Origin of the sequence: Tolypothrix tenuis PCC 7101, from assembly GCF_963874875.1 — a bacterium.
GTDB lineage: Bacteria > Cyanobacteriota > Cyanobacteriia > Cyanobacteriales > Nostocaceae > Aulosira > Aulosira tenue.
The window spans coordinates 2,802,363-2,917,705 of sequence record NZ_CAWNJS010000001.1; the positions used below are offsets into that span (position 1 = coordinate 2,802,363).

Sequence of the window (115,343 nt, forward strand, 5' to 3'; positions counted from 1 at the left end):
GATTCCGCTAGGGTAAGCGCACCGTCGGTAATCACTGGCGACTTACCGAGTGGATGTACCTGGCGTAGCGATGCTGGAGCCAGCATAGTTTTCGGGTCGCGTTCGTAGCGTTTAATTTCGTACTCTATGCCGAGTTCCTCCAGCAACCAGAGTATACGCTGAGAACGCGAGTTATTTAAGTGGTGGACAGTAAGCATCCAATTATTCTCTTAAGTAGGGCGGTGTGAAACTAATACTAAATCAAATAATGTTAGCGAAACATCAATATATTCTAGAGGGCACAGCAATTGCCCCATAGGTGTCAACTTAACGTGAAACCCGCTTAGTTGCAAGGTTTCGCCCTCACCCCCAGCCCCTCTCCCACCAGGAGAGGGGAGCAAGAGATTCAATTCCCCTTCTCCCTGAGGGAGAAGGGGTTAGGGGATGAGGGCACGAGGTATTTGTACAACGCCCGCCCTATATAGCTTTTAGCTTGACACCACTGAGCAATGCCGTAGCCCTACAATCTGTCGCATTCTTTTTTCAAATTGGTATCAGCCAATTTTTAATTGTTGACTGCTGACAGTTAACAGTCAACAAACCTATGAGTAATTATTTATTGGCTGAACCTGGCTCACTCAGCTGACGGTGCTGTTCAGCATTTACCGTATCAGGTAAGACTTGACTCACAGCGCCCTGAAGTTTGGTTTTCAGGGAACCTGCAATAATATGATCTTTCCCTGACATCAGCGCCTCAAAACCTTGCTTGGCGACAACTGCCGGATTGTCCTTTTCTCCTGCACCTACTTTTGTGTCATCCATCTCCGCACGATGGAAAAAGTTGGTATCAGTTGGGCCTGGCATAAGGGCAGTGACGCTCACACCCGTGTTCTTTAATTCGTTACGTATTCCTTCGGCGAAAGATTGTATAAATGCTTTAGAAGCTGCGTAAACTGCCTCAAACGGCCCGGGCATGATGGCAGCAATGGATGAAGTGAAGAGAATTCGACCTTTACCATGCTCCACCATATCTTTCAGAACTCGTTTGGCGAGATGGACAGTTGAGACAACATTGAGGTTAATTAAATTCAGCTCATCCTGAAGGTTAGTTTCGCGGGCAAAGTCACCACCAACACCAACACCCGCATTAATTGCGATCGCATCTACTGCACGATTAGTTTCTTTAATTTGATTGTAGAGTGTCTCTACACCATCATAAGTTGCCAAATCGCACTCTACTGTTTTAACTTTCGCGCCCAAACTCTCAAAAGCTTTAGCAGCTTCGTTAATGCTCGCTCCAGTGGCTGTTACTAGAAGGTCAAAACCGTTTTGGGCAAACTGTTTGGCGAGTTCATAACCGATGCCATTGGAAGCACCAGTGACGACAGCAAAGGGTCGGGTTAACGAACTATTCATATCCTGGGAAATTCCTTTATAACTGCTCTATGCTTGCGTTTCGGTTACTACTCAACATTGGTAGCAACATTTACAATGCTAGAGAGGCAATAGTGTGATTACGTCTTACCCAGGGTACAGATGAGGAGGCAGGGGGGCAGGGAGCAGGGAGCAGGGAGCAGGGGGAGAATATAATTATCCAATGCCCTATGCCCATTTTTAAGTAAGTGACATTCCACCCTAAGCCGTTTGATTTTTTTTGAGTGCAACACCGCGAATTTTTGCAGCGATTAATGGGGCTAATATTAAGAGAACTAAACCAATGGGCATTAATCCACCATTTAACAAGTTGTAGTCAGCGGCGATTTGCTGCCAAGAATAGCCTAAAACAAAGCGTCCTAAGCAAATCTCAAAGCTCAGAGTTAGCAGCATCCACAGTATCCCAATGTTGAGCAATTGAGAGGTGCGGGTTGCATGAAGCCATTTCACAAAAATAGTTGCGATCGCTACTACTAAAATCGACCCGGTGAAAAATGATATTTGATGTGCCCAAAAATCACCTAATGCTGGTACTAGCCAGAAAGTACGAACAGTGCCATTTACGCTTTCACCAAGAATAAACACCAGCCAAACAATAATGCTTTTGAGGAAAATCATATTGTTTACCTCTAAAGTAATACCAATGGGTAATTGGTAATTGGTAATTGGTAATTGGTAATTGGTAATTGGTAAATATGGAAATTAAGATAGACAGATAAATTCTTTGTAGGGGCACGGCACCAATCATACGTGTCAACTTAAGTTCAAACGCTTATCCCACAAGCCTTTTACCCCTCCCCCTAACCCCTCCCCTTGCCAAGGGGAGGGGAAGTTTTGGCTTTAGACAAAACTGGGGAGGGGTAACGCGGATCTTGATGGTAGGCGATTTGAAGCAAAATCAAGTCATGATGAGGGTTTCACGTTAAGTTGACACCACTGGGCACCAATAAGATATTTGATATACCAAAGATTGTGGATGCCGTGCCCTACTCATCTCAGATTTGTTGTCTGCTGTCATGTTTTATGAGCCAAGAATGATGGTCATTTTTTGACTTTTGACTCTTGACTCTTGTAAAGACGCGGTTAATCGAATCTCTCCAAAAGACGCGATGAATCGCGTCTCTACAATTAAACTTTTGCGCCTTGTTTAATTAATGCTAAATACTCTTCTTTGAAATAACGTAATGTACTAAATACTGGATTGGGTGCTGATTGTCCCAAACCACATAGGCTGGTAAATTTCACAGTTTCACAAAGTTCTTCTAGCAAAGCTAAGTCAGTCATGGAGGCTTTGCCTTCACTAATCTTGGTTAATAAATGGTGCAATTGCACAGTTCCTACTCGACAAGGAATGCATTTACCGCAGGATTCATCCATACAGAATTCCATGAAGAAACGGGCAACATCAACCATGTTAGTGGTTTTATCCATGACGATCATGCCACCAGAACCCATCATTGAACCTAGTTGGGCAAGTGATTCATAATCTACTGGACTATTAAAAGCTGATGCGGGGATACATCCGCCGGAAGGGCCGCCTGTTTGTACGGCTTTGACTATACCGCCATTGGGTACGCCACCGCCCATTGTTTCTACAATCAGTTCCAATGGCGTTCCCATCGGTACTTCGATTAAACCAGTGTTAGTAATTTGACCAGCAAGGGCGAAAACTTTTGTGCCTTTGCTCTTTTCTGTACCGATGCTGGCGAACCACTCAGCACCTTTGCGAATAATTGGTGAAATATTGGCGTAGGTTTCGACGTTGTTAATTAAAGTTGGATATCCCCACAACCCAGACTCAGCTGGATAGGGAGGACGGGGTTCTGGCATACCGCGTTTACCTTCAATAGATGCCATTAATGCGGTTTCTTCACCGCAAACATAAGCACCTGCACCAATACGGATATCAACTTTAAAATCAAAGCGGGAGTCAAAAATTTGAGTGCCTAAAATACCCAAACGTTGCGCTTGGCGAATGGCAATTTGTAAGCGGTTAATGGCGGTAGGATATTCAGCGCGCACGTAGATGTATCCTTGCTCTGCACCGACAGCATAAGCTGCGATCGCCATTCCTTCTAAAACACGATGGGGATCGCTTTCTAAAATGCTGCGATCCATGAATGCACCAGGATCTCCTTCATCGGCGTTGCAAATTACAAATTTGCGATCGCCTTTAGCTTTAGCGACTGTTGCCCATTTCACCCCTGTGGGATAACCAGCACCACCTCTACCCCGCAAACCACTGCGAGTAATGGTATCGATGACATCTGCTGGAGTTTTTTCCCGCAGTACGTGATAAAGCGCTTGATAACCCTTAGCTGCAATATAAGATTGAATGCGTTCGGGATCGACTTTGCCACTGTTTTCTAAAACAATTGGCATTTGATAGGTAAAAAATGGCTGCGCTAAATCACCTTTTTGCACTGTGGTTTCGCCACCAGTTAGAGTGCCAATAATCGAAGGTGCATCTGCTGGTGCTACTTTTTCGTAAAGCGTACCGAGGGTTTCTTCGGCAACTGGTTTATCTACTGAAGATTGTTTAATTTCTCCCTTGACTTCAACTAATGGCCCTTGACAGCACAAGCGCATACAACCAACGCCAGTTACTTGCACTTGTGCTTCTAAACCTGCAGCTGAGACAGCTGCATCCAAACTTTTCTTGACAGCTTCGGAATTAGCAGACAGACAACCCGCCGCCATACAACAGCGAACTTGCACTGGTTTCTCAGAAGCACGTTCTTTTTGGCCAATTTCAACTAATTCAGCTAGATCCATGTTTTAGCCTTCCTTTGTGCTTTCTGCGGTGCAGTGGTGTATCCATTCATGTACTGATTCAGCAGTTTGATTTCCTAAGACAGCGCCATCAAAAACTACAGCTGGTGCAATTCCACAAGCACCTAGACACCTTGCAGTTAACAATGAAACTTGTCCATCAGGTGTGGTTTCACCTGCGCGAATGTTGTCAGATTTTTCTAACTCTGTCAAAATCGCTTGCGCGCCTTTGACGTAACAAGCCGTACCCGTACAAATCACACAACTATGTGCGCCACTTGGTGCTAATGAAAATAAGTGATAAAAAGTTGCAACACCATACACTCGGCTAGGTGGCAATTTTAAACTTTGGGCAACGTAAATTAATACATCTGTTTCTAAATAGCCAAAGAGTTCCTGTGCTTTATGCAGAATCTCAATGAGTGCATCTTGTTGATACTGATAGCGTTTAATAGTTGCATCCAGCATCTTAAAGCGTTTATCACCACTAGCGTGTGTTGCTGAAGATGCTGTTTTGCTGTTTTTCGGTTGAGCAGCAGATGCTGAATTCATAAATTTGAGCCTTTTGTTTAGAAGTTCTATATAGCTTCCGCTACCGTGTCAAGCTGCTCTTAGCCTGACAGTGAAGTTATATGGGAATAATTTGAGGAACTTGTGAGGATGGGGGAATGGGGAATGGGGACTGGGGATTGGGGATTGGGGATTGGGTAATGGGGATTGGGTAATGGGGAATGAGTAATGGGGATTGGGTAATGGATGTTGGGAAGTGTCAATAATTGTTAATTGGTGTTGGGGTTGGGTGTTTGGTGTTTCTTATTTACCCTTATCTCTCATCTTTCTCATCCCCCTAGGCCCCCAGGGCTGATTCATTCGATAAGGTATGTATTTTGTCAATATGATTGGCGATAAATATTCGGGCAAAAGTCATGAATTATTGACCATATTGATGCCTAAGATTGAATGCCAATTGAATACCTTGCTGATTTTTCATCTCCTGAACCCTTGATTTTTCAAGGCTTTTAGGGAATGAAACAGCCCTGCCCTAGGCCCCAGTCCCTAGTCCCCAGTCCCTAATCCCCAGTCCCTAATCCCCAGTCCCCAATCCCCAGTCGCCAGTCCCTAACCCCCGATCCCCAATCCTCACAAGTTCCTCAAATTCTTTGCTTACCTTGAAAGTAAAGCCGAGATTGTATAACTCCTTGAGTTACGCCAGACATAGGAATTCAAAATTCAAAATGCTAAACATATAAATTTTGGATTCTAGGGTAGCTAGAGGATTGCTATTGCAAAAATTCTTTAAATCAATCAGTTTGCAGGAGCTAGCTATGAGAAACCAACATAATCATTCTGTTCAACATGAATACCTAATTGGTTTTATGCTACTCCTGCTCATGGTAGTTGGAGGAAGTGGTTTGTGGGCTTGGCAAACAACAAAACCTGCCAATTCACCAACTAATCCTTCCCAATTAGATAATTCTCCGGCTTCACAGGTTCCACCCAATGTAGTTTCGCCACCCAAAAAACAAACAACAGTTACTAAACCAGCAGTAAAATTAGCGCCGAAAGTTCAACCAGCAGCAATACAATTACAACCTCAAACTTATTGGGTAAAAGTTGAAGGTACAAAAATTCATTTAGTGCCGCAATCGGTTACTGTTCAAGATAAGGCTTCTAAAGAAGTGGCTTTAAAAGCAGCGCTGAATAATATGCTGACCAATCCTCAAACTAATAACTTGAGTACTACAATTCCTGCTAATACGAAGTTATTAGGGTTGCAAATCACCCCCACAGGAATTTATGTAAACCTGTCAGGTGAATTTGCCTCTGGAGGTGGTACTAGTTCAATGGTTTATCGAGTTGCTCAAGTTTTGTACACAGCCAGTAGTCTAGAACCTAATGCTCAAGTTTTTATTTCTATAGATGGCAAGCTACTGGATGAAAGTTATCCTCTTGGTGGTGAAGGTATTACTTTGAAAGCACCTCTAACCCGTAAAGAATTCACTGAAGATTTTTCTATTGAATGATGAATGATGAAAGTATCTTAAACAATTATTATCTTTAATAATAGATACTTGCAATTTCATTCTCTGAGTTAAATAACTGTTTTGTACTCTGGAGAAAAATTATGTCTACTACAACTAAAATTGGGCAAATCTTACAGGCGATTGTTGAAGTTCCGCAACAAGTGATTCGCTATATCTCTACTGGCGCGGCTAGAGCTTTTACACCAAGTAACGATAATTATCCAGCTACAGGAGTACAACCATACGAAGGCGATCCTCCTGAACAAAAACATTTTTAATTCCTTGGTGAAATGGATTAAAGGATAAATTTTATGTTGCTGGGATTTACCACAAAAAAACACCCTGTATTCTACCTGATCAAGCTCAAGTTTAGGGTTAAGAAAGCAACGTTTTGGTGTGGGAATTTTATTCGGCAATGTAGGGTATTTTACCAGACTTATATCTCAATTCTTTAATTCATTATTCACCGCTTGGGAGGAGGGAGGGATGGACACAATCAGAAAAATTAATAACGAATTAACTATTGCCGGACAAATTGATTCCGAAGAATTAAAAAAGCTTGCTGATGAGGGCTATAAGTCTGTACTAAATTTGCGATCGCCTGACGAAATGGGTTTTCAAAGCAGCGAGCAGCTTTACGCTCAGTTACTGGGATTACATTATGCTAATCTGCCAATAAAACTGACAGAAATTAATTCTCTAAATACAGTCCAGGTATTTCAAAAAATTGTTGAACTACCCAAACCAACAGTCATACATTGTGATAGCTCCGTGCGGGCGATCGCAATGGTATTAATGTATCTGGCTACCAGACAAGGTATGTCTTTAGAACAAGCGTTTAAACAAGCAGAAAACTTGGGTTTATTAGATGATGCCATCAAGGTAAGATTGTGAGCAATAATCTATAGGTAAAGTTTGATTTTTCATGCATAGGCGTGAAATTTACTTTATCTGTACAACCTTTTTCAATAATTACTTATCCCAAGCATAAAGTCATGGGATAATTAATTACAAATTACGAATTATTAATTACAAATTATATTAACAGTTGGCACTTAAATTCTGCCTTTCTTGATAACCCAACACCGAACAAGATCATGGCATCATCTCATCAGCCTATCTGGGCATTATCGGTTGAAGAGGTCTATGAGTCACTAGGGAGCGCTACCAATGGCTTATCGGCAGATGAAGCTCAAGAAAGATTTGCACAATTCGGCGCAAACGAGTTACCAGAACCAGTTCATCGTCCTTTATGGCTGCGTTTTACTGACCAACTAACTCATTTCATGGCTTTGCTGCTTTGGGTTGCAGGTATTTTAGCGTTTATTTCGCGGACACCTGAACTCGGCTGGGCAATTTGGGCAGTAATCTGGATTAACGCTATCTTTAGCTTTTGGCAGGAGTTCCAAGCAGAACAAGCGCTATCGGCTTTAAAAAAAGTATTGCCGATGCAGGTGAAAGTGTATCGAGATGGGGAACTGAAGCAAATCCCCGCGCGAGAGTTGGTGCGTGGTGATGTGATGCAGTTAGAAGAAGGCGATCGCGTTTCTGCTGATGCACGGTTGGTATCTGCGGATAACTTGTATTTGGATGTATCAGTGATGACAGGGGAGTCTTTACCCGTGGCGCGGAATGCTTATCCGGTAAGGTTGCGGGAAGCTGTACCGATTCGCGGCGGTAACACCTTGCTACGTCCAGGGGAGCAGCCAATGCAAGAAAAGGTGAATCCCTCGGAAATTGCCAATTTAGTGTTAGCAGGTTCGACTGTCGCCGCCGGACGTGCTGTAGCGGTGGTTTATGCTACGGGTGCCCAGACGGAATTTGGACAGGTTGCCCATTTAACAACAGTAGTCAAGCGGGAACCCAGCACCTTAGAAGTCCAGGTGGCTTATATCGTGCGGATTATCACTGCGATCGCTGTCAGCATGGGAATTATTGTTTTCTTGCTGGCGTATTTTTTGGTGGGTATAGAAGTCAAAGAAAGCTTTATTTTTGCGATCGGGATTATTGTGGCACTCGTGCCAGAAGGATTATTACCAACTGTCACCTTATCTCTGGCGATTGGTGTGCGACGCATGGCTAGGCGCAATGCCCTAGTCAGGCGGCTGTCATCTGTGGAAACCCTCAGCGCTACCACTGTGATTTGCACCGATAAAACAGGGACGCTGACCAAAAATGAAATGACAGTGCGCTATCTCTGGTTACCCGAAGAGTCTCATCCTTCTAGTTCCCAGGCTTTGATTGAGGTCACAGGTGCAGGTTACGATCCCACAGTTGGTAAGGTGAGATTACCATCAGATACCGCTGTCGCCTGGAAAGCAAATCTTTTACTCATCGGTTCTGCCCTTTGTTCTAACGCCCGCCTAATTCACCTAACAGCCCCTAGCCGTTGGCAAGAAATTGGCGATCCAACAGAAGCAGCGTTGCTAGTAGTAGCCGCTAAAGCGGGACTGAATTTAGAAAATTTACAACAACAGTTACCACGGTTGCGTGAGATTCCCTTCGATTCCCGCCGCCGGATGATGACAGTGGTACTAAATTGGCAAGCTGCGGCATTATGGCAAGATGAATTGCCCTATTTAGCATTTACCAAAGGTGCACCTCTAGAAGTTTTGAAGCATTGCCATACAATTCTGCATGATGGCACCGTACAGGAATTAACCCACGAGGCTTGGGATGATGTTGTCCAAGCTAATGATGATTTAGCAAGGCAAGGATTTCGCGTTTTGGGACTGGCGGCGCGCCGGGGTAGCCAAGAGTTACTGGATCTCAAAGCCCAGGATCTAGAGCAAAACCTGATTTTTATTGGTTTGGTGGCTATGTTCGATCCGCCTCGAGAAGAGGTAGCCGATGCGATCGCTAAATGTCATCAAGCTGGTATCAAAGTCACAATGGTAACTGGCGATTATGGCTTGACTGCGGAAGCGATCGCCCGCAATATTGGTTTGGTAGCTGATAAGGTACGCGTCGTTACTGGTGAAGGCATGGGACATATCTCCGATGCCCAACTACAGCAAATTGTTAAATATCGCGAAGGTTTAGTGTTTGCGCGGATGTCACCAGAACACAAACTGCGCCTCGTCCAAGCTTATAAAGATATTGGGGAAGTAGTAGCAGTCACAGGCGACGGTGTGAACGATGCACCTGCCCTACGTGCGGCGAATATTGGCATTGCGATGGGATTGAACGGCACAGATGTTGCCAGAGAAGCCGCCGACATTGTACTGACAGACGACAACTTTGCCACCATTGTCGCCGCAGTTGAGCAGGGGCGCTCAGTCTATCAGAACATTCGCAAGTTTATGACCTATATTTTGGCATCCAACGTTGCTGAACTGGTGCCATTTCTGTTAATGGTTACCCTCAAAATCCCGCCAGCGTTAATCATTATGCAAATTCTGATCGTGGATTTGGGAACCGATATCATCCCAGCCCTGGCACTAGGTGCTGAACGTGCCGAAGCAGGTACAATGCAAATGCCGCCTCGTGCCAAATCTAAACCACTACTGGATCGTTCTTTACTGTTACGCGCCTACTGTTTCTTAGGATTAATTGAAGCAGCTTTAGGGATGGCTGGCTTCTTCATGGTTTGGCAAAGCTACGGTTACAACTTGGCATCATTGCAAGCGATCGCACCAGCAATTCTTTCTCGCACCGCCGATCCTGCGATCGCCTTGATTTACGCTCAAGCCACTACTATGACTTTAGCAATTATTGTTGCTTGTCAAGACGGTAACGTTTTTGCTTGTCGTTCAGAACGGACTTCAATTTTACGATTAGGAATCTTTTCCAATCCTTTCATCTGGCTGGGAATTGCTACAGAATGGACGTTGATTATCGCCATCATTGAAATTCCCCCTCTAAGGCATATCTTCTCTACTTCTCCATTGACACTTTGGCAATGGTTGTTTCTGTTAATCTGTCCGCCACTTTTATTAGGTGCAGAAGAATTACGTAAAACTTGGCTGCGTAAAAGACGGCGACGCAAAATCTTAAATTAGATGAGATGGAGAATTTTCGTCATTAATTATCTTGTACTGTATCTACAAAATCAATTTCTATGCTAGAACAACAACCCGAACAATTACGCCTTCGCGTTCAACAATTAGCGACAGAAGCTTTAGAAAAATCATCACCATCGGCATGGTTTGAAGTTTTATATGCCGAAGCTAAAGGTGATGCAGCACAAGTACCTTGGGCAAAGTTAGCACCTCATCCTTATTTGCAAGATTGGCTAACAAATCATCCGTTTTCTGCTCAAGGAAAAAAAGCATTAGTAATAGGCTGTGGCTTAGGAGATGATGCGGAAGCCTTAGCCAAACTGGGATTTGAGGTAACAGCCTTTGATATTTCACCGACTGCGATCGCCTGGTGTCAACAGCGATTTCCTGATTCGACTGTGAAATATGTAATCGCAGATTTATTGGCAATTCCCTCAGAATGGCATCTTGGCTTTGATTTTGTCTTTGAATGTCGCAATATTCAAGCTTTGCCCTTAAATTTACGTTCTTCTATTATTAATTCTATCGCTGATATTGTTGCTCCTAGCGGCACACTCTTAATAATTACTCGCGTACGAGATACAGAAATGGAACCCTCCGGCCCGCCTTGGTCGTTATCTAACGCTGAATTAGCAGAGTTAGAAAATTTAGGCTTACATAAAGTAGAGCAGATTGAATTTTTAGAGTCTCAAGAAACTGATGTTAGACAAGTAAGAATTCAATATCATAAGCCCGTAAAACTGATTTATTAACAAGGCTTTTACAAGTTTATGATTGTTCACAACCAAGCTGTTCAGCGTCAAATATCAAATGTTTAAAACTTCTTGAACTTTAGCTCTTTTCCTATCTGCCGTATCCGTCATTTCTATCGTATCTGTCGTATCTGTCGTATCTATCATATCTATCGTATCTTGTATTTCTGTTGTTTCTGCGATTACCAATTGCGAATTCAGCACGACAACCATTCCTTACCCAAATCCGATTTCTGTTATAGCCCCAATTATTTCTACAACTATTGTTAGATAATTGCCTAACAAGTCTTACTCTACCTGTTGCAGGTATTGAACAGATGTTCGTGCGATTGTTCTGACTTTCACAAGTAATAACCTGTTGAGCTGAAGCTGGAGAAGCCATACTAAAAAACGCACCCAGGCTAAGGCTAGTTGCCATGAAGGTCGCAGCAATTAGTGGAAAGCGCATAGTCATATTAAAGCTTAGATGTATTCTAAAATTTCCAGATACATCTTATATTAGCCCCTATTTTTTATCAAAAACTCTACCTTAGGATGATAATTTTGGCGGCTATAACTGCATACAATAGGAATACAATAAGACCTATTTTTGTTAATATTTTCACTCCCAAATATCTTTACTCCAAACCTAACTATAGGATTCATATTTAATTTTTGGAGTTCACGTAGTAGGATGCGTTAGCGATAGCGTAACGCATCAGCAACTAGCATCATTCACAAGGGCGAAAATTGATTTCGCCCTTACATAGTGTCTGAAAATATCTAATATAGGCAGTGCGTACTTTAACTTTATTAAGAACAACCTCAGCAACAACTTAAATAGGGTGATTCTTCTAAAGATTGAATTGTGGGATTACCGATATAAATACCAAGCGATCGCGCTGTTTGCACCAGATAATTATTTGGGTCTACAAGTGCAGGACTTTGACTCAAAACTGTCTCTAAAGGAAACGCCACAACTTCATTGTTTTGCCAAGCCACCATTTTTCCCGATTGTCCGTTAGCAACTAAATCTACTGCGGCTTTACCAAAGGCTGTGGCAATTAATCTGTCTAAAGCTGAGGGAATTCCGCCTCTTTGGATATGTCCTAAAACAGAAACACGAATATCTATGTGCTGATTGCTGTAGCTGCGAATTTCTTCCGCAATCTGCTGACCGATACCACAAGTAGGTTGTCCACAGGATGCATAAGAAAAGTCTATTGCTGTTTTTGCACCTTCTGCCACCACAATAATTGCAAATCTGCGTCCCCAGCGATTGCGTAATAACCTGAGATGGTCGCAGACATCTTTAATTGTGTAAGGAATCTCTGGAATGAGGATGACATCTGCACCACCTGCAATCCCAGAATGTAGCGCTAAATGACCGGCTGTACGTCCCATGACTTCCACAATCATCACGCGATCGTGACTAGCTGCGGTGTATGTAAGACGATTGAGTGCATCCACAACTGTATTAACTGCAGTATCAAACCCTACTACTCGTTCTGTTAAAGCAACATCATTATCTATAGTTTTGGGAATACCAATAAATTGCCAATTTCCCTTCTTACTCAGCTCGTTGAGAATGCCTAAACTACCATCGCCACCAATCCCAATCAAAGCATCCAATTCTAATGCTTGGTAGCCAGCTAAAATATCATCAATCTGAGTCATAGTATCGCCTTGGTTGATACTACCGAGAATCGTGCCACCCATGCTCAGTAAAGGATCTATACCCCGCAAATCTAAACAGTGCAGAGACAGAGGAATCGCCTTCGTTTCTAGCAAACCCTTTGTTGCATAAGGAATCCCCAACACCTGCCAGTCATAGGTGAGGGTCGCATTGCTGACAACTGCACGAATGACTGTATTCAGTCCCGGACAGTCGCCACCACTAGTAAGAATACCTAAACGTTTTTGTGTTTTCATACAATTTAAATTTAAACACTCCCTTTCAGGAAATAAATCTAACCAATCAAAAATACGGTTTAACTGGCTTCATCTCACCAGTCCATAAAGCAGCTGAATTATGGCTCATCAACTGGGAGGGAGTTTGCTCAGGATGTCAAAATGCCAGGTGCTAACCATCTGCCATACTTGCCAAGTTTCTCAGCAAAAAGCTGAGTAATAGTGCCTTTGTCCTGGTTTCGAGAGTGTAACCCCTATTTTTAGTTCTATAGAAAGGGTATGTAACAAATTTGAGGAACTTGTGAGGATGGAGTAATTCTGTATACAGGCGATCGCACTTTACGGCAATTTTGAATTTTCTACCAATGCAAAAAATTTTTGCTACCACAATGATTTCTCAGAGTAGAAAGCTTAGGACTTCTACCAGATGTATTTTTAGCATTCTTTTTCACAAATGCGATGAGATTTTAGATTTAAGGTTTTTCGCTGTCCAGCTAGAAGTTTGGTTTGAGGTAACTTGCAGACAATAAAATATCCAATTGTCTGAAGATGATATGTTTCTGCCTTTCCCACTTCATTAGTTTCACAGCAGAAAAATATCAATTATGTACCTAATCTTAATTCTCACGTCAATTTACAATCACTTGCTCATAAAAAGTTTGATTTTTGCGTTCACAAAATTTATGAAAAAGTCACCAGGCTGATTTTCAGGTTTAATTTTGCTATTTCATAAACTTGTAAAAAATATTTAATAATTATTTGCATATTGTCATATTTGACTTAGTTATGTAATTGCTTTGATATCCATAAACTACTCATAGCGTATACCTTTGCATATCAGTCACAGCAAAAGATATTGGACAAAGAACATGACAGCACGGCAAATGTGTTTAGATAAACTCATCTGGACATCAGAAGGGCCGCGTTGTACAGGCCCTACTTGGACACCACAGACGATTTCTAGTAAATCTAGCCAATAAGAGGCTATTTATTAAAGTCAATATGTAGGGTGTGTTACGGCTGTGCAAGGATTTTGGAACTCAAGAGAGTGCAAATTAGCCGTAACGCACCATCTTTCTGAAGTAGACTCAGCTACAAAGGATAAACTTGGGCTTTTGACTTTGGACAATCCTTATAAGTAACTATGCAAATTAAATGCAAAATAGCTTACTTTCTATCCAAACGAGCTTTTACATCATTAGCAAAGTCCTCATATTTCCGAAGAGGAGTTACGTGAACTTGTACCGATTGACCAAGTTTCTGCATGATTGGTAAATCCAAGAGAATTTGATCTAGCAAATCAGGAGTGGGAACATCAACAATTGCAATCACACGGCGCACGCCAACACACTTCCATAGATCAACAACTACGCCTGCTTGTTTAGCTGTTAAAGCTGCATCTGCTTCCTCAGCCCAAATTTTAAAAAGTTCAGGCTGAGACATTTCATCAGGGTACTCTACATGAAAATCTAAATGATATAGCATAAGTATTTTTCCTCAATTAGCACTAAATATACTAATACCTCAGCAAGAGCATGGGGTTTTATGCATTGATAAATACAATTTTGTTTTTCAAAAACCCTTGCTTCGTATAGCATCATGTGCCATAATTCTTAAACAAATATAAATACTGTATCTCTATCGATTTAATGGTGTTAATCTAAATTACTAATGCAAGCATGATGGTTAATTTCCAGCTACAACAACGGATTCTACCTGAGAATAGCTAGCTTCAAACAACTTCTGAGTGTTGAGTAAAACAGTTTAGTAAATTTTTCCTAGTCTCTAACATCTATTCTCTAGTTACTCCCTACTTCATTCGTTTTAGTGTAACCAGTTGCAATAATCATATTATGAACATTATGTAATCAAGTTTATACCTCCGTTTCTACCTAGCAGATGGATAAGGATATTCATCTGCTACCTTTCTTAAAATGTAGGAATCATTATTGTCAACTTATTAATTATTAACTCAAATAATGAAACTTTAATTTCAATGAAACTATGCTGATAAAAAAATGGATCAATTGATCATGAAACTGGAAGCTTTCTCCTAACCTCTGCAAGTAGTAGGTAGGTAATTTTTACCTACCTACCTACTACTTTTCTTCTATACCTGAAAAAATTGCAATAGCCAATTAATAAGCAAGGTAAACTGATATGCAACAAGAATCTGATTTCCTCTCCGAACTATGCGATTTCTTATATCCGCGTAATTCTTATTACGGTCAGTTTCAACCAGAATATCTAGCTTTTAATGCTACTCTCCAAGAATTTTCTCAACGTGTGAGTTATATTTGTGACTTACAAACAGGTGGCAAACTCTCTCCAGAAGAAGCTTATCACCAAATTCATCTGTTGTGGAAACAATTAAAGCGTACTAGGAAAGAACTAAAAAGCAAATAATTAGGTTATTCATCGCAAAGCAGAAACTACTAGAATTACTAGTAAAACTTTCGCTACACTGTTATATAGCTTCAATGAAACGCAACAAGTACAAATACGATGTAATTGTCTTGTATAAGGAATATTTATGGCAATTTTAAGATTAGAAAACGGTACAGAATATCAGAATATTGCAGATATTACACGCGAATTGGCATCACTAAATATTCAACTCAATTACTGGACTGTAGGTGAAAACTCGGAATTAAAGCGCTTATTAGCACAAGATAGCCTCAACGAAGATGAGAAAGAACAAGTGCTTCAAGCTTTAGATGGCTATTTTGAGGAGTTGCAACAAACAGCAGGTTATCAATCTCGGGATTTGGTTGTCTTACATCCTGGAATTCCTAACCTTGATGATTCGATGGCAAAGTTTGCCAGCATCCATACCCATGCAGATGATGAAGTTCGCTACATTATTGATGGTGAAGCGGTTTTTGGCTTTGTACGTCCTGATGGTAGCCAAGTAGAACTGACAGTGCAACCAGAAGAATACATCAACGTACCAGCTAGAACCGAACACTGGTTTTATTTGACTCCCAAAAGGCGAGTTAAAGCAGTACGCTATTTTATTAGTACTGAAGGTTGGGTTCCTGAGTACACAGCTAGAGCAATTCGTATTTTTCAGGCTACAGCCTGAGGAATACTGAGAAATCTGGACTTAAGAGGAGAGGATGTGAGGCGAATTGTCTTTTGCGACTTTGATGGCACAATTACAGTCGAAGAAACCTTTGTTGCAGTTCTCAAAAAGTTTGCACCACAACTATCTACCAAATTACTTCCAGAAATGTATGCAAGACGGGTGACACTGCGGGAAGGAGTGAGAACTATCCTGGAATCAATTCCGTCTTCACGCTACAGCGAAATTTTAGAATTTACTCAACTACAGCCAATCCGCAAGGGATTTGTAGAACTTTTAGATTTACTAGAGTTTCAAGGAGTTCCCTTAGTTGTAGTTTCGGGGGGATTGCGGGGAATGGTGGAAACTGTATTAGATAACCGAGTGCAGCGAGTTCATGCAATCTATGCTGTGGATGTAGAAACTAGTGGTAATTTTTTAAAAGTCAATTCTCAATATGAAGCAGGTACAGAACTGATTGCCAAAGTACAAGTCATGTCAAAATATCCGGCATATCAGAAGATTGCGATCGGTGACTCGCTGACTGATTTAAATATGGCACTGGAAGCTAATCTAGTTTTTGCGCGCGATCGCCTGGCAGAATATCTAGATGAACATCAAAAATCCTACATTCCTTGGAATGATTTCTTGCAAATTAGAGATTATTTAGTGAAATTATGGAAGTAATCCCATTCTATGACTCGCCGAATCTTAGATGATGCCCTTATTCAACTAATTGATACTGCCCGCAGTTTTTACCAACAAGGTTGGATGGTGGGCACAGCGGGTAATCTTTCGATTCGTCTCCCCGATGATAGCTTCTGGATTACAGCTAGCGGTAAGTCTAAAGGAGAATTATTACCCAGCGATTTTGTGCGTGTTTATCCAGATGGAATATTAGAAAAAGCCTCAGCAGATTTACAACCTTCAGCAGAAACTGCTATTCACCAAATCATCTATACCCTCTTCCCAGAAGCACAAGCCTGTTACCATATCCATTCTGTTGAATCTAACTTAGTTTCCCGCTTTACCTTAGAAGATAATCTCCTCTTACCACCATTAGAAATGCTTAAAGGTTTAGGAGTTTACCAAAAAAACCCCTGTTGTTTCTTGCCTATTTTTGCCAATCATTTACAAGTTGCACGCATTGCTGCAGACATCCAGCAGCGCTTCACAGCTAATTCTGTGCAAATACCAGCCCTCCTAATTCGAGATCATGGTGTCACAGCTTGGGCATCTTCCCCCACAGCAGCCCGTAATTATATTGAGATATTAGAATACATCTTTCGCTACATGGTTACTGAGCGTATGATAAGTAGCACAGGAACAGGAAACAAATAAAAAATCACAAACCCCAAACCTCAAACACCAAACACCCAACACCAAACACCCAACACCAAATGACTCAAACTATTCGCGTTGTTGCCCATGTAACTGCTTTACCTGACAAAGTAGAAGAAATTAAAGCAGTTCTGCTGGAATTAATTGAACCAACCAGACAAGAAGCAGGTGCTATCAAGTATGAACTCTTGCAAAACCAGAACGATCCTACAGATTTCACTTTTGTAGAGGAATGGGCTTCTAATGATGCTTTGGATACTCATTTAAATTCAGCCCATTTGCAAGCAGCAGCCGCAAAACTGCAAAGTTTGGTGGCTGCACCACCAGATATTCGTCGTTATTATTTGGTAGCATAGCGCCAAAACTAAGACTGGGAAAATCGTCATAAATCTCATCTTAAGAAACGTAAATGAGTTTGAAATCCTTACCAATGAAAAAGTGCAAAGCTTCAAAATTCAGAGTTAAAGTCATGGCTACCACATACAAAATAAGTCGCTGAGGCTAGGGGTTAAAGAATAGAGATAGCTTTTCATATTTGATTGTGAGATTTTCTCGTGATTGTCTAACTTATAAATTCACACTATTGGTTGATTTCTCCAGTCTGGCGCTCCATTATCGTAGAAAAATTGTTACATTTCTTATAGATAGACAAATATTTGTTGACTAAAAAGGGGTGTAAGGGTGTGGCGATATGGAATTTCGTTGACAGTTAACCGTAAAAAGTCACCAAACACCTAGTTTCAGCATCCTTACTCCCCATATACCCTTATTTTTGACAGATTCCACCATGTCTCAAAGTGTTTTACACTCAGAGGAAAATTCTCTCAACCTAATTTCTCAACCCGAAGGATCACAAAACCTGACTGCTGGTGGACTCGATCCCAATCGCTTTGACTGGCAGGAAGTTTGGTATCCTGTCGCTTACATTGAAGATTTAGATAAATCTCAGCTAACTCGCTTTACTTTGCTAGAACGAGATTTAGTTTTGTGGTGGGATAATAATGAAAATACTTGGCGGGCTTTTGAAGACCAATGTCCGCATCGTTTAGCGCCACTTTCCGAAGGCAGAATAAATGAAGACGGCTGGATAGAATGTCCCTATCATGGCTGGGCTTTTTCGGGAACGGGTAAGTGTGAGGTAATTCCCCAGCAAAAAGCCGGAGGAAAGGCGGAAGTATCCCAACGTGCTTGTGCTACTTCACTACCTACCACAGTGCGTCAAGGACTTTTGTTTGTTTATCCTGGTAAGCCTGAAAATGCGCCACAGACAAAAGTTCCGGTTGTCGATGTTTTAGAAGAAGATGCTGATGGCTGGGTATGTTTAAATACTTTTCGAGACATACCTTATGATGCCTTAACGTTGATGGAAAACGTCCTCGACTCCAGCCATATCCCTTACACCCACCACCGCACTGTCGGTAACCGCGCTAATGTGTCTGCGGTGGAATTAGAAGTTGTAGAATCTGGAAAATGGGGCTTTAAAGGTATTTGGGAAGAAGGGCCGCGCAAAGGCACTTTAGGGCGACAAGATACTACTTTTATTGCGCCTGGATTAATGTGGCATGATTTGACATCTAAGCAGTTTGGCAGGACACTCACAGTAGTGTATGCAACTCCCATTCGTAAGGGAGAATGTCGGTTATTTGCCCGCTTTCCTTTTAAATTATCTTCCAAATTACCAGGAATATTCCTCAAATTAACTCCCCGTTGGTACTCACACATCGGTCAAAATAGTGTGCTGGAAGATGACCAAATTTTCCTACATTATCAAGAACGGTATTTAGAAAAGCGTGGTGGTAGCGCTAACTTTAATAAGGCGTTCTATTTGCCAACCACCGCCGATAGTTTTGTCTCGCAGTTGCGTTCCTGGGTGAATCAATATAGTGCGGAATCTTTTCCGGGAGATAGTTTAGCACCACCGCTACCCAAAGAAGTTTTACTTGATAGATACCATTCTCACACCAAACACTGCGCTAGCTGCAGCACCGCTTTGAAAAATCTGCAACGGTTGCGGCTGGGATTAGCTGTAGTCACAGCATTGATTTGGGGTTTATTGCCTTTAGTCATGTTGATTCAGGGTGAAGTTTCTCCAATTACTGTTGCTATATCTAGCGTTGCTACTTTGCTTGGTGGCGGAATATGGTTTGGTTTAGGCAAGTTTGAGAGACGATTTTACGAAGGTAAGGAAGTCCCGCCGAGAAATTTACCTGAACGCAAGAGGTAGAAATATTGGTTTGGGGGAAAGGTTAAAGGGTAAGGGTGAAAGGTTTTTATCTGCCTTTTTCCTTTGCCTTTTTCACTTAAATATTTATACCATTTTGAAAAAAGAACGCGACAGATGGGTAGGGGCACAGCACCAGTAAAATATTTGATATGCAAAAAGATTGCGGATGCCGTGCCTTTACAAAGAATTTATCTGTCGCAAATATTCTTTGAATTGCTATTAATAATCAGTATTTGAATATATTTTTATGCCTAGTAATTCTCTAATTTCAGAAGATTTGAATAGTGGTTTTGCAAGGCTTCAAGCTATTCAATGGGATAGGCTGGGCATGGGAGAAAAAGACGAAAGACTAACAGAACTAATGGTAGAATTTCTTTCACGAATTAGAGAATGGGCAAAATTTTTGCAAAGTGAGCAAAGGCATATTTTTCAAAATCTTGCTATCCAAATTCGCCCTAATATCGAACTCCCATGTTTCATGGTGGAATGGTTGGAAGAGTTAAAAGATAGCAACCGGATACAACCTTGGCGGGGGAGAAGTTATGTTATTCAAGGGTTATATAATTATTTATCTTGGTGCTATCTAAAAGAAATTGATGCAGTTCCTAACAATAGTCTTTCTGACCCTTATGAGCCATTAATCAAATTTTTGGAACTTGGTGGGGGGATATACGTGGAACATGGTTATTTTATGGATATTTATCCTAATTATGTTCACTTCTTTTTGGCTGTTGATAATGACAAGCCGGAGAGATAATATCAAATAAATAATGTTGGCGACACATCAATAATATTATAGAGGGCACGGCAACAGTAATACCATTTTGAAAAAAGAACGCGACAGATGGGTGAGGGCACGGCACCTGTAAGATATTTGATATACCAAAAGATTGTGGATGCCGTGCCCCTACATGGAATTTATCTGTCGCAAACATTATTTGAATTGGTATAAGATATTTGATATACCAAAAGATTGTGGATGCCGTGCCCCTACCGATTTGTCTACAAAAATGCAATTTTTTTATATTAAATTGGTAAGTAAAAATGATTAAAACAGCTTTGAAAAAATTAATGTAAGCTGTTCTAAACAACTTGAAAATTAAAGCTGAGAGTTGCCCAATTGTTTACATCTAATACATAAGAATCGGCAGCAGTAACGTTAATTTCTGTTTTCACAGGGCTGGCATTATGTAAATCTTGTAGTAAAGCTTGAGCGACTTCTAAGGGATTTAATAATGGGCCGATGGGTTGTTGATCTGTCGTCTGATTTTTAGCGGTTTCCAAAGTAGTTAGGGTTTCATTGAAGGGACTGGTGCTAAAAATTAGTTGATGTTCGCATTCATAAGCTGGGCCTGGAATTACCCATTCAGCAGCCGCAGCGCTTTGTGGTAAGGTAAATGTTTCACCTGGGGCGATGACTAATTGTTTCACCAAGGGTTTAGCTGGGGAACTGTTGGGTTCTGAGGAAGTTTGCCAGGGATAAAATGCGATCGCACTTCTGTTATTCTTTAATCCCAGTAAGATTAAATATACGGCGCGATCGCCTAAATTTTGTAAGCGATATTGCAATTTACTACCAATGGGTACAATCCTAGTGCTGGGTGATTTGTTGATTGCTGTATCATTACCCAGAGTCCGCATGGTTTCTCGTTGCATAACTACACGCGGCGACAAAGTGTTAATAATCTCCAGGCTGGCTTTAATAGCTAACCGGGAAGAACCTTCATTTTCGGTAAGTCGCCATAATTTGGCTGCTAACAATGTCGGGAATTTCGGTGCAACCTTTTGCACTGCGATTTTTACCGCTTCTCCGGGTTCGCCAGCAATGTTAGGTATGGCTTCGCCACTGAGAGAAAATAAATTGTAGCGTGTAGGAGTTTGTGAAAGTTTGCCAAATAGATAATCTGCTGGTTGTTCTCCCGCCACGACAGCCGAAACATGAGCGATGGAAGCAAAAGCGCTGGTAGCATCTACTCGTTCAATTCTTTCTAATGCTGTATCTAAAGCGACAATTAAACTGATACTGCGGGGTAAAACGCGCACAGTTTCTTGTACCAGTTGCCCTACTTGTAAAGGATTAGTAGGATTACTAGTAGAAAGTTGTGCTTTAGCTGTTAACCCAGCACGCGATCGCAATATTAGCGGTTCTCCGGTAACTAAGCTAAATCGGGAGTTAATACTGTAGTTTTCCAATACTTGGGGTGGTAATCCCGCTAACCATAAACTTACGGTTTTGCCATCTTCTTCTATGGCTGTAATTGCACCTTCACCCCCAACTGAGATATTAGGGGCAAAATTATCTGCAATTAAAGCCGCTTGGGGATTTTTCTTACTACTGACTAAAGCTGGCTGCTGCTTGCTACCCAGCTTACGCATCGCCGTTTCTACCTGGGAAAGGCTGACTTGAATTGTCTTAGTTGGTGTAACTTCCCATAAATATTGTGTCAAAGCGTAGGTAAATAACCCCGCACTAAAACCTGATAGCAATACTTCCCGCGCGGCTTGCTGGGAATCTCCTGTGGCGGATAATAGCAAGGGTGGGGTAACTTCTCCCTTAATGAGAGAATTTTGCGTTTTTAGCTGTTTAAGAAATTCCTGTTCTGCTGTTGCTAGCTGACTATTTACTTCGGGACGAGAACGCACTCTTAAGCCTGGTAACCCAGCACTATTTGGTGCATAGTAGCTAGTATCTAATACCGCAGTGACCCGATCTGTAGAGAGCGATCGCAACAATAATAATAAAGTTTCTTCTAATAAATAATTGCTATTTTGCCCATTTTGTGTATTAGCTGCGATGATTGCATTTTGCACTTGATCGGCTTCTACTTTGATGCGAGTACCGTAGCCGCTAAAGTGAAACACAACAACATCGCCTGTTCTCGCTTGCTTACCCAGATGTTCTAAAAAAGCCGCTTCGATAAATTCTCGGTTAGCTTGTTCTTCCGTTAAAGTCAGAATATTGGCTGCAGGGAAGCCAAAGCGATGCATCAGCAGTTCTTTTTGCAGTTCAACATCAGTCAAACACCCACTCAAAGCAGGATTTTGGGAGTATTGATTAATGCCAACCAACAATGCCAACTTACGCACGCTAGGTTGCGCTAACGCTTGGTAATAGCGATTTCCCCAGTTCAACCACTCAGCCTCAGTTATACCCAAAACTGCGAGAGTTGAACCAATCCGTTGTAAAAAAGTCCGACGCTTCATAAATTCGCTATCAGCCCTCAGCCCATCAGCATAACAGCTTAAAGGGCTAAAGCCTGTAGTGTAAAGTTAAACTCGATACTGTTTGGGAATAGCAAGGGGCAAGGGGCAAGGGGCATGGGGCATGGGGCATTGGTAATGGGTAATGGGTAATAGGTAATTGGTAATTGGAATATCTTCCTGTCCCCTTGTCACCCCATCTCCCCAGTCCCCAGTCCCTAGTCCCCAGTCCCTAAGCCAAAACTTGCACTTTCATTGCTCTTGCTAACTCCGCCGCTACCTCTGGACGAGAAAATTCTGGGGGAGGTAGTTCACCTCGGCGCAGCATTTCTCTAACTTTGGTTCCCGACAGGTGAACACGTTCTTCTGGTTTGCTGGGACTAGTTTTGGTTGTCGCCATTTGTTTGGTACGGGTACAGTAAAACGCGTGTTCAAACATCATGGGAACAATCCCTAATTCGCCTGGCTCAAATTCATCAAAGATGTATTGAGCATCGTAGGTGCCATAGTAATCACCAACGCCAGCATGATCACGTCCCACAATAAAGTGAGTACAACCGTAGTTCTTACGAACTAAAGCATGGAAAATGGCTTCTCTGGGGCCAGCGTAACGCATAGCGGCTGGGTTAATTGCCAAAATCACCCGATCCACAGGATAGTAATGTTCCAGCAAAATTTCATAGCAGCGCATCCGCACATCAGCCGGGATGTCATCTTCTTTTGTTGCCCCTACTAATGGATGTAAAAATAGACCATCTACAATTTCCAAAGCGCACTTTTGAATATATTCATGGGCGCGGTGGATGGGGTTGCGAGTTTGAAAGCCAACGATAGTTTTCCAGCCTTTAGTTTGGAACATTTGCCGAGATGCGGCAGGATCGATTTGGTAGGCGGGAAAATGAGGATGGGGATCGCGTTGTAATAGCCAGACATCACCAGCCAGATTTACAGACCCTTGGTTATAGAGTACTTGTACGCCTGGATGTTTAGCATCATCAGTGCGATAGACATTAATAGCTTCGCGGGTTTTGTCGTAGGTATACTTTTGGGATAGCTGTAAAACCCCGATATACTCGCCATTGGGGTTATCCAGACGAATTAAGCCACCTTCCTTGAGTGGGGAAGCTACTTCTTCGGTTACCGACAGTGTAATAGGAATTGACCAAACAAGACCATTAGCTAGGCGCATTTCCGTAACCACGCGATCGTAGTCTTCCTGGTTCATAAAACCTTTGAGTGGACTAAAACCGCCGATCGCAATCATCTCTAAATCAGAAACGGCTCGCTCGTCAAGTTGCACTCTTGGCAAAAACTCAGCCTTCGAGAGAAACTCTTCTCTTTGTTCTGGTGTGGCAATGCGATTAACCAACTGTCCACCGTGCGGGGCTATGGCTTCTGGATGGTGACTCAACGTAATCCCCTCTTCGAGTTAAGGTAATTGTTTCAAACTATGTACTAACTTATCAAAATGCTGGTACACAGATAAAAAGAGTTTCGGGAATTACTACAGCTTGTGTTTAATCTTGTATGGGTAAGTCATCGCAAAGCATTAATTTTATTGGTGGATTAAACAAGAAGAATCCAGAAAAACTACTATAACGCAAACTTATGTAATTCAATCATTTACCCTTTCCCCTTTCCCCCTTCCCCTTTCACCCCTATTTCTTCATAGCCCTCAACGGGGAATAATTACACTTGGATCTAATTTTCGGGCTTGATTAAATTTAGCGTTAGCACCTTTAATGTCTCCATCCAACTGCGATAAAGCTTGACCTTGGTTAACCAGAAATTGAGCTTTTTCGGTATTGCTCCAGTTAGCATAGTTGAGACAGGTTTGGGCTGCGCCTTTAGCTTCGTCAGTTTTGGCTTGTACAAGGGCGGGATGGTTGTGTAAGCGATCGCACCCTATTTTTAGCCAATCTTGCCAATTACCACCAAGCCATAACCTTACTGTGTTGTCTTCACTACCACTGACAATGTACTTGCCATCGGGACTGAACGCCGCCGCCTTGATAAGTGCTGTATGACCGTTGAGGGTATGGAGCAACTTACCGTTTGTATCCCACAACCGTAGAGTGTTGTCAAAACTACCACTGACAATGTACTTGCCATCGGGACTGAACGCTACTGCATTGATTATATTGGTATGACCGTTGAGGATATGGAGCAACTTACCGTTCGTATCCCACAACCTCAGCGTTTTGTCAAAACTACTACTGACAATATACTTGCTATCGGGACTGAACGCTACTGCATTGATTATATTGGTATGACCGTTGAGGATATGGAGCAACTTACCGTTCGTATCCCACAACCTCAGCGTTTTGTCAGAACTACCACTAACAATGTACTTGCCATCGGGACTGAACGCTACTGCATTGATTATATGGGTATGACCCTTGAGGATATGGAGCAACTTACCGTTTGCATCCCACAAATTCAGTGTTTTGTCATAACTGCCACTGATAATATACTTGCCATCGGGACTGAACGCTAGTGCCACAACAGGTTTTGTATGACTGTTGAGGGTGTAGAGCAAATCGCCGTTCGTATCCCACAACCGTAAAGTGTTGTCAAAACTACCACTAACAATATACTTGCCATTAGGACTGAACACTATCGCATTGACAATATCGGTATGACCGTTGAGGGTATGGAGCAAATTACCGTTCGTATCCCACAACTTGAGTGTGTTGTCAGAACTGCCACTAACAATATACTTGCCATCAGGACTGAACGCCACTGGCAAAACAGGTTTTGTATGACTGTTGAGGGTGTGGAGCAACTTACCGTTTATATTCCACAACTTGAGTGTGTTGTCAGAACTGTCACTGACAATATATTTGCCATTGGGACTGAACACTACCGCATTGACAATATTGGTATGATCAATGAGGGTGTAGTGCAAATCGCCGTTCGTATCCCACAACCTCAGCGTTTTGTCTTCACTGCCACTGACAATATACTTGCCATCAGGACTGAACGCTACCGCATTGACAGATCCTGTATGACCATCAAGGGTGTAGAGCAAATCTCCGTTTGTATCCCACAACTTCAGCGTTTTGTCATCACTGCCACTAACAATATACTTGCCATCAGGACTGAACGCTACCGCATTGACAGATCCTGTATGATCATTGAAGGTGTAAAGCAAATTGCCGTTCGTATCCCATAACCTCAGTGTGCTGTCTTCACTGCCACTAACAATATGCTTGCCATCGGGACTGAACGCTACTGTATTGACCTCTTCTGTATGACCGTTAAGCGTGTGGAGTAACTGACCGTTTACATCCCACAACCTTAGCGTGCTGTCTTCACTGCCACTAACAATATGCTTGCCATCGGGACTGAACGCCACTGCTCTAATACTATCAGTATGACCATTGAGGATGTGGAGTAACTGACCGCTTATATCCCACAACCTCAACGTGTTGTCATCACTGCCACTGACAATATACTTGCCATCGGGACTGAACGCCACTGCTCTAATACTATCAGTATGATCTTTGAGGATGTGTAGTAACTGACCGCTTATATTCCACAACCTCAACGTGTTGTCATCACTACCACTGACAATATACTTGCCATTGGGACTGAATGCTACCGTATTGACAATATTGGTATGACCATTGAGGATGTGGAGTAATTTGCCGTTTGTATCCCACAACCTCAGCGTTTTGTCATCACTACCAGTGACAATATACTTGCTATCGGAACTGAACGCCACTGCTCTAATACTATCAGTATGACCATTGAGGATGTGGAGTAATTTGCCATTTGTATCCCACAACCTTACTGTGTTGTCCCGACTACTACTGACAATATACTTGCCATCAGGACTGAAAGCCAGTCTATTCACATTATCTATATGTCCGGAGAAAATATTGCGCTCACGAATAACTTCTATTGCTTCTGATAAACTAGACTGAACTTCACTCAGCACTTTGTTAAGGGATGACTGACTTTCACCAGTTGCCTGAATTGCTAAAATTAATGGCTCTACATTTGTTTGTATTAACAATAAATTCTTAATATTTGCAGCTTTTTCTCGTAAACTAGCAATTTTTGCTTGTTGTTTTGCAATAACTTCCTGTTTATGTGATTCTTTAGCAAATTTTGTGGCTCTAGCTTCTTGGTTTTTGGCAATAGCTTCCTGCTGACGAGATTCTTGAGCAAATTCTTTAGCTTTAGCTTCTTGATTTTTAGCGATCGCAGTTTGTTGTTTGGCAATAGCTTCCTGCTGACGCGATTCCTTGGCAAATTCTCTAGCTTTGGCTTCCTGAGTTTTAGCGATCGCAGTTTGTTGTTTGGCTATAGCTTCCTGTTGACGGGATTCCTCGGCAAATTTTTTCGCTTTAGCTTCTTGAGTTTTGGCGTTTTGGGCTTGTTCTTTAGCAATAGCTTCCTGTTTGCGCGACTCTAAGCCAAAAATTGTAGATGCGATCGCCCCTATAGCTACTACTGCTACAAAAGAAGCCACTGCGCCTAACTGGAACCATCTATTTCGCCGGCGTTGTTGAATGCTTTTTTGAACAAACTCAGATGCTAAATGCGAAAGTAAACCGAGTTCCCCATATTCTTGTAAGAAATTCTCTGCTTCTGCTAATTTTGGCCCGGTAAATAGATAATCTTTCGACTTGTTTTTACTTTCCCACTCTTGTGCTGCTGCTTCAATCTTACGTTCAATACGGATTGCGACTCGGTTTTCTGTTACCCAAGAACGCAACTTTGGCCAATAGCGAATTAGTGCTTCATGGGCTACATCCACTACTGTCACTGTCTTTTCACTCTCACCCCTTGCTTGTAGTTCTGATGTAACAACTAATCTCGCATCTGCCAATTTGCTCAGTACTTGTTCTACTACTGCTGCAGATTCCTGGGAGTTGATTAATTCTGTTTTAAATACCTGTCTGCGGGTATCTTCTATTCCCTCTCCCAAGTGAGTTAATTCGATAAATATGCGTTTAGCAGTTGCTTTTTCTTCTTGAGTCTCGAACGCATCATAAACTTCATCTGCCCGTTTTTGTAGCGTCCCTTTCACTCCCCCCAGGCGGCTATATTCTGCCAGTGTTAAGCGATTTACCTCTCGCTTGCGCCACAATTCTGTCAGGGTGTATTGCAACAAAGGCAAAGTACCAGGGCCTTCAACATCGGCTAACATTTGTTCTACTAGTTCCCGTTGCACTTCTAAACCTACTTGATAAGCAGGTTGGGTAATGGCTTCTGTCAACTCCTTTTTATTCATGGGAGTGACAGTAATGAGATTTGCTTGAATTTTCTGTGCTAATCCTGCATATTCCTGTTCTGCACATTTGCCAAAGAAATCTGCCCGCATTGTCACTACAACTGTCAACAGAGAATTATTTAATGCCCCTAAAAAGCATTCAAAAAACCGCTGTCTCTCCCTTTCATTTTGACAGAGAGTAAAAACTTCTTCTAATTGGTCAATTACCAGGATGAAACGCTGAGTGTTAGCATCAGGTTCTAGTTCATGGGATAATTCTAGCGATCGCAGTTTGGTTTGAATTAATTGCGTTAATCCGCTTGCACCTTTGTTAAGTAATTCTTCAGCCGTTGCTAACTCTTCCCCATGCCCAAATACTCTAGCTAAACTCTGCATGGGATATTTTCCGGGGCGAAAAGTCTTGATTACCCATTGATCGCTTCCGCCTAATCTTTTACCTAATTTCAGCTGATAAAGTAAACCTGCTTTCACTACACTAGACTTACCACTTCCAGAAGCCCCAATCACAGCTAAAAAATTTCCTTGGCGAATATTTTCTAACAGCGAATCGGTTAAAGCGGTGCGTCCGTAAAAATATTTGGGGTCTGAATCATTAAATTCAAAAGCTGCTAAACCTTTGTAGGGGCAGAATTCTGCCATTAACACCGCACGGTCAATTTTTTCTTTTTGTCCCGTGAGGATAATTTCTCCGCCAGTGTTGTGAAAAATAGGACGCTGACGGGCAGTTTTTAACTGTTGCTGAACTAAGTCAACCAGTGAGTAGTTTGTCACCCAGTCTTCAGCATGATTTTCTGGTTTTAGCGCTTCTACTAATGCGCCACTCAATATCCCATGATTGCTACTCAAGTCTTCATAAGCGACTTCAAAGCCACGGGAAGCTGCAATTAAACATCTATCCTTAGTTTCAAAACTGCCCGGATCGGCATCATGGAAATTAATAAATTCGCCGCTATGACAACAATCTAACCAAACTATTTGCTGCCGTACTGGGGATGATTGTAAGAGTTTACGTAACCAGTCTAGAGACAGTCCCCAATCTCCCATCAAAGGACAAGTATCGCTGGTGCCTAAAAAGCCTTCTATGACTCCACCTATATCTTTACGTAAACCATGCCCGGCAAAAAATAACAAAGCTGTATCAGGAATACTACGTCCAGGGGGGTTGAAGAGTTGGACAATTGCTGTTTCTAATTCTTTAATTGTTAGCTGCTGTTGCGGATCGACAAACCAGGAGCCATCCTGATTATAAGCTGCTGGTAATCGCTCGACATGGAACTTGCCATAGGTTTCTAAGACTTGGGCTATGGCTTCAGCATCAATTGCTGGTGCTTGGAGATGCGGCGGGCGATCGCTAGCTTTTTCAATTAGCGTCGGATAGCGATTAATCCCGATCACCAGTGCTTCTCTTTCCATAGTCGCCAATTAATTTAAGTATCGAATAAACTTAATGTTAATCATGTAACTTCAAATATTCGTAATTTTCCTCATGGAATCTACTGAACTTAACAATACTTTATTAGCTCTATTGCTTGCTTTAAAGGATTCTGACATTTCTTTAAGCGATACAGAACAATCTGATTTATACCAAGCTGCAGAACAACTTTCAGCTAACCCAAAAGCCTGGGAAATACTGATCGCACCCCGTCTATTGATGACGATCCAAGCTAACCCAGCTTTAAATCATCGCTTTCAAGCCGCAAAATCGCAATTAGATAATTTAGGCGATCGCATTCCCCTCAATTTACTACCTAACGAAGCTGAACTCGAACAAGCTGCACCAAAGCAGAAGCCTCAACCGACAACCCGTGCTATTCCCCAAGTTAGCGCCTCTGATTTAAGAAGCAATGAAATTACCAATATGGCTATTAGGGTAATGACAACTTCTAATCCTGCGGAAACTGCTAAAAAATTAAATGGTTTTGAACAATTCCAACAATTTTTAAGCCAAAATCTTAGTCAAAATCAGTAATTTGTCGTTCAGGATGTGTTAGGAATGCTGTCCTAACGCATCTGACAAATATTAAAAAATATAAAATTATTTCCTTAAATGACTGCACTTATTTATCCGACTATTGACCTCTTTCTTTATGATTTGAAGTATAGTTTAGGCGATACTTCAGACGAGATTGGGCAGAATCAACAATCTTTTTTTCAGAAAATACCTGAATATATTCGCCCATTTTTGCTAGAAAATGGGCAAGAGTTACAAGGTGAATATGTTCATCTCCTCAAAGATGTATATGCACCGACAAAACATGACAGTGAACAATATGAAGGCTATGTTTACCCTGTACTGCTTGGTGATAGTTATGGTCTACTTCTAGAATGTGCTTTCAAAAATAAAACTGATGCTCAACCTGCTCAATGTTTTGCCAATATTAAAGCAGAAATTGAGCAAACTTTAAAAGGTCAAACATCTAATATTGGACAAACTTGGATGCTCTCTGGCTGGTTACCTGCAGAGCAAACCCAAAGCCCAGAAGAGATTGCTCAAGCTTGCTATCAAGCCTTAATGCCGGGTTTGGATTGGGAAGGAGATTTACAAGGTCAAGGGCATTTTTTAGGAGCAGATATTTTTGAACTGACTCAAAATCATCAGCATTTTATTGTAGTAATATATCCTAATGAAAATACTTTAAATTTATCTGGTAAATTTTATGCTGATTGGATGCGTTTGTTCTATTATCGGCACAAAATATTTTGGGCCTATAGTCAAAGTCGGATATTAAAACATTCTCTGCAAACTTATTTTTCAAAAATCCAAGCTGGCAGTAATACAGTTGAAAAAGCCAGAAAGCAGGGTAGTGAGTTAAAAATACTGCATACAACATTAATTGATGTGCAAAATACCCTCAATGAATATACCAGAGAATTAACTATAATTGATTTCCAGGGTGGCACAATTGATATTAACTTAAGTAATTATGAAAAGCGGATAGGTAAAATTAAACAAAAATCTCAAAAACTTGTAGTCAATCAAGAAACAGAAGTCAGGTTTTTAACAGAGTTCAGTAAATTAGTTAAAGACAAATATCGCTTCCAAATAACTAAAGATTCAGAGAACCTAGAACGAGGTTTAAAATTACTTTCAGATACCATTAACGCAGTTCGCAGCCGTGTTGAAGTAGAAAAAGCTGAACGCGATCGCAATTTTCAAACCTTCGTTAGCCTATTAGCTGCAGGTTGGACTTTTGGCTCTTTTGTCGCCGCTTTACCCGGATTGGGGGAAGATAACGACAACCCTGTCAGATCCTACCTAATTAAATCTTTCCATCTAGAATCCAGTACAGAAGGCGTAAAGACAATAAAAGAAGTCAAGACAGTACAACAATTAGATACAAAAGAAGGAAAGAAAACCCAAGAGGTAAAAACAATCACAGAGGAGCCAAACGAAGAACCCTGGTGGCTAGTCCCAGCAACAACAGGAATCTACACCCTCAGCGGATTTATCATTGCTATCTTATTACTTTTGCTTTGGCGGCGTTTGTCGCGGCGATATACATAATAACGTTGAAGCATTTTTAAATCATCAGTAAGGTTTAGGGAAAAGGTTAAAGGGTAAGGGTTAAAAGTATGTTCTTTTTCCTTTCTCCTTGGCCTTGTTTCATTTCACCGAAAAGTCTTGTCTAGCTAGTAAGTCTCTATTGGTGCTGCGGTTTTTAAAGATTACATAAATTAGGAAAACCATTAGTTTATTAACAGCTTAGTAATCTAATAGTTATGAAAATAATGGCAATATTCCCCCTTTGGATAGAGGAAAAACTCCCTACTCGCGGTAGAGCCAACTAAATGATTACAAAGGTTATTCTGAATCATATCAAAGGCTAAGTAACAAATAAAACACAATTTCAGAAATCAAATTTTTCAGATAAATGAAAAGTTTTGGTTAATGCAAAGTCCTGTTTGCCAATATTTACTAATCGAGGAGTGGAATAAAAGGTTATGAATAATCCAAGCGATCGCGAAAGTTATCACAGTGAAAATAGGCAAGAATCTTATACAGATGCTAACGGTGAGACTCGTACTCACGTGCAGAGAACTACGGAAACAGTTAACAACCCAGGTAATTATAATTCCTATGGAACTGGTTATGTAACCGGTCGCAACGCTGAACGCAGATATCAAGAAGCTAATTTAGTAGAGCGTGATAATAGTAATACTGCTAATGGTTTATTGTTAGGTGTCATCCTAGCTTCTTTAGTTACCTTGGGTGCAGCCGCATTCTGGTATTTCAACCAGCGTAACAATGAACCTGTAAACAATGCTGCACCAGTATTCGTTCCTGTACCATCTAGTGCTAGTCCTTCCCCTGCTGCTAGTCAATCTCCTCAAACAAAAACCACAATCATTGAAAGAACCAGAGAAGTACCTGTTGTAATTCCTCAACAGTCTGCGCCTTCACAATCTGCGCCTTCACAACCAAATATTAATATTACTGTTCCATCTCAACGACCTGCTGCGGAAAGAGTTCCATCTGCATCGCCATCACCATCGACTCCTAACCGCCAAAGTCCAACTGATAACTCTTCTACTCAAGATAAGAGCAGCGATACACTGACAAATTCTCCACTTAACGGCACAGGTCAGTCAAACACTAACTCTAACAGTGGTACTTCGTCTTCTGGAGATAGTAAGACTGGTCAGTAGGTGTTTGTCAATGGGGAAGGGGGAATGGGGAAGGGGTAATGGGTAATTGGTTTTTGTTCTCCTCATCTTCCTCATCTTCCTCATCTCTATCTCTCAAACACCAAACCCCGCTTATTAAGAAAAATTGCCAAAATGTTGCGGTAAATTAACAGCGTTCAAGTTTGGTAAATATGTGCTTCAGTAGAGAAAGTAAGTGCTACATTAAGAGCAAGGTACAAAAAGGTTAAAAGTTCACCAACAAACCTTTAAATTAGAGCCTGTGCCTCCTGCTCTAATGTTCTCGCAATCACTGCTCAGTTGTAGCATCCATTGAAAGTGTTTTCGCCTTAATCTCATCGATAATCCTTTTGGAGGTGATTGAACGCACAGCCAGAAATGCCTGCCTAGTTGGATCAAGGATGCACAAATGGTTTCTGGAGAGAGCGATTGCGAAGATTGTTACAGTCCACATTAGTTGTAGCTATTTCCCTCTGAATTTTAGAATCTTCTCGAAACAATTGCATTTTTCATCAACCGCCTGAAGCTGCTGATATTCTCCCATCGTAGCTCTAGGCGGTTAAATGTGTTTAAAGGTTGACTATGCAATGTTGGCTGTTGATAGTCAAAAAGAAAAAATTTGCAGAGTTCCAGCAAGAGTATCCGAATAAATGAAATGTTTCTGGACTATTCACGGAGTAACGTAATTACAGTTACTTCGGGCGGACAAAATAAGCGTCCTGGTCGATAAGTTCCTAAGCCACGATTGATATATAACTGATTACTGCCAACTTTGTGAAATCCTTGAGCCCATTCCCAATATCGTACTACTGTAGAGAAATCCCCAAGGAAAAAAGATACCCAACTCCGCAATTTTTTGGGTAGTTTCTTCAGCAGCTTTTTATAATGAAACACCAAAGGCCCAATACCTGGTATCACTATATGACCTCCGTGAGTATGACCAGATAGCTGTAAATCTACTCGCCATTGTTGCAATATCTTAGCAGTATCAGGGTTATGGGATAAAACAATGCGGGGTGTGGTGGAGTCTAGTTGATTCATAATTGGTGCTGGTTGAAATTCTCTTGACCAATAATCAGCTAATCCGATGAATGGTAATTCTGTGCCTACAGGATAAGCAATTTCGTTCCACAAGACATTTACTCCAATGTTAGTAAATGCATCTGTTACTTCTGCTTTGGAGTGGCTGTAATGGATGTCATGGTTACCAAGTATGGCATAAACTCCATAACGGCTTTCTAGATATTTGAGACGTTGAGTTAATTTATGAATCGGAGTGGGATCGTCTGTTACATAGTCACCAGTTAAGACTACTACATCAGGTTCTGCTTCATTAGTCAGTGCGATCGCTTCTTCTAACATCTCATCCGATAATCGCAAACCATCGTAATGAAAATCTGATAACTGAACTAACTTTAAGCCTTCTAAAGATACAGGTAAGTCTGTAATCTTAACCGTTAGTTTATCTACTCTTAAATGTCCTGTAAATAACCAGTGCATAACTTAATAGACACTCCTCATAGCAGCGCTTACAGCTTACCAAAAAATAAAATATATCTTAAATTAAGAATTCTTTAGAATGAGTATCAATACTTGATAGTTGAATTGCTAGCTGTTGGCTGTCAACTAATCCATAAAATGATTACATAATAAGTATCTATTTTAGCTTAAATAAATATTCTTGTTTGTTTAACTAAGACCTAATATATTCAATTAAATTAATTTTTTGGTTGCTATTCATTTAAAAATTACTGACTTTGTAGGGTGATGATAGTCACTTCTGGGCGACAAAATAAACGTCCAGGTAAATAAGTTCCTAAACCACGATTGACATATAATTGATTTTTGCCTATTTGATGTAAACCCTGTGCCCATTCCCAATGCCTTACTGTATAGTTACTCACTTGCAAAAATGGAATAAATTGACGCACTTTTTTAGGAATTTTTTGCACAATTTTTCTGTAATATAATAATGCTGGGCCAAATCCGGGAATTACGATTTGACCGCCATGAGTATGACCAGATAATTGCAAATCTACACGCCATGCTTGCAATAATTCTGCTGTATCAGGGTTATGGGATAGTACAATCCGAGGAATATCAGGATCTAGCTGATTCATGACTGGTACAGGGTTAAATTCTCGTGAGTAACGATCTGCTAACCCTACTAATGGCAATTCTTTTCCTAACGGATAAGCAATGTCATTCCAAAGAACAGGAATGCCAATTTTATTGAAAGCATCTGTAATTTCTGCTCTTGAGTGTTTATAACATATATCGTGATTGCCCAGTATGGCATAAATACCTGCAGTACTTTGGAGATTTTTTAGCCTTAGCACTAGCCTGTGAATTGGTTCTGGGCTTCTATTGACATAGTCTCCAGTCAATAAGACTAAATCTGGTTGGGCTTGATTGCTAACTGCGATCGCCTGTTCTAACATCGCTTCCGATAGCCCGAAACCATCGTAATGAAAATCTGACATCTGCACCAGCTTTTTACCTTTTAAAGATGCAGGTAAGTCTGCAATCTTAACCGTCAATTTTTCTGTACTCAACGGCCCAGATAGTAACCAGTGCATAGCGCGCTTAATAATCCTAACTATTAGCGCTTATAGCTTAACTAAAAATTCTGCGATCGCCTGTTCAACTAAAACAACTTCTTCAAAACTTCATGAATCATACTAGTTTTTTGCGTACTTTTACTTACATAAATATCCAACATTAAAAGGTTGACCTCATCAGAAAGCGATAAACTATATTTATTCAGCATATTTATGTTTGATCCTGCTGCTATTTTGGAGGATGTAGTCAATGCAAGTACTTGCGCCGACAGAAGAAAAAATGTGGGAAGCATCACCCTATCAAGCCCGCAACAAAATGTCTGATATTGATATCAATGCTAAGTATGAGTCTGGAGAACAAAGAATTCTCACTGAAATGAACAGAGAAAAACTACCCAGTTTTGTCGAAGCATTAAAAAAGACTGGGTACATGGATGTGCGTCCTTTTTATCAAAGAAGAGATCGCTGGGATAAAAAGAAGCAATCACGACTGATAGAGTCTTTTCTAATCAATATTCCAGTACCCCCAATTATTCTTTATGAGAAGGAGTTCAACTTTTATGAAGTAATGGATGGTCAACAGAGAATTACCGCCCTTCGCGATTTTTATGAAAACCGTTTGGCATTAACAGGTCTAGAACTCTGGCCAGAATTAAATGGACGTACATATGCTAATCTTCCTACAAAAATAAAAGCTGGGATTGATCGTCGTTCGATCTCTTCTATAGTTCTAATTACAGAGTCAAAATCTAATATTGAAGAAGAGTTACTTTTAAAGCAACTAGCATTTGAGCGTTTAAATACTGGTGGTGTCGCCTTAAGTCGCCAAGAGGTACGTAACTGTTTATATTATGGCAAATTCAACCAATTATTACTTGAACTGGCAAGTAATGATATCTTTACTGATGCTTGGGGAATCCCGATAGATAATAATGAAGAATTATGTAAAAATAATTTGTACAAAAAGATGGAAGATGTCGAATTAATTCTTCGTTTTTTTGCATTACGTCATGTGGATGACTTTCGTAGAGGGATGGAGGGATTTCTTGATTTATATATGATCAAGAGTTTGAAATTTTCTGATGAAGATATAGAAATTCTCAAGTGTATTTTCATAAATACTATAGAGTTAGCAAATGAAATTTATGCAGAGAATTTATTTAAGCCCTTCGATAATAAGTCAAATAAATGGAAAGATAGGACTTATAAGGCTTATTATGATGCTGTTATGGTTGGTTTTAGTAGACATCTAAAAGATGCAGAGATTCTAATTCAAAGGAAATCAAGAGTAATTGATGAGACCAAGAATCTGTTTAAACAAGATAGTTCAAAGCTGTTTACAGGCGGTGGAACCACTAAAGCTGATATCCAGGAAAGAATTAGATTAGTGGATGATATGCTGTCCCAAATTATCGCAGAGTAAACGGCGATGTTTCAGAATCTTCTTAAGACAGTAAGAGTTAATATTTCTACTGTAATTTCTATAATCAAAACTAACACTAGGCTTAGAGAAATTTCGTTTAGCTCATCTGATATAACAAAGCAAGAATTATATGAAGATACAGAATTGATTCTTGGCACACTAATGCAGGATATACCTAAGCTACAAGAGTGGTTAATTTATGATCACTGTGCAGTAGTGATGCGATTATACGCAATTTATGAGCGTTTTGTAGAGGAGATAATTGCTGATTGGTTAACACTTCTACCTGTATTATTTCCACAGTATTCAGAGTTAGAAGAAAGAATCCGCAATACTCACCAGATAGGTGTAGGAAGATTGCTTATCGAAATCAAGAAAAATAGATATAAACACCTTAATATTGAAAATGTTATCCGTGGATTTTTTTATGGATATACTAATGAAGCAGAATATTATCTGTTACCAGATGCTTTCCTATTCCACGAACAGAATCTACGCAGAGAAACTTTAGATAAATTAATGGCAGATGCAGGCTTACCAAATGCATGGATTTGGATAGAAAATCATAGAGCGGTAAAGTATTTTATAGAAGAAATTAGAGGATCTCAAAATACTGCTGAAAGTGAACTAAATGATTTAATTATTTATCGTAATGATGCCGCGCATGGCTCCCCAGATAATTTTCTGAGAGCCCATGCATTGCTAGAATTATGTATCTTTGTTGAAGCTTTATGTCAAGCACTTGCTGAGTTAGTTACTTATCAAGTGCTGGAGCGTAAGAAAGTACTAGGACAAACGCAGGAAGTTGGAAGAATTACAGAATGGTTAAAAAAGAGAGAGGCTGGAATAGCAAAGTTTGAAGAAATTACTATGTTATCAGTAGGACGCAGCCTTTTCTTAGTTAGTGAAGGAACATCTTGTTGTGTTTTAGCTACCATTACAAGCATTCAAAATAATGGAATACCAGTTAATGAGATTCAAACCACTAAAGGGATGGAAGTAGGTTTAAAATTTGATGTAGATGCAAAAAAAGGATTGCGTTTGTATCAATTACAAGATTGATAATAGGAAAAAAATAAAATTATATCTATAATATATGCGTTCTAATCATTACCTTATTAAATATTAACTGAGTTGAATTCTCTTGATGATGACGACGCAACCAGCTGCGATGAAAAAAGCTAATTCAGAGAGCAAAAAAGCAAGTAATGATGTAAAAAAATCATATTTAATTAAAATTGCGACTATAGCAGTAGCGCCAGCACAACCACCAAAATATAAACCAGTGGCTAAACCTGCTTGCTGTGGAGAAACTTTTCCTAAACAAAAAGGAATCATGCTCACAAAAAGTAGCCCATAGCTAACACCAAAACCAAGTATATAAGCTACGACTAAATTATCAATATCGTTTAATAATGCTAGTCCCATTAAGCCTGTCATTGAGCCTAAGCCTAGTAACAAGACTTTATTAGTACCTATTTGGGCTGTCAATTCTCCCAAAATTACTGAGGACATTGCAGATACTAAAAGTATGCTAGAGGTAATAAATTCTAGCCTGAGTCCGGGTAGTTGAGCTTGTAGGACTTGAGGGAACATTGACATGAGCAGATTGACTTCTAATCCCGCTCCTAAGCCAATCACAAAGATTAAAAATAATAATAAAGCAGGAGCGTTAGAGGATAAATCTTCATTGAGTGGATACTGAGTTAAAGAATATGGGGGAGTAAGCGATCGCAAAATATATGCACCTATCACTAAGGCGATCGCACCTAATAGAAAGGTAATCGATGCGCCGATACTATCCATAAATTTATTGAAAAATGGCCCAATCGCCCCAATCAAGCCAAAGACAAATACTAAAACCGCATTAGCTTGTGGTAATTCTGTCACTGGTGCTAACTGTGTAAGTAGTGCGATCGCAGGGCCACGAAAAATAATCATTGCAATTACCCAAACTGTCATCAGTACAGGAATTAACCAACGTCCACCCCCTTGTAAATGTTGTTCCATTAACAGCGATAGAATCACGAAAATCAAACCCGCCAGAATTACTCCTACACTAATCATGGGTAGGCGATTACCCCAGCGTTGCTGAATGCGATCGGAAAATCTTCCCACAAAAGGTTCGATAAATGTAGCGAGTAACCCTTGGATTATCCCCAGCCAAGCCGCTAATTCTCCAAATTTAAGTTTCTGTAAAATTTTTGGTTGATAAAAACTATAAGCCATCCAACTGAGCATGATTGCGGCTAGTAAAGCCGCTAATCCCCAAACTTGTCGCCATAAAATTTCAGTCGGACGGGAATCGAAAGATTTAACCATGCTTTTGTTTTACTCTTTTATATCAGCGGCGCGATTTTAGGACAAGTCTGATAGGAAAAAAGGCATGATAAATTGCATTATTCTGGGGTAAGCCAGGTTTTAAGGAAAACGAGACAAGGGTAAATCACCAATGACAAATAATTGTTGTTTGTCAGTCATGAACAAACAACTTATCCCATCAGCAAAGATATTTTGCCTGAATTAAAGTAATATTTTTAACTATGGCTTGTGATTATAACCGTGACTCTACAGAAGAGCCAAGGGTGTAATCTCCTCAATTACTTGCTGTGCGATCAATAATTTTAATTCTATAACCGTTGTGCTGAAACTACACAGGGGTTAGACCTAGTATTGTTAATTAATTTTGTGTGTAAATTTACGTTTTTGTTTGATATTAGGTACTATCAATCGCGCCTTATATAATTTTAGTTTCATCAGCATACAGGTGATGTAATTAGGTATTTATCATTGCTAAACACCTAATAATCAAAACGTTTATAACTGTTAAAAAAAGAAAAATATCTATGTGTAAAATACCATCTAATACTACTCGATTAAGGGTTTTTAACTCAAAATTGGTTTAGGGAAAAGGTTAAAGGTTAAGGGTTAAAGGTTTTGTCTTTCCTTTTCCCATTCCCCTTTTTACCCTTAACCAAAAATTATTTCATACAGTTTGTTAGCTGTTAATTGGTAAATTCAAAAATTGCTGTTATTTTCTTAACTCACCTAACACCTGTTCTGTCTGCTGTAGATTTACTAAAGTATTCGCGCACAAAATACCAGATGCAGCAACAGCTGGGACACCAATTCCGGGGATGGTACTATCACCAACACGATACAAACCCTGGATTGGCGTGTGCGTGCTAGGAAACATTCCCTGATCCGCAGCAATGGCTGGGCCGTAGGTTCCGCGATATCTGCGGAGATAATGAGCATGAGTGAGGGGTGTGCCGATGAGTTCTATAACTACACGCTCTCGGATATCGGGGATAATACGCTCTAAAGCGCGGTATAAAGATTGTGCTTTCTGGCTTTTCTTTTCTGCATAATCTTGATTTCGTTCCCAGCCAGTGTAGGGTTCGAGGGTGTAAGCATGAACTACATGATGTCCTGCTGGTGCTAGTGTTGCATCCCACACTGTCGGAATCGAGATCATGCAACTATTGCCTGGGATTGTAATATCTTGATTAGAATCGTGAACTACTACATGATGTCCGGTTAAATTCTCTAAACCATCCGCCTTGATACCTAAATGCAAATGCATAAAACTATCAACCGCTGGCGTATCTAAAGCTGCTTGGCGGAAACTTGCGGGTAAATCTTCGGGACGTAGCAAATGATTGTAAGTATCCCAAATACTCGCATTGGAAATGACAATTGGCGATCGCAAAATTTCACCTGTTGCTAACCGCACACCCACAACTTTGCTTGATTCCACTAAAATTTGCTCGACGTGACATCCTAAACGCAGTTGTCCGCCCCAGCGTTCTAATCCTTTAACTAAAGCCTGAACAATTGCTGCACTCCCCCCAAGGGGATATTCCACCCCCGCACGGGAACGTTCGCCTAACATAAAAGCTACTTCTGGGGCGATTGTGCCATGTGCCTTTAACCCTGAAAGTAAAAAGCATTCTAAATCAATTAACCGCCTTACCCAAGGGTCTTTAACTGTTGCATCCATGACATTCCCCGCTGAACTTTGCACCAGCGGTAAGTAAGGCAACATTTTCAGCAATGATGGTAAGTAACTTTTTATGAATGTGAAAATTACTTGCCAATCTGAGCGCAGCGCTAAAGTAGGAATACCCCGCATCGCCTCATACAAGCCTAATAAGCGTGCTGTAAACCGTTGCAGTTCTTTCGCACCTTGGGGTGTAACTCGCTCCACCTCCTGCCAATAACGTTCAGCATCGCTGTAAACTGCAATAGTTCCTTCAGGAAAATGGTAGTGTCCCAAAGGATCATAAGGTATAACTTGAATGGATTCACCAAGCACATCCATAACTTGTTTTAGTGGATTTAAGCTTTGGGTATCACTCAGACCACAATAGAAAGAAGGGCCAGAATCAAATTCAAATCCCCGTCGTCTAAAACTATGAGCAGCGCCACCCGCAATTGTATGGCTTTCGCAGACAATTACGCGCTTGCCATAACGAGCTAGTAAACCCGCAGTACACAAACCACCGATACCGCTACCAATTACAATGACATCACTATCTTGCATTTTTGCCGCTTCGCGGAGTCCAAGGTCAAAAGTCCACAGTCCAGATTAACTTAATTATGGCTCTTGACCCTTGACCTTTGACCCTTGACCTTTGACTTTTGACCAATGACAGAACCATTAATTGAATTAAGAGGCGTGTCTAAGTCCTTTGGTAGTAACAAGGTTTTAGATCGTGTGGATTTGACAATTCATCAGGGAGAAGCACTAGGAATTATTGGCCCTTCTGGGACTGGTAAATCTACAATTTTGCGGGTGATTGCGGGATTGCTAGCTGTGGATGAAGGTGAGATATATGTCCGCGGAGTGCGGCGCACGGGTTTGATTGAGGATGCTGCTGATAGTGTGGGGATTGGGATGGTGTTTCAGCAAGCAGCCTTGTTTGATTCGCTGACAGTAGAAGAGAATGTGGGGTTTTTACTGTATCAGAATTCCAAGATAGCGCGATCGCGCATTCGCCAACTGGTGAATACAAAATTGGAAATGGTGGGTTTACCGGGAATTGGTGAACTTTATCCATCGGAACTTTCTGGGGGGATGCGGAAACGCGTGAGTTTTGCACGTGCAATTATGTCTAACCCCGAAAGCGATCAGCAGGGGCCAGAACTGTTACTCTACGATGAACCAACAGCCGGACTTGACCCCATCGCTTCCACAGTCATCGAAGATTTAATTCGTCATTTGCAATGTTCACAAGGAGTTTGTAGCACTTATGCTATTGTCACCCATCAAGACAGCACAATTCGTCGTACCGCCGATAGAGTAATTTTTCTCTATCAAGGTAGAGTGCAGTGGCAGGGTACAGTTGATGAAATAGATAGCACAGACCATCCATTGATTAGACAATTTATGAGTGGAAGTGTGCATGGCCCAATTCAGGTCGTCGGCTAGATGGATGGAGGAAAAATATGCGATCGCGAACATTTAGAGAAGGTTCTGTGGGGCTGTTGATCCTAATGGGAGTGGGAGCATTTGGATTAATAGTCATCTGGTTGAATCGCGTTAGCACTAGTCGCGGTTCATACAAGGCAATTGTGGAATTTGCGAATGCGGGCGGGATGCAAAAAGGCGCAACAGTCCGCTACCGTGGCGTAAAAGTGGGCAGTATCTCCGCAATTCGACCAGGGCCAAATAACATTGAAGTAGAAATTGAAATTCCCCAAGCTGATTTAATTATTCCTAGTAATGTAGTAGTTGAAGCCAATCAAAGTGGATTGATTAGCGAAAGTATCATTGATATCACCCCTAAAGCTGCTTTACCTGCTGGGGTTATTGTTGCTAAACCACGAGATAAAAATTGTGATCCTCAACTAATTATTTGCAATGGTTCACGGCTAAAAGGTCAAGTTGGTATCAGTGTTGATGAACTGATTCGCAGCTCAACTGAATTAGCGACTGTATATAATAACCCCAAATTTTATAGTAACGTTAACAGGCTATTAGAAAGCTCCACCGCCGCCGCCACTAGCTTGACTGCTTTGAGCCGCGACCTCAGGGGTTTGTCAAAAAGCGCTCAAGGTCAACTAGGCACATTTTCCGCTACAGCTACCTCTGTACAACGGGCGACTAATCAATTAACCGCATCTAGTACTAAAACGGTCAATCAACTAGGTTCAGCCGCCACCCAATTTAGTTTAACTGCAAGTCAAGCTAGTCGGCTTTTGACTAACTTAGATAATTTAGTCACAAACAATCGTTCTTCACTGGTTGCGGCTTTAAATAATATCACCGAAACCAGCAACGCTTTACGCACTACAGTTAGCGGCTTATCACCTGCAGTTAATCGCTTAACTCAAGGAGAAGTAATCAGCAATTTAGAAACTCTATCTGCAAATGCAGCACAAGCATCAGCTAATTTACGCGATGCAACCAAGAGTTTAAACGACCCCAAAAACACTGTATTACTGCAACAAACTCTCGATTCTGCAAGAGCAACTTTTGAGAATACTCAAAAAATTACTGCTGATTTAGACGAGTTAACAGGCGATCCCACTTTTAGAAGTAATCTTCGACAATTAGTAAATGGTTTGAGTAACTTAGTCTCTTCCACCCAAGATATGCAACAGCAAGTAGAGGTGGCTGCTACTCTAGATTCACTCAAAGCATCAATTAATAAACCAGCTGATAAACCCGGTAATCAACCTAATGTTGTCCTGGCGACTCCAACCTTGAAGCCAGAGGCTATCACTATTAATCCTTCACCTACCTCTGTGAAAACTGCAGACAAACACTTTCCATCAGCTTTCACTATAACTACACCAGAATCATCTTCAGAAAAGCTATTACAACAACTCAGACAGTATCAAAAGCAGCGGGAACAGGAGAAGATAGAGGCGAGTAATTAGGGGTTGGGGATTAAGGAGATGAGGGAGATGAGGGAGAACAGGGGGATGAGGTAGAAAAACTTTTGATTCTAGACTATTGACCTTTGACTCTTGACTATTGACCCTTGACCCTTGACTTATGAAAGATAATCAAAATTTTTTCCTGCGTAATATCTGGTACTATGCATTGCCTAGCGATCGCCTGAAGCCAGGTAAAATGATCGCCCGTACTTTTTTGGGAGAACCAGTATTACTATGTCGTACCCGTGAGGGTAAAGTGTTTGCTGTGCGGGATATTTGTCCCCATCGTGGTATACCTTTAAGCTGCGGTCGCTTTGATGGGCAGGAAGTAGAATGCTGTTATCATGGTTGGCGTTTTGATCATGGGGGGCGTTGTACTGTTATTCCTTCTTTAGTTGAAGGACAAGATATAGATTTAAATCGCTACAATGTGGAATCCTACGAAGTGCGGGAAACTCAGGGTAATATCTGGATATATATGCCAGAACCAGGAAAATCTCAAGGTTCGCCTTCAGATATGGAAATTCCGGTGATTCCGGGTTTTGGCGATCGCCCGCCGCAGTTAGTTGAAGTGATGCGGTTTCCCTGTTTTATTGATCATGCAGTCTTAGGTTTGATGGACCCCGCCCATTCGCCTTATGTACATCGCGTCTGGTGGTGGCGTTCTGGTCAACTACACGACGAAATTAAGCAATTTGACCCTTCACCTTATGGGTTTACCATGCGTAAACACCAATTACCCGCTAACACAGGTTCAGCTTATAAGTTCATTGGCGGCGGAACTCCGGAAACCGAAATTTCTTTCCGTATCCCCGGCGTGCGAATCGAAAACACAACAACCGCCAAACATCAAGTTTGCAACTTGACAGCAATTACACCAATTTCCGAAACAGAATGCGAAGTGAATTTTGCCTTTTATTGGACAGTTCCTTGGGCTGGATTTGCCAAGCCGTTAATTCGTCTATTTACACGCGCCTTTCTTGACCAAGACCGCAGAGTAGTAGAAAAGCAGCAAATTGGTTTAAAGTACGATCCAGTACTGCGATTAATTAAAGATTCTGATGTCCAGGCGCAATGGTATTACCAATTAAAGCGAGAGTATGCACGTTCTTTGGCTGAAAATCGTCCCTTTGCCAACCCGGTGAAGAGTCAGCTGTTGCATTGGCGGGCTTAATTTGGTGTTGAGTTTAAGGATAGCGCATTAAGCGCGCAGGGGGGCAGGGGGCAGGGAGCAAGGGGGAGAAGATGATCCTTGATTGTATCGGGATGCATTGTTAATGTATGGGGTTACATTGCCAATGTATCGGGATGCATTGTTAATGTATGGGGTTACATTGGCAATGCATCGGGTCGCATTGTTAATGTATGGGGTTACATTGGCAATGCATCGGGTCGCATTGTTAATGTATGGGGTTACATTGGCAATGCATCGGGTCGCATTGTTAATGCGTGGGGTTACATTGTTAATGCGTTGGTTGGCAAAGATAATTCATGATTGCGATCGCCTAAAATTTTGTTATGGGGTAAAAATTGCTGAGAGTCTTAAAGATAGTAGCTTGCAAATAAAAGCTCTCAATTCTTTGGGAAGGACTTATTCTCAGCAAAGACAATTTGAGGCAGCAATTACTTATTATCAACAATCATTAAATATTGCCCAAAAGCTAGAAAATAGACGCGAAGAAGCTAGGGCATTCTTCTCGGCAAGCTTTAAGTGTGGGAGCATTGGCATATAGTCCTAGCAATTCAGGTACTTCTGCATAAAAAGTACCATCTTCTAAAATTTCATAGCTGGCTCGGTGTAAAGCTGCTTGAATGTATTCTGTCAGCATTGGGAGATTTTGCTCAAAACTGGCGCTTTGACTAAATTGTAAGCGAAATCAAATGTCTTAACTCTTCTTTGCAAGCTTTAAGCGCAGCTAATCAGCGACTCATTGCAAAAATCTGTTCAGCTGTTAGAGCAATGTTCGGAAACAATCTAAAATCAATTCGATCCTCTCCTCGAAACACCTTTGGGGGTAAATACTCTCCATCTTCAAGTTGGTAGATTGTAATGGTTGGCTGCTTAGGAGAGCCAATGAACCGAATGCCACCAAAAGCAGCATAGTCCACAATGATGTACTCTAAAACCCCCAAGTCTTCATATTCAGCCAGTTTTGTCAGATAGTCGTCCTTCCAGTTGTTGCTAACAACCTCAATGATTCCCGGTGGTGGAATATATGCAGCAGCAGAACTAGAAATAGTTTTCATCCGCTGCCATTCTTCCCTAGCAAAGATGACAATATCAGCTTTGCGGCTTTTTTCCTTTTCTGGTGGCGCTGTCTTCAGCCGCACTTGCTTGGACTGTCGGGACACGTAAGGTAGGTTATTTTCTTGGCAGTGATTTTCCACGTAGGTACACAGCCTCTGGATCAAATCCTCATGATTTGCATTTGGTTCTGATAATGGCACAGGAATCCCATCCAATAGCTCAAACTCTCTGCCTGAACCATCATCCCAGGCAAGAAACTCTTCAAAAGTCAGTGGTTGTGTGACGGTTACGTACATCGCCCTCGCTCCATTGCTGACAGGTAGTTGACTCAATGCTATCAGGAATTTGGCATGGGGCATTGGGCACGGCACCAGTAAGATTATTGCATTTACCATTCGATTGCGGATGCCGTGCCCCTACTTTGAATCTGTGGTTCAATTACCTGGAAACTGCTATAAACGACACTTTTTGTTGATATATTCCCAGCAGTGGATACAGAATAGCTGGGTGTTCTAAAGTATGAATAATGCAGGTAAAGCGCCTGTCTCATTAGGGCTGTTGGGTGCAGCTGCTTTTATGGTAATTGCTGATGTGCGGGTAATTGACCCACTTTTGCACATCATTGCTGACGAGTTTAAAGTTGGTGTCGGTAGTGCGGCAATTATTGTCAGTGCCTACACCATACCTTATGGATTATTTCAATTAGTCTACGGCCCGTTAGGCGATCGCATTGGCAAACTGAAAGTCATTACAGCTGCACTCACAGCCTTTGCTGTGGGAACTGCTGCTTGTGCTTTTGTGCCTAATATCATGCTTCTCACTTTACTGCGCTTTCTCACTGGTGTGGTAGCAGCCGGAATTATCCCCGTTACCTTAGCTTATATCGGTGACAACTTCCCCTACGAACAACGCCAAACTGCGATCGGTAAATATTTAAGCGCGCTGGTATTAGGACAAATTCTCGGCGGTAGTTTGGGCGGTATTTTTGGACAATATGTTAGTTGGCGAGAGTTGTTTTTAGTATTTGGGGTTGTTTCGCTAGTTATATCTATAGAATTGTGGCGAAAAATTGGCAAACTACGTCATGAAACACATTCTCATGTTCCCTTTGGTTGGGCAACATTCCGCCCTTATTTGCAACTGATGACACAACCAGCTGCTCAAACTGTAATTATCGGCGTATTTATTGAAGGCTTTTGCTTATTTGGCGGATTTGCTTATGTGGGTGCATTCCTCAGAGACAGATATAGCTTACCTTATGTAGCAATTGGCTTTATGATCAGTGGTTTTGGCATAGGTGGACTAATTTACAGCCGTTCTGTGAAGTATTTGGTGCGGAGATTAGGCGAAAGGGGGTTAATGGGGTTTGGTGGGGTATTGATGTGTATTTCTTTTTTAGCGATCGCATTATGGCAAAATTGGGTGCTGTTTGTTCCCTTCAATATCCTCATGGGATTAGGCTTTTACATGATGCACAGCACATTGCAAACCCAAGCTACAGAACTTGCACCGGAAGCGCGAGGAACTGCTGTGTCGCTATTCGCCTTTAACTTATTTATTGGACAGGGAATTGGTGCAGCCGCCTTTGGTAGAATTGTGGATCACTTCGGTTATATCCCTTGTTTTATCATTACAGGAATTGCGATCGCCTTCCTTGCCCTTTGGCTAGTCAAGCAAAAGCAACAGTATTAATCCTTAATTGTCCCTGTGAATCTCACCGAGATTCTACAGCACGGGTAATTATGAATTGATATTACTCGGGTTTTTTGTGCCATTCATCGTCTGCACCTTTTTCATAGTCGCGCTTAACCGATGCCCAAGCAACCTTAAATGCTGTCTCTTCTTCCCCATATTCAGAGAGTGCATGATTAAACGCAGCCAAAAATATTTCCTTTGCGTGCTTGGGTAGATGGTTTTTCACGGAGTCTGGTAAATCCGCTATATCTTGATAAGGCATAGATTTTCACTCTCACTGCTAGTTCTTACTCACTAGCTTTCATTGCGATTAGCGCTCTTTCATCTGCCCCTAGCGATAAATACAACTCATACTGTGGTTAATTTCTAGAGGATAATCAAAAGCGATCGCACTTGTGAAAAAAATCAATTTTCCACAAAATTCACGACTCCGTTGAGAAACTACCCAATTATCATTTTCCCCCTCATCTCCTCAAAATGGATTTTGGGGAAAAGGTTAAAGATTAAGGGTTAAAGGTTTTCCTTTTCCCATTCCCCTTTTTCCCCTTAACCCACAAGTATTGTCATCCCCCTTAACTATGCCCAAAGTCCACGTTAACGGAATCGATTTATTCTATGACATCCAAGGTAAAGGTGAGCCATTACTATTAATTTCCGGCTTTCTGTGCGATCATGCTTATTGGTCATTGCTGATGCCTTCACTGAAACAATATCAAGTAATTCGCTTCGATAACCGAGGCTTTGGGCGAACTTCTGCACCTGATAGTCCCTACACTATTCAGCAGATGGCGACTGATGCTGCTGCACTACTAGAAACAATCGGCATTAATAAGATACATCTAGCAGGGCATTCAATGGGAGGCTTAATTGCTCAAGAACTTGCATTAGCACACCCAGAAAAAGTAAAAAATCTAATACTAATCTCATCCTTAGCCAAGGGCGATGGTCGATTCAATAGTATTGTCTCCACCTGGGGAGAACTCCCCCGCACTCTCGACTGGAAAACTTACCAGCAAGTCATCTTACCGTGGATATTTACTAATGAATTCTACTCTTTTCCTGGCATGATTGATGCGATAATTAAGATGGCGGTTAACTATCCATTTCCACCAACCCTTCATGGAATCTATCATCAAAGCCGCGCTATCGTGAACTGCGATACTACACAACGCCTCAAAGATATTTCATGCCCTACTTTAGTTATGGTAGGTAAACAAGATATTCTCACACCTGTAAAATTTTCTCAACAACTTGCCCAAAATATCCCCCAAGCGGAACTTGTAGTTCTCAACTCTGGTGGACATGGCTTTTTGATTGAATCACCGGAAGATGTCGCTGCTGCAATGCTAAAGTTTCTCTCAACTCAACAGTTTTAAGTAATTACTTAGCACTCTTAGGATTTTCCGAAATAGGAAATGTCTCTGATGTAGCTATAGAACAGCAAGATACATTAGAGCTAACTGGAATATTTATGAAATCCTCTCCCCTAGCCTTAGCCGTTGTCATTGGTGCGCTTACCATTACCCAGAGTGCTTACGCTAACCAAAAGAATGTTCCATCTACAAACAGCCAGAATCATCAAGCTGCGGTTTTAGCAACAAAACCATTGTCATTGATTGGTAAATGGGGTTATAGTCTCAACCAAAATAATTCTCCCGCAACAAGCAACACAATTTTGCGAGAGCAAGATAGTGTATGCAAAAATCTTAACCCATTTGATATTATTAAAAACCCCAATATTTTATTTACGCCCTGTCAGCAACCAACAACTAAAACAACTGCTCAACTTTCAGAACCAATTGAGTATTTAAAAGTCCCACCACTCGAATCTGGAATTAAGGTAACAGTTTCCAAATTCTAAAATTTATCATAAAAAATATTTTTGGTGTGGCAATTTATTACTATAAAACATTCTTTCTATTCAAGATAGAACAGCAATATTGAATTGTTGGCTGTACAGATAATCTTAGGGTAGGGGCACAGAATATTGTGCCCCTGGTGTAATTCATGTACCTGAAATATAGTGATTCTCAAAGGCTTCGTAATTAATAATTCGTAATTGTAGGCGGTTTCAAAAATTGAGATAAATTAGAGATAATTTCAAGCGGAACTGAAATCAATCTCAATTGCCTTTGGATAAATGCAAGGAAAAAATTACGAATTACGAATTACGAATTAGTAATTAAATTACCGTTGCTGTGGCTTTCAAATCAAAAATCTTTTCGATGATATCTTCCACAACTTTATCGGGTGTAGAAGCACCAGAAGTAATACCAACGGCGATTTTCCCATTTGGTAGCCAGTTATCTGTGGTGACTATATCTCCAGTTAATTGCCGATGTTCAATAGATTTTGCTGATTTAATTCGCTCTACGCAATCAATGTGATAAGAAGGAATTCCTCGCTCAAAAGCTATCTGTTGCAATTGTGTGGTGTTGGAAGAATTAAACCCACCAATTACTATCATCAAATCAAGATTTTGTTGCACTAAATCCAACATTGCATCTTGGCGTTCTTGGGTAGCATCACAGATAGTATTAAAGCTTTGGAAATGTTGATTAATTTCTGTGGGGCCGTATTTGTGCATCATAGTCCGCTCAAATAGCTTACCAATTTGCTCAGTTTCGCCTTTGAGCATTGTTGTTTGGTTAGCAATCCCCACCCGTTCTAAATCTTTATCAGGATCAAATCCGGCTGAACAGGCTTTGGCAAATTTTTGCAGAAATTCTTCGCGATCGCCTCCGTGGAGAATATAGTTGGTAACATATTCTGCTTCCCGCATATTCAGCACAATCAGATATTTTCCTGCAAAGGAACTGGTAGCCACGGTTTCTTCGTGCTTGTATTTACCGTGAATAATCGAGGTATAGTCTACTTTTTTGTGCTTCTCGACGGTATTCCAAACTTTAGATACCCAAGGACAGGTTGTATCCACGATTTTGCAGCCTTTATCATGGAGAATCTGCATTTCCTGAACACTAGCCCCAAATGCAGGTAAGATGACTACATCTTCATTCTCAACTACAGTAAAGTCTTTTTTCCCCGCATTCACAGGAATAAATTTAACTTCCATCTCCTGCATTCGCTGATTCACAGAGGGATTGTGAATAATCTCATTAGTAATCCAAATGCGCTCATTAGGGAAGTGCTGGCGGGTTTCATAAGCCATTGCTACCGCACGTTCCACACCCCAGCAGAAACCAAAAGCTTGCGCCAACAGAATTGTCACCTCACCTTGTTCTAAAGTGTAATTGCGATCGCGAATCTGTTGGATTAAGTTACTCTGATACTCAGACTGTAACTGAGTAGCCACTTCCGCCTGATGACCAAATCCTTTGCGATTATAGTTTTCCGAATGTTGCAGGCTACGTTTAAAAGCTTTTGTATCCATTGGATTGTTCTAGTTAGTTCACCATCTCTCATTTTCTCTCGTCAAGACGCTAATGAGGTATGTAACATAACTTAAACTGCGGATTGGGTAATGGGTAATGGGTAATGGGTTGAAGATTTTTGACTGAGAACTCAGCACTCATCACTCATCACTAACTAATCGACTACCTTGATTAATCCGCCTTGTACAGCTTGAAAAACTTTATTGATTTGCAACATTTCCTGTTCGTTCAAATCATCTTTAGATAGCAAAGCTGACATCAATAGCTGTTGGTCTTGGCGTGTAATTTTACGGATATTTAAGATACGCTCAAAGACAGCCTCTAACTGTACTTGGTTTATAGGCGCAGTGATTAACATATTTTCTTAACAAAAATTACTTGATTTATATAATATCTATAGCTAAACTAACAATTTTTGATAAAGCTTGACATTAGTACCTATACGGAAACCTCAAAGAGTATTAACTATAGCGGTTTTCATGTAAATGGAATAAACTACTCTATCCCCAGTACCCAATCACCAATCCCTCATCCCCAGTCCCCAACCCATTTGTGCTAGAATTTCGTGGCAAGTTTGAACTCTACAACTGGAACGCAACATAAGATCAGCCCAACATTGATGTAAATAATCAAATGAACTCTGGACAACCATTAGGTTCAGTCACCCAAGGCTCTCTGACTGGAGGGTTAGAAGTAAGATTACACCCGGATATCTCTGTTGAAGATATGCGAGTGGGTAAGTTTTTAGTCGTGCAAGGGATGCGATCGCGCTTTTTCTGTATGCTGACAGATGTGGCGTTAGGAACGGCTAATGCCCGTATTATTGCCGATCCACCAAATTGGGAAGATACTTTTTTACGGGAAGTATTAGCTGGTAGCGGAACATACGGTACGATAAATCTCGCGCCGATGTTGATGTTTACCCCAGAAGAAGTTGAGGAATCTTTCTCACCTACAAATGGGAAATCAGCTAATCCTTTTACACCATCCATGACTGGTTTGGCTTCGTTTCAGCCTCAAACTAGCACCACAATGGAATTGTTACCAGTGAAAACGATTCCCAGTCATTTCAGCCAAGTCTACGAAGCAAGCGAAGAAGATTTTCGTCGTGTCTTTGGTTGGGAAGATGATACCCAAAGGAAAAACTTCTCTATTGGCAAACCGTTAGATATGGACGTGCCAGTCTGTATCGATTTAGATAGGTTTGTGGAACGGAGTAACGGAGTATTTGGTAAATCGGGAACTGGTAAATCTTTTCTTACACGTTTAGTCTTAGCGGGGATAGTCCGGAAAAATGCGGCGGTAAATTTAATTTTTGATATGCATTCTGAGTATGGCTGGCAAGCCGTCTGTGAAGGCAAGCAATATAGTACAGTTAAAGGATTAAAACAATTATTTCCCGGTAAGGTGGAAGTTTACACCCTCGATCCCGAATCGACAAAGCGCCGGGGTGTACGCGACGCGCAAGAACTTTATCTAAGTTACGAACAAATAGAAGTTGAAGACGTGAAGTTATGTTCTCGTGATTTAGGACTCTCAGAAGCAGCCCTAGATAATGCGAATATTCTTTACGCTGAATATGGCAAGGCTTGGATTCTTCAGTTGTTGAACATGACTAACGAAGAAATCAAGATGTTTTGTGAGGAAAAGCGGGGACACCAAGGTTCAATTATGTCCTTGCAGCGTAAACTGCTGCGCTTAGATAACTTGAAGTATATGCGCGCCGCTTGTCCACAGAACTATATTAATCAAATTTTGCGATCGCTCGAAGCCGGCAAACACGTGGTAGTCGAATTTGGCTCCCAGTCGGATATGCTCTCATATATGTTGGTGACGAATATGATCACCAGAAGAATTCATAGCCATTATGTCAGCAAAGCCGAAAGATTTTTGCATAGTGGTAATGTGAGCGATCGCCCTACGCAACTTGTAATTACCATTGAGGAAGCCCATCGTTTCTTAGATCCTGCGATCGTTCAAAGTACCATCTTTGGAACAATTGCCCGCGAAATGCGAAAATATTTCGTAACGTTACTAGTAGTTGATCAACGCCCATCTGGGATAGATAATGAAGTTATGTCCCAAATTGGGACTCGCATCACAGCCTTGCTCAATGATGAAAAAGACATTGACGCAATTTTCACGGGAGTCTCTGGTGCGGGCAGCCTGCGATCGGTATTAGCAAAGTTAGATTCCAAGCAACAAGCCTTAATTTTAGGTCACGCGGTACCCATGCCAGTGGTAGTCCGTACCCGTCCCTACGATGCTACCTTCTACGCAGAAATTGGCGATCCCGCTTGGGAAGAAAAACCCGACGAAGAACTCTTCGCCGCAGCTGAACTAGCCAGAGCCGATTTAGGCTTTTAGGCATGAATTGCGCTATCCCCAATGCCCCATGCCCAATTCCCCATGTTCATTTCGTAACATCCCACCCTACGACTAGAGAATCAGTTCGGTTATCTCCCTACATCTCGGCAACAGAAGCCGGGGTTTTCGCGTCACTATAGATATAGTAAGCAGTTAAAGGAATTTCAAATTTTTTTGCCAAACAAACCGTTGTGCCCTATAATTGGAAGATTTATCTGGGCTACTTTACTATCCACCAGATTTATCGTATTATAATAAAAGTAAAACTCATATCGACTTCGTATTTTATAGTTACCGCCCGTAACTAACGATCAGAAGAATTGTTGAAAAAAAGCCAGCGTATATCTAAATAGACTGCAAAATTTAGGGAGGGTAGGGGAACCTATCTCAGCGATACACCGTCATGTGAACGGCTGTATAAATTAATTACTTATAGTACCCCCCTATGTTCTGTGATATATGTACTTCCTTTGCTAATCCCCCCTAGTTTAGTGATTAAATATTCATTGTGTTTACGGAGTAGAGGACAACGCACCAATGCCTACTGTTAACACCGCAACCGAAAACCTAAACACCAAATTCACGGCTGATATGGTGCGAACCTATCTGCGAGAAATTGGTCGTGTGCCACTGCTAACCCGTGAGCAAGAGATTGTTTTTGGGAAGCAGGTGCAACAAATGATGACGCTACTGGACGCTAAAGAGGCGTTGGCGAAGAAGCTGCACCGCGAACCAAGTTTACCAGAGTGGGCGGAGCAAGTTCACCAATCTGAAACTGAAGTGAAACAGACAGTAGCTCAAGGTAAACGCGCCAAGCAAAAGATGATTGAAGCGAACTTGCGCTTAGTAGTTGCTATTGCGAAAAAATATCAGAAGCGCAATATGGAGTTTCTGGATTTAATCCAAGAAGGAACTCTCGGCTTAGAGCGGGGTGTAGAGAAATTCGATCCGATGCGTGGCTACAAGTTCTCGACTTATGCTTACTGGTGGATTCGCCAAGCAATTACGAGAGCGATCGCTCAACAAGGGCGTACTATCCGTTTACCGATCCACATTACCGAGAAGCTGAACAAAATCAAAAAAGTACAGCGCGAACTAGCTCAAAAGTTAGGGCGATCGCCAAATCCGGCAGAAATTGCTCACGAACTCGAGCTAGAGCCTATGCAAATCCGCGAGTATTTAAATATGGCTCGTCAGCCAGTTTCTTTGGATGTGCGCGTGGGTGATAACCAAGATACCGAACTACAAGAAATGCTCGAAGATGATGGCCCATCTCCAGAGTATTACACCACCCAAGAGTTTTTGCGCCAAGACTTGAACACCCTGTTGGCAGAATTAACTCCCCAACAGCGAGAAGTTCTAGCTCTACGTTTTGGCTTGGAAGATGGTAATGAAATGTCTTTGGCGAAAGTTGGTGAAAGATTAAATCTCAGCCGCGAACGCGTTCGCCAGTTAGAGCATCAAGCTCTTGCTCATTTACGCCGCCGTCGTGCCAATGTCAAAGAATACGTTGCAAGTTAAAAGCCAAATAACTTTTAACTGTGAGCCTCCTGAAATCAGGGGGCTATTTTTTTGTTTGGTGTTTGGTGTTTGGTGTTTGGTGTTTGTTATTTCCCTTTCATCCCCCCATTACCAATTACCCATTACCCATTACCAATTACCCAATCTTTTTCCAAAAAATCTTTCGACATATTCCGTAATGAATGAATTCGTTGTTGTAGTTATATTTAGTGCTACTAAAGGGCTATATCGAAAGTGGATTTTTTGAGAAAAATATCAATATTGATTGCAATTTATTCTAAAAAAGAGATTTTTCGTAATTTTTCTTCTTACATCACCCAATCAGGTGAATCTGTAGGGTGAAGCAGAAAGTGGCTCTAGGACGATATTCTAGGTTTGCAAGTAAAAACTAAACAAAAATTTCCGTTTTAGGTATTTTTATTCCCTTGACAATATAAATCAAACCATTGAGGGAGCCTTCGTTACAAATACTTAGTTAAGTTCTAATAAGTTGCTGAGAGAGTAGTTAGTTTTTTAGAGGAGTAGTCAGGTGCTTAATAACATTTATCAGTTCTGTGCCTCTCGTCAGTTGAAAATGCCTGCTGTTGCTTTAGTTATGGCTCTTAGTGTTTTTAGTGAGCAAACTCAACCAGTATTCAGTCAGCAAATAGAAGTAAATTCTCACAATAGTTCTGCTAGTTTGTTATCACAGCTAAGAGAAGTAAAAGGGCAGAGAAATCAAGCTTGGACAACTGCTGAAAGTAGCAATAATATTGCTGAGTCTGTTACAAACCCCAGCGAAAAATCGAACTTTCAAACTTCAGCTAAAGACTTAAATAAAGCACCTCAAACCACAGCGATCGCTAGTAGTAACCAGAAATCTGCTAAAGAAGCTGCAAATGTGCCAATGAGTAATGTACCCAACCGAGACGGCGTTTATTTATACGGTCAATCACCAGCCGCAAACCAAATTGGACAAGGATATATTGTCTTTGAGAAGCGTCAAGGTAAAGTGAATGGTGCATTATATATGCCCAATTCAGAATTTAGCTGTTTTCAAGGCACAATTGACCGCTCTGGAGAATTGGCGATGACGGTTAATGGTTCCGCAGATGAAAGTACTTCCAATGAAGTAGCTACAAGGAACACAATACCTACCATTAGTGAAGAGGAGCTAAGTAGCTATCCTTACTCTGTGGCGCTACAAGATTATCATCAACTCAAGTCTATTAGTGCCAATGACCGCCGCATTTTGCAAATGTGTAATCAATCTTCAAACTAGTCCGCCGTGCGGAAGTCAAAAATTGTAGAGACGCGATTCATCGCGTCTGTATTCAAGAGTCAAAAGTTAATATTTTTGCACATTGCTAAACTACGGGGTCTATCTGTTGGAGAAATCCCAAATCTCAAATTCAAAATTGTCTGATATGCAGCTTTATTTATAAATGATGAATGATGAGTTATGTTAATTCGTCATTCATCATTCATCATTTTAATATTCGATTCCTGGTTGAGCTTTCACACCTTGATCGCGGAAAGGATGCTTCACCAGAGTCATTTCTGTCACTAAATCAGCTCGTTCAATTAACGCTGCTGGTGCGCCTCTACCTGTGAGAATCACGTGAGTAGCTTCAGGTTTCTGTGCTAAACCTGCTAATACTTGCTCAACTTGTAAATAACCCATTTTGAGTGCAATATTAATTTCATCCAATAAAACTAATCGGAAGTCTGGGTTACGGATATATTCTAAAGATTTTTCCCAGGCGGCTTGCGCTTTATCTAAATCGCGATCGCGGTCTTGAGTTTCCCAAGTAAAGCCTTCGCCCATAGCATGAAATTCTAGCTGGTCTTGCCAATTACTGAACACCCGTTTTTCGGAAGGTTCCCACGCTCCTTTGATGAATTGGACGATCGCAACTTTATAGCCATGACCAAGCGATCGCAACACCATCCCCAAAGCCGCAGTTGTTTTCCCTTTACCGTTACCAGTATTAACAACAATTAATCCTTTTGTTGGTACAGCTTGTGCTATGCGCTGATCCTGAACTTCTTTCCGCCGTTGCATCTTTTTGCGGTATTGTTCATCACTTAAGGATGAAGACATTACCTCGTCAATTACACGTGCAATTTCTTTATCTGAATCGAATGCTTCTGGTGTGTCGTTTTTCATCAATTTGGTTTGAAGATACTGGCAATAACTTTAACAACGTAGAGAATGAAGTAAAATTTTGTTATTTAGTAAATTTTACTTACCTTATATTTGGAAGATGTTCCGGAAAATCACACTTAAAAATATTGAAAATTTATTAGCTTTTTTAACATTATTTACGGACACAGAAGCACAGCTATACAACATAGAAACCGAACCCTTGACTTTAGATCCCTATTGTTATTCTAAAGAATTTAATAAGTTCATTACATCTGTTTATCAAGAAAATTTTGTTATTGATTTTGATTGGCCAGCTTGGCAAAATGAAGCCGAGCATCTGGTAAAAAATCCAGAGTTATTAATTGTAGCTGACATTCTGACATTGCAGAAATTGTTAACAACTCACATCCGTAAAGAGCGCTTTTGTAGCGGTCATTTAGCTGCAATGATTAAAAATGGTCATTTTCTGGCAATTTTCCACAGGCTACAAGCAATCCATGCAGCTTTAATGTTAGAAAAGTCTGACAATCACGGTAAACGAAATATGATGAAGCAAATGTCAGTTTTTCAAGGCGATATTACTCAGCTACCAGTAGATGCGATTGTCAATGCTGCCAAAAATTCCCTACTGGGTGGTGGTGGTGTTGATGGCGCAATTCATCGTGCAGCTGGGCCAGAACTTTTGGCAGAATGTCGTCAGTTGCATGGTTGCGCTACAGGAGAAGCGAAAATCACCAAAGGTTACAAACTAAAAGCAAAATGGGTAATTCACACTGTCGGCCCAGTTTGGCACGGAGGTAATCAAGGTGAAGATGAGATGTTAGCTCGATGTTATCGCAACAGCTTAACTTTGGCAGAACAATATCAAATTAAAACTATTGCTTTCCCAGCCATTAGCACAGGGGTTTATGGCTTCCCCTTGGAACGCGCCAGCAAAATTGCGATCGCAGAAGTTAACAAATTCCTCAACAACCATCAATCTATAGAACAAGTGATTTTCGTTTGTTTTAGCCAAAGTGCCTATGATTGCTACATCACAGGTGTACAAGAAGTTGCAGAAAGCTAATAAGCTGTTGTTGAATTTGGTCACTTAGCGTTATTGACAATCAAATCGATCATCGTATTAATCACGCGATCGCTCTCCATTGGTAAAATCTCTTTACCATGCAACACATCCTGAACAATATGAAAATGCACTAATGACCCTAATAAAATCCTGGCCACTGCTTCTGGATCATTAATTTTCAGTTCAGGATGACTAGCAACGTATTGAGTCAGGGTTTCTACCACTGGTTTAATCATGGCGCGCACACAAATCTGCGCTAACTCTGGAAACCGTCCAGATTCGCCAATTAACACCCGCATCAATGCCCGATGTTCTTGATCTGCTACCATGTGCTCTAAAGCTTTGGTTCCTAACTGGCGTAATACAACTGTTGGTTCACCTTGGAGAGGTTCTGTACCAAATATAGAGTTAAACTTTTGCCGTGATAAATGCTCAAGTAATACTTTAAATAGTTCTTCTTTATCCTGAAAGTGGCTGTAGACTGTGGCTTTAGACACCCCCGCAGCGACAGCCACTTTATCCATACTTGTACCAGCATAGCCATGCTTAAGGAACTCCTGCATCGCGCCTTGCAGAATTTGTTCTACTTTCTCAACTGAACTCTCGCGTTCTACTTCGTCAGCTTTTGTGCGTGCCATTTGTGAATCAACTTTGCTTATAAATTATTTTACTGGGGAATGGGGAATGGGGAATGGGTAATGGGTAATGGGAGAGGAGGAAGATGTAGACGCTTTGCGGCTACTCTGCGAGTTCTCCTTCGGAGTACCCGCAGGGTGGGGGATGAAGAGAAAATAACAAACACTAATTACCAATTACCAATTACCAATTACCACTTGACTAAACTACTCGGTTTAGTTTAGCATAATTTTGAACTGGACGGTTTAGTTTAATTGCCGCCAGTAAGAGGGGAATACTATGGCGCAAAACTGGAATTTAACGGGTTTTCGAGCTTCCCAAACTATTTTTAAGTCACCTGCAACCATAGCAATCATTACAGCTTTAGTTACAGCAGGAGCTAGTGTTTATACGGTAAATAAGTTTCAGGCTGATTCTGGGACAAAGCCGGAAGTAACAGCAGCTATGCAACCTGCGGTAAAAACTGTAACTGCGTTGGGAAGACTGGAACCGAACGGCGAGGTAATTAAGCTATCTGCGCCGACGGCTAATGAAGGAAATCGCGTCGAGCAGTTGTTGGTGAAAGAAGGCGATCGCGTCAAAGCAGGACAAGTAATTGCAATTATGGATAGTCGCGATCGCTTACAGGCGAGTTTGGATGAAGCGCAAAGACAGGTGGAAGTTGCTAAATCCCGTCTGGCGCAGGTAAAAGCTGGTGCAAAGCAGGGAGAAATTGCAGCGCGTCAAGCTACTATCAACCGTCTGCAAGTTGAACTAGCAGGAAGCATCAGAACGCAACAAGCCACAATTAATCGTTTAGAAGCAGAACTGCAAGGACAACAGCAAAGTTTACAAGCCACCGTAGCACGTGTAGCGGCTGAGAAAAGCAACGCGCAAGCTGATGTGCAACGCTACGAGAGTTTATATAAAGAAGGTGCAATTTCTAGCCAAGAAGTTGATCGCCGCAGATTAAGCGCTGAAACTTCTACCCAGCAATTTATCGAAAGCCAAGCCACTAAAGCCAGAACTGTCGCCACCCTAGAACAACAAATTAACGAAGCTAAAGCCAATCGCGACAAAACTATAGCCACTCTGCAACAGCAAATTAGTGAAGCTAAAGCCACCCTCAACCAAACTGCGGAAGTTCGTCCCACAGATGTAGCTAACGCGCAAGCCGAGGTAAATAGCGCGCAAGCTGCTGTAGAAAAAATTAGAGCGCAACTCAATCAAGCATATATTCGTGCTCCCAAAGCTGGACAAATTCTCAAAATTAATACCCGTGCTGGTGAAACTGTTGGCAATGATGGGATTGTGGAACTAGGCCAAACCGATCAGATGTATGCAGTTGCAGAAGTATATCAAAGTGATATTCATAAAGTCCGGCCTGGTCAAAAAGTCAAAGTCAGCAGCGATTCTCTTCCAGGGGAATTACAAGGAACCGTCGATTGGATCGGAATGCAGATACAACGGCAAAATGTGATTAATGCCGACCCTTCCAGTAATATTGACGCAAGAATAGTAGAAGTTCATGTGCGGTTAGATCAAGCATCCAGCGCCAAAGCTGCTCAGTTTACCAATTTGCAAGTTAAGGCGGTGATTGAGCAATGATTGGATTTATCTCTCAATTCCAGCGACGCACACCTTTAGGATGGTTGCAATTAAGTCATCAAAGAAGCCGTTTATTAGTTGCACTATCAGGTATTGCCTTTGCAGATGTTCTCATGTTTATGCAACTGGGGTTTCAGACTGCATTGTATGACAGTAACACCAGATTGCACCGCAGTATGCAAGCTGACATTGTGCTGATCAGTCCTCAAGCGCGAAACTTGGCGAATATGTCCAGCTTTACCAGACGGCGACTTTATCAAGCAATGGACTTTCCAGGGGTAAAGTCAGCTGAAGGTATGTATATTAACTTTGGCGATTGGAAGAATCCTCAAACCAAGAAAAAGACGGCGGTGCTAGTCATGGGATTTAACCCTGACAAGCAAGTATTGGACTTACCAGAAGTCAACCGCCAAAAAGATATTGTTAAACTACCAGATACAATGCTTTTCGATCGCGCCTCTAGAGGAGATTACCAAAATGCGATCACCCAAATTAATAGTGGAAAACCTGTCACCACAGAAATCGACCGCCGCACAATAAACATTAACGGCTTATTTTCCGTCGGTGCATCCTTTATTGCCGATGGTACATTAATTACTAGCGACCAGAATTTTTTACGAGTATTTCCCAAACGTGATGCTAGCAGCTTGAGTATTGGTTTAATTCAAGTGCAACCAGGGTACGACCCCAAGCAAACTGCTACAGCCTTAAAATCTCATCTAGGTGAAGATGTCAAAGTTTTAACCAAAGCAGAGTTTATCGAATTTGAAAAAGATTACTGGAAAACCAACACTGCGATCGGCTTTATCTTCAGCCTCGGCGTATCTATGGGATTCATGGTTGGCGTGATCATCGTTTATCAAGTTCTCTCAACAGATGTCAACGCCCACATGAAAGAATACGCCACCTTCAAAGCGATGGGTTACAACAACCTCTACTTATTAGGTATCGTCTTTGAAGAAGCGATAATTATGGCAATATTAGGCTTTCTACCTGGCTTCGGCGTTTCTATAGGACTATATGCACTGACAAGGAACGCTACAAATTTACCTTTATATATGACCTTAGCCAGAGCCATCCAGGTACAAGTACTCACCATCATTATGTGCATGATTTCCGGTGCGATCGCCACACGTAAAGTTCAATCTGCTGACCCCGCAGATATGTTTTAGTCATTTGTCATTTGGTAATTGGTAATTGGTAATTGGTAATGGGAATTGATACCCCAGTCCCCAATCACCAGTCTCCAGTCCCCAGTCCCTAATCCCCAATCCCTGCTATGAATCCAGTAATCTCTATCCAAAAACTCGACCACTACTTTGGTCAAGGTCAACTGAAGAAGCAAGTTTTGTTTGATATCAATTTAGAAATCAATGCTGGCGAAATTATCATCATGACTGGGCCTTCGGGTTCTGGTAAAACTACATTATTAACTTTGGTGGGAGGCTTGCGTTCTGCTCAATCTGGTAGTTTGCAAATATTGGGAAGGGAACTCTGCGGTGCAAATGCAGCGCAACTTACCGAAGCTAGACGCAGCCACGGTTATATTTTCCAAGCGCATAACTTGCATGGTAGTTTGACCGCTCTTCAGAATGTGAGAATGGGGTTAGAACTGCATCAAGATATTTCACCGCAGGACATGAAACAGCGCTCGGCGGAAATGCTAGAGCAGGTAGGATTAGGACAGCGCCTCAATTACTATCCTGATGATTTATCAGGTGGACAAAAACAACGGGTGGCGATCGCACGTGCTTTAGTTAGTCGTCCTAAAATTGTCCTAGCAGATGAACCAACGGCGGCGCTTGATAGTAAATCCGGGCGAGATGTGGTTAACCTCATGCAACAATTAGCCAAGGAACAAGGCTGTACAATCTTGATGGTGACTCATGACAACCGGATTTTAGACATAGCCGATCGCATCGTTCACATGGAAGATGGTAAGCTAGCACAGGATCGGGCTGTAACCGTAGCAGTATGAAATTTACATATTAAAATTTGTTCACAATATTCTGAGGCTGGTATCTGTTCTCTTCATCAGAGCGATCGCACAATTCTTTTAAAGCTACCAGTTAACTCATACAGCATACTACAAAGTAGTGATAGCCTGATTCAGGACATAAAATTGTTATGTTCTGACTTTTGTAATTAATGAATCTAAAAAGTGTTGTATTACCATTAGTAATCAAATTCAATTTTCATCCATAGATAACAGCCCGAATAATTTGCATTTATCAATAGAAATTAATCTAGTCAATTACATAGCTTAAAAATCAGCTAACACTCAATTAACATGCTAATTATTTCTATGTAATTGTTTATATATGCAGCCTAATTCTTTTTATAAATACCTTGATTAATTATTAATTACTAAATAAAAAATCGATAAAATTTCAAGTTTTTTGAGTATTTTCCTCAGCTTTGCGTACTTATACTGATGGCAAGTGAAAATACTGTAAATAAACTATTATTATTTGATTTTATGCCATATTAGTAACTGTAGTTATTATTGATCAAGCAGTTAGAAAAATAGCTGCTCACAATATAAGTTAGTTTATGCCAGCAAAAATTCGACATTTTTTGAAATCACCACTTTTAGGAATAGCATTGATAATTTCATCATCTATTTTTCCTATATCCATAACATCAGTGATGGCAGGAGTAACGTTTAAACCTCCAGGAGCGCAAGCACCTCAACGCTCATCTGGGGGAGGCTCAAGGGATGGCGATATTTGTGGATTTGGAACGAAAGTCTCCAATAGTGTATCGGTGACACCGTTAATGCCCAATTCTAATATTGGCTTTACTGTGGCAGATCGTCCCACAATATTTGTCTACCTTCCAGGTAGTAAAGCGCAAAAAGCATTGTTTACGCTCCAAGATGATGGCTCGAAAACTTATTATCAGACAACCTTAACGTTGCCACAAAAACCGGGAGTGATGGAAGTAAAACTGCCAACTTCTGTGCCAGCGCTGAAAACAAACAAAAATTATAAATGGTCTTTAGTCATGATTTGCACTGAAGAGCTAGACACAGATAGTCCTTGGGTAGGTGGATGGATTCGCCGTGTAGAAGCTGATCGCACTTTAACTAGTAACAATCAAAAACCCATATCATTAGAGCTAATTTCTAAATTAGCTGAGACTGGTATTTGGTATGATTCTTTGTCTATTCTGGCAGAATTAAGGCGATCGCAACCAAATAATCAAGCTTTAACTAATGCTTGGCAAGACCTTTTAAAATCAGTTAATTTAAATGTGATTGCCAACGAACCACTTGTTAATTAATTAACTAATAGGAACTAAAGCTAAAGTGGGGAATAAACAATTATTAAATTATTCCCCACTTTCTATTTTTATAAAATTATTAATTATCAATTTAAAATGGGCTTATTGTTGAAAGCATTATTCGCAAATTTATTTAGGACAGGTTTAATTAGGACAATTTTTAAGCATTGGCGCTTTGTATTGATAACGGCTCCTAGCATCAGCATCTTGGTGATTGCTGGGGGTATGACAGGTTTATTTCAACTCCTGGAATGGACTACTATGGAGCAGTTTTTTGCTCTACGACCTCTAGAAGCACGAGAAAAGCGTATTCTCATTGTCACTATTGATGAAAAAGACATTACTCAAGTTGGTAAATGGCCGATTCCTGATGCTGTTTTAGCTCAACTCCTCACAAAACTCAAGGCTCAACAACCAGCAGCTATTGGTATGGATATTTATCGAGATTTGCCAGTAGAACCAGGGTATGAAGAATTAGTTGCAGTGATGAAATCTACACCTAACTTAATAGGTGTCAAGAAACTTGCAGGGGATATGGTAGCTCCATCACCAACTTTATCTACACAAGGACAAATAGCGCTTTCTGATTTTGTTTTGGATACAGATGGTAAAGTCAGGCGGGGTTTGCTTTCGGCTGGCGATCGCAACGGGGAAATTTTTTTAGGTTTAGCAACGCGCTTAAGCTTAATTTATCTAGAACGTCAACATATTTCTCTAGAAGCAATAGATCAAACAGAGACTACCTTGCAATTAGGTAAAGCCATATTTACACCCTTAAAAGGTCATGAGTTTATTTATCGCGGTGCAGATGTTGGCGGATACCAAATTTTATTGAACTATCGAGGATGTAAAAATCATTTCGATACAGTCAGAATGCGGGATATACTAAATAATTCTATTTCAGAAGAGTTAGTGCGCGATCGCATTGTTTTGATTGGTACTACAGCTAAGAGTATCAATGACTTTTTCAACGTTGCTTACAATCCGAAAAATCGCAAAGATACTGAACCAATGGCAGGGGTTGTACTTCACGCCAATTTAACTAGTCAAATTTTAAGTGCTGCATTAGATAGTAGACCTCTCATTCAAGTATGGTCTTACCATGCAGAATGGCTATGGGTTTTATGCTGGTCATTTATTAGTAGTATTCTGACTTGGCAATTATTGCACGTGAAATCTTTTGGTAAATGGAGATTGCCAGGATTACCGATAGTAGGAATTATCTTTGCAGCTGCTACTCTTTTAGGTAGCAGCTATTTTGCTTTTTTAGCAGGTTGGTGGATTCCTAGCATTTCACCATTACTAGCTGTCCTTATCTGTGGAATTGTCATCACCAATTTTTATAAACAATCACAACTAGAAAAAGCAAATGAGGAATTACAGGAGTACTCTTACACCTTAGAACGAAAAGTCAGCGATCGCACTAAAGAATTAGAAGTTGCTAAAATTGCTGCTGATGTTGCCAACCAAGCTAAAAGCGAATTTTTAGCTAATATGAGTCATGAACTGCGAACACCTTTAAATGGAATTCTAGGTTACGCACAAATTCTCGAACGTTCTGAAAAAATAGAGTCTTCAGAATTGAATGGCATCAAAATTATTCATCAATGTGGTTCTCACCTACTCACTCTCATCAATGATATTTTAGACCTGTCAAAAATTGAAGCTCGAAAACTAGAACTACACAAAACAAACTTTGATTTCTCTTTCTTTTTAATCGGCGTAGTAGAAATATGTCGGATACGCGCTCAAGAAAAAGGCATCTCATTTATTGATCAATTAGCTCCTCAACTTCCTCGAGGAATCAATGCTGATGAAAAACGGTTGCGGCAAGTTTTAATTAATTTATTAGGTAATGCAATTAAATTTACCGATGTTGGTAGCGTAACTTTTAAAGTGGAAGTATTACAAACAGAAAATAATCCTGAAAATATATTGAGTAAAATTCGCTTTCAAATTGAAGATACAGGTGTAGGAATGACACCCGAACAGCTAGAAAAGATTTTTTTACCTTTTGAGCAAGTAGGCGATAAAAATAAACAAGTGGAAGGTACAGGATTAGGATTAGCAATTAGCTGCAAATTAGCTGAATTAATGGGTAGCAAAATTAACGTAACTAGTACTTTATCAGCTGGTAGTCAATTTTGGTTCGATGTGAATCTAGAAGTTATTGAAACAGCTATCAATACTACTACTGTATCTTCCAAGAAAAAAATTGTCGGTATTCAAGATAAAAAACCAAAGATTTTAATTGTAGATGACCAACCAGAAAATCGTTCTGTAATTATCAATCTCCTGCAAGCAATAGGATTTAGTTGCTGGGAAGCTACTAATGGAAAAGAAGGTTTAGAAATAGCCATAGAGATTCAGCCAGACTTAATTGTCACTGATTTAAAAATGCCCATCATGGACGGTTTTGAAATGATGCATAATTTAAGAAATTTGCATCAGTTTAAAAATGTGCCAATTATTGTTTCATCTGCCAGTGTCTTTGAAAATGACCAAATAAAAAGTTTAGCAGTGGGAGGTAATGAATTTTTAGCCAAACCGTTTGAGATAGATGAAATATTTAAAATTTTAGAAAAACATTTACAACTGACTTGGATTTATCAAGAAGATAGCGAATCAGCACTAGATTCTGAAAATCAAACAGAGCCAGTAATCATTCCTCCACCTGCAACTGAATTAGATCAGCTGTTTGATTTAGTAATGAGAGGTAATTTTCATAGTATACAAATACTATTGAATGAGATTGAAGCTGCAGATCAAAAATTTGCACCTTTTTGTCACCAAATTAGAAAACTGGCTGATAACTTTCAAGGCAAACCTATTCGGGCAATTATTAAATCTTATCAGGATATCAATTCATGAAACCTATTAATGTTGAAGAAGCTACTATTATGATTGTTGATGACAATCAGACCAATCTCAAAGTTTTATGTAATGCTATCTCTAACTATGGCTGGGAAATTTTGATTGCCACCGATGGTCAAAGTGCTATTGAACAAGCTGAATATGCTCAACCAGATTTAATTTTATTAGATGTGATGATGCCAGGTATTGATGGATTTCATACCTGCCAAATTCTCAAAAAAAATCCTGCAACTCATGATATACCAATAATTTTTTTGAGCGCTCTATCAGATAAATTTGATAAGGTGCAAGGGCTGTTAATTGGAGGTGTAGATTATATTACTAAACCTTTTCAAAAAGAAGAAGTTTTAGCAAGAGTTCACGTCCATTTAAAAATCCGATTTTTAACAAAACAACTAGAATTGCAGAATCAACAGTTGGAACAAAGGATAGAAGAACGTACCACCAAGCTTTCCCTAGCACTGGATGAATTAAAGCAATCTCAACTCCAATTAGTGCAGAACGAAAAATTGTCTACTCTCGGTCAATTAGTTGCTGGTGTAGCTCATGAAATTAACAATCCCCTCACTTCTTTAACAGGTAATTTGCATTTTATTGGCAATTATATCGATGACTTAGTTAACCACTTGCAACTTTATCGCCAACACTATTCAGACCCACCTACGGATATTGTTAAAGATGCCAAAATGATAGATTTAGAGCAAATTATCAAAGATTTGCCTGCATTGCTTTCATATATGAATATCGGTGTAGAACGCATCAGTGATATTAGCACTAGTTTACGTACTTTTTCCCGTACAGATACATCTCATAAAGTAGATTTTGATATTCACGAAGGTATTGATAGTACTTTGCTAATTCTGCAGCATCGTCTGAAGGCGAGTAATAAGCGATCGCAAATATTAGTCATGAAGAATTATGGTAACATACCCCTGGTTAAATGCTATCCTGGGCAAGTTAGCCAAGTATTTATGAATATTATTTCTAACTCTATTGACGCTTTTGATGAGAAAAATGAAAAATTACCTATTCCAGAAAATGCCGGATATGAAATTGTGATTGAAACCCGATTAAATCGGGATGAAAATTTGCTGATTATCACCTTTACTGATAATGCTTCTGGGATTGCGTCGGAACTGATAGAGCAAATATTTGACCAATTTTTTACTACTAAATCAATTGGTAAAGGTACTGGACTTGGTTTATCTATTAGTAAACAAATTATTGAAGAAAAACACCAAGGAAAAATCCAATGTTTTTCAGTATTAGGAGAAGGTACAAAATTTGTCATTGAAATCCCTATATAAGCATGAAATCCTGGGATACTTAAAAGTAAAATTGATCCTTTAAACAAAACCTATAGTGAAATAAAACGAGGATTTTAGGGAACAGTAGAAAATAGGTTTCTATTGCTAGTCACTATGGGAATGTAAATTTATGCACAAAAATAAACAGCTCATTTACTCTTTTGCTTATACAACGAACTTAGGGTTCCTGACATTATTTGTCGTCACAGCTAGCATTCCAGCCCAAGCAAATATCAATTTGCACTCAGAAATTCAAGATGGGAAAATCACAACAAGCTTGGCCTTAAACCCCAATTCCCTGCTGGAACAGGGTAGACTTCAGTTTGCTGCAGGACGCTTTACCGAAGCAGCAAAACTTTGGGAAGCTGCGTCTGTTGCTTTTGCACAACAAGGTGACACTATCAACCAAGCTTGGAGTTTGAGTTATCTATCTTTAGCGTTACAAAGCTTAGGAGATTGGCACAAGGCGGAAGTTTCAATTACTAACAGTCTCAATCTTCTGCAACGCCTGAACACCAAAAATCAAAATAATGCTGCAATTTGGGCAGTAGCTTTCAATACTCTAGGAAATCTCCAACTTACCAAAGGACAAGGAGAAGCTGCTTTACAAGCTTGGCAAGATGCAGAAAAAAATTATGCTCAAGCTGGTGATGATGCAGGGAAAATAGGTAGTCAAATTAACCAAGCGCAAGCACTACAGGCTTTAGGATTTTATCGCAGAGCGCAGAAGTTGTTAATAGCTATCAATCAAAAGCTGCAAAATCAGCCAGATTCCATCATTAAGGCTAAAGCATTGCAAAGCTTGGGAGTTGTTTTGCAACAGGTGGGAAATTTAAAGCAATCTCAGGAAATTTTAAAGCAAAGTTTAGCAATTAGTACTCGCCTGAACTCTACAGACAATATCGGCGATGTTCTTTTTAGCTTGGGAAATACAGCTAGAGATTTACAACAAACTGCAGAGGCTTTAGATTATTATCAACAAGTGCTAGCTAAGGCAACTAATCCCCAACTACACCTAGAAGCACAACTCAATCAACTCAGCCTGTATTTAGACAATGCACAAGTACAAGCTGCTAATGCTTTATTACCTGAAATTCAATCACAACTAGAGAATTTGCCCCCTAGCCGGATGTCTATCTATGCCACAGTCAACTTGGCGCGTAGTTTGGCTAAGTTGAAAAAATTGGCTGGAGGCAATCAAGATTTAGCTAAAGAAGCCGCAGTAACTTTAGCACGTGCCATACAACAAGCCGACACTTTGAAAGACTTACGTGCTAAAGCTTATGCCTTAAATGAATTAGGAAAATTATATTTTGAGCAGCAGCAGTTGTCTGAGGCTTTGCAACTTACCCAAAAAGCATTGACAATTTCTCAAGAAATTAATGCTGCGGACATTGCTTATCAGGCTTCCTGGCAAGTTGGGCGCATTCTTAAAATTAAGGGTAACACTGAAGGTGCGATCGCAGCTTATAGTTTTTCTGTCAAAACCCTCAAGTCACTGCGTAGCGACTTAGTGGCGATTAACCGTGATGTCCAGTTTTCCTTTCAAGAGAGTGTAGAACCAGTTTATCGGGAGTTAGTTGATTTATTACTACAATCTCACCCCAGCCAGAAAAACTTAAAGCAAGCGCGAGAAACCATTGAAGCGCTACAACTCGCTGAATTAGATAATTTCTTCCACGAAGCTTGTTTAAATGGTAAACCAGAGCAAATCGACAAAATCGACAAAAATGCAGCTGTTATCTACCCAATTATTTTAGGCGATCGCTTAGAAGTAGTTGTCTCGATTTCCGGGCAACCCCTAATTAATTACAAAACTGACATCTCAAAAGCGGAAATAGAAAAGACAATCAAACAGATGCGTCAATCTCTCAACCCTGCTTTTTCCCAAGAGAGTGCTTTATCTGTTTCCCAAAAACTCTACGACTTACTTATCCGTCCAGCCGAATCGCAGTTAGCCAATAGTAAAGTCAAAACATTGACCTTTGTGTTAGATGGTTCCTTGCGAAATTTACCGATGGCGGCTTTGTATGATGGCGAAAATTATTTAGTAGAGAAATATAGCTTGGCTTTATCGCCAGGAATGCAATTATTGCAAGCCCACTCCCTCAAGCGAGAGAATATTAAAGTTATTACAGCTGCACTCAGCGAAGCACGCCAAGGGTTTAAAGCGTTACCAGCTGTTAAGTCAGAAGTCACAGAAATTAGCGCTGAAATTTCTTCACAGCTACTTTTGAATGAAAAATTTACCGACGCTAATCTGCAAACAGCCATCAAATCCATTCCTTTTTCTGTATTGCATCTTGCTACTCATGGTCAGTTTAGTAGTAAATCAGATGATACTTTTATCCTTAGCTGGGATAGCAAGATTAACGTTAAGGAATTAAGTGAGTTTCTCAAATCCAGAAATGAAGTTAATTCTATACCTGTAGAATTAATGGTTCTCAGTGCTTGCCAAACAGCAAAGGGAGACAATCGCGCAATATTAGGTTTGGCGGGAGTAGCAGTACGTTCTGGCGCACGCAGTACTATAGCTACTTTGTGGGCAGTACAAGACGAGTCTACAGCTAAATTTATGGTTGAGTTTTATAAACATCTCAAAAAACCTGGAATTGGTAAAGCAGAAGCTTTGCGACAAACTCAACTGACTTTTTTACAAGATGCTAATTTTCAGCACCCATATTATTGGTCAGCATTTGTGTTGGTAGGAAATTGGCTGTAGCTGGTTGACAGCCCTTTGGGTAATTTCAATAAAGTTAATAGCTAGCTGATAAGCTGTTCCATATTTAACTTGCATATATTGGGCGGGCAAGATGCCTACTCCACAATAAATATACAATTTCAGATTATGCAAACTAAATGTGGTTTAGCTTATACCATTTTGAAAAAAGAACGCGACAAATGAGTAGGGGCACGGCACCAGTAAGATATTTGATCTGCCAAAAGATTGAGGATGCCGTGCCCTTACAAAGAATTTATCTGTCGCAAACATTATTTGAATTGGTATTACCATTTTTCACAAATGGTATTAAATGGCATGAGCAGATGAATTTTATTATTTATCCAAATGGCTGATCTTAATTATCAGTATTCTTACTAAATTAAAATTATAAATTTTGATTTATTAGGATAATAACTCAAAAAAATCAGTATTTATAGCATGGCTAATGACTGTAAAAGCTATCTTTAAGAAGACTATTAATAATTATAGATAGGTAAGATATGTTATTTTTATAGAATTGCCTAATAAATTACAATTTGTAGGGATATTATAACTGGATAGCCAATAAAAATTTATCCATAATTAATATGAATTCATAGTAAATAAATTTATTATTTAGGTTTTTGGAGTTATCTTGTAAATTAATTATAATTTTTGATTTACAGAGGATTACGAGTATGTCATCCCAGAAGCAGAACAATCACAAATGTACTAAAACTAATAATTTTTCTCAGTTAATAACGCTAGCGCTAGCATCAACTACTATCATCAGTCATACCTTACCAGCCCAAGCAGTAACATTTAACTTTACATACGATACAGGTGTAACTTATGAGCAAAAAATTGCTTTTGAATTCGCAGGAAGATACTGGGCTGATTACCTAAGTGATGATGCTACTGTTAACATTCACGTTGATTTTGCTTCTTCTAGTAAATTGCCAAAAGGTATGCTTGGTGGCTCTATTCCAGCGTTTGTAAATAATTTGAGCTATAACTCTTTTTGGAATGCATTGAATAATGATCGCCAATCTCAATTTGATTACACAGCTGTAAGCAATTTATCTTCCAGTACACAATGGCAGTCTATTTTTCAAAATCTACAGCAAGAAACACTCACGCTTTCTAATAACACAATTACTTTAACTCAAGCCAACGCCAAAGCATTAAATTTAATTGATAAAAATAGCACTGCCTTAGATGGAGTCATCATTTTAAATGAGCTAGATAATACTGGTTATGGATGGGTAAACAGCGGTTACATCCGTACTAGTGTCAATAGCTCGTACACTAAACCATTTGACCTCTACAGTGTTGCTGTTCACGAAATCGCACATATCTTAGGATTTGTTAGTAGTCTCGATGGCATTAATGCTAAGAACTACAATGATTTAGATTTACGTAAAAAACTTTTTACTCCCTTTGATTTATTCCGTTATTCTGACTCTAGTAAAACTCAAGGTTTATCAGACTTAAGTAACAGTAATGCTAGTTACTTCTCTATTGATAGTGGTATTAGCAACATAGGTTATTTATCTGCTGGTCAGGATACTAGTATTAAGGGCGATGGCTTTCAAGGCAGCCATTGGAAAAATTACACTAATAGTATTGGTGTGATGGCACCAGCTTTACGTGTTAGCGCTGTGCGTGAAGCCGATGAACGAGACCTCAATGTTTTAGATGTGATTGGTTGGAACAGAAAATCTAGGATTTATTCTAATAACTATTACACATTAGATTCACAAATCCAATATGCTAATATCTCGGCTAATTCCGCATTAACTTCACAAGCCCAATTTGCTGCTGCTTGGATTAAAGAAATTAACCGTAATTTCGATATTGCAAATATGTTACACTTAAATCGTTGGGGTGGTAGTAGCACCACTAGTACTTTAAATCAAACACAAGACCTAGTCGATATTCTCGCCCAAGAAGGTGTTTTTGAAATGGGTGGTTTTTGGGACACTATCGATGAGCAAGAGAATGTTACTTCTGTTCCGGAACCAGCCAATAATGCTGGATTAATCGGTATTGGCTTATTAGGCTTAATTGGTTTGAAATTGAAAAAGTTTTCTCGCCATTATCTCAATTCTATATAGAGCCTGTTCCCCTCCCCCTGCAATCCTTGCCAGTTCTAGGATACCAGCAGGGGTGTTTTATGTGGCTTGGGATTACTAGCGATGAGTTAGCTAATTTTTTTTGTGAATAATTTCTGGTTAGTTAAGCAAAATTTTTGGGAACCCTAAAAATGTCACCTCTATGAATAGTAGCCCTGCACTAACCAGATGTTTAAAATTTCAGAAAGTACAAGTTTATTATTGATACTCAATAAAACTAAACAGCCACTTTTAATTTTATTTTATATTTTATATTTATTAATTATTAATCAATTAAAGGGATTTGCACAAATTATCCCAGATAATAACCTGCCATCAAATTCTCTAACTGTTACTTCAGGAAACGTTATTGAAATTCAAGGTGGAACTCAAGTTGGTACTAACCTTTTTCATAGTTTTGAGCAATTTTCTGTCAACACAGGCAACACGGCTTTTTTTAATAATCCTTTAGAAATTAATAATATTATCACTCGGGTCACAGGCAGTTCGATTTCTCAAATTGATGGCTTAATTCGTACTAATGGCATAGCAAATTTATTTTTAATTAACCCCAATGGTATTATTTTTGGTACCAATGCTAGCTTAAACATAGGTGGTTCTTTTTTTGCAAGTACAGCGAATAGCATTAAATTTTCTGATGGCAGTATTTATAGTGCAGTTAATCCGCAACAACAAACTTTATTAACTATCAATACTCCTCTTGGCTTGCAGTATGGAGTAAACCCCGGAAATATCACTGTACAAGGGTCAGGTAATCAATTATTTGTAGATGAGTTTTATGCCACTTCTAGAGAAAATCGACCTGTAGGATTAGAGGTAAAAACTGGTAATACTCTGGCATTAGTTGGCGGTAATCTTGATTTAGAAGGTGGGAATTTAACAGCAGCGCAAGGTAGAGTGGAAGTTGGCGCTGTTAAAGATAGTTTCGTTACCATTAATTACAATAATTCCGGTTTAAATTTAAGTTACGAGGGAGTGAATAATTTTGCAGATATTAATCTCAATGCTGCTGCTTCTATAGATGTGAGTGGCGATGGTAGTGGTCATGTTCAAGTTATCGGTAAAAATATTAATTTAACCGATGGTTCGGCAATTTTAGCCAATACTGAACATGATTTAAATGGAGGTAGTATCAAGATTAAAGCTGCAGAATTACTCAATGTTAGTGGTTCTAATAATGATTCTGGTTTGCCGACAATTATCTCTACCGATGTGTCTCCAAAAGCTAGCGGTAATGGTGGTAGCATCGATATTGTTGCTCAAAAATTAACTGCAACTGGTGGTGGACAAATTAGTAGTACTACCTTTGGCCTAGGAAGTGGGGGAACAGTTAATATTCAAGCCGAAGATATAGAACTAGTTTTCGGTGGACCTTTGGGGCCTAGTGGGATATTCGCTAGTACTGTTTCTGGTGGGGGTAATGCGGGAAAAATTGCGATCGCAACTAATAATCTACTAGTTACTGATGGCGCACAAATATCAACTACTAGTTTTTCTGGTACAGGTAATGCTGGGGAAATCCAGATTACTGCGAAAAAAGCACAATTTATCGGTACAGCCTTTGGAGAATTTTCTAGTAGTTTATTAGCTAGTACTTCTTCTGTTGGTAATGGCGGTAATATTTTCCTGAATACTGATAGCTTAGAAGTTAAAAAAGGCGCACAAATTCACAATAGTACATTTGCTTCTGGTGGTGCAGGAAAATTAGAAATTATAGCTAAAAATATAGAATTAAGTGGTACAGATTCCGGCACAATTGCTAGTGGTTTGTTTAGCAATGTTGAAAAAGGTGCAACAGGTAATGGAGGCTTATTAAAAGTTACAACAGAGAATTTGAATTTATTTGATGGTGCGGCGATAGTTGCCAAAACTGCTGGCTCAGGAAATGCTGGGAAGATAGATATTGCTGCTAAAAATATACAAGTTATAGGAACATCTAATAATCCACTGCCGACAATAATTGCCGCCGATGTTCAAAGTCAGGCGACAGGTGCTGGGGGTGAGTTAAATATTAATACTGAAACTCTATATTTAAGAAATGCTGGGCAAATTGCAACTAGCACTTTTGGTACAGGTAATGCTGGGGTTTTAAATATTCAAGCTCATGATATAAATTTAAGTGGTTTTATTTCTGGCGGTAGTAGTGGTTTATTCAGTAATGCTGTGACCAATAGTGGTAATGGTGGTCAGTTAAATATCTCAACAGATAAATTAACTATTAGAGATGGTGCAACCATTGCTGCTAGTAACTTTTCTAGTCGTAACCCTAATCTTGCACCAGGAACAGGTTTAGCAGGTGATATTAAAATTGATGCTCGATTAATTGAGCTTTTTGATAGTACTGCTTCCAATATTAAAAGTAGTATTAATGCTACTACTTTTAATGGTGGTGGGGGCAATATTCAAATAAATACTAAAGAATCTGTAGTAGCTAGTAATAATAGTTTAATTACTGCGGATACTAAAGGTAATGCTAATGGTGGCACTATTAGAGTTAATACTAATTTGCTGTCATTGAATAGTGGAGCTACCTTAAGTACTAATAGTACAGGATTAGGTCAAGCTGGTGATATTTTTATTAACGCTAATCAAGTCAGAGCAAATCAAGGGTTAATTACGGCTACTGCTACTCAATCAGGTGGCGGCAATATTACTTTAAATAATAACTTTCTCTTTTTGCAGAACAATAGCCTCATTAGTAGCAGCGTTACTGATAGCACGGGAGGCGGAGGTAATCTTTTTATTAATAGTGATTTTATTGTTAATTACAATAATAGCGATATCAGAGCTAACGCTGTTTTTGGCAATGGGGGTAATATTCAAATTTACACCCAAGGAATTTTTCAAAATCAAGATAGCGAAATTGATGCAAGTTCTACATTTGGCATTGATGGTGTCGTCAAAATAACTAACCCAGAAGACGTTCAAAAGATTGCTATTGCAGAATTACCAAAGGATATAGTGGATGTTACTCAGTTAGTAGCTAAAGCTTGTAGTGCTAGTAAAACTAATGAGTTTGTCATCATCGGAAAGGGAGGATTACCAGCAAATCCCACTGATATGCTGAGAGGACAAACAGTTTGGACAGATTTGCGGCAATTATCTACAAACAGTAATACACAAAATAAATTAGGAGCAGCAAATCCAGAAAAGCTGGCTTCAACTTCTCCAACACCAACACATATTATTGAGGCTCAAGGATGGGTAATTAATCGCGATGGCACTATAGAATTAGTGGCTCATTCACCAGAGATACCTGCTGTAGTACCTGTGAGTTATGTAGCTAAATGTACTGGCTCTTAAATTTTGATCAGCCATTTTTCATACATAAATTGGGTGGGCTATATTGCCAGTGGTGTCAACTTAACGTGAAACCCGCTTAGTTGCAAGGTTTCGCCCTCACCCCCAGCCCCTCTCCCGCAGGCAGAGGGGAGCAAGAGATTTATTTCCCCTTCTCCCGGGGGAGAAGGGGTTAGGGGATGAGGGCGCGAGGTATTTGTACAAAGCCCGCCCTATATAGCTTTTAGCTTAAGTTGACACCAATGGCTATATTGCCCACCCCACAAGTATTTTTTGGTAAGGAACTTCCAGAAATTAAATTATCTAATTGTGAAAGCGAAGACCATAATTTGATTCTTCCTCCTCTGCATCCTCTGCAAACGTTTATTATCGATTAGTTGAATACGCGATGTTGCAAAGAAGGCATTTGACGGCGGACTTGTTCTAAACGAGTGGGTCTAATTTCAGCGATCGCAATTCCGGGTTTCTCTCCGGCATCAGCTAAAATCGTACCCCAAGGGTCGATAATCATGGCGTGTCCGTGGGTTTGTCTTCTGGCGTAATGAGTACCTGTTTGCGCGGGAGCAATGACATAACAGGTGTTTTCAATTGCTCTGGCTTGGAGTAATGTTTGCCAATGATCTTTACCAGTAAAGGCTGTAAAGGCAGCCGGGACAAATATCACATCGGCTCCTTTATCTGCTAGGTGTCTGTACAATTCTGGGAAGCGGACATCATAGCAAATCGAAAGTCCCAAATTACCCAAATTTTCGGAAAAATACACAGGTGGTAGCTGCGTTCCAGCCATGACTGTGCTTGATTCTTGATAGGTGTTACCATCTGGGACGTTGACATCAAATAGATGTACTTTGTAATAGCGAGAAAGTTCTTGACCGTTGGAGTCTACAAGTATAGTTGTGTTATAAAATTTGCCTGTGTTCTCTACGGGAACTGGAAAACTACCCCCCAGAATGGTGACTTGAAAGCGCTGGGCCATTTTTTTGAGAAATATTTCGCTTTCCCGTGCGATCGCTTCTGCTTGTGCAAGTTTGTCTTTTTCTTCCCCCATAAAAGAAAAGTTTTCTGGCAAACTCACCAATTCAGCACCCCGACGCACGGCAAGTTCAATTAATTCTTCTGCCTGTGCTAAGTTTTTGTATAAATCAGGCACACTGGTTAATTGGATAGCAGCTGCTAAATAAGGCTTCATAGATTCCACAAACAGTAAATATGTGCGAGGTAGATTCTCAAATATATCGTTACCAGAGGCAGCGGAAAAGCCCACAAGTTCTAGGGATAAGATGACAGTTGTTTTGGCAACTGTAGGGCTGAGGAAATACCAATAAATTCATTATCTAGCAATTAGGGTAAGGGCGCTTCGTTAGCAGTATGCCTGACTCAAAGTCTTGCTAGCCATTGGGTTTGAGATTTTTATTTTTTTTAATTACAAGTCATTTAGTGAAATATGCATCTTTATTACTTTTGTTTAAGTAATTGATATAGGACTTACGCAAGTGTCACATTTTTTTCGTTTAGGCTGTCCAGGGTCAAGGGTCAAATGTCCAAAAAACTGAATTTTTGACCCTTGACTCTTGACTCTTAAACCAGAAGATGGGTGTACCAGTTGCATAAGTCCTGTGATAATAACCTGTCTACATTTCAATCTTTCTCTGGATGATAGAAAATAGGACACATTTCAAGGTAGGTTGTTATCAAACCTTGATAAATGCGGTCTACTGTGGATACCTCAGCTCTCGTTCAAACATTTATTGCTGTATTTGTGCTAGCAGATGCGGTAGGTAATATACCCATAGTGCTGATTTTGACCAAAGGTATGACCCCAGAAGAAAGAAACAGAGTCATAGATAAAGCGATTGTCGTTGCGATCGCAGTTCTGTTACTTTTTGTGTTCACTGGGCAATTAATCTTGACTTATCTGGAAATCAGCATGGCATCTTTGCGAGTAGCTGGGGGACTATTGTTGCTGTTAGTTGCTTTGCAAATGTTGCGGGGAGAATTAGATACGCCCATTTTAGAAGAAGGGCGTGATGTTGCAATTACGCCTTTAGCTTTACCATTACTAGCCGGGCCGGGAACTTTAACAACAGTCATGTTATTAACCTCACAATCGCAACTACCGTATCTCGGTGTAGTTTTAGGTATTGTATCGGCAATGTTCATTAGTTGGTTAATTCTGCGTTTGGGAACCTATATCGACAAGTGGATTGGTGCTGAAGGTGGGGTAATTATCACTCAGTTGTTTGGGTTTCTCTTAGCGGCGCTAGCGGTAGAAATTGGTAGTACAGGAATACGCGAATTATTCTTGAAATAAATACTTGGAAATAGGTTTTTTATTGCTGAATACGGCACTATTTTTATCTATAGCACAGTTGTGAAAAATATCTGTTTTGGCTGTTGACTGTCAACGGTTAACAGTCAACAAACCAGCTTGTAATATTTCACAAATCATTTAGGATTGCTATAGCCTTCACCACCATGTTGAACAATTGTAAGAATTGTTGATTACTTTCAGTCACTGGAACAGTAATTGTGACTCCTCCACCGATTATATGGTTGATTTCGCTATTGTGTAGCTCATCAATATAATCAAGATTATCTCTTTGATGTAAGTTGGCAATTTTGATATTAGCCATCTGTTAAATTCCTCCATGAGTTTATCGCCCTAAACCGCAAGGCTTGGAGTGAATCTGGAAATTGCTAATTCCTTACTTTTATGTTTTGCGATCGCACTCGAAAATTCAAGTTTGACAGGTGAATTGAATAGACAAAACTTTACCAGTATTGTCTGCAAAACTTATCAATAAATAATGTTGAGTCAGCTTGTATTCAATAATTTTTGTCGGGTGCTAGTGCTTATCTATAACTCATAAGCTATATAAGGATGAATTAAAAGAATTTATTGTTCAGTCTTATTTAGGTGATACGAATTCCGAATTTTGAATTTTGACTAAGCTCGTAAGTGGCAGAATATAGCTTTAATACTAATAGTTATAGAGATAATAAAGGTCTTTAAGCATCAATTTCAGCATAGCTACTGAAAAATTCAAATAATTCAGGTTTTATACTTATAAATTCTATTGTCACACCTCAATATGGTATATTTTGGTTATCTTTGTGCAAAAATTAAATTTAAATAAATCAAATAAAAAGTTTATAAAATTCGTGTACTTTGATACTATATTTTAAGAGAAATAAGTTTTAGCATCATCTTATGAATTCTGTAGGTACAGCATGGTCTTACGGCGCTGCTTAGTTGCCTCTAGCTTTATCACTTTCTCTACATTTGGCTGTGGTAATTGGGCAAATTCAACAGCAAATAACACCACACAAGTTGTACAAGAAAGTAATATTTCCCAACAGCTAATTGGTACACAATCTCCACAAAAGGCGGCAGAATTTTTAAAGCAAGCTAATAGCTTACTAGATGCACGTCGTTATCAAGATGCGATCGCAGCATTCGATCAAGCGATCGCAATTGAACCGAACATTCCCGAGGCTTGGATTAATCGAGGTAATGCGCTAACGTCTTTACAGCTTTACAAAGAAGCGATCGCATCCTACGATCGGGCGCTGGCTTTAAAGCCTGACAAAGATGTCGCTTGGTATAATCGGGGCAACGCTTTAACCTCATTGCGACTCTACAAAGATGCGATAGTAGCCTACGATCGAGCGATCGCTCTCCAGCCGAAAAAATCCGAAGCTTGGATCAACCGAGGAATAGTCCTGACAAAACTGCAAAGTTACGCCGAAGGTTTGAAATCCTACGACACTGCGATCGCGATTCAGCCCAATATGCACCAGGCATATTACAATAAGGCTTGCTCTTATGGTTTGCAAGGCAATGTAGACCAAGCAATTCAAAACCTAGACAAGGCAATCAAGCTGGCTCCTGATAAATATAAAAAATTGGCGAAAACTGATACAGATTTGAATAAATTACGTAGCGATCAAAGATTTCAACAGATGATTAAATAGTTAATGTAGGGGAGCCAGTTAATGTAGGGTGTGTTGTCACGTAGCGCAACACACCACCAACATTTTAAGGTAATTAATATTAATCCATATGAAAAAATTATTAATCACTGGAGCCAGTGGCTTTTTAGGATGGCATATTTGCCAGCTAGCAAAGCCAGAATGGGAAGTTCATGGTACTTATTTTACTAATTCTTTAGAAATACCTGGCATCAAAACCTTAAAAGTTAATTTAACAGATTTTCAAGAATTAAAGCAAATATTTAATGATATAAAACCAGCAGCCGTAATTCATACTGCTGCCCTTTCTCAACCAAACTTTTGTCAAAACCATCCTCAAGAATCATCCGCAATTAATGTCACCGCATCCTGCAATATAGCTGGACTTTGTGCTGATTATGCAATTCCTTGTGCTTTTACCTCAACTGATTTAGTATTTGACGGCTTAAATGCTCCCTATAAAGAAACAGATTCTGTAAGTCCTTTAAGTATTTATGGTGAGCAAAAAGTTCAGGCAGAGACAGGGATGTTAGAACGATATCCGCATACAGCAATATGCCGTATGCCTTTAATGTTCGGCATGGCAACACCTACAGCAAAAAGCTTCATACAGCCATTCATAGAAACATTACAAGCTGGCAAAGAATTAAGTTTATTTATCGATGAATTTCGCACTCCAGTAAGTGGTAAAACGGCGGCTCGAGGACTGTTATTAGCATTAGAAAAAGTCCAAGGTTTGATTCACTTGGGCGGTAAAGAAAGAATTTCGCGTTACGATTTTATGCGTCAATTAGTAGAGGTATTTAAAATTCCCAATGCTCAACTTAAAGGCTGCCGTCAAGAAGATATCAAAATGGCAGCACCTAGACCAAAAGATGTGTCTTTAAATAGTTATAAAGCATTGACATTAGGTTATCAACCATTATCTATCAAAGAAGAATTAGCAGCCTTATACCCATTCAAATAATGTTTGTGACACATCAATAATATTTGAGAGGGCACTGCACTGCAGTGCTTCTATAATCTGTTGCAATACTTGTCGCTTAAGGGAAAAAGGGGAAGGGGAAAAGGGGCAAAAAAACCTTTAAGCCTTACCCTTTCATACCATTTCACGAAATGCCTGATACAAATGATTAATCTCTAATTCTTTCCCCCTGCCCCCTGCTCCCTGCCCCCTTGCTGCCTATTTGTATCAATCTTAAAGTGAAACGGTATCACCTGTTCCCTCATAATTATTGAGATTGTTGTCACTTTTAAATCACATTTGCTTGTCAAACTGAAATAAACGCAGATTTCAAAAGTAAGTAGGACGGCGAAATTCAAGATAACTGGCTGAGACTGTCATTCTGAGACAGTTCTGATGCCTGTGGCAAGGCGCTCAGACTTGGCGCTTTGTCATTGGTAAATCTTTCTAGCCTATTTACGTTTATGAACATAGTTTATTTGATTTCCACCGACTTACTTAATTATCAATGAAGAAACTTAAATTTTCGGCTTGATGTTAGCAATAGCGCTCTTTGAATCGTACTGCTAAGTGTTGCATAAGCTCAAATTACTATTCGTGGGAACTAATGTGAAGAGACAACAAAACTACAGCAATTTACAAGAACGTACCCCTATAGCCGCAGTTGCAGCACCAAAGCAATCATTAGCTTTATTAGATGCTGTGGCGCTGATTGTGGGAATTGTCATCGGTGCAGGAATTTTTCAAACTCCGGCATTTGTTGCAGCGAATGCAGGTAGCGATATCAATGTCTTACTGCTGTGGTTACTTGGTGGTGTGGTTTCTTTGGTTGGGGCATTGTGCTACGCAGAATTAGCAACAACTTACCCTGATGTTGGAGGAACTTACTATTATTTGAAACGTGCTTTTGGACGTTCAGTTGCTTTTCTGTTTGCCTGGGCAAGAATGACAGTAATTCAAACTGGTTCTATTGTCTTACTGGCGTTTGTTTTTGGGGATTATTTCTCTGGGTTATGGCTGCTAGGGCCTTATTCTTCTTCCATTTATGCGGCGATCGCAATTATCCTGCTGACAGGTTTGAATATTCTCGGTTTATACCCTGGTAAATGGACGCAAAACTGGCTGACTGCGGCGAAAATACTCGGTTTACTCCTAGTGGTAATGATTGGAGTTGCTGCTAATAACCCTACAACTCTGCCAACTCCTACCACCTCCACAACTCCAACAAACTGGGGATTGGCAATGGTATTTGTCTTGCTGTCCTTTGGTGGCTGGAATGAAGCGGCTTATATCTCAGCCGAAATTAAAAATAGACGGCGCAATATGGTGCGATCGCTAGTTTGGAGCATTGGTATCATCACCACTATTTATCTGCTCATTAATTTGGCATATTTACGGGGTCTAGGATTAGCAGGAATGGCTAAGTCTGAAGCTGTCGCCGCTTCTTTAATGGATCGGACTGTGGGGACATCTGGAGCTTTATTTCTGAGTATTTTGGTAGCAATTTGTACTCTAGGAGCAATTAACGCCACCATTTTGACAGGCGCACGCAGTAATTACGCCCTAGGGCAGGATTTCGCGATGTTTTCCTTCATGGGAGGTTGGCAACAACAAAAGGAAACGCCCACTCAAGCCTTAATTATGCAAGGTGCGATCGCTCTATCGCTGGTGTTTTTAGGCACAATCACCCGTAATGGCTTTGAAACAATGGTGGAATACACCGCACCAGTATTTTGGTTTTTCTTCCTACTGTCTGCAATTTCATTATTTGTTTTACGCCAACGAGATGCTCAAATCAATAGACCTTTTCAAGTGCCATTTTATCCTTGGATTCCCTTGCTGTTTTGCATTATTTGTGGCTACTTGCTTTACTCCAGTTTGGCTTATACAGGCATAGGGGCAATAGCCGGGGTTTTAGTTGTCGGCGCAGGTATTCCCTTGTTGCTGTGGAATAATTACCGACAACGTTCTTTAAGAGAGTAGCGATAAATAGACAGGGGGAAAGTTACAAAATTCATCTGCATAAATTGGTGAATTTTTTGGATAAATTTCCCTGAACACTCAAGCAATCTTCAAGTTTCCGGCTCTATTAACTTGTGAATAAAATTTGCATTTTCTATCTTATTTTTTGCTGGAATAATTAACAGTTACAAAGGAGAAAATCATGAAATTACAAAGAATTGCGCTTTTACTCATCACCAGCATTAGTGTTGCTAGTTTGGGTGTAGCTGGATGCACCACAGTAAGAGATTTTGAAGCAGATGCCCAAACTTCTACTCCTACTACTACCCCAGTACAACAAGTAGAAACCGATGTTCCCTATGTCCCTACTCCACAGCCTGTAGTGGATGCGATGTTAAAGCTAGCAAAAGTGAATAGTAATGATGTCATTTATGACTTAGGTAGCGGCGATGGTAGAATCCCCATTACAGCAGCACAGAAATATGGGGCGCGTGGTGTTGGTATAGATATTGATCCACAACGCGTGCAAGAAGCAAAACAAAATCTCCAAAGTGCCAATGTAGGCGATCGCGTTGAGTTCCGCCAACAAGATTTATTTCAAACAGATTTAAGCCCAGCTTCGGTAGTTACTCTCTATTTACTACCAGATATCAATTTAAAACTCAGACCCAAGTTATTCAAAGAACTTAAACCAGGTACCCGCATTGTTTCTCACGCTTTTGATATGGGCGATTGGAAACCTCAACAAGTGCAACAAGTTGACGGTAAAACTATTTACCTCTGGGTAGTTCCAGAAAATGTCCCTGCTAACCTGCAGTAATTAGTCACAATCATTTAGTTTGTCCGCAGTTTTTGTAGGGTGGATACGAAATTTTAGTAGTCTCCATCCTATGATGGCGGCGTTTTTTTAGTTAATAGGAATCTTTGTAGAAGGAAGGAATTACTATGAAAGGATTAAAAGGTAAAAATGTTTTAATTACCGGAGCGAGTTCGGGTATTGGTCAAGCAATCGCTATTCGCCTAGCTCAAGAAGGATGTAACATCGCCATTAATTACCGCAAAAGTTTGGAAGAAGCGGAAGATACGGAAGAAATGGCGATGCAAAAAGCTTGTGGAGATATTAACAATTGCAGTGTTCAATCATTACCAATTCAAGGCGATGTTTCTCAAGAAGCAGACATCATTGAAATGGTAAATACCGTTATCGAAAAATTTGGTAGTTTAGATATTTTAATTAATAATGCGGGAATTCAAAAAGAATGCCCTTCCCATGAGTTAACAACAGCAGATTTTGACCAAGTATTAGCAGTAAACTTGCGGGGTGCTTACCTCTGCGCTCGTGAGGCAATTAAATATTATCTTTCACAAAACCGTTCTGGTGTAATCATCAATATTTCTAGCGTTCATGAAGTTATTCCCAGACCAATGTATGTCAGTTATTCTATTAGCAAAGGTGGGATGGAAAATCTTACTAAAACTTTAGCTTTAGAATATGCAAACCGAGGTATTCGTGTTAATGCTATTGCACCAGGAGCCACAATTACACCTATTAATGAAGCTTGGACTGACGACCCTGAAAAAAAGGCTGTTGTAGAAAGTCATATTCCGATGAATCGTGCGGGGACTGCGGAAGAAATGGCGGCTGCGGTGGCTTTTTTAGCTTCTGATGAAGCAGCATACATCACAGGTCAAACGCTGTTTATTGATGGGGGATTAACTCTATATGCCGATTTTCGGGAAGCTTGGTCTGCGTAGGGACTTCCAACTAAAAAATATAATACTGCTCCTTCTTCTCTTTACGTGAGATCATAATTAATTAGCTTGAACCAAAAATTAACTCGCACTACACCTTTAAGAAGTTAGTATGGGCTAATTTCTGATTCAAGCGAAAATTCCGGACTGAAATTTTGATGAGAAAATTATTCATCCGAATGTTGAGCGATCGCTACTGCCAGTTGTTCATAACGACGTGGATCGCCTTCAGCAAAGACTAACCGCTCTTGCCCTTTGCGTCCATAAAGCTCTTCCATAATCTTCTGCCAGTCCATAGAGGACAAGGGAGAAGGGCGATTGTCTGTATCTTGGGTGGGAATAGTTGCTGTTTTCTGGAGTTCTTGCTGTGCCATTAAGACACGGGCACGTACTGGCCAACTCTCTTCTTTAGCAGCAATTTGCTCAAAATTTGACAGAATTTGCGATCGCCAATCTGGATGACTCACAGCAATTGCGTTAGCAAGGAACTGTAAGCCGACAATGGCTGAATAGCGTACCACCCACTCTTCATCTTCTTGAGCTACAAATAGCAAAGCTTCCATTGCCTCTGCTTGGGCAATTTCTAGCAGTTCCTCTGGGAACCAATGCCATTTCATCATTCCTAATCCCTTGGCTGCTGCCCGCCGAACACTCAGGGCAAAGTCAGCGGTGGCTGCACCTAACAAGGTGACTAATCCTCTAGGATCGCCAATTCCTGCTAGGGTGCGGATTGCCCAAGATCTGGCTGTGTAGTTATGCATATCGAGCAGTTCTAACAGAGATGGAACTGCTGGTTCGCCAATTTGGATTAACCCATCGACAGCTGCAACTGCTGCACCCGGATTGTTATAGCTTAAAGCAGCAATTAGGGTAGGAATAGCTCCTTCTAAACGGGCTGCAGCTAGGTTTTTGACAGCTTCTTGTAAAAGGATAGAAGAATTTGCGTCTTCTACTGCACGAATTAGAGTGTTGAGGGAATCAGGCATGGGGAAGAAGAGAAGCGATAAGTTCTACCTTTTCCATTTTCGCTCTTTCTGCTACAGTAACGCATCCATTAATTGCATCACTTTAATTGCACCAGGGGATAAATCTTCTGGTTTTGTCGGTTGCAATTGCTTTTCGAGTAAACCTTTGAGAGATATTAACTTTAAGCTGTTTTCTGCTAGGGTATCAGCGATCGCTTCTGCTGCTGGTAAATAGCCAATCGCCCCTAAATCTGAAAGTACTGCCCGACGTAGTTGCAAATCATCTTGAGCAAGTGCGTGTATTAGGCGATCGCCATACTGATTGTAACCTGCTGTTGATTCCGAGGTTAGCTGATACATGGCCCTGGCTGCGGCATACTGAATCCGAGGCACGGGGTGATCTAAAAATTCTTGAATAATGGGAATTGCATCGCTTGCCCCCAAGGTTCCCAATGCCTCTATGATGGCATCGAAGGGTTGGGCTAGTTGGGGTGGCTCTGGTGCTGGTAGGGTTCCCGGAACTTGATCGTTGAGTAATTCGATTAGCCTGGGAATGCTGGATGAGTCGCCTAACATCTCTAGAGATTGGGCTGCAGCTTCGCGCACATAGAAATCAGAACATTCCAGTGCTTTAATTAATGAGGGAACGGCTCGCTGTTCTCCTAATTTTCCTAATGCTCTGGCTGCATTGCGTCGCAGGGGATAGCCACCGGCATTAGTGCGATCGTCTTCGTCTTCTAATGCTTGAATCAACACATCAATCGCTTCTGGAGCATCAACTCGAAACCGCCCTAACCACCAAGCCGCATACACGCGCAATCCTAAATCTTCACCTTGGAGATTAGCGATCGCTTGTTCTACAGTTAATTGGTTATCGTCCTGGATATTAGCTGCGTTTTCCACTTTCTGTTCCTGTTTCCTATTCCCTGTTCCCTCTGACAAATGCCTATACATAACAATGCCCGGAGAGGTAAACAATCACTAACTTCTGTCAGTCATTGTATACCCCTCCGGGCAACAACATCTCAACTAGCTTAATGCGTTGATAGCGTAGTCGATGTAGGAGTTTGCTTCAACAGCAGGATCTCCACTTAAACCGTGGTTAGCTTTGATGTATTTCAAAGCTTCAACATACCAGCTGGGAGATAGATCAAATGTGCGGTTGATTTCAGCAATACCACCAATTAGGTAATCATCCAATGGGCCTGTACCACCAACAACTAGGCAGTAGGTAACCATCCGCAAGTAGTAGCCGATGTCACGAACGCACTTGTCTTTGCCTGTTTGAGTAGAAGCAAAGTTGGGGCCGTTTTGGCTGGTGGTGTAGGGGAATTTGCTGTAAACAGCATTAGCAGCACCAGAAGCCAAGCTAGAAGCCTTTTCGGTTAATGCTTTTGCAGCAGCCAAGCTAGCAGAAGCTTGACGGAAACGACCAAATGCGGTTTGGATTTCGGTGGAGCTCAGGAAGCGTCCTTGGGAATCAGCAGCAGCTACTGCTTCGGTCAAAGGGGTTTTCATGATCAGATTTTCTCCCAATAATCTTTTTTGATGAAATAGCTTTTAGCAATCGTTTCAGTTATCTAAATATCTGAAACCGCTCAAAAAATAGATGATATAGCTGATTAAGCAACAGCAGAAGCAGCCTTATCGAAGTAGCTTGCAACTTCAGCCATTAAGCTGGCGCAATCGCCTCTGGTAATACCATTGGTGTCGCCTGCGATCGCTAGAGCAGCATCTTTCATCTTTTGAACGCCAACTGCTACGGAAGAACCGGGAGTTCCTAGCGCCAAGTAGGTTTCTTTTAAACCGTTGAGGCAGCGATCGTCTAGAACGCTTGCATCACCTGCGAAGATTGCATAGGTAACGTAGCGTAAGATGATTTCCATGTCACGCAAGCAAGCAGCCATACGACGGCTGGTGTAAGCGTTACCACCAGGAGCAATCAACTGAGGCTGTTCTGCAAATAGAGAACGAGCTGCATTTGCCACAATTGTGGAGGAGTTGCCGGTAATACGGTTAACAACGTCCATGCGCTTGTTGCCATCAGCAACCAAAGCACTGAGAGCATCTATTTGAGAACCACTCAGGTATTCACCTCGAGCGTCAGCTTGGGAGACTACTTTTGCAAATGCGTCTAACATACACTCAATTTCCTAATTAGTTTAGTCGAGTATGGCTTGGATTAGGTTAAAACCCAGTTTGATAGAGCTAGGCAATACAGCTGCCCCAGTAGCCCGATCAACTAAAAGCAGTAGCTTTAATCACTGCTGAAACCTTCCGCTTATTCCCTTAAGGAAATTTGAAAGATTTTTTAATTCTTAAACAATTGAAAAACTTCACTCATTTAAGATGGATGGAAAATCTGCTTCTTTTCTGTGAAGCTTTCCATTCCTTGTTTATACTATATCGTTGGATCGTTTGTTTATTACGAATTGTCAACATAGTTATATTGTGAGGCTGAAATCCTTAACCCATAAGGGTTTTACCTTTATTAACAAAATTTCTATTGCTTAACACTTATTAATCAATACTCGGTCGCTTTGACTTTCCAGTTATGGCAGCGTAGCCAGATACCCTTGATTTTCAGCCCAATTCAAAATGATAGCTGAAATTAAGAAGTATTAAGGAACTGAGTTTTTACGTTACATTCTCTGGGCTATTTTGCTTGGTTAATGAGTTTCACAATTATGAAACTATGCAGAATCTCCACAAACTGCTTACTTCTGCACCAACAGCTTCAGGCTGAGTGAGAGAATGCGATCGCTCTTCCTGAGTTGGGCTGTACAAGCATCTATAACAGAATTCATTAAATGATTTTTCTGTTCCTCGTTCCCTATTCCCTATCTCCAAAACTCAATTTAATCATGCAACATTAATTAATGATTAAGATTTAGTAGCAGTCCAACCTTTCTTGATCAATGCCAAAAAGGTAGTAATACCTTTAGAGAATCCTTGAGGATCAGGCAGAACATACTCTGGAAAATCTTCATAAGGTCGCCACTCTTCAGATGAATTATGCCGCAGGTACAATACTCGCTCGTCTCCTTCTAATTTCCAGAGCATTTCACCGCCAGTTGGTATTTCAGACATGGCTTTATCCTGTTTTGCAAACAAATATACTCATAAGGATTGTCCAGAGTCAAAAGTCAAAAGTCCAAGCTTATCCTTAACTCTTAACGACCCAAACAAGATGTAGGTGCAATTTAAAGGTGCATCAGCTGAGAAATTGCGCTTCTAGCCAATAGTGCTTGGTTAAGGATTTTAAACTCTTAATTTGGTTTGGGGAAAAGGTCAAAGGGTAAGGGTTAAAGGTCTTTTCTTTCCCCCTTTTCCCTTAACCTTTTCCCCTTTCACCGACAAGTATCGGGCCTATGTCAACATCAATAAAAACAGGCGTGAAAAATTTTAATTTTCCACGCCCGCAGATATCATAGATGATTGCTGTTATCTTTCCGATGCATTTTCAGTTTTCCGATGCATCTTCAGTTGCATTTTCACCTGCAGGACGGATGTTAACAATTTTGCCGCCTAAGCGGGTGATGCGACGCATCTCTTCATTCATCCGGCTGTAAGGGACTTGAATCTCAATCGTGCTGCTATTGCGAATCTGATAACGATTGTTATCGGTTTGCTCGTTCTGACGCAATCCTTCTACTTCGTAAACAAAGACGCGATTGTCTGAACCGGAACTAGATCTTCTGGTCAATACAGAACCTAACATAATAGTTCTATCTCCTATTGTGCAAAAGTAATGCTAGCGACCTTACCACCCAGCTTATTGATTTGCTGAAGGGTATTAGATAGCTGTTCGTAGGGGACAATGAACTCTTTGTTGCTACGACGAACTTTTGGATATCTTGGCAAACTGATACCCGTAACTTCGATTCTGTAGAGGCGTGGGGTTGAGCCTTGAGAGGATCTACCAAAGGTACGGCTGGGTGCAGTTCCTTGTTTGGAAGGTAGGTAAGACCAACCTTGAGTACCACCAGAAGGTGCGATAATCGCAGTTGCGCTATTTGTAGCTAAGTCAGAGGCGAGACGAGAGCTGCTACCTGCTAGCTGAGAGCGATCGCTATTCGCATAACCACGGTAAAGGCGGAACATACGGGTAAAACCAACAGTTCTTTGACCAACACCTGTGGTTACTAAGTCCCGATAGTAGGGAACTATGGAATCTCCAAAATAGGTATCATATTCAGCAGAATCTATATAGGAATCGATGTCTGCGTCGAACCCTTGATTTTGGTAGCGATCGAGATGCTCAATCACTTCCGACTCATCGTAAGGAGCTCGTCCCAACAAATGCTTAAAGTTCAATTCAATTACCCGAGTTTGAAAATGTGGGTAAAGAAACTTTGTTTTGTATAATTCTGATTTAGCTACTGCGCGGACAAAGTCTCTGACGCTCAGTTTACCATTGGTCAACAACGACTCTAAGCTGATGAGACGTTCTGACTCCATCAAGTAGTCGTTACCTAATACCTGACGATAGACTGCCTTAATAACAATCTTGGCATCTTCTGATGTCCAGTTTGGACGCAGTTCAATAGGACTTGTTTGGTCAAAAGCTGTAGTTCCCAAACGAGATGCTGCGGATGTAATTGGCACGAATAGCTCTCCTTGTAGACTTTTTGATGTGGCAAATTTGATTCAGTTTAGGCAGGAGAAATATTAACTACGCGGCTACCTCGCTGATTCAGTCTTTGCAGAGTTGGTGAAAGTTGGTCGTAACTGACCAAATACTCTTTCATACTACGTCTGATTTGAGTAGTACGCCCTCTATCTGCTTGGATGACACGTACTCGGTAAAGCTGTCCGCGATCGCCTCCGACTACACCAGTCAGTCCCTTACCAAAGTTAGGAGTCTGAATGCTGCTAGCCAAATTCATTGCTAGATCTTGGGTTAACCAAGCAGACTTGTTTTTACCTTGGGAGCGATCGCTATTAGCATATCCCCGATAAATCTGAAACATCCGGTTGAAGCCTACTGTCTTTTGTCCCGGTTGAGTTTCAAATCCCCGATAATGAGGAACAATCGCTTCGCCAAAGCTTTCTTGATATTCGACTGAATCAATATATGAATTGATTTCTGCCTCGTATCCTTTTTCTGTATAAAGGTTGACGTGGTAAGAAATCTCTGATTCGTCGTAGGGCGCACGACCAAGCAGATGCTTGTAGTTCAGTTCGATAAAGCGGACTTGAGGCGTAGAGTAAAAGAACTTTTGGCGATATAGTTCAGATTGTGCCAATAACCGCACAAACTCTCTGACGCTAATGTTACCCTGTTGCAATAGCGATTCTGCACTGGTGAGGCGTTCGCTTTGCATTACATGGTCATTGCCAAACACTTGACGATAAGCAGCATGAATCACTGCTGGTACGTCACTACTAGCTCTCAATTCTGTGGGAGCTGTGCTAGCAAACGGTTCAAATCCTAGCTGACGGGCCGCCGTGGAACTAGTCATGACTGAATCTCCTGAATTTCAATCAGAAAAAACATGCCCAGAACCCCATAAAACTGCCCATGCTAGAAATTAGCATCCACAGCCTTTAGTTGTTCTGGGCAAAAGGAACACCCTAGCTTAGGGCGTTGATTGCGTAGTCAATGTAGGAGTTTGCTTCAACAGCAGGGTCACCACTCAAACCATGATTAGCTTTGATGTACTTGAGAGCTTCAACGTACCAGCTGGGAGACAGATCAAAGGTGCGGTTGATTTCTGCCAAACCACCAATTAGGTAGTCATCTAGAGGGCCTGTACCACCAGCAACTAGACAGTAGGTAACGATGCGAATGTAGTAACCGATGTCGCGTGCACACTTGTCTTTACCGCGTTGGTCAGAAGCGAAGTTCTTACCTTGCATTTGGGTGGTGTAGGGGAATTTTTGGTAAACTGCGTTAGCAGCACCTTGAGCCAAGCTGTTAGCTTTGCTGCTTAATGCTTTAGCTGCATCTAAGCTAGCAGATGCTTGACGGAAACGACCAAAAGCAACTTGAAGTTCTGTGGAGCTCAAAAACCGACCTTGGGAATCTGCGGTAGCTACGGCTTCGGTTAAAGGTGTTTTCATGCTGATTATTCTCTCAACAAATATGTAAAGTTGTGCGTCAGAAAGTAGAAATAATTAAGTAGCGATGTACTAGCCAACTGCAGCAGCAGCGCGATCGAAGTAGCTACCCAATTCAGCCATTAAGGAGCTACAGTCACCACGGGTAACACCGCTGGGGTCGTTAGCAATAGCGATCGCAGCTTCTTTCATCTTTTGAACGCCAGTAGCTACGGAAGCGCCGGGAACGCCTAATGCTTGATATGTTTCACGGAGACCGTTCAAGCAGCGATCGTCTAAAACGCTAGCATCACCTGCAAATACTGCGTAGGTTACATAGCGTAAGATGATTTCCATGTCGCGTAAGCAAGCTGCCATACGACGGTTGGTGTAAGCATTACCACCAGGTGCAATCAACTGGGGTTGCTCTTCAAATAAAGCGCGAGCTGCATTGGCAACGATTGTGGAGGCATTGCCGGTAATGCGGTTAACAACATCCATGCGCTTAGAACCAGCAGCAACCATATCTTTCAATGCATCGATTTCTGCATCGCTAATGTATGCGCCTCTAGTATCAGCCTGGGAAACTACTTTGGTAAAAGCGTCAAGCATTCCAGCATCTCCTAAAAATATTACTATGCTGTGGATTCAAACTAGGTTCAAAATCTGATCGCTTGATGGGGATGAGTATAGTTACTGACTTTTTAGATGTTGCCGTTATGAGCAACCAGCACAATAGTCGCCAGGAAATTTCATTCGCTTGGCAAATGGGGTAAAATTACCCCTAATTCTGTTAGCTAGTTTTCAGTGACTAACGGTACAGCTATAAATCAATACTGCTATTATCCACAAACAACTTATTTCTTAAAGGCTCACAAGCCTAGATTAATGAAATGGCTGTTCATCAATTTTTCAGATACCGAACTTTCTCTATTGAGGGCAGAGCGTTCAGCGGTTTTTTGAACCTGAAATTGATTAAAGCAATCCGTTTGTGCAAATTTTGTGCAAATTTAAATGTGTCTTCAGATAATTAGTTAAAAAATATTAAGCAAATGCTGAAACCCTTTGATAGCAAGGATTGTTTATATTTTCGTTTTGTCTTTAGACTTAAATTATAGTTACAAACAGTTACATTTAGATACATTGTTTGGAAAGCAAAACTTTATTACTCGCAAAATTAAGTTTCGGAACTTAATTCTTACAATTCTTTACATTCATGCATAAGCGGAAAAGCAGCAGATTTTGTGATGTATTGATGCGTTAATGCGATCGCTTGTATGTCAGTTTAATTTATTAAATAATTCTTAAGCAAGGCAAACATCGAACAAATGTTTGATAAGTAATTCCAGACAGCAAAAATTACCAGGAAGGCAATAGCAATCCTGGTTTGACAAATTTCATTGAATTTAGTTTTAAGCTACATAGTCAAAAAGCATAGTTGTCATGTAGCGATCTGCCCATTCTTTACCGAAAGACTTTTCCAAAACGCGCCGTGTTTTATCATTTTGCTGCTGTTTTGTACAGTAATTGCGTTGTCCTGCCAAAACTCTAGAGATATCAAGATTGGATGTTAAAGGTGTCTCTGATGCAGCAATCTGACAATGAATCGTTAAATATTCGCGAACGCGGTTGTGAAATTTTTCTTCTTCTTCAGCATTTTCTGGGCGCACAAACAGGCAAAATTGCGAGAAAATATCGCCCCAAGGCGGTAAAGCCCGTGGTTCAGAAAACTCAATTTCCGGTAAAGCAGACAAATGCTGATAATAGCGTGACGGTAGACTGCGATCACTACTGATAGGAGACAAATCCGCGATCGCAGCACTAATCAACCCACCTTTCCCGCCTACCAAATCTGTACCAAACATGGGAATCGGGTATTCAGGATTGGGGAACATCACACAGTGCAGAATATCTAAACCATTGCCAACCTGCGCTAATTCTAGATGCAGTTTGCGAAATTGCGGAGCTTGGTAACAATGATTTTCAATGATCAGCCGTTCGCCTTCCAAATGTCCCTCGACATAGCCTAAACCTTCTGGGACAGAGTAAGGGGAGATATCCAGGTATTTTTGCCAAATTTCTTCAATCGAATCCGCCAACCTGTGGATTAGGGGATGCTGGCGATTTCTCAACGACGCTTCCATAGACTTCAACATACGCTTCTCTTTGAGTATAGGATTAACCTACCTTGGCGTATAGCCTGTGCAATATCTGTGCAATTTGCAGATAGGGGTATCGGGTTAAACAATTTGGGATTTTAGATTCAGCCCATACCTTAGATTGAGCTACTCCCATTGAGAATTATAGATTTGGCAGAAATTTTACTCGGTTTCCAGATTTCTTTGTTTCCAATAATTTGGTTTGCGCTTACTATGTGCGATCGCAATTACCCAAATCACTGCTTCCAACTCTGTATAAAAAATTATATAGGGAAAACGTTGAATAGTATAACGACGGATTCCTGCAATTTTGTGTGGGGTTCCTAAATTAGGATTTTGTTGAATTTTCAGAATAACTGTTTCCACTTCAGATAGTAAATCTAGTCCCAAGCCTACTTTTTGAGCTTCATAGTAAGCTATGGCAGCATCAAGCTCTTTTCTAGCTTCGGTGTGGATAACAATAAACTTCACGAATACTTTTCTCGTAATTCAGAAAACACTTGAGATGATGGTTCTCCAATAGCTGTTTTGCAATTAATATCTTGCAACCTTTGGTTTAATTCTGTATCCCAAGCGATTTCTAGATTATCATCTATCTCTTCATCTAGAGAATGAATTAAAAAGTAGGCGATTTCAGCACGTTCTTTTGCAGAAAGTTGAGAAAGTTCGAGTTTAAGTTTTTCTGCAGTCTCACTCATACTTTGGAGTCTCCCTAAGAATTATAAAATCGGCTCAATTATCCGATCGTAGCTGCTTTATCGGTAAAATGCGATCGCGGTGATTCTAGAATATTTGTAAAATTAAGCAAGAGTCATGGCTTCGTCAAAGCTTTCTTTGTGACATACGCCGCGAATGGCTAAAATACAGCAGTATAAAACAATGACACGAATTCCATTACAAGAAGCTCAACTGCGGTTACCCGAACTTATTGCTAGTTTACAACCTGGTGAAGAAGTGGAAATTTTTTCTGGTAATCGCACTGTCGCCAGATTGATTGGCGAACTTCAACCACTCCGCAAGCCTCGTCAGCCTGGTAGTGCAATTGGAACCTTAACTATTCTTTCAGAAGACGAAACTCATTTGGAAGACTTTCACGAGTATATGCCATGAAGTTTTTGCTTGATACTCAGGCATTTCTGTGGTTTGTACTTAATGATCGCGCCCTTAGCCAAATTGCCTGTGATTTAATTGTCGATCCCTTCAATGACATCTTGCTCAGTCCTGCTTCCTATTGGGAAATTGCCATTAAAGTTAGTATTGGTAAGTATGAAATTCCTGGCGATTTTGCAACGTGGATAGAGCATCAAATCCAAGTTAATGAATTAGAAATTTTACCAATAAAAGTTTCTCATGTAGCTGCGCTTGTAACTCTCCCATTCCATCATAAAGATCCTTTTGATCGGCTTTTGGTTGCCCAAGCACTCACAGAAGAAATTCCCATCATTAGCGTTGATGCAATATTAGATAATTATGCAGTTACTCGTTACTGGTAAGTACGATAACCTGCTGTTAGTTGTGGTGCGATCCCTATCTATGGCTGGCTACGCCTACGCAAAAGCTATTTCTGATACTACAATTGCTATTTCTGATAATACAATTGCTGTTTTTTATACTACATTTGCTACTTTTGCGATCGCAAAAGCTGTTTTCGATACTACAATTGCTATTTCTGATAATACAATTGCTGTTTTTTATACTACATTTGCTACTTTTGCGATCGCAAAAGCTGTTTTCGATACTACAATTGCTATTTCTGATAATACAATTGCCGTTTTTTATACTACAATTGCTATTTCAGGAGTCGCCAAAATAGCTTTTGAGACAAAATTTACTATTTTGGCGATGCTAGGCAAAGAGCCGAGAATGTCAGTTCAAAGTTAAATTTATACTGTTACACCTTCCAACTCTTCATCTGTTAATTCATACAATTGACGTAACTTATCTAACTTATCCTGATCAGTTTCCCAGAAACCCCGCCCATGTGCTTCTAACATTCTGCCCACAATATTGCGGAATGCTTCGGGATTTGCCTTGCGTAACTTCTCCGCCATCTCTGCATCTAGGGCGTAAGTATCTGCAGCTTGGTCATATACCCAATCATCAGTAAAATCCGCAGTACCGCCCCAACCAATTAACGCTGTCATCCGTTGGGAGATTTCAAACGCACCACCGGAACCTTGATTAGCCATTGCTTGCGCCCATTTGGGATTGACTAATTTTGTGCGGTACTCCATTCGCAGTAAATCATCTAAGTTGCGGGGTGTGGTGTCTTTCGAGAAACTTTCGACAAAACTGGTTGTAATTTTCTTACCACGCTGTTTTTCTGCCGCTTTCTTTAACCCACCAGTATTGGCGTAATATTCTTGAATATCGGTAATGCCATATTCTACCGAATCAATTTCTTGGACAATGCGATCGCTTGTTTTCAATAAAGTATTTAACACTTCCGGCCTAGCTTGTCCTTTATCTTGTCTCCCATAGCTGAAAACGTTGCGGCTTTGCCAAGTATTACCTAACTCTTCACCAGATTCCCAGTTACCATCAACAACTTGGTCATTTACCAAAGAACCAAAATCTCCTGCTGGGTTAGAAAATAATCTTGCAGAGACATTTTCTACACCTTGCGCCTTCAAAGCTAAAGCGTGTTTCCGAATAAAATTCTCTGATTCCGGTTCCTGTGCATCCGCAGCCCGTTGAAATAAATCATCTAATAATTCGATGATATTTACAAAGCTATCGCGGAAAATACCTGAGAGATTTCCTAACACATCAATCCGGGGATGTCCTACCTCAGTTAAAGGTTTTAATTCATAACGAACAATTCTCCCAGTTCCCTCCTTCACAGGTTCAGCACCGACTAATTCTAATAAAATCCCTAAGGATTCACCCTTAGTTTTAATCGCATCTAAACCCCATAACATTACCGCCACGGTTTCCGGATATTTGCCATGTTCTTGTAAATGCTGGGCAATAATTTTTTGAGCAATTTCCCTACCCCTTTCATAAGCCGCAGGTGAAGGCATTCTATAAGGATCTAAAGCATGAATATTTCTCCCCGTAGGTAACACACCAGGCCCATCTCTTAATAAATCGCCACCAGGTGCAGGCGGAATATATTCACCATTCAAACCCCTTAATAAATTCGTCAACTCATCCGTAGATTGCATTAATAAATCTCTAATTTGCCCCTCCTCCTCTCTGCGTTCTCCGCGCCTCTGCGGTTCGTCCCCAAAATAAGCCTCTAAATACGCCGCCAACTTCTCCTCATCTGGTTCCTCACCCAAAGTATGCAAACCAGAAGAAAACAACCGACTTTCTAAAACCTGTAAATACTCATACAACTTCACCAAATAGTCATCAAAAACATGAGCACTAAACATTCTCACATTTTCATAACTAAAAGGAATCCCCAACTTTTTCGCATCTTCCAAAGGACAATCGGCTTCTAAACCAGTGTCCACAATTTTGGTACAAATCGCTTCCTTGAGGGCATAATTCTTTTTCGGGTCTTCCCGATACTCAGAAATTAAATCTCTCAGCGCCAACAATTCCTTATACAAACCAGCACGACCATAAGGCGGGACATTATGAGAAATTAATACTCCATAACCGCGACGCTTTGCCAAAATAGACTCCGAAGGATTATTCGCCGCATATATATATAAATTGGGAATATCTCCTAACAAAATATCCGACCAAGAATAACCCGTATTACCTAAAGGAGAACCGGGTAACCATTCCACAGTTCCATGCATTCCAAAATGTACCACAGCATCAGCTTGAAATTCATTTTGTAGCCATTTATAAAAAGCTGCATATTGAGGATGGGGAGTTAAATCTCTCTCAAACATTAACCGCATCGGGTCACCTTGTAAACCTAAAGGTGGCTGTACACCTATCCAGATATTTCCTAACTGCACACCCCCAATTTGAAACTCATCACCATAAGTTTTAATTCCCGTCCCAGTGAGAGATTTCCATTGTTTCTCGATACGAGAAGTGCGGAGATATCCTAACCATTTTTCCAAAGTCCGAACATTAACAGTATTAACCGCAGATGCACGCCGATGCACGCCGATATTTATCTGCGTTAATCCGCGTGTATCTGCGGTTTTAATCTCTTCATCCGCTTCCTTCACCCAGCGAATTAATTCTTCCCCATCATCCGGTAAATCTCCAATTGCATAGCCTTGTTTTTTCAGTGCATCTAAAAACTTCAACAAACTACGCGGCACATTTAATAAAGCTGCTGTTCCCACAGCACCGTAACCGGGAGGAAAGCCATATAAAATAATTGCAATTTTCCTTTCTGATGCAGGTTTTTGACGTAAATTAATCCAGCTTTTTACTCTACCAATTAATCGCTGTACCCGTTCAGGAACTAAATAAATATCTTCACCTACCAAACCACCAAGGGGAACAGTATCAATCGCCCCATCTAATTCAGGTAAAGCGTATAACACTACACTTTGTAACCCACCAATACCTTGACGCGTCCAAGAATAAATATCTTGAATTAATAACGGTGCTGCGACAAAATAAGGTACATTTTTCGCTGTCAAAATACGTTTAGCAACTTCTACTTGTCGCCCTGCTTCCATTGAACCAGCCGGGCCACCAACTAAGGGAAAACCAATTGTAGAAACAATTGCATCAACTTTCACTGCTTCTTTGGAAAGCGAAAGAGTTTCAATATTACCTATTTGTCTTTGCTGAATTTCATAATCAGTTGTCATCCAATCTCTGACAGCCACGTGTCCTTCTACACCATTAATAAAAATTGGTAAAGGAATTAACCCAGCAGCTTCAAAACGGCGAATTAGTTGGGGAATATATGCTTGTTTTGTAATAACGTGTTTTCTATAAAGTAAAATACCAACAATCGGCAAATCAGACTTGGCTGTATTTCCCATGCCCCATGCCCCATGCCCCATGCCCCATTCCAAATACGCCTTTGGCGATTCAAAAAATCCTTGATAATCTGGGTGTAATAACCCCATATTGGGAGTTTCCACAGGCGCGGGAATATCGCCAACTTTTAAGCCTAAATATTTTTCCGCTATTGTCCAAAATAGAGAAGCCACATTTTCCGGGCCGCCAGCATTCCAATAACCATAGATAATTAGCCAGTTGCGTAAATCTTGCACTTTCTGCACTGGCACATATTTCAGTAATTTTGGCCCTACTTTTAAAAAGCTAATATAACCAGCGAGTTTATCTTCTTCTCTACCGTTACTAAATTTATCCAGAATAAATTTTACTGGCTTAGGCATACCTTTGGGTTTATCGCCGATAGCAAAATCGCCCAGCTTGGTTAAACTCATCAATTCCAAAGCCGACTCAAACACCAGCCGGATGGGAATTTGAGAAATGCGATCGCGCAACCACAAAACCTGGTCATAATCAAATAGCAAGCTACCAAAAAATACCTCAGCGTCTTGGAGTGCTGCTTCTACTTCCTGGCGCTTGGTGGTAATATCGCGATCGCTAAACACGCGAATGTCCAATTCCGAACAACGAGAGTTAGCTAAAAAAGCTGCTTTTCTGTACAAGTCAGCGTTAAAGGATTCAAATCCAGCAATCAAGACGATGCGTTTCATGCCCTAAGCTACAAAATATGTCTTTATCTTGATCTTAATTCGGCTTTTAGAGTAAAACCTGAGACGCAGAAATTATCGTCATGTTTTGCCTTTAACATTCATGCGTCCTCAAAATTGCTTATTTGCCCTACTGAGCTTCACAATGCTAGCGAATTCTTACCCTGTTTTCGCTACTCCTTACAATTCTGCGGGTATTTGTGTTAAAGAAAACACCTCACTCTCAACTTTATCTTTACCTCCGTTGCCTTTTCTTAGCTTCCCTAGGTTACCTGCGAGTAGCGAGAATACTTCTGGTTTGCGTTATCAAGCCCTTGATTTAGCAGCCCAAGGTAAACTTGAGCAAGCCCTAAAAGTAGCCCAACGTATCCCCGATGAGACTGAAAGATTCGATACATTAAGTAACATAGCTGACAACTTAGCCGCCGCAGGAAAAATCTCCGAGGCTTTGAAATTCGTCCAAAGCATTGAAAATCAAGGACAAAGACTCCAAATTATCAGTAATATATCTAACAACTTGGCAGCCTTAGGCAAAGTTGACCAAGCCTTGAAAGTTGCTGGAACTATTGAAGATAATAACCAAAAATTTTGGGCTGTGCGGAGTATAGCAATTAAATTAGCGGAAGTGGGACGAATTCCCCAATCCTTACTCATCGTTGCGAAACAACTGAAAACTAACGATGAAAAATGCTCAACTTTGAGTGGAGTTGCTGTCAAATTAGCGGAAGTCGGGCAAGATTCCCAAGCTGTACAATTAGCTAAAACAATAGAAGATGAATCTTGGCAAAGTTCAACTTTAAATCAGATATCTCTCCAGCTATTAGAAGGGAAAAAACTGACACAAGCTTTGCAGATAGCCAACAGCATCACTGACGAATCCCAAAAAGCTTCGACATTGCATGAAATAGTAGTCAACTTAGCAGACTCCAGCCAATTTACCCAAGCCTTACAAATAGCCCAAACAATAAATTCTAATTCTCAAAAAGCCTCAGCATTGATCAAAATAGCTGCTAGATATAGAAAAAATAAACAACCATCTCAAGCCTTACCACTTATCGCACAAGCGCTAGAGTTAACTCAAAAATATGATGTAGAATATGAAAAAGCATCCTTGCTGCGTGAGATAGCCGACGAATATAGAAGACTTGGCGAAAAGGAGAAAGCTTTAGAAGTTTTATCCCAAGTTGATGCACTAGAAGGAAATTAATTAATTCGTAATACCCTTCCAGAAGCCTCTGCCCTTCTGCTGACGGAGACGTTGCTCGAATGGGAACGACTTCATGAAACCCGTCTACGTCATTCGTAATTCTTAATTAACTCAAACAAACTTTTCTCTCTGTGTCCTCTGCAGTTAAATCAATTATTTTTAAACCGCAGAGGCGCGGAGAATGCAGAGAAAAAACAGATTTTATCAATAATTCCGCTTCAGCAATCCGCTTAAGATATTAAACTTCTTGTCCAGTTCGCCAATAATATCCATAATCTCAATTAAGTTTCGCGGTGGTTGAGAAATCAGCGAATCCACATCAATCAAGTTGGAGAAATTTACCCGAATTTCACCCGGACGTTCTGTTATGCCATCCTGTTGATAAAATTTTATCCCTGCCAACTGCATAATCTTGATCAGTTCTTGAGCAATAATGCCATAGCCAATGGTAGTGGGATGAATCCCATCCAAAGAAAACAAACCGCCTTGGGTACGACCTTTTGGCCCAGCCAAAAAAAAGCGAGAATCTGGTACAGGGTTTAAAGCTTGTAACTCAGCAGGTAAAGGATAAGCACCACCCATTTCATCCCACCATACTGGTTTAGCTGCGGGGTCTTCTAAAAAACGCCGGGATGCTAACCTATCTAATAATCCCGCCGCTTCAAATAAATACCAATCCCTACCTTCCATGCGAGCTTGACGCACAACATCTGTTATATAGTCGTTATATTGGTCAATGGCGCTATCAATTGCCCTGGCTTCTGCTTCGGTGAGGTTTGGGTGTTTATTCGGGTCAAAATCTTCATCTTTAATCCAGGGTAAGGTGTAGTAAGGAAAATAGCGAGAACCTTTTCTTACCTTGTCAGCTACCCCACGAGCAAAAGGCACAATCGTAATATGGGGTACTGTACCAAAAATTACATGACGAGCGCGGATTTTCTTCACTTCAGCCACTAACTGATCAAGTTCTGCTTGAAAGTGAATCGGTCGCCAAACAGTATATTGGTCATTAATCTCCATATCCTCATAGCCAGTATCACTCCATGCCACTTTAAATGTGAGAATACTGCCTAAAGCGTTATTTGCCCCAATCAAAACAATTAGTGTTTCAATACCTTCCGTTTCTGGCGTACCTTCATCACCCAAGGCTGCGGCTGCTTGTACTGGTGAAAGTGCGACACCATTCTTATCCCGTGCTGAGTTGAGAGTGCGAATCGCCGCCCGTTCGTTGTGATTCTCCACAATCAACCGCAAAAAATCATCCTTGGGAGGGTTTTGTTTAATCACGTTGATACAGATATCTGCATTCCGCGAAATCGTATTACGTAAATCCCAGCCATAAACCGCTAAGTTATGGTTAATACCTTGTTGAATCGGGAACAGCGAACCTGTGCCACGCTCCCAATAATTTTCGTTAATATCTAACTTTTTACGTAAAAATAGAGCAGCCCCCACAAATTCTAAAGGATTAATATTAGAACCAAATTGTTTCTCTAAGCCATTGGCTAGGCGTTCCACGTTCAAAGGTAACCCATCTTCTGGCCCCCCGTAAGTCGGGAAACGCATTTCCCCCCAACCCAATTCTTTAGCAATAATTACTGGATATGATAGCTGGGTGTTAAATATTGCTCCACTCTGAAAACCCTGCGTAATTGAGTCACCCAATGTTACTAACCGATTTTTGGGAGTCCCAACTTTTGTAACTGTAACAGGAATACCCAATGTTGGGTCTGTTACAGGCTTTCGTGGTTGCAACCGAACAACCACATCAGGCGGGGTTTTTGGGTCTAACATCGGACTTGGTATATTTGTCATAACTGTCTGTTGTCATAACTACTAAACTGAAGACAGAATACACAAGACAAGCAAATTAAACCAGTAGATATTTGTATAGGGAATGAGTGATGGGGAATTTCTAGATTTCCCCCGATCCCCTTCTCATGCATAGTAACGAATATTCAGTGAAATCGTACTCACCTCTGCTTTAGGGAGATGTTACGTGAAAAAAAAGTTTTGTTAAATTCCTGGAATCTATTCTTCTCAAGTTGTTGTAGTGGAAAGCATTGAGTTTCCTGTGCGCTATAGCTATTTATTTTATGACTTTCGTTAGAGCCATTTTAGGAACATTTATGTTATAGAATTTTTCTAGTCATGATGTTTTTTAGGATGTCAAATCTATTTTTCTCTATATGAAAGAATAAAAAAGGATGATTGAATGATGTTAAAAATTTAAGATTCAGTCAGCATTAAATAGGGTTTCATCTGCAAGTTAAAGTTAGCTAACACAAAATTTTTTCAGCTTTTTTTAAAGTAGAAGCTCTATCTTAAGCTGGGATGAGTGATTTAAAGTAGGATAAAAATAAGTAGAGGAGAAAAACATGAAATTTGGTATTGATAGCGGACATAATTGCCCTCCAGATACTGGAGCTAGAGGTATAAAGGTTGAAGATAATTTAACCTTAGATGTCGGCAATAGAGTTATCAACAAGCTAAAAGCTTTAGGGCATGAAGTTGTTGTTTGTAGACCAGATAGAGCCAGTTCAGTAACTGATTCACTATCCAGAAGATGTGCTACAGCAAATTCTTCAAGAGTAGATATATATGTCTCTATTCACTTTAATTCCTTTAACGGACAAGCGAATGGCACAGAAGTATTTGCTGGTAGCGATACAAGCAGAAAAATCGCTAAACCTGTATTAGACGAAATTGTCAAATTAGGATTTTTTAATCGAGGAGTTAAAAGTGGTTCCCACTTATATGTCCTCAGAAACACAAATATGCCTGCAATTCTGGTAGAAGGTTGTTTTATTGATTCTCAAAAAGATATGAATCTTTTTGAACCAGAAGCGATGGCTAATGCGATTGTTAAAGGGTTAACAGGTAAATTACCAACTACTCCTGTAAATCCTGTACCAGATGAAGAAATGAATGTAGATACCACAGTTTTAAGGCTGCAAAAAACTTTAAATCAGCTAAAAATAACTGATACAAATGGTAAACCTTTAAAAGAAGATGGTATATCAGGTAATTCTACAAGATCTGCAGTCGCTAAATTCCAAAGAGTTGCAGGAATTCCAGAAACAGGAACAGCTGATAAAGCTACATGGGATGCCATAAACCTCATATTAGCAAAACGGATCATTCGCCTAAATCATGCTGGTGGCCCAGTGATTAGGTATTTACAATATCGTCTAGGTGTTGATGTTGATGGTGTTTATGGGCCACAAACAGAGACAATAGTTAAAAACTTCCAAAAGCAAAATAGTTTAGTTGCTGATGGAATTATCGGCCCTGCTAGCTGGCAGAAAATAATTGGTTAATTATCAATAATTCATTACTCAGCGAGCCTAGATAAGAGGAGATTGTCAATCATTTAAAAATACTTAAATTACAATGATTGGCAATTTTAATATTTTATGCTCATATCGTCTTAAACAATAGACTTCTTGTAAAAGTAACTGACAAAAGTCAGAAAAAGTAAAAAGAGAAATTATATTCCTTCTTACTTCACCTAACTTCTACAAGAAGTCTATGATTTTTTAATGAGGGGAAAATCATGGCTTTTAATGTCAATGTTCTGAAATTACCCGTTATCAAAGTTGGCTCGAACAATGCTGTGGTTACTGCTTGGCAAAGCTTTCTCAAAGATGCTGAATTTCCTATTGGTGTTGTGGATGGCGACTTTGGTAAACAAACTGACCAAGCAACTCGTAGCTATCAACAGAAAAATGGTTTAACGGCTGATGGTGTTGTCGGGAATATGACCTATGCTAAAGCCCTAAATCAAGGTTTAATTTTTAAACTAAATTTACCAGCAAATACATTACTCAGTTACCTGAATTTTGGTGAAGCCGAAGTTAAAGATTTACAAGCATCTTTAAATAAAACTGGGCAATTAAATCCGCCTTTAACAGCAGATGGAGACTTCGGTATTACTAGTAATAAAGGATTAGCCGAAGCATATAAAAAAAGAGATGTGCGCTGGCGTAGCGAATTAGAAGCAGCCTTAAGTGATGCAACTAAGCAAAAATTAGGACAAGATTTAACTCAAGCTTTAGACATTTTGAATGGCTATGCCAAAATTCAGAGATTTACGCTAAGTGGGGCACATTGGATTGATAGTTTTCCTACTAGCAAATTGATTGCTGATTTAGCTTCACCATTTCGCCAACGAGTAGAAGCATTTCAAAAAGCGCTGATTGATGCGGGATGTCAAGTAATTGTTACCGCTACCCATCGTCCGAAAGAACGTGCTTACTTGATGCATTATGCAGCCAGAATTAACAGACAAGAGATAGCAGCTAAATTTGTTCCTAAAATGGCTGGAGTAAACATTGAATGGGAACATTACAGCAATGCTGGTTCGGTACAAGCAGCAAAAGAGATGGTAGAAGCTTATGGAGTGGGGGGTAATCCTGTTTCCTTAAATTCTCGCCATATTCAGAGATTGGCGATTGATTGGAATGTTACTTGGAATGGCAAGATTAATATTAAAGATGCTAATGGAAAAACTGTCACTATTGGCGACCCAGCAAATGCAGCCCTCAATAGAAATTTATGGACAGTAGGAAGTAGCTATGGGGTGTATAAATTGAGTAATGACCCTCCGCATTGGTCAGTGGATGGGTATTAATTTTGTAGTGAGGGGATGAGGGGGATGAGGCAATACTTGTCGGTTAAGGGGAAAAAGGGTAAGAAAAAACCTTTAATCCTTAACCTTTCACCTTTTACCCAAAACCAATTTTGGGTTGACAACCCTTAACCGAGTAGTATTGGGAGATTAGGGGGATGAGGAACTAGTCCTAATGCAAAAAATTTTATCGCCAACCGTGAAAGTTGGAATGAGATTTTTACTCTTGTACAGACGCGATTAATCGCGTCTCTCCAACTAAGAACTCAGCACTTTAAATTCAGTCCAGTAGGGTGTGTTACGGCTGTACAAGAAATTCGGAACTGTAAAAGAGTGAGAATTAGCCGTAACGCACCATCTTTCTTTAATAAATCATTTAGCCGCGGTTACGTTCTAGTAGCAGCATCATCATTAAACTTAGCAAAACTTGTTCCTCTTCGCGATCGCTCATTTGATCCACAGCTTTAATCGTAAATTGGCGCGAAAGGAAAGACGGGATTTTCTCTAAACGCATCACAACCGTACCATCAGCCCGACTTACTAAATAAACTGGGTTAAATACATAACCCGTAAACATCCCCACAATGGGAATTTCTGCAAATAGCGCATCTGCAACCTTTACCCAGGGATTTTTCTCTTGAATGTTGAGATTGCTAGTCTCACCATCAAATATGTCATAACGTGCTCGCCAAAGCGATCGCAATCCTCGCCGTTTTACCCCCCCAATATCTCTACCATTGCTATCTGTAAAGTTATAACGTGCCGAAAAGTCAATAATTCGGTCAGCTTTAATGTAATAAAGCGGTCGTGTACGTTCTACATCAGCAAAGATGGTAATTGCTTCCTTTAGCTTGAAGAGTTTCTGTTTGACGTAGAAAACCAAATTTCCTTGGTTATCAACAATCGATATTTGCGGCGCTAAAGCCCAGAATTTGAAGGTAAGTTCTAAAGGGTACTGCATAGTTCAGTAAAAACATCAAGATTACTCACCTTATTTATCCCAGTTTTTGCAGTTAATCAATTGGGTTTGGGAATTGGTAATGGGTAATGGGTAATGGGTAATGGGTAATGGGTAATGGGTAATGGGTAATGGGTAATGGGTAATGGGTAATGGGTAATGGGTAATGGGTAATGGGTAATGGGTAATGGGTAATGGGTAATGGGTAATGGGTAATGGGTAAGGAGTAATGAGTAATGGGTAATGGGTAATGGGTAATGGGTAATGGGTAATGGGTAAGGAGTAATGAGTAATGGGTAATGGGTAATGAGTAATGAGTAATGAGTAATGGGTAATGAGTAATGTAATGGGTAAGGAGTAATGAGTAATGAGTAATGGGTAATGAGTAATGGGTAATGGGTAAGGAGTAATGAGTAATGAGTAATGAGTAATGAGTAATGGGTAATGGGTAAGGAGTAATTGGTGTTTGTATACCTTATTCCCCTCATCCCCAGTCACCAATCCCCAGTCCCCAGTCCCTAATCCCCAATCCCAAAAAAAATTTCCCACAGGGTGCATAAACTAATCGAGGTCAACCTATTGAGTAAGTGAAGGGGTTAAAGCCCAATACAAACATTGAAAACTTTAGGAGAATGACTATGAAATTCCGTAACTTAACTGGTTCTTTGCTAACAGCTACCGCACTTTTAACCGCTACATTACCAGCTTTCGCCGGGCCTTTTGATGCACAGCCTGCTGGGATTTTTAAACCCGGTGTTCTCACCCCTGGGGTAAATGTTGGTAATGGTACTCCTAACAATTCTGCACCTAGCAATCCAGTTGGGAATAGTGAAATTCAAGGATTGGGCGATCATCAATCTTGGGTTGACCCAAAAACTTTAGCAAATGACCCGCGTGCTTTGTGTAGTGATGTGGGTTTGGGAAACAATACTCGCAGTAGTGCTAGCAAAGTAGCGATCGCAAACTCTAGCAGCACCCGTTCTAGTTCTTCTCGCAGTCACAATGATGGCGGTGGCGGTGGTGTTAGCTTCTTGGGTATTGGCGTGAGTGGTAGCGGTGCTAGCCAAGGTAGTCAAAATAATAGCGATTCTAAAGATATTCGCAATAACCGCAATGAAGAAAATACCAGCAGTTCTTCCACTGTAGTGCAAGGTAAGAATTGCGATGCTTTTGTTAACTCTGCTGCGGCTAGAGATATGAATTACCAAGACAACCTGACTCGCCGTTATGAAATTAAAACAGGTCGCCGGGGACAGCAGGTAAATCAACTGTTAGACAACAAATAATACCAATTCGTAATTCGTAATTTGTAATTCGTAATTTTGAATTGATTCTACGCCGGGGTTAGCGCCCTGGCAATTGCTTTATTAACTTCTCAGGAGAAATTATGAAAAGTCCGCCTGGAGCAAAAATTATTACTTTAAGTACAACTTTGCTGTTGTCTATATCATCTTTAGCCGGCGCTCAAACTCCAAGAATTAGAGACTCGCAAATTCTGCCTTATATTTTGGATAACCCGAATGAAAACTCTTTGGTGAGAGTGCGCTGTGTTCCTAATTATAGGCAAGACGGTGATAGGAATCGACGTATGATTAGAGATACTCTCTTGCGACCAACTCAGAGCGAACAAACAGTGACAATTGAAATTGAAGGGAGTTGTCGTAATGTGAGAATTAGTGTTCCTGAAAATGCACAATTTTTCGATTTTCCTGTAAATAATTCCGATTTAGACAACTCTTGGCTAACTCGTCCCGGTTCTGGATGGTATTGGTTTCATCATCAGCGATAATTCTTGGAAGAAATAGGGGGAAAGGGAAAAGGTAAAGGGTGAAAGGGAGTGAATTAATGAGGAATTTACTTTTTAGTTAACTCAAAATATCCAGCAGCAGAATAAGGGATAATAACTGATGGCTTGAATTGAGAAAATTTCCCTTATACCAAATTAGGATATGTAGTATTGTTTGAAAAAAATCTAACATAATTGTGTTCAAGGTTTTCAATCCAAAATTGGTATTATGTCAGATTCATCTCGGCTTTCTGATGAAGCGTTAAGCCATTATGAGATTGGTCAAGAGCAAGAACGCTTATCACAAGGTACAGGTTTACTAGAATTTGTTCGCACCCGAGAAATTATTAGTCGTTATCTACCTCCTGCACCAGCAGTAATTTTTGATGTTGGCGGTGGTGCTGGTGTCTATGCTTATTGGTTGGCTCAACAAGGTTATGAAGTGCATTTAATTGATGTGGTTCCTTTGCACATCGAGCAAGCACAACGCTTTGCAGCAGCGCAACCTGATTATCCTTTAGCGAGTTTAACTGTTGGGGATGCAAGGCAATTAAATCGGGCAGATAGTAGTGTTGATGCTGTATTACTACTTGGGCCTTTATATCACTTAATCGAGCGCCAAGAGCGAATATTAGCTTTGCGAGAAGCTTATCGGATTTTAAAACCCGGAGGATTTGTTTTTGCGGCGGGAATTTCTCGTTTTGCTTCTACTTTAGATGGATTATTTCAGGGATATTTAGCAGATCCAGAATTTGTCAAAATTGTGCAACAGGATTTGATTGATGGTCAACATCGCAATCCAAATAACCATCCTGCTTACTTTACCACAGCTTTCTTACATCATCCTGATGAACTGCAAGCTGAAATAGAAGCCGCTGGTTTAGATTATGAAACTACTTTAGCCATTGAAGGGCCTGGCTGGCTATTACAAAACTTTGATGAACATTGGCATGATTTAAGCCGTCGTCACCGTCTTTTACAAGCTATCCGTTGGTTAGAAGCTGAACCTTCTACCTTGGGTATGAGTGCCCATATTATAGCGATCGCTCGCAAATAATTGTAGACGCAACTCATAGAAGCAGGACTTTGGACAATTTACATTTTGTTATATAGTGAGGTTGATTCTTACCTAACTACATAATTCACATTTCATTTTCCTGATGAATATCACGCAATTATTTAACGTTGCCAATCTTTTCGTTTTACCTTTTTGGGCGTTGATGATTCTCTTGCCTAATTGGAAAGTTACAAGGCGAATTATGGAATCATATTTACCCTTTGTACCTTTAGCAGGAGCATATTTATATTTATTTATCACTAGCATTACGCCAGAAAATGCTCAAGCTTTAGCCAATCCACAACTAGCTGATATTGCTAAATTTTTTGCTGATGAAAAAGCTGCTGCTACAGGTTGGATTCACTTTTTGGTAATGGATTTATTTGTGGGACGCTGGATATATTGGGAAGGGCAAAAAAACGGAATTTGGACAATTCATTCTCTAGCACTTTGTTTATTTGCTGGCCCTTTAGGTGTGCTTTCGCATATTCTCACTGCTTGGATAACGAAAGCATTTTCGCCTAATTCCGCTACCGAAACAACCACATCCTCTAGTAGTAAATTTATTTGATTTTTGAAGTTCACGTAGGATGCGTTACGCTATCGCTAACGCATCCTGATATTTTTACAAACCCCGAAAATATTTTTTGCGTATCTTAAAATAGATAGTCTGCGCGAGTAATTTATTTAAACGCATCTTGGTTAAACTTGGAATATTAGATTGCTGCTTAATTTTATGATCAAAAAATTCATTTAATTCATCTAAAATAACTTGCAATCGCTTCATAATATTTTCATAGCGATACTCTGCAAAAAATTCTTCGGGTAAAGTAGGTTTTACAGATGATTCAAGTAAATTCAATATACGTTGAACATCAAATTCTTTGGAATATGCCGCAATTTTATAGCAATTAAACCCAGGATCTAAATAATCTGACAACCCACCATTAACGCTAGAAAATACTTGACAACCACAAGCTAAAGCCTCCATTGGTTGCAGGCCAAATCCTTCACTTACACGCTGTTGTGCCCAATATTCAGCAGAGTCATAAAGGTAAATCTTCGCCCGGTTAAACAAACTCGGCAAATCTTCAACATAAGAATTCACTACAAAAACATTACATTTTTTCTGTAATTGCGGAATTAATTCTTTCATTAAATATTCTGAAGATTTACGCGCCTGTACCAAAACATCTATATCGCGCTCTATATGTAAATTTTTAAATTCATCCGAAATTTGATTGGGTAAATAATAAATTAAAGAATTAGGACATTTTTGTCCCCAATATCCCATTGTATTACGGCTGACAGTGATAATAGGAATACTCGGAGGTAGTTGGAAGTTGTAACCTGCACTGTGGGCATGATAAACAACATTATATTGCTTCAGCTTGGTAACAAGTTTAGCTATATCAAATCCCCAACTAATTACAAAAATTACATCATCTAAATTTTTCTCCTTCAGCAAATCATCTATAAACAGTTTGCCTGTTTCTCGTTGACGGTAGGTTACAACTTCAGCGCTACAAATTTGCTGCACCAGATTCACTGTTTTTAATTCTGCCCAAAGACCCCCACAGGCAAATTTACCATCTGTTCCTGGTAGTAAAAAGTAAAGCTTTCTCATTATATATTTCTCTTGAATGCATGAACTGATAACAGTAATTCACTATCTTAGTAGTAAATCCGCAATTTTCAATTTCATTGATAAAGTAAAAATTAAATTTTTGAGTGTATGTTACGGCATTTGTAATGCTGAGTTTTTAATTAAATATTCACGTTGTAAATTACACAACGGAGGCATGAAAATCTTTCTGCTCTAGCCCCTATTCCCTAACGCCTCTTTTCTAAATAGAGGAATATTTGCTCAAGTTAGTTTATTCTTGCCAAGTCACTTTAATAAAGTGTGCGTCGCGTCCCCAAACATCGCGTTTACGAATAATATTTTCAATTTTGAGGTTAAAGGGAATTGCAGTTGTTAAATAGCGCTGTGCCATAGTACCTAAATCTGGTGCTAATTCCGAGGCTGTTGTCGCTGCTAGCCCTAAACCTATGAGTTGCTCAATTGGTCGAAACGGTAGCAGCAGATTTACACCTACAGCCAATCCAGCAGTTAACAGCATAGCTACAGATAAATTTGTCCCGCAGCGGGGATGTACAGCTAAATCCCATTCGCCATTGGTAAGGCGATGTAAAGCCAGGGTGACTGCGCGCCGTAAATCACTAATATTAACTTCTCCATACAGATAAAATCCTTGTTCTGTAGACAAACCACCTAACAATTCGTTATCAACTTGCACAGTATTGGCTTCTGTGCCATGAGTATAAACACTTTTTGATTCACTCAAAACCCAAACAGTAGCGTGTTCTAAGGCATGAACTTGTCGCAGCATCAAAATTTCTTTCAATCCTGGTATAAATGATAACTGTTTGAGTAGTTCAGCATCTTGTGTAGGTTGAGGAAAGTTAGTAGACGCAGACGCGGAATTTTTGCCTACAAAGGTGTTTTCTGTAACCTGCGGAACTTTGTCAGTAAAAGGTAGACTCAAATCAAAGTTGAAAAAGTCAAAGGGCGAGGAGCCACTTTGAACAGAAGTAGAAGTATTCATAGAAACACTGCTCCCCAAAGTGATGGAGCAACATAGATTTCTTTCAAATGTAGCGCTTGAACTCAGAGATTATTGCTAATTTTTATTGAATTGGGGGTTGGGTAATAGGTAATGGGTAATGGGTAATGGGGAAATCACTAACACCAAACCCCAAACACCAAACACCCAACACCTAATATCAAATTATTCTTGCGATGGGCAAAAGGGAACTTTCCCATCGGTAAAGTTAGGAACAACTCTACCGATATGGGAAAGAACCCTTTGTGAGGAGCATCAATAGCCCATCTTCAGAATCTGCTGAGTTTCGACGCTGATTTTGGTAGAGGTTCACACTGGAATAACGGCGTGAAGAGGAGAACTCTCACTCAAGCGTCTAATTTGCCTAGGCTGTAAACCAAAAGAACTTGAACATGATCACGCAACAAATGTTGTCAGGATTAGACAGCATCAATCGCGTTTTGACTAGCAACTTGTCTAATCGTTAAGGTTAGGCAGAGGACAACAGTTAACATCATTCAAACAAACTTTTCCCCACTGTAGTGCCCAGCGTACAAGAGCTACTCGATTTTCGGTCTGGGTTTTCGTGAGAATATTGCTGATATGGTTATCAACTGTGCGTTTGCTAATTTCCAGTTTTCCTGCAATCTCTTGGTTAGTTAAGCCAGCGGCCACTAAGTCGATAATTTGCAGTTCTCTGTCTGACAGACTAACAGGGGTCTGAGACTCGCCAGCAGCCATGACTTATTCTATCCTCCCTTGGTATATGTACTTAATCGCTCTTTCTAATTCTAGAAGATTCTTTTGTAGGCAGGCCTTTTCAGGGTCATTAGCATGATAATTTCCATAATTTCTTTTTAGTTATGAATCTTGCCCATGTAATTGACATTACAAAAGTATCAATTAATACTGAATAATTAATTATCTCCCCTCCCTACTGATACTAAGAAATGTGGGTAAAAAAAGCACATACATCTTAATTTGAGTAGCAAAAATTGCTATTTCATTGTATGAAGGACTGGCGACAGGGAGTGAAGATTATTGTAGATTTTATACTGGAAAATCTGACTCCAAAAATCGCAACCCTAAAATGAGATGAGTAATCCCCGTGTTTTGTGCCTCGGTGAAGTTTTGTTTGATTGTTTAGCTGATCAATTGGGGCTAAAGCTAGAAGAAGTTAAGTCGTGGACTCCTTACCCCGGAGGGGCACCAGCTAACGTAGCCTGTGCTTTAGTAAAGCTGGGGACACCAACTGGTTTTATCGGGGCTGTTGGTGAAGATGAACCAGGAAATACACTGGTAACACTCTTAAAAGATGTAGGTGTCGATACAAAGGGAGTGCAACGCCATCCCACAGCGCCAACTAGACAAGTATATGTGGTCAGGGATTTAGCAGGCGATCGCTCTTTTGCAGGATTCGGTAAATATAATACCACCGAATTTGCCGATACTCGTCTGCAAGCAGAACAATTGCCTCGTTCTTTATTTCAAGAAGCAGATTTTCTGGTTTTAGGTACTTTGGAATTAGCTTATCCCGAAAGTGAAAAAGCAATTCACCGCGCCCTAGAATTGGCAGAGTATTACGACCTGAAAATTGTGCTGGATGTGAATTGGCGACCTGTATTTTGGCACGATGAGAATATTGCTCGCCAAAAAATAGCGGAATTATTTAAGCAAGTTGACTTTCTTAAACTTTCCAAAGAAGAAGCAGATTGGTTATTTGATACACATGATGCAGGCGCAATCACTTATCGCCTAGATTCAGTGGAAGGAGTATTAATAACTGATGGCGAAAATGGTTGTGCTTATTGTTTAGCAGAAAACGAAGGCCAATTACCATCATTTTCTATCCCCGTAGTAGATACCACAGGTGCAGGGGATAGTTTTTTAGCAGGCTTTATTCACCAACTACTTCAGCATGGTATCCAAGGTATGGGAAATGCAGAAACAGCAAAACGGATTGTTACTTATGCCAGCGCTGTAGGAGCATTAACTACCATTAAACCAGGAGCGATCGCATCCCAACCAACTGCGGCTGAAGTCGAAGCTTTTCTTGCGTCTCATCAAATATAAGTTAGGCATGGGGCATGGGGCATAGGGCATAGGGCATTGAGTAATTGGTTATTTTTGCTTTGTCCCCCTTGCTCCACGAACACCAAACACCAATTTTCAAAGAGATATCTTACATTTAGTATTGACTCTTGACTCTTGACTTTGGACTCTTAACTAAATTTTTAGTTTTGCTAAACCTAAATAACGAATCCCTTCTGGGGAGACATCAAAACGGCAGGGTAAAACTTCTAAACCAAGTGCGATCGCATCCCGCAACAACTTACCATAAGTAGGATCTGTCATATCTCCTGGGGCAAACTCTGTACAATCGCTGCGATTAATAAAATACAGCATCACTGCACGAGTTAGAGGTAAAAGCGCCATCAGTTCTCGTAGGTGCTTTTGTCCCCTTGTGGTCTCGGTGTCAGGAAATAGTGCTAATCTCCCTTCAGCGAAAGTGGTATTTTTCACCTCTAAATAAATTGGGCGTTCTTGGTCGCTTCCTGTCAAAAAAAAATCCACGCGACTTTTTTTATCTTGACCATAAACCACCTCGCCTTTGATGTGGTTATAGTCACCTAATTCTGGAAAAAGATGTTTTGCTAAAGCTAACTTAACTACCCGATTTGGCAACGCCGTATTCACGCCTACCCAAGTCGGTTCATTATCATGTACCTGAATTAATTCTAGAGTGTAGGCTAGTTTGCGCTTAGGATTATCACTGAGAGAAAGTTGTACTAAACTCCCAATAGTTGATACTCCAGTCATTGGCCCTGTATTGGGACAATGTGCTGTTACCACCTCCCCAGAAGCTAGTTCAACATCAGCAAAAAAGCGCTTGTAGCGCTTGAGTAAAATACCTGGATAAAGAGGTGGGTAGTTATAAAGCCAATCAATCATTTAAGTGATGCGTCATCAATATATTAGAAATGCACAGGCGAAAAAATTTGTCTGAGTCTGCTTTTAGCAAGCCCTAAATTTTAATTTTTTCTTTATAATTTGCCTCTCATCAATATACTTTGATTTGGCTATATTTGAACTCTCTGAGTCTGGTGATTGCACTTGTTTTGTAGAGGTTTGAGTCAGCAATTCTTGACGCGCCGGAACTTACTGCCTGAAGTTATACCATTTTGAAAAAAGAATGCGACAGACGGGTAGGGGCACGGCACCAGTAAGATATTTGATATGCCAAAAGATTGCGGATGCCGTGCCCTTACAAAGAATTTATCTGTCGCAAACATTATTTGAATTGGTATTAGTCAGTTATACTGCGATCGCCCAAGCTGCTGGTTATAAATATTTCAAAGTTTGGGGTTAGTTAGTCAGTCAATCGCTCAAAACAACTATGTAATTTTTGGTACTGACATACCCAAGGAATAATAAATATACTTTAATTCTGATCTAGTACTGCTAGGGGTAGATTTTATTCAAAGTCATGTTTCTATATCATTAATTGACAATTTATGTAGTTATTTTTACGACAATTTAATAAAAAGTAGCATAAGATAGATATTATCAGCCTCCTAAGAAAAAGAAGCGGGAGGATTGCAAAGTGCAAGTAGGTAAATCCTATGCAAAAAGTCTGGGAAGCCACGGAATTAGAATATGCTTTTCTGTTTACCGTTAGAAAAGTAAATTCTATTAATTTAGAAGGGTTTAAACCATTTTTTAATGATATGCCTATTGATCCTTATATCAAAGGCAACTATCGCTCTAGAAGATTATCTCGGTTCACGGTTGCTGAGGATAAATTAATTAAATTACCTCATGGTCACCTCTTCCAGAGTAAAAACTACAATCCGTTATTAGGAGACATTAAAAGAGAGTTTGCAGAATTAGATGATGCACTCATTGAACTTGATATATTTAAAAACCTTGTTTTAGCATTTACTGATTCTTGTAAACTGCACCCGGAAGCAGAAATAGGAGTACACCAAATTAGAACTACC

Annotated in this window: 101 protein-coding genes and 1 pseudogene (2 of these 102 cut by a window edge); 57 read left to right on the forward strand and 45 right to left on the reverse strand. The window is 40.4% G+C overall.

The window, feature by feature from the left end; genetic code table 11:
* From AACU25_RS11515 to hoxE, 5 genes are all read right to left on the reverse strand, one after another.
* Positions 1–197 carry the start of a glutathione S-transferase family protein gene (locus tag AACU25_RS11515; protein WP_096575695.1) on the reverse strand. 478 nt of this gene lie to the left of the window's left edge, so 197 of the gene's 675 nt are visible here — the first part of the coding sequence; the start codon lies at positions 195–197; its stop codon lies off the left edge, out of view.
* Between the two features lie 394 nt (positions 198–591).
* Positions 592–1,395, reverse strand: coding sequence for an SDR family NAD(P)-dependent oxidoreductase (locus AACU25_RS11520; protein WP_096575697.1), 804 nt, complete (start codon positions 1,393–1,395; stop codon positions 592–594).
* A 219-nt stretch (positions 1,396–1,614) separates the two neighbouring features.
* Positions 1,615–2,031 carry a hypothetical protein gene (locus AACU25_RS11525; RefSeq protein WP_096575699.1) on the reverse strand — a complete coding sequence of 139 codons (417 nt, stop codon included), beginning with the start codon at positions 2,029–2,031 and terminating at the stop codon, positions 1,615–1,617.
* A gap of 510 nt (positions 2,032–2,541) precedes the next feature.
* Positions 2,542–4,188: a NuoF family protein gene (locus AACU25_RS11530; protein WP_096575701.1), complete on the reverse strand. Its 1,647-nt coding sequence runs from the start codon at positions 4,186–4,188 to the stop codon at positions 2,542–2,544.
* A gap of 3 nt (positions 4,189–4,191) precedes the next feature.
* A complete protein-coding gene (hoxE, locus tag AACU25_RS11535) occupies positions 4,192–4,737 on the reverse strand; it encodes a bidirectional hydrogenase complex protein HoxE (RefSeq protein WP_045874000.1) in 546 nt (181 codons plus the stop codon).
* Positions 4,738–5,510: 773 nt separating this feature from the next.
* Here hoxE and AACU25_RS11540 point away from each other — a divergent pair.
* The 5 genes from AACU25_RS11540 to AACU25_RS11560 all read left to right on the forward strand — a co-directional run bounded on the left by AACU25_RS11540 (position 5,511) and on the right by AACU25_RS11560 (position 10,962).
* The gene (locus AACU25_RS11540) at positions 5,511–6,209 is read left to right on the forward strand and encodes a GerMN domain-containing protein (protein ID WP_096575703.1); all 699 of its coding nucleotides are present in this window, start codon (positions 5,511–5,513) and stop codon (positions 6,207–6,209) included.
* Between the two features lie 101 nt (positions 6,210–6,310).
* Positions 6,311–6,487 carry a hypothetical protein gene (locus tag AACU25_RS11545; RefSeq protein WP_190445633.1) on the forward strand — a complete coding sequence of 59 codons (177 nt, stop codon included), beginning with the start codon at positions 6,311–6,313 and terminating at the stop codon, positions 6,485–6,487.
* Between the two features lie 208 nt (positions 6,488–6,695).
* Positions 6,696–7,103 carry a protein tyrosine phosphatase family protein gene (locus AACU25_RS11550; RefSeq protein WP_096575705.1) on the forward strand — a complete coding sequence of 136 codons (408 nt, stop codon included), beginning with the start codon at positions 6,696–6,698 and terminating at the stop codon, positions 7,101–7,103.
* A gap of 203 nt (positions 7,104–7,306) precedes the next feature.
* Entirely contained in the window at positions 7,307–10,210 is a 2,904-nt protein-coding gene (locus AACU25_RS11555) for a cation-translocating P-type ATPase (RefSeq protein ID WP_096575707.1), read from the forward strand.
* Positions 10,211–10,269: 59 nt separating this feature from the next.
* Positions 10,270–10,962 (forward strand): class I SAM-dependent methyltransferase, encoded by a 693-nt coding sequence (locus tag AACU25_RS11560; protein ID WP_096575709.1) that lies wholly within the window; start codon positions 10,270–10,272, stop codon positions 10,960–10,962.
* Positions 10,963–11,053: 91 nt separating this feature from the next.
* On the opposite strand, the gene AACU25_RS36890 is transcribed toward AACU25_RS11560, so the two are convergent.
* From AACU25_RS36890 to AACU25_RS11570, 3 genes are all read right to left on the reverse strand, one after another.
* Positions 11,054–11,416 (reverse strand): DUF3011 domain-containing protein, encoded by a 363-nt coding sequence (locus AACU25_RS36890; protein WP_096575711.1) that lies wholly within the window; start codon positions 11,414–11,416, stop codon positions 11,054–11,056.
* Between the two features lie 350 nt (positions 11,417–11,766).
* Complete coding sequence (locus AACU25_RS11565; RefSeq protein WP_096575713.1) at positions 11,767–12,873, reverse strand: ATP-dependent 6-phosphofructokinase; 1,107 nt, start codon at positions 12,871–12,873, stop codon at positions 11,767–11,769.
* Positions 12,874–14,019: 1,146 nt separating this feature from the next.
* On the reverse strand, positions 14,020–14,337 hold the full coding sequence (locus AACU25_RS11570; RefSeq protein ID WP_096575715.1) for a muconolactone Delta-isomerase family protein: 318 nt from the start codon (positions 14,335–14,337) through the stop codon (positions 14,020–14,022).
* 675 nt (positions 14,338–15,012) lie between these two features.
* On the opposite strand from AACU25_RS11570, the gene AACU25_RS11575 reads away from it, so the two are divergent.
* The 7 genes from AACU25_RS11575 to AACU25_RS11605 all read left to right on the forward strand — a co-directional run bounded on the left by AACU25_RS11575 (position 15,013) and on the right by AACU25_RS11605 (position 20,238).
* A complete protein-coding gene (locus AACU25_RS11575) occupies positions 15,013–15,258 on the forward strand; it encodes a DUF7219 family protein (RefSeq protein ID WP_096575717.1) in 246 nt (81 codons plus the stop codon).
* A 127-nt stretch (positions 15,259–15,385) separates the two neighbouring features.
* Positions 15,386–15,937, forward strand: coding sequence for a 1,2-dihydroxy-3-keto-5-methylthiopentene dioxygenase (locus AACU25_RS11580; protein WP_096575719.1), 552 nt, complete (start codon positions 15,386–15,388; stop codon positions 15,935–15,937).
* Positions 15,938–15,973: 36 nt separating this feature from the next.
* On the forward strand, positions 15,974–16,603 hold the full coding sequence (locus AACU25_RS11585) for an HAD-IB family phosphatase (RefSeq protein WP_096575721.1): 630 nt from the start codon (positions 15,974–15,976) through the stop codon (positions 16,601–16,603).
* A gap of 9 nt (positions 16,604–16,612) precedes the next feature.
* Positions 16,613–17,257: a methylthioribulose 1-phosphate dehydratase gene (gene mtnB / locus AACU25_RS11590; protein WP_096575723.1), complete on the forward strand. Its 645-nt coding sequence runs from the start codon at positions 16,613–16,615 to the stop codon at positions 17,255–17,257.
* 59 nt (positions 17,258–17,316) lie between these two features.
* Entirely contained in the window at positions 17,317–17,613 is a 297-nt protein-coding gene (locus AACU25_RS11595; RefSeq protein WP_096575725.1) for a putative quinol monooxygenase, read from the forward strand.
* A 431-nt stretch (positions 17,614–18,044) separates the two neighbouring features.
* Positions 18,045–19,481 (forward strand): aromatic ring-hydroxylating dioxygenase subunit alpha, encoded by a 1,437-nt coding sequence (locus AACU25_RS11600; protein WP_096575727.1) that lies wholly within the window; start codon positions 18,045–18,047, stop codon positions 19,479–19,481.
* 247 nt (positions 19,482–19,728) lie between these two features.
* Complete coding sequence (locus AACU25_RS11605; protein ID WP_096575729.1) at positions 19,729–20,238, forward strand: hypothetical protein; 510 nt, start codon at positions 19,729–19,731, stop codon at positions 20,236–20,238.
* Positions 20,239–20,564: 326 nt separating this feature from the next.
* On the opposite strand, the gene AACU25_RS11610 is transcribed toward AACU25_RS11605, so the two are convergent.
* The 3 genes from AACU25_RS11610 to AACU25_RS11620 form a co-directional block, all read right to left on the reverse strand.
* The gene (locus AACU25_RS11610) at positions 20,565–22,685 is read right to left on the reverse strand and encodes a caspase family protein (RefSeq protein WP_096575731.1); all 2,121 of its coding nucleotides are present in this window, start codon (positions 22,683–22,685) and stop codon (positions 20,565–20,567) included.
* Between the two features lie 229 nt (positions 22,686–22,914).
* On the reverse strand, positions 22,915–24,093 hold the full coding sequence (sat, locus tag AACU25_RS11615) for a sulfate adenylyltransferase (protein WP_096575733.1): 1,179 nt from the start codon (positions 24,091–24,093) through the stop codon (positions 22,915–22,917).
* 264 nt (positions 24,094–24,357) lie between these two features.
* Complete coding sequence (locus tag AACU25_RS11620; RefSeq protein WP_096575735.1) at positions 24,358–29,340, reverse strand: nSTAND1 domain-containing NTPase; 4,983 nt, start codon at positions 29,338–29,340, stop codon at positions 24,358–24,360.
* Between the two features lie 73 nt (positions 29,341–29,413).
* On the opposite strand from AACU25_RS11620, the gene AACU25_RS11625 reads away from it, so the two are divergent.
* From AACU25_RS11625 to AACU25_RS11635, 3 genes are all read left to right on the forward strand, one after another.
* The gene (locus AACU25_RS11625) at positions 29,414–29,896 is read left to right on the forward strand and encodes a hypothetical protein (RefSeq protein ID WP_096575737.1); all 483 of its coding nucleotides are present in this window, start codon (positions 29,414–29,416) and stop codon (positions 29,894–29,896) included.
* 78 nt (positions 29,897–29,974) lie between these two features.
* A complete protein-coding gene (locus AACU25_RS11630) occupies positions 29,975–31,432 on the forward strand; it encodes a hypothetical protein (protein WP_096575739.1) in 1,458 nt (485 codons plus the stop codon).
* A gap of 437 nt (positions 31,433–31,869) precedes the next feature.
* Complete coding sequence (locus tag AACU25_RS11635; protein WP_096575741.1) at positions 31,870–32,574, forward strand: hypothetical protein; 705 nt, start codon at positions 31,870–31,872, stop codon at positions 32,572–32,574.
* 663 nt (positions 32,575–33,237) lie between these two features.
* Here AACU25_RS11635 and AACU25_RS11640 read toward each other — a convergent pair.
* On the reverse strand, positions 33,238–34,071 hold the full coding sequence (locus AACU25_RS11640) for a metallophosphoesterase (RefSeq protein WP_096575743.1): 834 nt from the start codon (positions 34,069–34,071) through the stop codon (positions 33,238–33,240).
* A gap of 248 nt (positions 34,072–34,319) precedes the next feature.
* Positions 34,320–35,150, reverse strand: a complete 831-nt coding sequence (locus AACU25_RS11645) for a metallophosphoesterase (RefSeq protein WP_096575745.1) — start codon at positions 35,148–35,150, stop codon at positions 34,320–34,322.
* A 232-nt stretch (positions 35,151–35,382) separates the two neighbouring features.
* Between AACU25_RS11645 and AACU25_RS11650 the strand changes: the two genes are divergently transcribed.
* The gene (locus AACU25_RS11650; protein ID WP_096575747.1) at positions 35,383–36,555 is read left to right on the forward strand and encodes a DUF262 domain-containing protein; all 1,173 of its coding nucleotides are present in this window, start codon (positions 35,383–35,385) and stop codon (positions 36,553–36,555) included.
* Positions 36,556–36,561: 6 nt separating this feature from the next.
* A complete protein-coding gene (locus AACU25_RS11655; protein WP_096575749.1) occupies positions 36,562–37,617 on the forward strand; it encodes an MAE_28990/MAE_18760 family HEPN-like nuclease in 1,056 nt (351 codons plus the stop codon).
* Between the two features lie 63 nt (positions 37,618–37,680).
* On the opposite strand, the gene AACU25_RS11660 is transcribed toward AACU25_RS11655, so the two are convergent.
* The gene (locus AACU25_RS11660; RefSeq protein WP_096575751.1) at positions 37,681–38,877 is read right to left on the reverse strand and encodes an MFS transporter; all 1,197 of its coding nucleotides are present in this window, start codon (positions 38,875–38,877) and stop codon (positions 37,681–37,683) included.
* A 709-nt stretch (positions 38,878–39,586) separates the two neighbouring features.
* Positions 39,587–41,101: a phytoene desaturase family protein gene (locus AACU25_RS11665; protein WP_096575753.1), complete on the reverse strand. Its 1,515-nt coding sequence runs from the start codon at positions 41,099–41,101 to the stop codon at positions 39,587–39,589.
* A gap of 105 nt (positions 41,102–41,206) precedes the next feature.
* Between AACU25_RS11665 and AACU25_RS11670 the strand changes: the two genes are divergently transcribed.
* From AACU25_RS11670 to AACU25_RS36895, 4 genes are all read left to right on the forward strand, one after another.
* The gene (locus AACU25_RS11670) at positions 41,207–41,989 is read left to right on the forward strand and encodes an ABC transporter ATP-binding protein (protein ID WP_096575755.1); all 783 of its coding nucleotides are present in this window, start codon (positions 41,207–41,209) and stop codon (positions 41,987–41,989) included.
* A 17-nt stretch (positions 41,990–42,006) separates the two neighbouring features.
* Positions 42,007–43,443, forward strand: a complete 1,437-nt coding sequence (locus tag AACU25_RS11675) for an MlaD family protein (RefSeq protein WP_096575757.1) — start codon at positions 42,007–42,009, stop codon at positions 43,441–43,443.
* A 118-nt stretch (positions 43,444–43,561) separates the two neighbouring features.
* The gene (locus AACU25_RS11680; RefSeq protein ID WP_096575759.1) at positions 43,562–44,617 is read left to right on the forward strand and encodes an aromatic ring-hydroxylating oxygenase subunit alpha; all 1,056 of its coding nucleotides are present in this window, start codon (positions 43,562–43,564) and stop codon (positions 44,615–44,617) included.
* A 292-nt stretch (positions 44,618–44,909) separates the two neighbouring features.
* On the forward strand, positions 44,910–45,176 hold the full coding sequence (locus tag AACU25_RS36895) for a tetratricopeptide repeat protein (protein WP_422641115.1): 267 nt from the start codon (positions 44,910–44,912) through the stop codon (positions 45,174–45,176).
* On the opposite strand, the gene AACU25_RS11685 is transcribed toward AACU25_RS36895, so the two are convergent.
* Positions 45,105–45,272: a hypothetical protein gene (locus AACU25_RS11685; RefSeq protein ID WP_321206592.1), complete on the reverse strand. Its 168-nt coding sequence runs from the start codon at positions 45,270–45,272 to the stop codon at positions 45,105–45,107. The genes AACU25_RS36895 and AACU25_RS11685 overlap by 72 nt on opposite strands.
* 91 nt (positions 45,273–45,363) lie before the next feature.
* Positions 45,364–46,050 carry a Uma2 family endonuclease gene (locus tag AACU25_RS11690; RefSeq protein WP_321206591.1) on the reverse strand — a complete coding sequence of 229 codons (687 nt, stop codon included), beginning with the start codon at positions 46,048–46,050 and terminating at the stop codon, positions 45,364–45,366.
* A gap of 160 nt (positions 46,051–46,210) precedes the next feature.
* On the opposite strand from AACU25_RS11690, the gene AACU25_RS11695 reads away from it, so the two are divergent.
* Positions 46,211–47,383 carry an MFS transporter gene (locus AACU25_RS11695; protein ID WP_096575763.1) on the forward strand — a complete coding sequence of 391 codons (1,173 nt, stop codon included), beginning with the start codon at positions 46,211–46,213 and terminating at the stop codon, positions 47,381–47,383.
* A gap of 61 nt (positions 47,384–47,444) precedes the next feature.
* On the opposite strand, the gene AACU25_RS11700 is transcribed toward AACU25_RS11695, so the two are convergent.
* Positions 47,445–47,648 carry a ChaB family protein gene (locus AACU25_RS11700; RefSeq protein ID WP_096575765.1) on the reverse strand — a complete coding sequence of 68 codons (204 nt, stop codon included), beginning with the start codon at positions 47,646–47,648 and terminating at the stop codon, positions 47,445–47,447.
* A gap of 316 nt (positions 47,649–47,964) precedes the next feature.
* Between AACU25_RS11700 and AACU25_RS11705 the strand changes: the two genes are divergently transcribed.
* Both AACU25_RS11705 and AACU25_RS11710 read left to right on the forward strand, forming a co-directional pair.
* A complete protein-coding gene (locus tag AACU25_RS11705; protein ID WP_096575767.1) occupies positions 47,965–48,762 on the forward strand; it encodes an alpha/beta fold hydrolase in 798 nt (265 codons plus the stop codon).
* Between the two features lie 95 nt (positions 48,763–48,857).
* On the forward strand, positions 48,858–49,247 hold the full coding sequence (locus AACU25_RS11710) for a hypothetical protein (RefSeq protein ID WP_096575769.1): 390 nt from the start codon (positions 48,858–48,860) through the stop codon (positions 49,245–49,247).
* 321 nt (positions 49,248–49,568) lie between these two features.
* Here the strand turns inward: AACU25_RS11710 and AACU25_RS11715 are convergent, their stop codons facing one another.
* Both AACU25_RS11715 and AACU25_RS11720 read right to left on the reverse strand, forming a co-directional pair.
* A complete protein-coding gene (locus AACU25_RS11715) occupies positions 49,569–50,777 on the reverse strand; it encodes a 4-hydroxy-3-methylbut-2-enyl diphosphate reductase (RefSeq protein WP_096575771.1) in 1,209 nt (402 codons plus the stop codon).
* Positions 50,778–50,932: 155 nt separating this feature from the next.
* A complete protein-coding gene (locus AACU25_RS11720) occupies positions 50,933–51,136 on the reverse strand; it encodes a hypothetical protein (RefSeq protein WP_096575773.1) in 204 nt (67 codons plus the stop codon).
* A 275-nt stretch (positions 51,137–51,411) separates the two neighbouring features.
* On the opposite strand from AACU25_RS11720, the gene AACU25_RS11725 reads away from it, so the two are divergent.
* The 3 genes from AACU25_RS11725 (at position 51,412) to AACU25_RS11735 (ending at position 55,927) form a co-directional block, all read left to right on the forward strand.
* Positions 51,412–53,145 (forward strand): helicase HerA domain-containing protein, encoded by a 1,734-nt coding sequence (locus AACU25_RS11725; RefSeq protein ID WP_096575775.1) that lies wholly within the window; start codon positions 51,412–51,414, stop codon positions 53,143–53,145.
* Between the two features lie 537 nt (positions 53,146–53,682).
* The gene (locus AACU25_RS11730; RefSeq protein WP_096575777.1) at positions 53,683–54,666 is read left to right on the forward strand and encodes an RNA polymerase sigma factor, RpoD/SigA family; all 984 of its coding nucleotides are present in this window, start codon (positions 53,683–53,685) and stop codon (positions 54,664–54,666) included.
* A gap of 529 nt (positions 54,667–55,195) precedes the next feature.
* Positions 55,196–55,927, forward strand: coding sequence for a hypothetical protein (locus AACU25_RS11735; protein WP_096575779.1), 732 nt, complete (start codon positions 55,196–55,198; stop codon positions 55,925–55,927).
* A 210-nt stretch (positions 55,928–56,137) separates the two neighbouring features.
* Here the strand turns inward: AACU25_RS11735 and cobO are convergent, their stop codons facing one another.
* A complete protein-coding gene (gene cobO, locus AACU25_RS11740) occupies positions 56,138–56,815 on the reverse strand; it encodes a cob(I)yrinic acid a,c-diamide adenosyltransferase (protein ID WP_045870479.1) in 678 nt (225 codons plus the stop codon).
* A gap of 97 nt (positions 56,816–56,912) precedes the next feature.
* On the opposite strand from cobO, the gene AACU25_RS11745 reads away from it, so the two are divergent.
* Positions 56,913–57,860 (forward strand): O-acetyl-ADP-ribose deacetylase, encoded by a 948-nt coding sequence (locus AACU25_RS11745; protein ID WP_199347185.1) that lies wholly within the window; start codon positions 56,913–56,915, stop codon positions 57,858–57,860.
* 20 nt (positions 57,861–57,880) lie between these two features.
* Here AACU25_RS11745 and AACU25_RS11750 read toward each other — a convergent pair whose 3' ends face one another.
* Entirely contained in the window at positions 57,881–58,498 is a 618-nt protein-coding gene (locus tag AACU25_RS11750; RefSeq protein WP_096575781.1) for a TetR/AcrR family transcriptional regulator, read from the reverse strand.
* A 277-nt stretch (positions 58,499–58,775) separates the two neighbouring features.
* Here AACU25_RS11750 and AACU25_RS11755 point away from each other — a divergent pair, with 277 nt between their 5' ends.
* The 10 genes from AACU25_RS11755 (at position 58,776) to AACU25_RS11800 (ending at position 76,062) form a co-directional block, all read left to right on the forward strand.
* Positions 58,776–60,083 carry an ABC exporter membrane fusion protein gene (locus tag AACU25_RS11755; RefSeq protein ID WP_096575783.1) on the forward strand — a complete coding sequence of 436 codons (1,308 nt, stop codon included), beginning with the start codon at positions 58,776–58,778 and terminating at the stop codon, positions 60,081–60,083.
* Positions 60,080–61,255, forward strand: a complete 1,176-nt coding sequence (gene devC / locus AACU25_RS11760) for an ABC transporter permease DevC (RefSeq protein WP_096575785.1) — start codon at positions 60,080–60,082, stop codon at positions 61,253–61,255. Before AACU25_RS11755 ends, devC begins: the two co-directional genes overlap by 4 nt.
* 107 nt (positions 61,256–61,362) lie before the next feature.
* Positions 61,363–62,061 carry a DevA family ABC transporter ATP-binding protein gene (locus AACU25_RS11765; protein WP_096575787.1) on the forward strand — a complete coding sequence of 233 codons (699 nt, stop codon included), beginning with the start codon at positions 61,363–61,365 and terminating at the stop codon, positions 62,059–62,061.
* 575 nt (positions 62,062–62,636) lie between these two features.
* Positions 62,637–63,368 carry a DUF928 domain-containing protein gene (locus tag AACU25_RS11770; RefSeq protein ID WP_096575788.1) on the forward strand — a complete coding sequence of 244 codons (732 nt, stop codon included), beginning with the start codon at positions 62,637–62,639 and terminating at the stop codon, positions 63,366–63,368.
* 96 nt (positions 63,369–63,464) lie between these two features.
* On the forward strand, positions 63,465–66,239 hold the full coding sequence (locus tag AACU25_RS11775) for a CHASE2 domain-containing protein (RefSeq protein WP_096575790.1): 2,775 nt from the start codon (positions 63,465–63,467) through the stop codon (positions 66,237–66,239).
* Positions 66,236–67,549: a hybrid sensor histidine kinase/response regulator gene (locus tag AACU25_RS11780; protein ID WP_096575792.1), complete on the forward strand. Its 1,314-nt coding sequence runs from the start codon at positions 66,236–66,238 to the stop codon at positions 67,547–67,549. The genes AACU25_RS11775 and AACU25_RS11780 overlap by 4 nt, the downstream gene beginning before the upstream one ends.
* Before the next feature lie 130 nt (positions 67,550–67,679).
* Positions 67,680–70,271: a CHAT domain-containing protein gene (locus tag AACU25_RS11785; RefSeq protein ID WP_096575794.1), complete on the forward strand. Its 2,592-nt coding sequence runs from the start codon at positions 67,680–67,682 to the stop codon at positions 70,269–70,271.
* A 677-nt stretch (positions 70,272–70,948) separates the two neighbouring features.
* Positions 70,949–72,367 (forward strand): NF038122 family metalloprotease, encoded by a 1,419-nt coding sequence (locus tag AACU25_RS11790; protein WP_096575798.1) that lies wholly within the window; start codon positions 70,949–70,951, stop codon positions 72,365–72,367.
* A 186-nt stretch (positions 72,368–72,553) separates the two neighbouring features.
* Positions 72,554–75,688: a two-partner secretion domain-containing protein gene (locus AACU25_RS11795; RefSeq protein ID WP_096575800.1), complete on the forward strand. Its 3,135-nt coding sequence runs from the start codon at positions 72,554–72,556 to the stop codon at positions 75,686–75,688.
* Between the two features lie 239 nt (positions 75,689–75,927).
* On the forward strand, positions 75,928–76,062 hold the full coding sequence (locus AACU25_RS11800) for a hypothetical protein (RefSeq protein WP_321206590.1): 135 nt from the start codon (positions 75,928–75,930) through the stop codon (positions 76,060–76,062).
* Here AACU25_RS11800 and AACU25_RS11805 read toward each other — a convergent pair.
* Positions 76,059–76,874 (reverse strand): nitrilase-related carbon-nitrogen hydrolase, encoded by an 816-nt coding sequence (locus AACU25_RS11805; protein WP_096583674.1) that lies wholly within the window; start codon positions 76,872–76,874, stop codon positions 76,059–76,061. The genes AACU25_RS11800 and AACU25_RS11805 overlap by 4 nt on opposite strands.
* 528 nt (positions 76,875–77,402) lie before the next feature.
* Between AACU25_RS11805 and AACU25_RS11810 the strand changes: the two genes are divergently transcribed.
* A complete protein-coding gene (locus AACU25_RS11810) occupies positions 77,403–77,996 on the forward strand; it encodes a MarC family protein (RefSeq protein ID WP_096583676.1) in 594 nt (197 codons plus the stop codon).
* A 127-nt stretch (positions 77,997–78,123) separates the two neighbouring features.
* On the opposite strand, the gene AACU25_RS11815 is transcribed toward AACU25_RS11810, so the two are convergent.
* The gene (locus AACU25_RS11815; RefSeq protein WP_096575802.1) at positions 78,124–78,318 is read right to left on the reverse strand and encodes a hypothetical protein; all 195 of its coding nucleotides are present in this window, start codon (positions 78,316–78,318) and stop codon (positions 78,124–78,126) included.
* 48 nt (positions 78,319–78,366) lie between these two features.
* Between AACU25_RS11815 and AACU25_RS11820 the strand changes: the two genes are divergently transcribed.
* From AACU25_RS11820 to AACU25_RS11845, 6 genes are all read left to right on the forward strand, one after another.
* Positions 78,367–78,489: a hypothetical protein gene (locus AACU25_RS11820; RefSeq protein ID WP_321206589.1), complete on the forward strand. Its 123-nt coding sequence runs from the start codon at positions 78,367–78,369 to the stop codon at positions 78,487–78,489.
* 427 nt (positions 78,490–78,916) lie between these two features.
* A complete protein-coding gene (locus tag AACU25_RS11825) occupies positions 78,917–79,660 on the forward strand; it encodes a tetratricopeptide repeat protein (RefSeq protein WP_096575804.1) in 744 nt (247 codons plus the stop codon).
* An 88-nt stretch (positions 79,661–79,748) separates the two neighbouring features.
* On the forward strand, positions 79,749–80,624 hold the full coding sequence (locus AACU25_RS11830; RefSeq protein ID WP_096575806.1) for an SDR family oxidoreductase: 876 nt from the start codon (positions 79,749–79,751) through the stop codon (positions 80,622–80,624).
* A gap of 606 nt (positions 80,625–81,230) precedes the next feature.
* Positions 81,231–82,604: an amino acid permease gene (locus tag AACU25_RS11835; RefSeq protein ID WP_096583678.1), complete on the forward strand. Its 1,374-nt coding sequence runs from the start codon at positions 81,231–81,233 to the stop codon at positions 82,602–82,604.
* A gap of 181 nt (positions 82,605–82,785) precedes the next feature.
* Complete coding sequence (locus AACU25_RS11840) at positions 82,786–83,403, forward strand: SAM-dependent methyltransferase (protein ID WP_096575808.1); 618 nt, start codon at positions 82,786–82,788, stop codon at positions 83,401–83,403.
* Between the two features lie 125 nt (positions 83,404–83,528).
* Positions 83,529–84,338 (forward strand): SDR family oxidoreductase, encoded by an 810-nt coding sequence (locus AACU25_RS11845; protein ID WP_096575810.1) that lies wholly within the window; start codon positions 83,529–83,531, stop codon positions 84,336–84,338.
* 164 nt (positions 84,339–84,502) lie between these two features.
* On the opposite strand, the gene AACU25_RS11850 is transcribed toward AACU25_RS11845, so the two are convergent.
* The 13 genes and pseudogenes from AACU25_RS11850 to AACU25_RS11910 form a co-directional block, all read right to left on the reverse strand.
* Positions 84,503–85,321 (reverse strand): HEAT repeat domain-containing protein, encoded by an 819-nt coding sequence (locus tag AACU25_RS11850; RefSeq protein WP_096575812.1) that lies wholly within the window; start codon positions 85,319–85,321, stop codon positions 84,503–84,505.
* Positions 85,322–85,372: 51 nt separating this feature from the next.
* Positions 85,373–86,203 (reverse strand): HEAT repeat domain-containing protein, encoded by an 831-nt coding sequence (locus AACU25_RS11855; protein WP_096575814.1) that lies wholly within the window; start codon positions 86,201–86,203, stop codon positions 85,373–85,375.
* 126 nt (positions 86,204–86,329) lie between these two features.
* Positions 86,330–86,818: a phycocyanin subunit alpha gene (gene cpcA / locus AACU25_RS11860; RefSeq protein WP_045870462.1), complete on the reverse strand. Its 489-nt coding sequence runs from the start codon at positions 86,816–86,818 to the stop codon at positions 86,330–86,332.
* A gap of 104 nt (positions 86,819–86,922) precedes the next feature.
* Positions 86,923–87,441: a phycocyanin subunit beta gene (locus tag AACU25_RS11865; RefSeq protein WP_045870461.1), complete on the reverse strand. Its 519-nt coding sequence runs from the start codon at positions 87,439–87,441 to the stop codon at positions 86,923–86,925.
* 742 nt (positions 87,442–88,183) lie between these two features.
* Positions 88,184–88,390, reverse strand: coding sequence for a hypothetical protein (locus AACU25_RS11870; RefSeq protein WP_096575816.1), 207 nt, complete (start codon positions 88,388–88,390; stop codon positions 88,184–88,186).
* 412 nt (positions 88,391–88,802) lie between these two features.
* Positions 88,803–89,021: pseudogene (locus tag AACU25_RS11875) on the reverse strand (phycobilisome linker polypeptide); the annotation flags it as partial.
* A gap of 14 nt (positions 89,022–89,035) precedes the next feature.
* The gene (locus tag AACU25_RS11880; protein ID WP_096575820.1) at positions 89,036–89,908 is read right to left on the reverse strand and encodes a phycobilisome linker polypeptide; all 873 of its coding nucleotides are present in this window, start codon (positions 89,906–89,908) and stop codon (positions 89,036–89,038) included.
* 47 nt (positions 89,909–89,955) lie between these two features.
* Positions 89,956–90,765, reverse strand: coding sequence for a phycobilisome linker polypeptide (locus AACU25_RS11885; RefSeq protein ID WP_096575822.1), 810 nt, complete (start codon positions 90,763–90,765; stop codon positions 89,956–89,958).
* 112 nt (positions 90,766–90,877) lie between these two features.
* Positions 90,878–91,366, reverse strand: a complete 489-nt coding sequence (cpcA, locus tag AACU25_RS11890; protein WP_045870456.1) for a phycocyanin subunit alpha — start codon at positions 91,364–91,366, stop codon at positions 90,878–90,880.
* A 69-nt stretch (positions 91,367–91,435) separates the two neighbouring features.
* Positions 91,436–91,954 carry a phycocyanin subunit beta gene (locus AACU25_RS11895; protein WP_096575824.1) on the reverse strand — a complete coding sequence of 173 codons (519 nt, stop codon included), beginning with the start codon at positions 91,952–91,954 and terminating at the stop codon, positions 91,436–91,438.
* A gap of 800 nt (positions 91,955–92,754) precedes the next feature.
* Complete coding sequence (locus AACU25_RS11900; protein WP_096575826.1) at positions 92,755–93,498, reverse strand: phycocyanobilin:ferredoxin oxidoreductase; 744 nt, start codon at positions 93,496–93,498, stop codon at positions 92,755–92,757.
* A 165-nt stretch (positions 93,499–93,663) separates the two neighbouring features.
* Positions 93,664–93,972: a type II toxin-antitoxin system RelE/ParE family toxin gene (locus AACU25_RS11905; RefSeq protein ID WP_096575828.1), complete on the reverse strand. Its 309-nt coding sequence runs from the start codon at positions 93,970–93,972 to the stop codon at positions 93,664–93,666.
* On the reverse strand, positions 93,969–94,199 hold the full coding sequence (locus AACU25_RS11910) for an addiction module protein (protein ID WP_096575830.1): 231 nt from the start codon (positions 94,197–94,199) through the stop codon (positions 93,969–93,971). The genes AACU25_RS11905 and AACU25_RS11910 overlap by 4 nt, the downstream gene beginning before the upstream one ends.
* A 181-nt stretch (positions 94,200–94,380) precedes the next feature.
* On the opposite strand from AACU25_RS11910, the gene AACU25_RS11915 reads away from it, so the two are divergent.
* The 3 genes from AACU25_RS11915 to AACU25_RS11925 are packed head-to-tail and all read left to right on the forward strand — an operon-like array spanning position 94,381 to position 95,382.
* A complete protein-coding gene (locus AACU25_RS11915) occupies positions 94,381–94,611 on the forward strand; it encodes an antitoxin of toxin-antitoxin stability system (protein ID WP_096575832.1) in 231 nt (76 codons plus the stop codon).
* Complete coding sequence (locus tag AACU25_RS11920; protein WP_096575834.1) at positions 94,608–94,994, forward strand: type II toxin-antitoxin system VapC family toxin; 387 nt, start codon at positions 94,608–94,610, stop codon at positions 94,992–94,994. The genes AACU25_RS11915 and AACU25_RS11920 overlap by 4 nt, the downstream gene beginning before the upstream one ends.
* Positions 94,972–95,382, forward strand: a complete 411-nt coding sequence (locus tag AACU25_RS11925; protein WP_096575836.1) for a hypothetical protein — start codon at positions 94,972–94,974, stop codon at positions 95,380–95,382. Before AACU25_RS11920 ends, AACU25_RS11925 begins: the two co-directional genes overlap by 23 nt.
* 2 nt (positions 95,383–95,384) lie before the next feature.
* On the opposite strand, the gene bchH is transcribed toward AACU25_RS11925, so the two are convergent.
* Entirely contained in the window at positions 95,385–99,101 is a 3,717-nt protein-coding gene (gene bchH, locus AACU25_RS11930; protein WP_096575838.1) for a magnesium chelatase subunit H, read from the reverse strand.
* A gap of 142 nt (positions 99,102–99,243) precedes the next feature.
* On the opposite strand from bchH, the gene AACU25_RS11935 reads away from it, so the two are divergent.
* Positions 99,244–100,305: a tetratricopeptide repeat protein gene (locus tag AACU25_RS11935; RefSeq protein WP_190445630.1), complete on the forward strand. Its 1,062-nt coding sequence runs from the start codon at positions 99,244–99,246 to the stop codon at positions 100,303–100,305.
* A gap of 204 nt (positions 100,306–100,509) precedes the next feature.
* On the opposite strand, the gene AACU25_RS11940 is transcribed toward AACU25_RS11935, so the two are convergent.
* Positions 100,510–102,120 (reverse strand): hypothetical protein, encoded by a 1,611-nt coding sequence (locus AACU25_RS11940; protein WP_096575842.1) that lies wholly within the window; start codon positions 102,118–102,120, stop codon positions 100,510–100,512.
* A 563-nt stretch (positions 102,121–102,683) separates the two neighbouring features.
* Here AACU25_RS11940 and AACU25_RS11945 point away from each other — a divergent pair.
* Both AACU25_RS11945 and AACU25_RS11950 read left to right on the forward strand, forming a co-directional pair.
* The gene (locus AACU25_RS11945) at positions 102,684–103,625 is read left to right on the forward strand and encodes an N-acetylmuramoyl-L-alanine amidase (RefSeq protein WP_096575844.1); all 942 of its coding nucleotides are present in this window, start codon (positions 102,684–102,686) and stop codon (positions 103,623–103,625) included.
* A gap of 236 nt (positions 103,626–103,861) precedes the next feature.
* A complete protein-coding gene (locus AACU25_RS11950) occupies positions 103,862–104,938 on the forward strand; it encodes a peptidoglycan-binding domain-containing protein (protein ID WP_096575846.1) in 1,077 nt (358 codons plus the stop codon).
* Between the two features lie 373 nt (positions 104,939–105,311).
* Here the strand turns inward: AACU25_RS11950 and AACU25_RS11955 are convergent, their stop codons facing one another.
* Together AACU25_RS11955 and AACU25_RS11960 are read right to left on the reverse strand one after the other, a co-directional pair.
* Entirely contained in the window at positions 105,312–105,896 is a 585-nt protein-coding gene (locus AACU25_RS11955; protein ID WP_096575848.1) for an LURP-one-related family protein, read from the reverse strand.
* A gap of 30 nt (positions 105,897–105,926) precedes the next feature.
* Positions 105,927–106,442, reverse strand: a complete 516-nt coding sequence (locus tag AACU25_RS11960; protein ID WP_339382017.1) for a hypothetical protein — start codon at positions 106,440–106,442, stop codon at positions 105,927–105,929.
* Between the two features lie 89 nt (positions 106,443–106,531).
* Here AACU25_RS11960 and AACU25_RS11965 point away from each other — a divergent pair, with 89 nt between their 5' ends.
* The 4 genes from AACU25_RS11965 (at position 106,532) to AACU25_RS11980 (ending at position 109,307) form a co-directional block, all read left to right on the forward strand.
* Positions 106,532–107,179: a hypothetical protein gene (locus tag AACU25_RS11965; protein ID WP_096575850.1), complete on the forward strand. Its 648-nt coding sequence runs from the start codon at positions 106,532–106,534 to the stop codon at positions 107,177–107,179.
* A gap of 101 nt (positions 107,180–107,280) precedes the next feature.
* Positions 107,281–107,682: a hypothetical protein gene (locus AACU25_RS11970; protein WP_096575852.1), complete on the forward strand. Its 402-nt coding sequence runs from the start codon at positions 107,281–107,283 to the stop codon at positions 107,680–107,682.
* Between the two features lie 226 nt (positions 107,683–107,908).
* Positions 107,909–108,736: a class I SAM-dependent methyltransferase gene (locus tag AACU25_RS11975; RefSeq protein WP_096575854.1), complete on the forward strand. Its 828-nt coding sequence runs from the start codon at positions 107,909–107,911 to the stop codon at positions 108,734–108,736.
* A gap of 103 nt (positions 108,737–108,839) precedes the next feature.
* Entirely contained in the window at positions 108,840–109,307 is a 468-nt protein-coding gene (locus AACU25_RS11980; protein ID WP_096575856.1) for an ABA4-like family protein, read from the forward strand.
* Positions 109,308–109,361: 54 nt separating this feature from the next.
* Here the strand turns inward: AACU25_RS11980 and AACU25_RS11985 are convergent, their stop codons facing one another.
* From AACU25_RS11985 to pedR, 3 genes are all read right to left on the reverse strand, one after another.
* Positions 109,362–110,363, reverse strand: coding sequence for a glycosyltransferase (locus AACU25_RS11985; protein ID WP_096575858.1), 1,002 nt, complete (start codon positions 110,361–110,363; stop codon positions 109,362–109,364).
* Between the two features lie 250 nt (positions 110,364–110,613).
* Positions 110,614–111,345, reverse strand: a complete 732-nt coding sequence (locus AACU25_RS11990; RefSeq protein WP_096575860.1) for a DUF6391 domain-containing protein — start codon at positions 111,343–111,345, stop codon at positions 110,614–110,616.
* 474 nt (positions 111,346–111,819) lie between these two features.
* The gene (gene pedR, locus AACU25_RS11995) at positions 111,820–112,083 is read right to left on the reverse strand and encodes a photosynthetic electron transport-dependent transcriptional regulator PedR (RefSeq protein ID WP_096575862.1); all 264 of its coding nucleotides are present in this window, start codon (positions 112,081–112,083) and stop codon (positions 111,820–111,822) included.
* A 354-nt stretch (positions 112,084–112,437) separates the two neighbouring features.
* On the opposite strand from pedR, the gene AACU25_RS12000 reads away from it, so the two are divergent.
* The gene (locus AACU25_RS12000) at positions 112,438–113,415 is read left to right on the forward strand and encodes a carbohydrate kinase family protein (protein ID WP_096575864.1); all 978 of its coding nucleotides are present in this window, start codon (positions 112,438–112,440) and stop codon (positions 113,413–113,415) included.
* Positions 113,416–113,568: 153 nt separating this feature from the next.
* On the opposite strand, the gene sfsA is transcribed toward AACU25_RS12000, so the two are convergent.
* Positions 113,569–114,294 (reverse strand): DNA/RNA nuclease SfsA, encoded by a 726-nt coding sequence (gene sfsA / locus AACU25_RS12005; protein ID WP_045870568.1) that lies wholly within the window; start codon positions 114,292–114,294, stop codon positions 113,569–113,571.
* 671 nt (positions 114,295–114,965) lie between these two features.
* On the opposite strand from sfsA, the gene AACU25_RS12010 reads away from it, so the two are divergent.
* Positions 114,966–115,343: the 5' portion of a 2OG-Fe dioxygenase family protein gene (locus tag AACU25_RS12010; protein ID WP_096575866.1), read on the forward strand. It continues 291 nt past the right edge of the window; 378 of the gene's 669 nt are visible here — the first part of the coding sequence; its start codon is at positions 114,966–114,968; its stop codon lies off the right edge, out of view.

Bases quoted from the DNA above. Each gene is read 5' to 3' on its own strand.
- AACU25_RS11520 (WP_096575697.1), bottom strand. From the start codon at position 1,395: ATGAATAGTTCGTTAACCCGACCCTTTGCTGTCGTCACTGGTGCTTCC.
- AACU25_RS11525 (WP_096575699.1), bottom strand. From the start codon at position 2,031: ATGATTTTCCTCAAAAGCATTATTGTTTGGCTGGTGTTTATTCTTGGT.
- AACU25_RS11530 (WP_096575701.1), bottom strand. From the start codon at position 4,188: ATGGATCTAGCTGAATTAGTTGAAATTGGCCAAAAAGAACGTGCTTCT.
- hoxE (WP_045874000.1), bottom strand. From the start codon at position 4,737: ATGAATTCAGCATCTGCTGCTCAACCGAAAAACAGCAAAACAGCATCT.
- AACU25_RS11540 (WP_096575703.1), top strand. From the start codon at position 5,511: ATGAGAAACCAACATAATCATTCTGTTCAACATGAATACCTAATTGGT.
- AACU25_RS11545 (WP_190445633.1), top strand. From the start codon at position 6,311: ATGTCTACTACAACTAAAATTGGGCAAATCTTACAGGCGATTGTTGAA.
- AACU25_RS11550 (WP_096575705.1), top strand. From the start codon at position 6,696: ATGGACACAATCAGAAAAATTAATAACGAATTAACTATTGCCGGACAA.
- AACU25_RS11555 (WP_096575707.1), top strand. From the start codon at position 7,307: ATGGCATCATCTCATCAGCCTATCTGGGCATTATCGGTTGAAGAGGTC.
- AACU25_RS11560 (WP_096575709.1), top strand. From the start codon at position 10,270: ATGCTAGAACAACAACCCGAACAATTACGCCTTCGCGTTCAACAATTA.
- AACU25_RS36890 (WP_096575711.1), bottom strand. From the start codon at position 11,416: ATGACTATGCGCTTTCCACTAATTGCTGCGACCTTCATGGCAACTAGC.
- AACU25_RS11565 (WP_096575713.1), bottom strand. From the start codon at position 12,873: ATGAAAACACAAAAACGTTTAGGTATTCTTACTAGTGGTGGCGACTGT.
- AACU25_RS11570 (WP_096575715.1), bottom strand. From the start codon at position 14,337: ATGCTATATCATTTAGATTTTCATGTAGAGTACCCTGATGAAATGTCT.
- AACU25_RS11575 (WP_096575717.1), top strand. From the start codon at position 15,013: ATGCAACAAGAATCTGATTTCCTCTCCGAACTATGCGATTTCTTATAT.
- AACU25_RS11580 (WP_096575719.1), top strand. From the start codon at position 15,386: ATGGCAATTTTAAGATTAGAAAACGGTACAGAATATCAGAATATTGCA.
- mtnB (WP_096575723.1), top strand. From the start codon at position 16,613: ATGACTCGCCGAATCTTAGATGATGCCCTTATTCAACTAATTGATACT.
- AACU25_RS11595 (WP_096575725.1), top strand. From the start codon at position 17,317: ATGACTCAAACTATTCGCGTTGTTGCCCATGTAACTGCTTTACCTGAC.
- AACU25_RS11600 (WP_096575727.1), top strand. From the start codon at position 18,045: ATGTCTCAAAGTGTTTTACACTCAGAGGAAAATTCTCTCAACCTAATT.
- AACU25_RS11605 (WP_096575729.1), top strand. From the start codon at position 19,729: ATGCCTAGTAATTCTCTAATTTCAGAAGATTTGAATAGTGGTTTTGCA.
- AACU25_RS11610 (WP_096575731.1), bottom strand. From the start codon at position 22,685: ATGAAGCGTCGGACTTTTTTACAACGGATTGGTTCAACTCTCGCAGTT.
- AACU25_RS11620 (WP_096575735.1), bottom strand. From the start codon at position 29,340: ATGGAAAGAGAAGCACTGGTGATCGGGATTAATCGCTATCCGACGCTA.
- AACU25_RS11625 (WP_096575737.1), top strand. From the start codon at position 29,414: ATGGAATCTACTGAACTTAACAATACTTTATTAGCTCTATTGCTTGCT.
- AACU25_RS11630 (WP_096575739.1), top strand. From the start codon at position 29,975: ATGACTGCACTTATTTATCCGACTATTGACCTCTTTCTTTATGATTTG.
- AACU25_RS11635 (WP_096575741.1), top strand. From the start codon at position 31,870: ATGAATAATCCAAGCGATCGCGAAAGTTATCACAGTGAAAATAGGCAA.
- AACU25_RS11640 (WP_096575743.1), bottom strand. From the start codon at position 34,071: ATGCACTGGTTATTTACAGGACATTTAAGAGTAGATAAACTAACGGTT.
- AACU25_RS11645 (WP_096575745.1), bottom strand. From the start codon at position 35,150: ATGCACTGGTTACTATCTGGGCCGTTGAGTACAGAAAAATTGACGGTT.
- AACU25_RS11650 (WP_096575747.1), top strand. From the start codon at position 35,383: ATGCAAGTACTTGCGCCGACAGAAGAAAAAATGTGGGAAGCATCACCC.
- AACU25_RS11655 (WP_096575749.1), top strand. From the start codon at position 36,562: ATGTTTCAGAATCTTCTTAAGACAGTAAGAGTTAATATTTCTACTGTA.
- AACU25_RS11660 (WP_096575751.1), bottom strand. From the start codon at position 38,877: ATGGTTAAATCTTTCGATTCCCGTCCGACTGAAATTTTATGGCGACAA.
- AACU25_RS11665 (WP_096575753.1), bottom strand. From the start codon at position 41,101: ATGCAAGATAGTGATGTCATTGTAATTGGTAGCGGTATCGGTGGTTTG.
- AACU25_RS11670 (WP_096575755.1), top strand. From the start codon at position 41,207: ATGACAGAACCATTAATTGAATTAAGAGGCGTGTCTAAGTCCTTTGGT.
- AACU25_RS11675 (WP_096575757.1), top strand. From the start codon at position 42,007: ATGCGATCGCGAACATTTAGAGAAGGTTCTGTGGGGCTGTTGATCCTA.
- AACU25_RS11680 (WP_096575759.1), top strand. From the start codon at position 43,562: ATGAAAGATAATCAAAATTTTTTCCTGCGTAATATCTGGTACTATGCA.
- AACU25_RS36895 (WP_422641115.1), top strand. From the start codon at position 44,910: ATGCGTTGGTTGGCAAAGATAATTCATGATTGCGATCGCCTAAAATTT.
- AACU25_RS11685 (WP_321206592.1), bottom strand. From the start codon at position 45,272: ATGCTGACAGAATACATTCAAGCAGCTTTACACCGAGCCAGCTATGAA.
- AACU25_RS11690 (WP_321206591.1), bottom strand. From the start codon at position 46,050: ATGCCCCATGCCAAATTCCTGATAGCATTGAGTCAACTACCTGTCAGC.
- AACU25_RS11695 (WP_096575763.1), top strand. From the start codon at position 46,211: ATGAATAATGCAGGTAAAGCGCCTGTCTCATTAGGGCTGTTGGGTGCA.
- AACU25_RS11700 (WP_096575765.1), bottom strand. From the start codon at position 47,648: ATGCCTTATCAAGATATAGCGGATTTACCAGACTCCGTGAAAAACCAT.
- AACU25_RS11705 (WP_096575767.1), top strand. From the start codon at position 47,965: ATGCCCAAAGTCCACGTTAACGGAATCGATTTATTCTATGACATCCAA.
- AACU25_RS11710 (WP_096575769.1), top strand. From the start codon at position 48,858: ATGAAATCCTCTCCCCTAGCCTTAGCCGTTGTCATTGGTGCGCTTACC.
- AACU25_RS11715 (WP_096575771.1), bottom strand. From the start codon at position 50,777: ATGGATACAAAAGCTTTTAAACGTAGCCTGCAACATTCGGAAAACTAT.
- AACU25_RS11720 (WP_096575773.1), bottom strand. From the start codon at position 51,136: ATGTTAATCACTGCGCCTATAAACCAAGTACAGTTAGAGGCTGTCTTT.
- AACU25_RS11725 (WP_096575775.1), top strand. From the start codon at position 51,412: ATGAACTCTGGACAACCATTAGGTTCAGTCACCCAAGGCTCTCTGACT.
- AACU25_RS11730 (WP_096575777.1), top strand. From the start codon at position 53,683: ATGCCTACTGTTAACACCGCAACCGAAAACCTAAACACCAAATTCACG.
- cobO (WP_045870479.1), bottom strand. From the start codon at position 56,815: ATGAAAAACGACACACCAGAAGCATTCGATTCAGATAAAGAAATTGCA.
- AACU25_RS11745 (WP_199347185.1), top strand. From the start codon at position 56,913: ATGTTCCGGAAAATCACACTTAAAAATATTGAAAATTTATTAGCTTTT.
- AACU25_RS11750 (WP_096575781.1), bottom strand. From the start codon at position 58,498: ATGGCACGCACAAAAGCTGACGAAGTAGAACGCGAGAGTTCAGTTGAG.
- AACU25_RS11755 (WP_096575783.1), top strand. From the start codon at position 58,776: ATGGCGCAAAACTGGAATTTAACGGGTTTTCGAGCTTCCCAAACTATT.
- devC (WP_096575785.1), top strand. From the start codon at position 60,080: ATGATTGGATTTATCTCTCAATTCCAGCGACGCACACCTTTAGGATGG.
- AACU25_RS11765 (WP_096575787.1), top strand. From the start codon at position 61,363: ATGAATCCAGTAATCTCTATCCAAAAACTCGACCACTACTTTGGTCAA.
- AACU25_RS11770 (WP_096575788.1), top strand. From the start codon at position 62,637: ATGCCAGCAAAAATTCGACATTTTTTGAAATCACCACTTTTAGGAATA.
- AACU25_RS11775 (WP_096575790.1), top strand. From the start codon at position 63,465: ATGGGCTTATTGTTGAAAGCATTATTCGCAAATTTATTTAGGACAGGT.
- AACU25_RS11780 (WP_096575792.1), top strand. From the start codon at position 66,236: ATGAAACCTATTAATGTTGAAGAAGCTACTATTATGATTGTTGATGAC.
- AACU25_RS11785 (WP_096575794.1), top strand. From the start codon at position 67,680: ATGCACAAAAATAAACAGCTCATTTACTCTTTTGCTTATACAACGAAC.
- AACU25_RS11790 (WP_096575798.1), top strand. From the start codon at position 70,949: ATGTCATCCCAGAAGCAGAACAATCACAAATGTACTAAAACTAATAAT.
- AACU25_RS11795 (WP_096575800.1), top strand. From the start codon at position 72,554: ATGTTTAAAATTTCAGAAAGTACAAGTTTATTATTGATACTCAATAAA.
- AACU25_RS11800 (WP_321206590.1), top strand. From the start codon at position 75,928: ATGGCTATATTGCCCACCCCACAAGTATTTTTTGGTAAGGAACTTCCA.
- AACU25_RS11805 (WP_096583674.1), bottom strand. From the start codon at position 76,874: ATGAAGCCTTATTTAGCAGCTGCTATCCAATTAACCAGTGTGCCTGAT.
- AACU25_RS11815 (WP_096575802.1), bottom strand. From the start codon at position 78,318: ATGGCTAATATCAAAATTGCCAACTTACATCAAAGAGATAATCTTGAT.
- AACU25_RS11825 (WP_096575804.1), top strand. From the start codon at position 78,917: ATGGTCTTACGGCGCTGCTTAGTTGCCTCTAGCTTTATCACTTTCTCT.
- AACU25_RS11830 (WP_096575806.1), top strand. From the start codon at position 79,749: ATGAAAAAATTATTAATCACTGGAGCCAGTGGCTTTTTAGGATGGCAT.
- AACU25_RS11840 (WP_096575808.1), top strand. From the start codon at position 82,786: ATGAAATTACAAAGAATTGCGCTTTTACTCATCACCAGCATTAGTGTT.
- AACU25_RS11845 (WP_096575810.1), top strand. From the start codon at position 83,529: ATGAAAGGATTAAAAGGTAAAAATGTTTTAATTACCGGAGCGAGTTCG.
- AACU25_RS11850 (WP_096575812.1), bottom strand. From the start codon at position 85,321: ATGCCTGATTCCCTCAACACTCTAATTCGTGCAGTAGAAGACGCAAAT.
- cpcA (WP_045870462.1), bottom strand. From the start codon at position 86,818: ATGAAAACCCCTTTGACCGAAGCAGTAGCTGCTGCTGATTCCCAAGGA.
- AACU25_RS11865 (WP_045870461.1), bottom strand. From the start codon at position 87,441: ATGTTAGACGCATTTGCAAAAGTAGTCTCCCAAGCTGACGCTCGAGGT.
- AACU25_RS11870 (WP_096575816.1), bottom strand. From the start codon at position 88,390: ATGTCTGAAATACCAACTGGCGGTGAAATGCTCTGGAAATTAGAAGGA.
- AACU25_RS11885 (WP_096575822.1), bottom strand. From the start codon at position 90,765: ATGACTAGTTCCACGGCGGCCCGTCAGCTAGGATTTGAACCGTTTGCT.
- cpcA (WP_045870456.1), bottom strand. From the start codon at position 91,366: ATGAAAACACCTTTAACCGAAGCCGTAGCTACCGCAGATTCCCAAGGT.
- AACU25_RS11895 (WP_096575824.1), bottom strand. From the start codon at position 91,954: ATGCTTGACGCTTTTACCAAAGTAGTTTCCCAGGCTGATACTAGAGGC.
- AACU25_RS11900 (WP_096575826.1), bottom strand. From the start codon at position 93,498: ATGTTGAAGTCTATGGAAGCGTCGTTGAGAAATCGCCAGCATCCCCTA.
- AACU25_RS11910 (WP_096575830.1), bottom strand. From the start codon at position 94,199: ATGAGTGAGACTGCAGAAAAACTTAAACTCGAACTTTCTCAACTTTCT.
- AACU25_RS11915 (WP_096575832.1), top strand. From the start codon at position 94,381: ATGACACGAATTCCATTACAAGAAGCTCAACTGCGGTTACCCGAACTT.
- AACU25_RS11920 (WP_096575834.1), top strand. From the start codon at position 94,608: ATGAAGTTTTTGCTTGATACTCAGGCATTTCTGTGGTTTGTACTTAAT.
- AACU25_RS11925 (WP_096575836.1), top strand. From the start codon at position 94,972: ATGCAGTTACTCGTTACTGGTAAGTACGATAACCTGCTGTTAGTTGTG.
- bchH (WP_096575838.1), bottom strand. From the start codon at position 99,101: ATGAAACGCATCGTCTTGATTGCTGGATTTGAATCCTTTAACGCTGAC.
- AACU25_RS11935 (WP_190445630.1), top strand. From the start codon at position 99,244: ATGCTAGCGAATTCTTACCCTGTTTTCGCTACTCCTTACAATTCTGCG.
- AACU25_RS11940 (WP_096575842.1), bottom strand. From the start codon at position 102,120: ATGACAAATATACCAAGTCCGATGTTAGACCCAAAAACCCCGCCTGAT.
- AACU25_RS11945 (WP_096575844.1), top strand. From the start codon at position 102,684: ATGAAATTTGGTATTGATAGCGGACATAATTGCCCTCCAGATACTGGA.
- AACU25_RS11950 (WP_096575846.1), top strand. From the start codon at position 103,862: ATGGCTTTTAATGTCAATGTTCTGAAATTACCCGTTATCAAAGTTGGC.
- AACU25_RS11955 (WP_096575848.1), bottom strand. From the start codon at position 105,896: ATGCAGTACCCTTTAGAACTTACCTTCAAATTCTGGGCTTTAGCGCCG.
- AACU25_RS11965 (WP_096575850.1), top strand. From the start codon at position 106,532: ATGAAATTCCGTAACTTAACTGGTTCTTTGCTAACAGCTACCGCACTT.
- AACU25_RS11970 (WP_096575852.1), top strand. From the start codon at position 107,281: ATGAAAAGTCCGCCTGGAGCAAAAATTATTACTTTAAGTACAACTTTG.
- AACU25_RS11975 (WP_096575854.1), top strand. From the start codon at position 107,909: ATGTCAGATTCATCTCGGCTTTCTGATGAAGCGTTAAGCCATTATGAG.
- AACU25_RS11980 (WP_096575856.1), top strand. From the start codon at position 108,840: ATGAATATCACGCAATTATTTAACGTTGCCAATCTTTTCGTTTTACCT.
- AACU25_RS11985 (WP_096575858.1), bottom strand. From the start codon at position 110,363: ATGAGAAAGCTTTACTTTTTACTACCAGGAACAGATGGTAAATTTGCC.
- AACU25_RS11990 (WP_096575860.1), bottom strand. From the start codon at position 111,345: ATGAATACTTCTACTTCTGTTCAAAGTGGCTCCTCGCCCTTTGACTTT.
- pedR (WP_096575862.1), bottom strand. From the start codon at position 112,083: ATGGCTGCTGGCGAGTCTCAGACCCCTGTTAGTCTGTCAGACAGAGAA.
- AACU25_RS12000 (WP_096575864.1), top strand. From the start codon at position 112,438: ATGAGTAATCCCCGTGTTTTGTGCCTCGGTGAAGTTTTGTTTGATTGT.
- sfsA (WP_045870568.1), bottom strand. From the start codon at position 114,294: ATGATTGATTGGCTTTATAACTACCCACCTCTTTATCCAGGTATTTTA.